The 112,885-nt window shown below is 61.6% G+C and carries 104 protein-coding genes, 2 tRNA genes, 1 pseudogene and 2 riboswitches (2 of these 109 cut by a window edge); of the genes and pseudogenes, 34 read left to right on the top strand and 73 right to left on the bottom strand.

The window, feature by feature from the left end; all coding sequences use genetic code 11:
* Positions 1-512: the 5' portion of an aldo/keto reductase gene (locus tag GH983_RS19475; RefSeq protein ID WP_153763275.1), read on the bottom strand. It extends 319 nt beyond the left edge of the window; 512 of the gene's 831 nt are visible here — the first part of the coding sequence; its start codon is at positions 510-512; the stop codon falls past the left edge of the window.
* Positions 513-665: 153 nt separating this feature from the next.
* Entirely contained in the window at positions 666-1,196 is a 531-nt protein-coding gene (locus tag GH983_RS19470) for a L,D-transpeptidase (protein WP_371418498.1), read from the bottom strand.
* Positions 1,197-1,347: 151 nt separating this feature from the next.
* Here GH983_RS19470 and GH983_RS19465 point away from each other — a divergent pair, with 151 nt between their 5' ends.
* Together GH983_RS19465 and GH983_RS19460 are read left to right on the top strand one after the other, a co-directional pair.
* Positions 1,348-2,031, top strand: coding sequence for a response regulator transcription factor (locus GH983_RS19465; protein ID WP_054149798.1), 684 nt, complete (start codon positions 1,348-1,350; stop codon positions 2,029-2,031).
* Positions 2,032-2,148: 117 nt separating this feature from the next.
* A complete protein-coding gene (locus tag GH983_RS19460) occupies positions 2,149-2,604 on the top strand; it encodes a cyclic nucleotide-binding domain-containing protein (RefSeq protein ID WP_153763274.1) in 456 nt (151 codons plus the stop codon).
* 22 nt (positions 2,605-2,626) lie between these two features.
* Here GH983_RS19460 and GH983_RS19455 read toward each other — a convergent pair whose 3' ends face one another.
* The 6 genes from GH983_RS19455 to tesB all read right to left on the bottom strand — a co-directional run bounded on the left by GH983_RS19455 (position 2,627) and on the right by tesB (position 10,025).
* Positions 2,627-3,433 (bottom strand): exodeoxyribonuclease III, encoded by an 807-nt coding sequence (locus tag GH983_RS19455; RefSeq protein ID WP_054149800.1) that lies wholly within the window; start codon positions 3,431-3,433, stop codon positions 2,627-2,629.
* Between the two features lie 116 nt (positions 3,434-3,549).
* Entirely contained in the window at positions 3,550-4,206 is a 657-nt protein-coding gene (locus GH983_RS19450) for an outer membrane lipoprotein carrier protein LolA (RefSeq protein ID WP_054149813.1), read from the bottom strand.
* A gap of 126 nt (positions 4,207-4,332) precedes the next feature.
* On the bottom strand, positions 4,333-6,984 hold the full coding sequence (locus GH983_RS19445) for a DNA translocase FtsK (RefSeq protein ID WP_054149801.1): 2,652 nt from the start codon (positions 6,982-6,984) through the stop codon (positions 4,333-4,335).
* Between the two features lie 201 nt (positions 6,985-7,185).
* The gene (locus GH983_RS19440; protein ID WP_069042778.1) at positions 7,186-8,547 is read right to left on the bottom strand and encodes an ammonium transporter; all 1,362 of its coding nucleotides are present in this window, start codon (positions 8,545-8,547) and stop codon (positions 7,186-7,188) included.
* Positions 8,548-8,574: 27 nt separating this feature from the next.
* Positions 8,575-8,925: a P-II family nitrogen regulator gene (locus GH983_RS19435; RefSeq protein WP_194842755.1), complete on the bottom strand. Its 351-nt coding sequence runs from the start codon at positions 8,923-8,925 to the stop codon at positions 8,575-8,577.
* 215 nt (positions 8,926-9,140) lie between these two features.
* A complete protein-coding gene (gene tesB / locus GH983_RS19430) occupies positions 9,141-10,025 on the bottom strand; it encodes an acyl-CoA thioesterase II (protein WP_153763272.1) in 885 nt (294 codons plus the stop codon).
* A gap of 83 nt (positions 10,026-10,108) precedes the next feature.
* Between tesB and GH983_RS19425 the strand changes: the two genes are divergently transcribed.
* Entirely contained in the window at positions 10,109-11,323 is a 1,215-nt protein-coding gene (locus GH983_RS19425; RefSeq protein ID WP_246727444.1) for a ubiquinone biosynthesis hydroxylase, read from the top strand.
* 37 nt (positions 11,324-11,360) lie between these two features.
* Here GH983_RS19425 and GH983_RS19420 read toward each other — a convergent pair whose 3' ends face one another.
* The 4 genes from GH983_RS19420 to GH983_RS19405 all read right to left on the bottom strand — a co-directional run bounded on the left by GH983_RS19420 (position 11,361) and on the right by GH983_RS19405 (position 13,870).
* Entirely contained in the window at positions 11,361-11,558 is a 198-nt protein-coding gene (locus GH983_RS19420; RefSeq protein WP_054149805.1) for a Trm112 family protein, read from the bottom strand.
* Positions 11,559-11,561: 3 nt separating this feature from the next.
* Entirely contained in the window at positions 11,562-12,239 is a 678-nt protein-coding gene (locus GH983_RS19415; protein WP_153763271.1) for an LON peptidase substrate-binding domain-containing protein, read from the bottom strand.
* Between the two features lie 86 nt (positions 12,240-12,325).
* Complete coding sequence (trxA, locus tag GH983_RS19410) at positions 12,326-13,300, bottom strand: thioredoxin (protein WP_153763270.1); 975 nt, start codon at positions 13,298-13,300, stop codon at positions 12,326-12,328.
* A gap of 66 nt (positions 13,301-13,366) precedes the next feature.
* On the bottom strand, positions 13,367-13,870 hold the full coding sequence (locus GH983_RS19405) for a prolyl-tRNA synthetase associated domain-containing protein (RefSeq protein ID WP_054149808.1): 504 nt from the start codon (positions 13,868-13,870) through the stop codon (positions 13,367-13,369).
* A gap of 275 nt (positions 13,871-14,145) precedes the next feature.
* Here GH983_RS19405 and GH983_RS19400 point away from each other — a divergent pair.
* A tRNA-Gly gene (locus tag GH983_RS19400) sits at positions 14,146-14,220 on the top strand.
* 108 nt (positions 14,221-14,328) lie between these two features.
* Here GH983_RS19400 and GH983_RS19395 read toward each other — a convergent pair.
* From GH983_RS19395 to GH983_RS19375, 5 genes are all read right to left on the bottom strand, one after another.
* Positions 14,329-15,339: an aldose epimerase family protein gene (locus GH983_RS19395; RefSeq protein ID WP_153763269.1), complete on the bottom strand. Its 1,011-nt coding sequence runs from the start codon at positions 15,337-15,339 to the stop codon at positions 14,329-14,331.
* A gap of 46 nt (positions 15,340-15,385) precedes the next feature.
* The gene (locus GH983_RS19390; protein WP_153763268.1) at positions 15,386-16,570 is read right to left on the bottom strand and encodes a VWA domain-containing protein; all 1,185 of its coding nucleotides are present in this window, start codon (positions 16,568-16,570) and stop codon (positions 15,386-15,388) included.
* A gap of 94 nt (positions 16,571-16,664) precedes the next feature.
* On the bottom strand, positions 16,665-17,594 hold the full coding sequence (gene metA, locus GH983_RS19385) for a homoserine O-succinyltransferase (protein ID WP_153763267.1): 930 nt from the start codon (positions 17,592-17,594) through the stop codon (positions 16,665-16,667).
* A gap of 91 nt (positions 17,595-17,685) precedes the next feature.
* A riboswitch (SAM riboswitch) is annotated at positions 17,686-17,763 on the bottom strand.
* A 1,253-nt stretch (positions 17,764-19,016) separates the two neighbouring features.
* Positions 19,017-19,223 (bottom strand): DUF1737 domain-containing protein, encoded by a 207-nt coding sequence (locus tag GH983_RS19380; RefSeq protein WP_054151358.1) that lies wholly within the window; start codon positions 19,221-19,223, stop codon positions 19,017-19,019.
* Positions 19,220-20,140 carry a CoA ester lyase gene (locus tag GH983_RS19375; protein ID WP_069042785.1) on the bottom strand — a complete coding sequence of 307 codons (921 nt, stop codon included), beginning with the start codon at positions 20,138-20,140 and terminating at the stop codon, positions 19,220-19,222. The genes GH983_RS19380 and GH983_RS19375 overlap by 4 nt, the downstream gene beginning before the upstream one ends.
* A 110-nt stretch (positions 20,141-20,250) precedes the next feature.
* On the opposite strand from GH983_RS19375, the gene GH983_RS19370 reads away from it, so the two are divergent.
* On the top strand, positions 20,251-20,481 hold the full coding sequence (locus GH983_RS19370; protein ID WP_054151356.1) for a hypothetical protein: 231 nt from the start codon (positions 20,251-20,253) through the stop codon (positions 20,479-20,481).
* Between the two features lie 164 nt (positions 20,482-20,645).
* Positions 20,646-21,251 carry a 3-isopropylmalate dehydratase small subunit gene (leuD, locus tag GH983_RS19365; protein WP_069042786.1) on the top strand — a complete coding sequence of 202 codons (606 nt, stop codon included), beginning with the start codon at positions 20,646-20,648 and terminating at the stop codon, positions 21,249-21,251.
* 58 nt (positions 21,252-21,309) lie between these two features.
* On the opposite strand, the gene GH983_RS19360 is transcribed toward leuD, so the two are convergent.
* A complete protein-coding gene (locus GH983_RS19360; protein ID WP_153763266.1) occupies positions 21,310-22,242 on the bottom strand; it encodes a pyridoxal-phosphate dependent enzyme in 933 nt (310 codons plus the stop codon).
* A gap of 177 nt (positions 22,243-22,419) precedes the next feature.
* Between GH983_RS19360 and leuB the strand changes: the two genes are divergently transcribed.
* Complete coding sequence (leuB, locus tag GH983_RS19355) at positions 22,420-23,532, top strand: 3-isopropylmalate dehydrogenase (RefSeq protein ID WP_153763265.1); 1,113 nt, start codon at positions 22,420-22,422, stop codon at positions 23,530-23,532.
* A 316-nt stretch (positions 23,533-23,848) separates the two neighbouring features.
* On the top strand, positions 23,849-24,721 hold the full coding sequence (locus tag GH983_RS19350; RefSeq protein ID WP_054151352.1) for an RNA polymerase factor sigma-32: 873 nt from the start codon (positions 23,849-23,851) through the stop codon (positions 24,719-24,721).
* A gap of 105 nt (positions 24,722-24,826) precedes the next feature.
* Here GH983_RS19350 and GH983_RS19345 read toward each other — a convergent pair whose 3' ends face one another.
* The 6 genes from GH983_RS19345 to thiB form a co-directional block, all read right to left on the bottom strand.
* Positions 24,827-25,306 (bottom strand): cysteine hydrolase family protein, encoded by a 480-nt coding sequence (locus GH983_RS19345; RefSeq protein WP_210251761.1) that lies wholly within the window; start codon positions 25,304-25,306, stop codon positions 24,827-24,829.
* Positions 25,307-25,446: 140 nt separating this feature from the next.
* The gene (locus GH983_RS19340; protein WP_069042789.1) at positions 25,447-25,899 is read right to left on the bottom strand and encodes a MarR family winged helix-turn-helix transcriptional regulator; all 453 of its coding nucleotides are present in this window, start codon (positions 25,897-25,899) and stop codon (positions 25,447-25,449) included.
* A 174-nt stretch (positions 25,900-26,073) separates the two neighbouring features.
* The gene (locus GH983_RS19335) at positions 26,074-27,600 is read right to left on the bottom strand and encodes a M48 family metalloprotease (RefSeq protein ID WP_069042790.1); all 1,527 of its coding nucleotides are present in this window, start codon (positions 27,598-27,600) and stop codon (positions 26,074-26,076) included.
* Positions 27,601-27,823: 223 nt separating this feature from the next.
* Positions 27,824-28,567, bottom strand: coding sequence for a thiamine ABC transporter ATP-binding protein (gene thiQ, locus GH983_RS19330; protein ID WP_069042791.1), 744 nt, complete (start codon positions 28,565-28,567; stop codon positions 27,824-27,826).
* Complete coding sequence (locus tag GH983_RS19325; protein WP_153763263.1) at positions 28,557-30,212, bottom strand: thiamine/thiamine pyrophosphate ABC transporter permease ThiP; 1,656 nt, start codon at positions 30,210-30,212, stop codon at positions 28,557-28,559. The genes thiQ and GH983_RS19325 overlap by 11 nt, the downstream gene beginning before the upstream one ends.
* 6 nt (positions 30,213-30,218) lie before the next feature.
* Positions 30,219-31,217 carry a thiamine ABC transporter substrate binding subunit gene (gene thiB, locus GH983_RS19320; protein ID WP_153763648.1) on the bottom strand — a complete coding sequence of 333 codons (999 nt, stop codon included), beginning with the start codon at positions 31,215-31,217 and terminating at the stop codon, positions 30,219-30,221.
* Between the two features lie 65 nt (positions 31,218-31,282).
* Positions 31,283-31,399, bottom strand: a riboswitch (TPP riboswitch).
* Between the two features lie 175 nt (positions 31,400-31,574).
* Between thiB and GH983_RS19315 the strand changes: the two genes are divergently transcribed.
* Positions 31,575-33,323, top strand: coding sequence for an ABC transporter ATP-binding protein/permease (locus GH983_RS19315; RefSeq protein WP_246727442.1), 1,749 nt, complete (start codon positions 31,575-31,577; stop codon positions 33,321-33,323).
* A 19-nt stretch (positions 33,324-33,342) separates the two neighbouring features.
* Here GH983_RS19315 and GH983_RS19310 read toward each other — a convergent pair whose 3' ends face one another.
* The 3 genes from GH983_RS19310 to GH983_RS19300 form a co-directional block, all read right to left on the bottom strand.
* On the bottom strand, positions 33,343-35,175 hold the full coding sequence (locus GH983_RS19310; RefSeq protein WP_153763262.1) for an ABC-F family ATP-binding cassette domain-containing protein: 1,833 nt from the start codon (positions 35,173-35,175) through the stop codon (positions 33,343-33,345).
* 4 nt (positions 35,176-35,179) lie between these two features.
* Complete coding sequence (locus tag GH983_RS19305) at positions 35,180-35,833, bottom strand: thiamine diphosphokinase (protein ID WP_153763261.1); 654 nt, start codon at positions 35,831-35,833, stop codon at positions 35,180-35,182.
* A gap of 224 nt (positions 35,834-36,057) precedes the next feature.
* The gene (locus GH983_RS19300; RefSeq protein ID WP_054150233.1) at positions 36,058-36,348 is read right to left on the bottom strand and encodes a hypothetical protein; all 291 of its coding nucleotides are present in this window, start codon (positions 36,346-36,348) and stop codon (positions 36,058-36,060) included.
* Positions 36,349-36,712: 364 nt separating this feature from the next.
* Here GH983_RS19300 and GH983_RS19295 point away from each other — a divergent pair, with 364 nt between their 5' ends.
* Positions 36,713-37,552, top strand: coding sequence for a MoxR family ATPase (locus tag GH983_RS19295; protein WP_153763260.1), 840 nt, complete (start codon positions 36,713-36,715; stop codon positions 37,550-37,552).
* Positions 37,553-37,652: 100 nt separating this feature from the next.
* Here the strand turns inward: GH983_RS19295 and bfr are convergent, their stop codons facing one another.
* The 5 genes from bfr to GH983_RS24375 form a co-directional block, all read right to left on the bottom strand.
* Complete coding sequence (gene bfr, locus GH983_RS19290; protein WP_054150235.1) at positions 37,653-38,138, bottom strand: bacterioferritin; 486 nt, start codon at positions 38,136-38,138, stop codon at positions 37,653-37,655.
* Positions 38,139-38,363: 225 nt separating this feature from the next.
* The gene (locus GH983_RS19285; protein WP_054150236.1) at positions 38,364-38,687 is read right to left on the bottom strand and encodes a (2Fe-2S)-binding protein; all 324 of its coding nucleotides are present in this window, start codon (positions 38,685-38,687) and stop codon (positions 38,364-38,366) included.
* A 120-nt stretch (positions 38,688-38,807) separates the two neighbouring features.
* The gene (locus GH983_RS19280; protein WP_153763259.1) at positions 38,808-42,158 is read right to left on the bottom strand and encodes an error-prone DNA polymerase; all 3,351 of its coding nucleotides are present in this window, start codon (positions 42,156-42,158) and stop codon (positions 38,808-38,810) included.
* 16 nt (positions 42,159-42,174) lie between these two features.
* Entirely contained in the window at positions 42,175-43,593 is a 1,419-nt protein-coding gene (locus tag GH983_RS19275; RefSeq protein ID WP_246727585.1) for a DNA polymerase Y family protein, read from the bottom strand.
* Positions 43,594-43,633: 40 nt separating this feature from the next.
* Entirely contained in the window at positions 43,634-44,563 is a 930-nt protein-coding gene (locus GH983_RS24375; protein WP_246727440.1) for a hypothetical protein, read from the bottom strand.
* Positions 44,564-44,722: 159 nt separating this feature from the next.
* Between GH983_RS24375 and GH983_RS19270 the strand changes: the two genes are divergently transcribed.
* Both GH983_RS19270 and GH983_RS19265 read left to right on the top strand, forming a co-directional pair.
* Positions 44,723-45,166: a metallopeptidase family protein gene (locus GH983_RS19270; protein ID WP_054150240.1), complete on the top strand. Its 444-nt coding sequence runs from the start codon at positions 44,723-44,725 to the stop codon at positions 45,164-45,166.
* Between the two features lie 114 nt (positions 45,167-45,280).
* Positions 45,281-46,030 carry an SDR family oxidoreductase gene (locus GH983_RS19265; protein WP_153763257.1) on the top strand — a complete coding sequence of 250 codons (750 nt, stop codon included), beginning with the start codon at positions 45,281-45,283 and terminating at the stop codon, positions 46,028-46,030.
* A 28-nt stretch (positions 46,031-46,058) separates the two neighbouring features.
* Here GH983_RS19265 and ftrA read toward each other — a convergent pair whose 3' ends face one another.
* A complete protein-coding gene (gene ftrA / locus GH983_RS19260) occupies positions 46,059-47,081 on the bottom strand; it encodes a transcriptional regulator FtrA (protein ID WP_153763256.1) in 1,023 nt (340 codons plus the stop codon).
* Positions 47,082-47,150: 69 nt separating this feature from the next.
* On the opposite strand from ftrA, the gene GH983_RS19255 reads away from it, so the two are divergent.
* On the top strand, positions 47,151-47,549 hold the full coding sequence (locus GH983_RS19255; protein ID WP_069042800.1) for a rhodanese-like domain-containing protein: 399 nt from the start codon (positions 47,151-47,153) through the stop codon (positions 47,547-47,549).
* A gap of 18 nt (positions 47,550-47,567) precedes the next feature.
* On the opposite strand, the gene GH983_RS19250 is transcribed toward GH983_RS19255, so the two are convergent.
* From GH983_RS19250 to obgE, 10 genes are all read right to left on the bottom strand, one after another.
* A complete protein-coding gene (locus GH983_RS19250; RefSeq protein WP_153763255.1) occupies positions 47,568-48,101 on the bottom strand; it encodes an RNA pyrophosphohydrolase in 534 nt (177 codons plus the stop codon).
* 7 nt (positions 48,102-48,108) lie between these two features.
* Complete coding sequence (locus GH983_RS19245; RefSeq protein ID WP_153763254.1) at positions 48,109-49,290, bottom strand: divergent polysaccharide deacetylase family protein; 1,182 nt, start codon at positions 49,288-49,290, stop codon at positions 48,109-48,111.
* Between the two features lie 83 nt (positions 49,291-49,373).
* Positions 49,374-50,693: a S41 family peptidase gene (locus GH983_RS19240; RefSeq protein ID WP_054150246.1), complete on the bottom strand. Its 1,320-nt coding sequence runs from the start codon at positions 50,691-50,693 to the stop codon at positions 49,374-49,376.
* Entirely contained in the window at positions 50,683-52,170 is a 1,488-nt protein-coding gene (locus tag GH983_RS19235; RefSeq protein ID WP_246727438.1) for a murein hydrolase activator EnvC, read from the bottom strand. The genes GH983_RS19240 and GH983_RS19235 overlap by 11 nt, the downstream gene beginning before the upstream one ends.
* 71 nt (positions 52,171-52,241) lie before the next feature.
* Positions 52,242-52,724 carry a 23S rRNA (pseudouridine(1915)-N(3))-methyltransferase RlmH gene (gene rlmH / locus GH983_RS19230; RefSeq protein ID WP_006724334.1) on the bottom strand — a complete coding sequence of 161 codons (483 nt, stop codon included), beginning with the start codon at positions 52,722-52,724 and terminating at the stop codon, positions 52,242-52,244.
* A 104-nt stretch (positions 52,725-52,828) separates the two neighbouring features.
* Positions 52,829-53,188, bottom strand: coding sequence for a ribosome silencing factor (rsfS, locus tag GH983_RS19225; RefSeq protein WP_236759261.1), 360 nt, complete (start codon positions 53,186-53,188; stop codon positions 52,829-52,831).
* A gap of 179 nt (positions 53,189-53,367) precedes the next feature.
* Positions 53,368-53,964, bottom strand: a complete 597-nt coding sequence (locus GH983_RS19220) for a nicotinate-nucleotide adenylyltransferase (protein ID WP_054150429.1) — start codon at positions 53,962-53,964, stop codon at positions 53,368-53,370.
* A 37-nt stretch (positions 53,965-54,001) separates the two neighbouring features.
* The gene (locus GH983_RS19215; RefSeq protein ID WP_153763252.1) at positions 54,002-55,285 is read right to left on the bottom strand and encodes a glutamate-5-semialdehyde dehydrogenase; all 1,284 of its coding nucleotides are present in this window, start codon (positions 55,283-55,285) and stop codon (positions 54,002-54,004) included.
* Entirely contained in the window at positions 55,278-56,453 is a 1,176-nt protein-coding gene (proB, locus tag GH983_RS19210) for a glutamate 5-kinase (protein ID WP_054150249.1), read from the bottom strand. The genes GH983_RS19215 and proB overlap by 8 nt, the downstream gene beginning before the upstream one ends.
* Positions 56,453-57,541 carry a GTPase ObgE gene (gene obgE / locus GH983_RS19205; protein WP_069042805.1) on the bottom strand — a complete coding sequence of 363 codons (1,089 nt, stop codon included), beginning with the start codon at positions 57,539-57,541 and terminating at the stop codon, positions 56,453-56,455. The genes proB and obgE overlap by 1 nt, the downstream gene beginning before the upstream one ends.
* 87 nt (positions 57,542-57,628) lie before the next feature.
* Between obgE and GH983_RS19200 the strand changes: the two genes are divergently transcribed.
* The gene (locus tag GH983_RS19200; RefSeq protein WP_153763251.1) at positions 57,629-58,492 is read left to right on the top strand and encodes an endonuclease/exonuclease/phosphatase family protein; all 864 of its coding nucleotides are present in this window, start codon (positions 57,629-57,631) and stop codon (positions 58,490-58,492) included.
* A 33-nt stretch (positions 58,493-58,525) separates the two neighbouring features.
* Here GH983_RS19200 and GH983_RS19195 read toward each other — a convergent pair whose 3' ends face one another.
* The 4 genes from GH983_RS19195 to rplU form a co-directional block, all read right to left on the bottom strand.
* Positions 58,526-59,113, bottom strand: coding sequence for a GNAT family N-acetyltransferase (locus GH983_RS19195; protein ID WP_153763250.1), 588 nt, complete (start codon positions 59,111-59,113; stop codon positions 58,526-58,528).
* Entirely contained in the window at positions 59,110-59,748 is a 639-nt protein-coding gene (locus GH983_RS19190; protein ID WP_054150253.1) for a GNAT family N-acetyltransferase, read from the bottom strand. The genes GH983_RS19195 and GH983_RS19190 overlap by 4 nt, the downstream gene beginning before the upstream one ends.
* Positions 59,749-59,872: 124 nt before the next feature.
* Entirely contained in the window at positions 59,873-60,142 is a 270-nt protein-coding gene (rpmA, locus tag GH983_RS19185) for a 50S ribosomal protein L27 (protein ID WP_006724343.1), read from the bottom strand.
* Between the two features lie 33 nt (positions 60,143-60,175).
* Positions 60,176-60,490, bottom strand: coding sequence for a 50S ribosomal protein L21 (gene rplU / locus GH983_RS19180; RefSeq protein WP_054150254.1), 315 nt, complete (start codon positions 60,488-60,490; stop codon positions 60,176-60,178).
* 274 nt (positions 60,491-60,764) lie between these two features.
* Here rplU and GH983_RS19175 point away from each other — a divergent pair.
* Positions 60,765-60,851, top strand: a tRNA-Ser gene (locus tag GH983_RS19175).
* Here GH983_RS19175 and phnN read toward each other — a convergent pair.
* The 14 genes from phnN to phnG all read right to left on the bottom strand — a co-directional run bounded on the left by phnN (position 60,845) and on the right by phnG (position 73,056).
* Positions 60,845-61,438 carry a phosphonate metabolism protein/1,5-bisphosphokinase (PRPP-forming) PhnN gene (gene phnN / locus GH983_RS19170; protein ID WP_153763646.1) on the bottom strand — a complete coding sequence of 198 codons (594 nt, stop codon included), beginning with the start codon at positions 61,436-61,438 and terminating at the stop codon, positions 60,845-60,847. The two genes, GH983_RS19175 and phnN, sit on opposite strands and share 7 nt — an antisense overlap.
* Positions 61,438-62,574, bottom strand: a complete 1,137-nt coding sequence (locus GH983_RS19165) for an alpha-D-ribose 1-methylphosphonate 5-triphosphate diphosphatase (RefSeq protein WP_153763249.1) — start codon at positions 62,572-62,574, stop codon at positions 61,438-61,440. The genes phnN and GH983_RS19165 overlap by 1 nt, the downstream gene beginning before the upstream one ends.
* A gap of 4 nt (positions 62,575-62,578) precedes the next feature.
* Entirely contained in the window at positions 62,579-63,280 is a 702-nt protein-coding gene (locus tag GH983_RS19160; protein WP_153763248.1) for a DUF1045 domain-containing protein, read from the bottom strand.
* Between the two features lie 52 nt (positions 63,281-63,332).
* Positions 63,333-64,859, bottom strand: a complete 1,527-nt coding sequence (gene phnE, locus GH983_RS19155; protein ID WP_153763247.1) for a phosphonate ABC transporter, permease protein PhnE — start codon at positions 64,857-64,859, stop codon at positions 63,333-63,335.
* 7 nt (positions 64,860-64,866) lie between these two features.
* A complete protein-coding gene (phnE, locus tag GH983_RS19150) occupies positions 64,867-65,829 on the bottom strand; it encodes a phosphonate ABC transporter, permease protein PhnE (protein WP_054150287.1) in 963 nt (320 codons plus the stop codon).
* 82 nt (positions 65,830-65,911) lie between these two features.
* Positions 65,912-66,817, bottom strand: a complete 906-nt coding sequence (phnD, locus tag GH983_RS19145; RefSeq protein WP_054150288.1) for a phosphonate ABC transporter substrate-binding protein — start codon at positions 66,815-66,817, stop codon at positions 65,912-65,914.
* A 78-nt stretch (positions 66,818-66,895) separates the two neighbouring features.
* Complete coding sequence (gene phnC, locus GH983_RS19140) at positions 66,896-67,753, bottom strand: phosphonate ABC transporter ATP-binding protein (RefSeq protein WP_069042812.1); 858 nt, start codon at positions 67,751-67,753, stop codon at positions 66,896-66,898.
* Positions 67,754-67,874: 121 nt separating this feature from the next.
* On the bottom strand, positions 67,875-68,489 hold the full coding sequence (locus tag GH983_RS19135) for a DapH/DapD/GlmU-related protein (RefSeq protein WP_069042813.1): 615 nt from the start codon (positions 68,487-68,489) through the stop codon (positions 67,875-67,877).
* The gene (phnL, locus tag GH983_RS19130; protein ID WP_069042814.1) at positions 68,486-69,193 is read right to left on the bottom strand and encodes a phosphonate C-P lyase system protein PhnL; all 708 of its coding nucleotides are present in this window, start codon (positions 69,191-69,193) and stop codon (positions 68,486-68,488) included. The genes GH983_RS19135 and phnL overlap by 4 nt, the downstream gene beginning before the upstream one ends.
* 11 nt (positions 69,194-69,204) lie before the next feature.
* On the bottom strand, positions 69,205-69,981 hold the full coding sequence (phnK, locus tag GH983_RS19125) for a phosphonate C-P lyase system protein PhnK (protein WP_069042815.1): 777 nt from the start codon (positions 69,979-69,981) through the stop codon (positions 69,205-69,207).
* Positions 69,978-70,871, bottom strand: a complete 894-nt coding sequence (locus GH983_RS19120; protein WP_069042816.1) for an alpha-D-ribose 1-methylphosphonate 5-phosphate C-P-lyase PhnJ — start codon at positions 70,869-70,871, stop codon at positions 69,978-69,980. Before GH983_RS19120 ends, phnK begins: the two co-directional genes overlap by 4 nt.
* Positions 70,868-71,974, bottom strand: a complete 1,107-nt coding sequence (locus tag GH983_RS19115; RefSeq protein WP_069042817.1) for a carbon-phosphorus lyase complex subunit PhnI — start codon at positions 71,972-71,974, stop codon at positions 70,868-70,870. Before GH983_RS19115 ends, GH983_RS19120 begins: the two co-directional genes overlap by 4 nt.
* A gap of 3 nt (positions 71,975-71,977) precedes the next feature.
* Positions 71,978-72,586, bottom strand: coding sequence for a phosphonate C-P lyase system protein PhnH (gene phnH / locus GH983_RS19110; RefSeq protein WP_054150295.1), 609 nt, complete (start codon positions 72,584-72,586; stop codon positions 71,978-71,980).
* Entirely contained in the window at positions 72,586-73,056 is a 471-nt protein-coding gene (gene phnG / locus GH983_RS19105) for a phosphonate C-P lyase system protein PhnG (RefSeq protein WP_069042818.1), read from the bottom strand. Before phnG ends, phnH begins: the two co-directional genes overlap by 1 nt.
* 102 nt (positions 73,057-73,158) lie before the next feature.
* Here phnG and phnF point away from each other — a divergent pair, with 102 nt between their 5' ends.
* Complete coding sequence (gene phnF / locus GH983_RS19100; RefSeq protein WP_054150297.1) at positions 73,159-73,878, top strand: phosphonate metabolism transcriptional regulator PhnF; 720 nt, start codon at positions 73,159-73,161, stop codon at positions 73,876-73,878.
* Between the two features lie 36 nt (positions 73,879-73,914).
* Here phnF and GH983_RS19095 read toward each other — a convergent pair whose 3' ends face one another.
* On the bottom strand, positions 73,915-78,165 hold the full coding sequence (locus tag GH983_RS19095; RefSeq protein ID WP_153763246.1) for a hypothetical protein: 4,251 nt from the start codon (positions 78,163-78,165) through the stop codon (positions 73,915-73,917).
* Between the two features lie 389 nt (positions 78,166-78,554).
* Here GH983_RS19095 and GH983_RS19090 point away from each other — a divergent pair, with 389 nt between their 5' ends.
* Positions 78,555-81,260, top strand: a complete 2,706-nt coding sequence (locus tag GH983_RS19090; RefSeq protein ID WP_153763245.1) for a cation-transporting P-type ATPase — start codon at positions 78,555-78,557, stop codon at positions 81,258-81,260.
* Positions 81,261-81,290: 30 nt separating this feature from the next.
* On the opposite strand, the gene GH983_RS19085 is transcribed toward GH983_RS19090, so the two are convergent.
* Positions 81,291-81,968 (bottom strand): GntR family transcriptional regulator, encoded by a 678-nt coding sequence (locus GH983_RS19085; protein WP_153763244.1) that lies wholly within the window; start codon positions 81,966-81,968, stop codon positions 81,291-81,293.
* 157 nt (positions 81,969-82,125) lie between these two features.
* Here GH983_RS19085 and GH983_RS19080 point away from each other — a divergent pair, with 157 nt between their 5' ends.
* Complete coding sequence (locus GH983_RS19080) at positions 82,126-82,812, top strand: type 1 glutamine amidotransferase (protein WP_153763243.1); 687 nt, start codon at positions 82,126-82,128, stop codon at positions 82,810-82,812.
* Positions 82,813-82,818: 6 nt separating this feature from the next.
* Here GH983_RS19080 and GH983_RS19075 read toward each other — a convergent pair whose 3' ends face one another.
* Positions 82,819-83,730: a LysR family transcriptional regulator gene (locus GH983_RS19075; RefSeq protein WP_153763242.1), complete on the bottom strand. Its 912-nt coding sequence runs from the start codon at positions 83,728-83,730 to the stop codon at positions 82,819-82,821.
* Positions 83,731-83,853: 123 nt separating this feature from the next.
* On the opposite strand from GH983_RS19075, the gene GH983_RS19070 reads away from it, so the two are divergent.
* Together GH983_RS19070 and GH983_RS19065 are read left to right on the top strand one after the other, a co-directional pair.
* Positions 83,854-84,783, top strand: coding sequence for a ring-cleaving dioxygenase (locus GH983_RS19070; RefSeq protein ID WP_069042824.1), 930 nt, complete (start codon positions 83,854-83,856; stop codon positions 84,781-84,783).
* Positions 84,784-84,841: 58 nt separating this feature from the next.
* Positions 84,842-85,450, top strand: a complete 609-nt coding sequence (locus GH983_RS19065) for an alpha/beta hydrolase (protein WP_153763241.1) — start codon at positions 84,842-84,844, stop codon at positions 85,448-85,450.
* A gap of 61 nt (positions 85,451-85,511) precedes the next feature.
* On the opposite strand, the gene GH983_RS19060 is transcribed toward GH983_RS19065, so the two are convergent.
* The 7 genes from GH983_RS19060 to GH983_RS19030 all read right to left on the bottom strand — a co-directional run bounded on the left by GH983_RS19060 (position 85,512) and on the right by GH983_RS19030 (position 93,473).
* Positions 85,512-86,528, bottom strand: a complete 1,017-nt coding sequence (locus GH983_RS19060; RefSeq protein WP_153763240.1) for a zinc-binding alcohol dehydrogenase family protein — start codon at positions 86,526-86,528, stop codon at positions 85,512-85,514.
* 80 nt (positions 86,529-86,608) lie between these two features.
* A complete protein-coding gene (locus GH983_RS19055; RefSeq protein ID WP_054150306.1) occupies positions 86,609-87,580 on the bottom strand; it encodes an ABC transporter permease in 972 nt (323 codons plus the stop codon).
* 50 nt (positions 87,581-87,630) lie between these two features.
* On the bottom strand, positions 87,631-89,184 hold the full coding sequence (locus tag GH983_RS19050; RefSeq protein ID WP_069042827.1) for a sugar ABC transporter ATP-binding protein: 1,554 nt from the start codon (positions 89,182-89,184) through the stop codon (positions 87,631-87,633).
* 100 nt (positions 89,185-89,284) lie between these two features.
* The gene (locus GH983_RS19045) at positions 89,285-90,271 is read right to left on the bottom strand and encodes an ABC transporter substrate-binding protein (protein WP_054150308.1); all 987 of its coding nucleotides are present in this window, start codon (positions 90,269-90,271) and stop codon (positions 89,285-89,287) included.
* 191 nt (positions 90,272-90,462) lie between these two features.
* The gene (locus GH983_RS19040; RefSeq protein ID WP_069042828.1) at positions 90,463-90,909 is read right to left on the bottom strand and encodes an RbsD/FucU family protein; all 447 of its coding nucleotides are present in this window, start codon (positions 90,907-90,909) and stop codon (positions 90,463-90,465) included.
* A 10-nt stretch (positions 90,910-90,919) separates the two neighbouring features.
* Positions 90,920-91,939: an aldo/keto reductase gene (locus tag GH983_RS19035; protein WP_069043997.1), complete on the bottom strand. Its 1,020-nt coding sequence runs from the start codon at positions 91,937-91,939 to the stop codon at positions 90,920-90,922.
* Positions 91,940-91,967: 28 nt separating this feature from the next.
* Complete coding sequence (locus GH983_RS19030; RefSeq protein WP_153763239.1) at positions 91,968-93,473, bottom strand: UxaA family hydrolase; 1,506 nt, start codon at positions 93,471-93,473, stop codon at positions 91,968-91,970.
* Between the two features lie 252 nt (positions 93,474-93,725).
* Between GH983_RS19030 and GH983_RS19025 the strand changes: the two genes are divergently transcribed.
* Together GH983_RS19025 and GH983_RS19020 are read left to right on the top strand one after the other, a co-directional pair.
* Positions 93,726-94,613, top strand: a complete 888-nt coding sequence (locus GH983_RS19025; protein ID WP_153763238.1) for a GntR family transcriptional regulator — start codon at positions 93,726-93,728, stop codon at positions 94,611-94,613.
* A gap of 3 nt (positions 94,614-94,616) precedes the next feature.
* Positions 94,617-95,705, top strand: coding sequence for a mannitol dehydrogenase family protein (locus GH983_RS19020; RefSeq protein ID WP_153763237.1), 1,089 nt, complete (start codon positions 94,617-94,619; stop codon positions 95,703-95,705).
* 12 nt (positions 95,706-95,717) lie between these two features.
* Here the strand turns inward: GH983_RS19020 and GH983_RS19015 are convergent, their stop codons facing one another.
* Positions 95,718-96,497, bottom strand: a complete 780-nt coding sequence (locus tag GH983_RS19015) for a helix-turn-helix domain-containing protein (protein WP_371418496.1) — start codon at positions 96,495-96,497, stop codon at positions 95,718-95,720.
* 294 nt (positions 96,498-96,791) lie between these two features.
* Here GH983_RS19015 and GH983_RS19010 point away from each other — a divergent pair, with 294 nt between their 5' ends.
* The 10 genes from GH983_RS19010 (at position 96,792) to GH983_RS18965 (ending at position 109,132) form a co-directional block, all read left to right on the top strand.
* The gene (locus GH983_RS19010) at positions 96,792-98,024 is read left to right on the top strand and encodes an ABC transporter substrate-binding protein (protein ID WP_054150315.1); all 1,233 of its coding nucleotides are present in this window, start codon (positions 96,792-96,794) and stop codon (positions 98,022-98,024) included.
* Between the two features lie 86 nt (positions 98,025-98,110).
* On the top strand, positions 98,111-99,019 hold the full coding sequence (locus tag GH983_RS19005; protein WP_153763236.1) for a carbohydrate ABC transporter permease: 909 nt from the start codon (positions 98,111-98,113) through the stop codon (positions 99,017-99,019).
* The gene (locus GH983_RS19000; protein WP_153763235.1) at positions 99,019-99,870 is read left to right on the top strand and encodes a carbohydrate ABC transporter permease; all 852 of its coding nucleotides are present in this window, start codon (positions 99,019-99,021) and stop codon (positions 99,868-99,870) included. The genes GH983_RS19005 and GH983_RS19000 overlap by 1 nt, the downstream gene beginning before the upstream one ends.
* Positions 99,867-101,972: an alpha-galactosidase gene (locus tag GH983_RS18995; RefSeq protein ID WP_153763234.1), complete on the top strand. Its 2,106-nt coding sequence runs from the start codon at positions 99,867-99,869 to the stop codon at positions 101,970-101,972. The genes GH983_RS19000 and GH983_RS18995 overlap by 4 nt, the downstream gene beginning before the upstream one ends.
* Positions 101,965-103,056: an ABC transporter ATP-binding protein gene (locus tag GH983_RS18990; protein WP_054150319.1), complete on the top strand. Its 1,092-nt coding sequence runs from the start codon at positions 101,965-101,967 to the stop codon at positions 103,054-103,056. The genes GH983_RS18995 and GH983_RS18990 overlap by 8 nt, the downstream gene beginning before the upstream one ends.
* The gene (locus GH983_RS18985; RefSeq protein ID WP_153763233.1) at positions 103,056-104,987 is read left to right on the top strand and encodes a beta-galactosidase; all 1,932 of its coding nucleotides are present in this window, start codon (positions 103,056-103,058) and stop codon (positions 104,985-104,987) included. The genes GH983_RS18990 and GH983_RS18985 overlap by 1 nt, the downstream gene beginning before the upstream one ends.
* 120 nt (positions 104,988-105,107) lie before the next feature.
* Entirely contained in the window at positions 105,108-105,965 is an 858-nt protein-coding gene (locus GH983_RS18980) for an SDR family oxidoreductase (RefSeq protein WP_153763232.1), read from the top strand.
* A 42-nt stretch (positions 105,966-106,007) separates the two neighbouring features.
* On the top strand, positions 106,008-106,814 hold the full coding sequence (locus GH983_RS18975; RefSeq protein WP_153763231.1) for an alkaline phosphatase family protein: 807 nt from the start codon (positions 106,008-106,010) through the stop codon (positions 106,812-106,814).
* Positions 106,815-106,883: 69 nt separating this feature from the next.
* Positions 106,884-107,600: an SDR family oxidoreductase gene (locus tag GH983_RS18970; RefSeq protein WP_153763230.1), complete on the top strand. Its 717-nt coding sequence runs from the start codon at positions 106,884-106,886 to the stop codon at positions 107,598-107,600.
* On the top strand, positions 107,594-109,132 hold the full coding sequence (locus GH983_RS18965; RefSeq protein ID WP_153763229.1) for a cryptochrome/photolyase family protein: 1,539 nt from the start codon (positions 107,594-107,596) through the stop codon (positions 109,130-109,132). The genes GH983_RS18970 and GH983_RS18965 overlap by 7 nt, the downstream gene beginning before the upstream one ends.
* Positions 109,133-109,147: 15 nt before the next feature.
* On the opposite strand, the gene GH983_RS18960 is transcribed toward GH983_RS18965, so the two are convergent.
* On the bottom strand, positions 109,148-110,893 hold the full coding sequence (locus GH983_RS18960; protein WP_054150324.1) for a glucan ABC transporter ATP-binding protein/ permease: 1,746 nt from the start codon (positions 110,891-110,893) through the stop codon (positions 109,148-109,150).
* Between the two features lie 280 nt (positions 110,894-111,173).
* Here GH983_RS18960 and GH983_RS18955 point away from each other — a divergent pair.
* Both GH983_RS18955 and pyc read left to right on the top strand, forming a co-directional pair.
* Positions 111,174-111,918: pseudogene (locus GH983_RS18955) on the top strand (LuxR family transcriptional regulator).
* Positions 111,919-112,035: 117 nt separating this feature from the next.
* Positions 112,036-112,885, top strand: partial view of a pyruvate carboxylase gene (gene pyc, locus GH983_RS18950; protein WP_153763228.1) — the beginning only. The gene runs 2,612 nt beyond the window's last position; only the first 850 of its 3,462 coding nucleotides appear in the window; its start codon is at positions 112,036-112,038; its stop codon lies off the right edge, out of view.

Raw genomic sequence — 112,885 nt, 5'->3', positions numbered from 1 at the left:
TGCTGGAAGTCCGGATGAAGTTCGATCTGGTTGATGACCGGGGTTACGCCCGTCTCGGCGATGATCTTCTCGATGTGCTCCGGATAGAAGTTGGACACGCCGATGGACTTTGCGCGTCCTTCTTCCTTCAGCTTCACGAATGCCTTCCAGGTGTCGACGAAGAGGCCACGATGAGCCGAAGGCCAATGGATGAGATAGAGGTCGACATAATCGGTTCCCAGCCGCTTCAGGCTGGCATCGAAGGCTTTCAGCGTCTGGTCATAGCCTTGTTCGGTGTTCCAGAGCTTGGTCGTGAGATAGATTTCCGACCGGTCGATCCCGGACTGGCGGATGCCTTCGCCGACGCCCTCTTCATTTTCATAGACGGCGGCCGTGTCGACATGGCGATAGCCGGCCGAAAGCGCGGCCTTGACGGCCGGAGCCGCTTCGTCGTTCGGGGTCTGCCAGACGCCCAGCCCCACCTGGGGGATGCGGGCGCCGTCGTTCAGGGCAATATGCGTTTGGTCTGTCATCAATATCTCCAGATGTGTCATTCGTTGCGCTTGGCGCGAAATCGTTGGCGGTCACGAAGAGGCGCAAAAAAAAGCGCCGTCCGCCTTCCCGGCATTTAGGATGCTGCGCCATCGGTGAAAGGGCCGAACCGCCCAAAAGCCCTTAATCTCCGTTCAGAGAACCTGAAGCGTGGTGCGGGAACCGAGATGCGGGAGCAGGCGGCGCATGTCCCGCGGGCTGATGGCGACGCAGCCCTCTGTCGGTGTGTAACCGGGTCTTGCGATGTGGAAGAAGATCGCAGAACCACATCTGCGCTTGCGGCTTCGCAGGTTCCAGTCGAGCACGATGCAGACGTCATACAGCTCGTCGGTCCGCTGCAGTGTTTCATGACTGGGTTTGAAGGGCGCGCGGACGGCGCGATTGTAGTTCGGGTCGCCGACTGCGTCGCACCAGAGCATGTCGGATGATGATCGGCGCATGCTCAAGAGGGTGGAGGGCCAGGGCCCTCGGTCACCCCGGCGATAGGCAAAGAGCAGAGGCATGACCGCGATCGGTGTCGCGCCATCACCCTCACGCTTGCGACTGGTGCGGCCGCCGCGCCCGAGGGCCGCTCGAAAGACCAGTGATCCCGCCTGAAGAATAGCCTGTCTTTGATTGCCGGGAGCGGGGCGGACCAATAGTCGTTTGACTGCTGAGCGTGCGATTTTCGCTGCCTTCCGCCTCTTGGTCACGACTTTTTGCCTTGTTCGTGAATATTGTTGTATTCATAGCCCTTAAACGGCTGCGAGTAAGGCTTACATCCGGTGTACTTGGGCAGCAAGACCCGAGCACGGGACCAATTCGGAAGGATAACGGATGACGACGCGGACCATTCTGCTTGTAGATGATGACGACGATCTGAGGCAGATCCTGGTCGAGCAGCTCTCGCTCTACGAAGAGTTTGCGCTCATGCAGGAAAGCAATGCGACCCGCGCCATGCAGACGGCAAAAGCCGCCCAGATCGATCTGATGATCATGGATGTCGGGCTGCCGGACATGGATGGCCGCGAAGCGGTCAAGCTCCTGCGCAAGGGCGGCTTCAAGTCTCCGGTGATCATGCTGACGGGTCACGACACGGATTCCGATACCATCCTCGGCCTCGAAGCGGGTGCCAATGATTATGTCACAAAGCCGTTCCGCTTCGCCGTTCTGCTCGCCCGTATCCGCGCGCAATTGCGCCAGTTCGAGCAGAGCGAGGACGCGACGTTCGGGGTCGGTCCCTATCTCTTCAAGCCGAGCCAGAAACTGCTGACGACGGAGGACGGCAAGAAGATCCGGCTGACGGAAAAGGAATCCGCAATCATCCGCTATCTCTATCGCGCCGGCCAGAAAGTGGTGACGCGCGATGTTCTGCTCGAAGAGGTCTGGGGTTACAATTCCGGCGTGACGACCCATACGCTCGAAACCCATGTCTACCGGCTTCGCCAGAAGATCGAGCGCGATCCCTCGAATGCCGAAATCCTGGTCACCGAAAACGGCGGCTACAAGATCGTTCCCTGAACGACGGATCAGAATGCGACGGGGATGAAGGCGACCTCTGTGTCGTTTTCATCCCCGTTTTGCGTTATGGACTGACAGCGGGCGTATCGACGATGCCCGATCGGACCAGGAAACGTCATGTCACTCAGCGACGATATCGAGCTTTTGTCGGCTCTGCCTCTCTTTTCCGGTCTGGACAAGGATCAGTTGCGGCTGATCGCCTTCGGTGCCGAGCACAGGCAGGTCGCAGCGGGGCAGGCTCTCTTCCGGGAAAAGGCGCCGGCAGAATGCGCCTATGTCGTCGTTCGCGGCGATATCGAACTCTATGTCATCGGCCGGGATGGAAAGCCGCATCTGGAAGCCCGGGTCGGACCCGGGATCATGTTGTCCGAGCTTGCCCTGATCACCATGGTGGAGCGCAAATACACCGCCGTTGCGGTCGAGGATGTCGACGTCATCAGGATCACCCGCACGCTCTTCCACCGACTGCTCGAGGAATATCCGCAGATGGCGCGCCAGGTCGAGGGGCGTATCAAGCAGTCGCTCGCGGCTCTGATCGACGGGGCGGAAGCACTCGCGCCGAAATTCTCCTGAATAGCCGACGTTATATCGCCTGCTATGGATTCTGGAAGCGGGCCGTCACCGGAACATGGTCCGAAGGCTGGTTCCAGCCACGCGCTTCCTTGAGGATATCGACGCGCGACAGAAGTGGCGCGAGATCCGCAGACGACCAGATGTGATCGAGACGGCGGCCTCGGTCCGCTGCGGCCCAATCCTTCGCCCGATAGCTCCACCAGGTGTAGAGCTTTTCCGAAGCCGGTACGTGCTGGCGCATCAGGTCGACCCATTTGCCCTGACGCATGATGTCGAGCAAGCCTTCGGTCTCAACCGGCGTATGGCTGACGATCTTGAGCATCTGCTTGTGAGACCAGACATCGTGTTCGAGCGGCGCAATGTTGAGATCGCCGACCAGAATGGAGCCCGTGTTCGGTTCCGCCTCGGCGGACAGGGCCTTCATCTCTTCGATGAAGTCGAGCTTGTGCCCGAATTTCGGGTTGATCTCGCGGTTCGGCTCGTCGCCGCCGGCCGGCACATAGAAATTGTGCAGGCGGATCCTCCGTCCGGCCCATTCGAAGACTGCCGAGATGTGCCGGCTGTCGCCGACGCCGCAGTAATCCTGCCGGTGGTCCTCCGCCAAGGGCAGTTTCGAGCAGATTGCCACCCCGTGGTAGCCCTTCTGCCCATGGATCACGATGTTGGAATAGCCGAGTTCTGCGATCTCCGCTGCCGGGAACTGGTCGTTCTGGCACTTGATTTCCTGCAGGCACAGGATGTCCGGATTTTCACGCTTGAGGAAGTCCTGGACGATCGGCAGGCGCAGACGCACCGAGTTGATGTTCCAGGTCGTGATTGCGAGTGTCATCGTGGCCGCCTTGAATGTTCCCTTGGCTTCTTAAGGTGTTCAGGTGCCCATGAACAGGAAAAGGCGGCTGATCCGTTGCGATCCGCCGCCTTCTCCACAGGTCGAAACAGAATGTCTTAGCCGCCGCGCTTCTGGCCGTGGACTTCGGCATAGGGAATTTCAAACACGCTCGGGTCGAACTGCACGCCGTTCTGCACATTGAAGATCATCACCGACGTATCCTTCTTCTGCACATCGGTGATCGTCCACTGGCGCAGTTCGTAGGACTTCGGATCGAACATCAGGGTGATCGTCGAATCGCCGAAGATCGTCCGGTCGCCGAGCACGATCGTCGTCAGGTCCGCTTCCTGCTTGACGTCGCGGACCATCTGGTTGCCGAGATCGATCCGGTTGGCGAGAAGCAGGCTGAGCGGCGTCTTGTTGAGTGGGTAGAGATCCCAGGTCTTCAGCTTGGTATTGCCGATAACGACATTTTTGCCATCGGAAATCACGCGCATCGGCGATGGCTGTTCATAGTTGAAGCGCAGCTTGCCCGGACGTTCGATGAAGAACTTGCCGCCTGTCTGCTCGCCCCGCGGACCGAACTGGACGAATTCGCCCATCATGGTGCTCACGCTAGAGAAATGGTCGGCGATCTGCTGGGCCGCGCCCGCCTGTGCGAAGGCGGGGAACGGCAGAGCGGCGCAAGCCATCATCGCAGCCGTACCCAGCACGAACTGGCGACGGCTGGCCAACATCGGGAGGCGGGCGCCGCGTTCCTTGATTTCTTTCATGCGATACTCCTTCATATGCTTTCGGTCTCGCCGAAAAAGGCGGCGGCTTCATGACCGTCATCGCCTGTGCCGCTGCGGCAACTCGTCCGCACGTCCGCTTGTTCCATTCCGGACCCGGTTGGGTGCCTACTCTTCGGTCGGTACCAGAATTTCGCGTTTCCCGGCATGGTTCGCAGGGCCGATGATGCCCTCTTTCTCCATGCGCTCGATCAGGGAGGCGGCACGGTTATAGCCGATGCCGAGACGACGTTGGACATAGGAGGTCGACGCCTTGCCGTCACGCAGCACGATGGCGACCGCCTGATCATAGGGGTCATCCGATTCGCCGAGGTTTCCGGTTCCAATAGGACCGCCGCCATCTTCGCCATCCTCGTCGTCGTCGACGGTGATCGCTTCGAGATATTGCGGCGACCCTTGTGTCTTGAGGTAAGCAACGATTTCTTCGACCTCATGGTCGGAGACAAAGGGGCCGTGGACGCGCTGGATGCGCCCGCCACCGGCCATGTAGAGCATGTCGCCCATGCCGAGTAGCTGTTCGGCCCCCTGTTCGCCGAGAATGGTCCGGCTGTCGATCTTCGACGTCACCTGGAAGGATATACGGGTCGGGAAGTTCGCCTTGATCGTACCGGTGATGACGTCGACCGATGGGCGCTGGGTTGCCATGATCACGTGAATACCGGCTGCACGGGCCATCTGTGCAAGCCGCTGCACGGCGCCTTCGATGTCCTTGCCGGCCACCATCATCAGGTCGGCCATTTCGTCGATGATGACGACGATATAGGGCAGGGGCTGCAGGTCGAATTCTTCCGTTTCGTAGATCGCTTCGCCCGTCTGGCGGTCAAAGCCGGTCTGCACGGTGCGGGTCAGGACCTCGCCCTTTTCGAGCGCCTGGGCGACACGGGCGTTGAAGCCGTCGATGTTGCGGACACCGATCTTCGACATCTTCTTGTAGCGCTCTTCCATCTCGCGGACGGTCCATTTGAGCGCAACCACGGCCTTCTTCGGATCCGTGACAACGGGAGAGAGAAGATGCGGGATGCCGTCATAGACGGAGAGTTCCAGCATCTTCGGATCGATCATGATCAGGCGGCACTGCTCCGGCGTCATCTTGTAGAGGAGCGACAGGATCATCGTGTTGATGGCGACCGACTTACCCGAACCGGTGGTGCCGGCGACGAGCAGATGCGGCATCTTGGCGAGGTCGGCGATGACGGGTTCGCCGCCGATCGTCTTGCCGAGCGCCATGGCAAGCTTTGCCTTGTTGCCGTCGAAGTCGCGGGAGCCGATCAATTCACGCAGGTAAACGGTCTCACGCGTCTGGTTGGGCAGTTCGATGCCGATCGCGTTGCGACCGGGGACCACGGCAACACGGGCGGCAATTGCGCTCATCGAACGTGCAATGTCGTCGGCAAGGCCGATGACGCGCGACGACTTGATGCCGGGTGCCGGCTCGAGCTCGTAGAGCGTGACGACAGGGCCTGGCCGGACATGGATGATCTCGCCCTTGACGCCGAAGTCGTCGAGAACGCCCTCGAGCAAGCGGGCATTGTGCTCCAATGCCTCGGCAGACAGCGTGGCGTCGCGCGTAATGGCGCGCGGCTCGGCCAAAAGATGGACGGACGGCAACTGGAAACCTTCGGGACGCAGGAAGGATCCCTGCGCGTCGCGCTCCATGCGGGCGCCCGGCTTGGGCCGTGCAGCGGGTGCGGCAACGCGCGGCGAGGCTCCGGCAGGCTTTGCCGGGGCCGACCGCACGCCGTCGTCGGAGAGGATGCCGGCCGGCCGCGGGAGATCGTCGAGACCAAAATCGTCCTCGTCGTCATCGAAGTGTCCAGCCGACATCGGAGGCGGGGAGACGATCGAGCGGCCGGTCGGGCGCAGAGGCGCACCGTCCAAAGAGGGTTCGACGCGGGCATTGAGCGGCGGCGCCTTGGCGCGCACCGGCTCGTTCAATGTCCCGAACTCGTCATCGTTGAAATCATAGGGCTGTTCGAAATCGCGCTCGCGACGATCGCTGGAGGTCAATCCGAACAGGCGTCGGACGCGGGCGCGCGTCGTGTACCAATTGTGAGTTAGCGCACCCATGACCAGAGCGATCGGGCCTTCGCGTTCGTCGTCTTCCTCATCGTCTTCGAAGACGGGTGTCTTCGGCTTGGCGCGGACGAGCGGCGCGACCGGCTCCTCGTCATCCGCCGGCTCGACGGCCTTGCCGACGATGCCGGCCGCAAATAGCATCAGCCAGGTCGCCGGCAGGGCCAGTACCGCACCCAGGATCATGGCGAATGTCGACGTCGGATAGGCGCCGATGAAGAGTGCCGGAAAGCGCAGAATGAGATCGCCGAGCACGCCGCCTGTTCCACTCGGCAGGGGCCAGGTCTGCGGCGGCGGAAAACAGCCGACGGCGGCTGCCGCCACCAGGGCACCTGCAACCCAGGCACCGAGGCGGGCCGGGATGCGGGTCACTCGGCGTCCGCCGATGAGGGCAAAGGACCAGGCCATGACCGGCAGGAGCGCCAAAAGACTGCCGAGCCCGAAGAACTGCATCATCAGGTCGGCAAAGACTGCGCCGGACAGTCCGAGAATGTTCGTCGGCGGATTGTCCGTCGCATAGGAGAGGCTCGGATCCGAAACGTTCCAGGTGGCGAGCGCCGCAACTGCGAGCACGAGAAGAAGAAACAGACCAAAGCCGGTCAGTGCCAGGATCTGGCGCAGCAGGAAGGCTGACAACGCCGAGCGCGTCGAGTGCTCCGGAAGCGTTGCTGAATGGCTTCTGCTCATGGGGTCTCTGTCCGTCCTGTTGCCGGTGATGACATTGATCCCCGCCCAAGACGGAGATCGCCAGCTGCTAGACTACAGGATCGAGGGTTAATGCTGCATTAACCATGCGTGACAGGGAGCCGTCGTCAATTCCCGATAAAAAACGCCCGGGTGATGAGACCCGGGCGTTGCCGCATTTGAACCGCAAGGATCCGAGGGATCTTAGCTGTGGTAGGCAGCTTCGCCGTGCGAGGCGAGGTCGAGGCCTTCGCGTTCGGCTTCAACCGGCACACGCAGACCGACGATCAGATCGACCAGCTTGTAGAGGATGATCGAGCCAATGCCGCACCACAGAATGGTGACGACGACAGCATAGATCTGGGTCATGACCTGGCCGCCCATGGTCACGCCTTCAGCGTAGCCGATGCCGCCCAGCGAAGCCGATGCGAAGACGCCGGTTGCGATGGCGCCAAAGAGGCCACCGATACCGTGAACGCCGAACACATCTGCGGTGTCGTCATAGCCGAACTTGTTCTTCACAACGGCGACGAAGAAGTAGCAGAGCGGCGATACCATGAGACCCATGACGATCGCGCCCATCGGGCCGGCGATGCCGGCTGCCGGGGTGATTGCAACGAGGCCGGAGATCATGCCGGAAGCTGCACCGAGCATCGAAGCCTTGCCACGGGTGAAGGTTTCAACCAGGCACCAGGAGACGACAGCGGCTGCGGTTGCGATGAAGGTGTTGACGGTCGCCAGCATGGCGCCACCAGAGGCTTCGAGGTTGGAACCTGCGTTGAAGCCGAACCAGCCGACCCAGAGCATGGCTGCACCGACGAGCGTCAGCGTCATCGAATGCGGAGCCATCATGTCCTTGCCATAGCCCGTGCGCTTGCCCAGCATGATCGCACCGATCAGACCAGCCACGCCGGCATTGATGTGAACGACGGTGCCGCCAGCGAAGTCGAGCGCGCCCCAGCCGAAGATCAGGCCGTTGGCATCCCAGACCATGTGAGCGACCGGCAAGTAGACCACGGTGACCCAGAGCAGGCAGAAGAGCACAGCTGCGGAGAACTTGATGCGTTCCGCAAAGGCGCCGACGATGAGGGCCGGCGTGATGGCGGCGAACGTCATCTGGAACATGATGAAGATGTATTCCGGAATGACGGCATCAGAGAAGGTGGCTGCCGTGCTTTCCGGCGTGACGCCCGAGAGGAACAGCTTGGCGAAGCCGCCGAAATAGGCGTTTTCAGAGCCGCCAAATGCGAACGAGTAACCGTAGATCACCCAGGCGAGCATCACGGTCGAACCGATGACGGTGCACTGCATCAGAACCGAGAGCATGTTCTTGGCGCGAACCAGACCGCCATAGAACAGAGCCAGGCCCGGGATCAGCATGAACAGGACGAGGATGGTGCAGAGGAACATGAAGGCGGTGTCGCCCTTGTCCGGAACCGGAGCCGCAGCAACTGCTTCGGCTGCAGCAGGCGCTGCTTCCTGCGCGAAGGCGACAACCGGCGCCAGCACTGCTGCGGACGCGGCGCCAAGGCGCACGAGATTGGAATTCAGATTGGCAAATGACATCAGTAACAACTCCCCTTACAGCCGTTCTTACAGCGCTTCGGTATTGGTTTCGCCGGTGCGGATGCGCACGGCCTGATCGATCGCGTAGACAAAGATCTTCCCGTCGCCGATCTGGCCGGTCTTGGCGGACGAAGCGATGGCTTCGACGGCCTTGTCGGCAAGCTCGGACGAGACTGCGATCTCGATCTTCAGTTTCGGCAGAAAGCTGACGGCGTATTCGGTGCCGCGGTAGATTTCAGTGTGCCCCTTCTGGCGTCCATAGCCCTTGACCTCGGTCACGGTCAGGCCCTGGATCCCCACAGCCGTCAAGGCCTCGCGTACCTCGTCCAGCTTGAACGGCTTGATGATAGCCATCACAATCTTCATCTGGTTTCCCATCCTTTGCTTGTCCTCGGCTCGGAGCCGACTCTCCTTGCCGCCCGCAGCAACATTCGCGCAGCGACTGGACAATGACATTCAAAAGGCGTGCCAGATTCAGAATTGCCTATAAGTTATTGAAATCTAAAGACTATGAAAAACACAGCCAATAAACAGGCAAATGAATGCGCAATGGGCGCACATAAATTGTGCAGAATATCGCGATTGGCTTAAATCTAGTCATTTGCCCGTTTGCGGATCAACCCTTCCTGAGCCACCGAGGCAACCAGTCTTCCGTCACGTGTGAAGATGCTGCCGCGGGTCATGCCGCGTGCGCCTGCCGCACTGGGGCTGTCCTGCGTGTAGAGCAGCCAGTCGTCCAGCCGGCAGGGACGGTGGAACCACATGGCGTGGTCGAGGCTCGCGACCTGCAGTTCGGGGTCGAAGATTGAGGTGCCGTGCGCATAGAGCGAGGTGTCGAGCAGGGTCATGTCCGAGAGATAGGCAAGGATTGCCGCCTGATAGTGCCTGTCGTCGGGAACGATGCCGGATGCGCGCACCCAGATATGGGCCTCCGGTTCCAGTTTCTCCCGGGACAGATAGTGGGTCAGCGATGTCGGGCGGATCTCGATCGGCCGTTCGCGGCCCCAGTATTTCTTCACCGTATCCGGTGCCTGGGCGAGGAAGGCGGCGCGAAACTCCGCTTCGCCCATCAGCTGTTCCGGTGCGGCGACGTTCGGGATCTTCACCTGGTGGTCAAAGCCCGGTTCCTCGATCTGGAAGGAGGCCGACATGGAAAAGATCGCCTTGCCATGCTGGATCGCGACAACGCGGCGGGTGGTGAAGGAAGAGCCGTCGCGGATGCGCTCGACCTGGTAGACGATCGGGATGGAGGGATCGCCTGGGCGCATGAAATAGGCATGGAGCGAATGGACGATGCGGTCGGGGTCGACGCAGCGCTGTGCCGCCATCAGTGCTTGTGCGATGACCAGGCCACCGAACACACGCTGCCAGCCGTTCTGCGGACTGCTGCCGCGAAACAGGTTTTCCTCCAGCTTTTCCAGATCGAGACGCTCGATCAGGTCTTGCATCGGTTTGGTCTGGCCTGATGGCTGCGACATATTGCATTGCTCCGCTTATAGGCACCCGTTCAAGGCTGATCTATATAGGTGTCATCAGGTCTACAAGAACAAAGGAATTTGCCATGCTGGATGTGCTCGTCGTCGGCGGTGGCTATGTCGGTCTTTCCGCTGCAGTCGCAATCAAGCAGGCGGCCCCGCATCTCGCCGTCGAGGTTGTCGAAGCGGCGCCCGAGGACGCGTGGAAGAAGGACCCGAGGGCCTCGGCGATCATTGCGGCTGCGACCAAGATGCTCGATGTTTTCGGGCTCTGGGACCAGATCGAGCCGGATGCGCAGCCGATCAACCGGATGATCGTGACAGATTCGAAAACGTCCGATCCCGTGCGCCCGGTCTTCCTGACCTTCGATGGTGCCGTCGAAGACGGTCAGCCCTTCGCGCACATGATTCCGAATGTCAGCATGGTCGCCGCGTTGCGCCAGGCCTGCGAGGAACGCGGTATAAGCATCCGGCATGGACTGCGGGCAACCGGCTTTCGCGATACCGGACCGAGTGCCGAACTGACGCTCTCGGATGGCAGCGTCGTTTCGTCACGCCTCGTCATTGCCTGCGACGGCGTGCGATCCAAGCTGCGCGATCTCGCCGGCATCAAGACCGTCACCTGGAAGTATGGCCAATCCGGCATCGTCACCACCGTGGAGCACGAGCGGCCGCATGACGGCGTGGCGGAGGAGCACTTCCTGCCGGCCGGTCCGTTTGCCATCCTGCCGCTGAAGGGTAACCGTTCGTCACTTGTCTGGACGGAGCGCACGGAAGATGCCGACAGGCTCGTCGCCTCCGACGACCTGCTGTTCGAGGCTGAGCTCGAGCGTCGCTTCGGCCACAAGCTCGGCACCATCCGTGCGACGCCGGACCGTCGGGCCTTCCCGCTCGGTCTGACCCTTGCCCGCGCCTTCATCGCGCCGCGTCTGGCGCTTGCCGGCGACGCGGCGCATGGCATCCATCCCATCTCCGGCCAGGGTCTCAATCTCGGCTTCAAGGACGTCGCGGCACTTGCGGAGACGATCGTCGAGGCCGACCGCCTGGGTCTCGATATCGGCTCGGTCAATGTGCTCGAGCGCTACCAGATCTGGCGGCGCTTCGACACTTTCCGCATGGGGGTCACAACGGATGTGTTGAACCGGCTGTTCTCGAACGATGTCACACCGATCCGGGTGCTGCGCGATTTCGGCCTTGGCGTCGTTGATCGTATCCCGGGCCTGAAGAACTATTTCATCCGCGAAGCTGCGGGCACATCCGGGCAAGCCGGGCCGCGCCTTCTAGGCGGCCAGAGCATCTGAGCGTTCGTTTCCGGATCTGGTAAAGGGGCAGGCCCGCTCAGGCGGGCATCTCCAGCTTGCGGGCTTCCGAAACCAGCATGATCGGTATTCCGTCGCGGATGGGGTAGGCGAGACGCGCCTTCTCGGAGACGAGCTCGCTCTTCTCCCGGTCCCATTTCAGGGTGCCCTGCGTCAGAGGACAGACCAGAAGTTCGAGCATCTTCGGATCGATGAGGCTGGTCGGATTATCGGCCATGGGTCACTGCAACATGGTATCGGCATCACCGAAGGTCCGGGCGAGGACAATTTCGGTAATCGCAATCAGGGTCTCGGCACGCGTCTTGAGGTCGGGCGCCTCCAGAAGCGCCTGTTTTTCAGGCGGGCCAAACGGCGACATCATCGACAGGGAATTTACCAGCGTCAGATTCGATGCCCGCTCGACGCTTTCCCAATCGGCTTCGAGCTTGTTGGCCTCCAGATAGGCCTTGAAGGCCGCCAGGAGGCCGGTACGGTTGACCTGTCCCTCGTCTTCCGCCGAACTCAGATCGGCGATGAAAGGTGCGATCTGGAAGCTGCGGAAGGGCTTGCTGGTCGTCACCTCGTCCATCAGCCGGAAACGGCACACCCCTGCAAGCGACACGATGTAGCGGCCATCACCGGTTTCGTTGAAGGAGGTAATCCTGCCAAGGCAGCCGACGGGCGCCAGCTGTGGGCGCTCGGGCAGAATGTTGGCCTGGACCTCCGACATCGCCGGCTGAATCATGCCGATCAGTCGATTGCCGGAGAGTGCCGCATCCAGCATCGCGAGGTAACGCGGTTCAAAGACGTTGAGCGGCAGCTGACCACCCGGCAGCAGCAGCACACCGGAGATGGGGAAGACCGCGACCGTCTCGGGGAGGTCCGCAGCCGTCAGATATCGGGCATTTCCCACTTGCATCGAAGCACATCCTGTCCGGAAAATTCCGGCGTTCGTTCCTGCTTCTATCTGGGTCGCGCCGGCCAAAACTCAAGGCCGGCGGCGGCTCACGAAAAGAGGATCGACGAGAGTTTGCGCCGCGCCATGATGGTGGCCGGGTCTTTCGGCCCCCAGACCTCGAAGAATTGCAGCAGCTGTTTGCGCGCACCATCGTCCTCGAAGGTGCGGTCGCGCTTCATGATCAGCAGCAGATGTTCTGCGGCTTCCTCGCGGCGACCTTCGACATTGCGGATCTTGGCGAGCTTCAAGCGCGCCTCGTGATCGTCCGGGTTCAGCGACAGCGTGTGCTCCAGCGCCACGGGATCACCGAGCTTGCGTGCCTCGTCGATCTGATCCAGCCGAGTGAGAACGGCCTGGATTTCGGCGGCCTTGGCCAGATCTTCGGGCAACTGGCTGACCAGTTCGCGGGCGCGCTGGTGCTGGTTGGCGCCGATCATGCATTCAGCAAGGCCGGCAATCGCCTTTGTGTTGTCGGGGTCGGCCTGGAGGATCGCGGCAAACAGCTGGGCGGCACCATCGATATCTCCAGCGGCAAGCAGGCCTGCGGCTTCTTCGAGCACGGCGGCAATTTCAGCTGCCTGATCGGCGCCGGCCGGACCTGCCACCTTGTCGATGAAGGCCTTCACCTGGCTCTCGGGCAGCGCGCCCATGAAGCCATCAGCCGGGCGCCCATTGACGAAGGCGACCACAGCGGGGATCGACTGGATGCCAAGCTGGCCGGCGACCGACGGATGGTCGTCGATGTTCATCTTGACGAGCTTGACGCGGCCACCAGCTTCGTTGACGGCCTTTTCAATGATGGGGGTCAACTGCTTGCACGGGCCACACCAGGGCGCCCAGAAATCGACGAGAACCGGCTGGTTGCGCGATTCGTCCATGACGTCGCGGGCGAAGTTCGCTGTCGTCGTATCCTTGATCAGGTCGCCTGCTGCGGGCGTGCCTTGAGGAGCGCCACCGAACTCCGCCTTGGCCGTCATGGTCTGGTTGCCGTAGCTGCCGTAAGGGTTGCCGTAGTCGCTCATTCTCGCATCTCCCGCCTGTTTCGCAGCCTTTGGGGAGGCTGACGTTCTTGCCGTTAAGATCGTATGTCAGCCCGAGACTTTCAAGACAAGCGGCGTGTGGCCGGTTGCCTCCATGAAGCGGATGAGATCGTCCCGGCCGATCGAGGTCGTCGCGTCGTTGGAGAGCGGATGGCAATTGATGATGTCATGCTCCATCAGATCCTTGTCGAGCACGAAGGTGACATTCTTGTCCGTGTCGTTGATCGCACCGAAGGCCGTGACCGAGCCCGGAACGACGCCGAGATATTCCATCAGCTTTTCCGGCTTGCCGAAGGAGACCTTGCTGGCGGCGCCGATGATCGTGTGCACCGTCTTCAGGTCCACCGATGCATTCTCCTCGACCGTCAGCAGGAAGAAGTTGTCCTTCTTGTCCTTGACGAACAGGTTCTTGGTGTGACCGCCGGGGATCTCATCGCGCAGCGAGACCGATTCCGCGACGGTGAAAACCGGCGGGTGGGTCTTCGTCTTGTGTGCGATCCCGAGTTCGTCGAGGAAACGAAAGAGGTCTTCGGCGGTTTTGGCTGTCGTCATGGCTGTTCTCACTCTGAATCGTCCGGGGCCTTGAGCTCCCACTATCGGATTTCCACCTCAGCAATAGGTCCAGGACCGACGTTTCGCAATCTTTCGTACGCCGCGAAAGCCCGGAAAAGCTGAGCTTTCTCAGGTCGTTGTGCCCTTGTCGAATTTTTTTCGCGCCGATCCGTCATTTCCCTGTTGCATTTGAAAATCGGTTGGGCCATATAGCGCCCGTCGCCGCAAGACGGACGGCCCACGATCCAGACACTACCCCAGGATCGAGGTTATGAGCGGGTGTAGCTCAGGGGTAGAGCACAACCTTGCCAAGGTTGGGGTCGAGCGTTCGAATCGCTTCACCCGCTCCATTCTTCCTTCAGACATTGATTGACGTCGTGGGATTGGTGGCGCCTTTGCGCCGTGCTCGCTGCAACGCGTTACCGGCCGCAGGTTGCCCCGCAGCCGGTTTTCTTCATTCAGGCTTTCGAGAAGATGTAATCCGTTTCCTGGCGCAGGACTTCGCCAGGTCGCAGTACCGCGTTCGGGAAATTCGGATGGTTGATCGCGTCCGGCCAGACCTGTGTTTCCATGCAGAAGCCGGCAAAAGCGCCGTAGCGCCGGCCGTCGAGGCCGGGAACAGCCGGCGATACCTTGCCGCCGGCATAGAACTGCACGCCAGGCTCCGATGTCAGGATCTCCATGGTCACGCCTGAATTGACGCTGCGCGCCAGGGAGACGCTACGCTTGGCGACCCGACTGCTCGAGAAGCAAAAATTATGGTCGTAGCCGAGTTGCGCGCCATCGACTTCGAGGCGGATCGGGCGCATCTCACGGAAGTCGAAGGCAGTGTTCTCGACCGGCCTGATTTCTCCGGTGGGGATCAGCCGCTCGTCGACCGGCGTATAGTGATCGGCCGCGATCATCAGATCATGGCCGAGGATGTCTGCACGGCCATCGAGATTGAAATAGGCGTGGTGGCAGACATTGGCGATCGTCGGCTTGTCGGTCACTGTTTCATAGAGGGCAGAGAAGGTGCCGCTGTCCTTCAGCGCAAAACTCGCACGGGTGCGCGTGGTCCCCGGATAGCCGGCGCGACCGTCCGGATCGGTCACCTCCATCACGACAAAGTCGCCGCCATGATCGAGGATCGTCCAGTTCTGTCGGCCCATGCCATCAGAACCGCCATGCAGGTGGGAGATCCCCTTCTCGTTGAGCTCGAGCTGATAGTCGACGCCATCCAGGGTGAAGCGCCCGCCGCCGATGCGGTTGGCGCAGCGTCCGGGTGTCGCGCCGAAATAGGGGGAATGGTCGAGATAGCCGGCGAGATCCTCGAAGCCGAGCACCAGTGGTGCATCGTGTCCCTCCAGACGCAGATCCTGCAGGACTGCACCAAAGGTGATGATCGACGCCGTAAGGCCCCCACCCTTCAGCACCACCTTCTCGACCGCCTCGCCCGTGGGCATCACGCCGAATATCGTCTTCGTCATCCTGTCGTTTCCTCGCCTGAATTCATCAAAGTCTTTTGTCTGTCGGTCATCGCGCCAATTCGCGGGCTGCCGCCTCCAGGCCGCCCAGCGTCAGCGGATACATCCGGTCGCTGATCAGCCGGCGAATCAGGCCGACGGACATCGTATAGTCCCAGTTCGCCTGCGGAAGCGGATTGATCCAGAGATGCCGGCGGAAATGATCGGTCAATCGTGTCAGCCAGGCTGCCCCGCTTTCGGTGTTCCAGTGCTCGACTGACCCGCCGGGATGGGTGACCTCGTAAGGGCTCATCGCCGCATCGCCAACGAAGATCAGCCGGTAGTCGGCGCCGAAGGTTCTGATGACGTCGGATGTCGGGATGGTATCGGCGTGGCGGCGCTGATTGTCTTTCCAGACGCGCTCATAGGGGCAGTTGTGGAAGTAGAAATACTCCATATGCCGGAATTCGGAGCGGGCCGCCGAAAACAGTTCCTCGACCTCGCGGACATGCTCATCCATCGAGCCGCCGATATCGAAGAACATCAGCAACTTCACGGCATTGCGCCGCTCGGGTTGGGTCTTCACGTCGAGATAGCCGTGCTCTGCGGTCGAGCGAATGGTGCCGGAGAGATCCAGTTCTTCCGTAGCTCCCTCGCGCACAAAGCGGCGCAGCCGTCGAAGCGCTACCTTGATGTTGCGGGTGCCGAGTTCGACACGGTCGTCGAGATTGCGGAACTCGCGCTGGTCCCAGACCTTCACGGCACGCCGATGCCGGCTTTCCTCCTGGCCGATGCGCACACCTTCCGGATTGTAGCCATAGGCGCCGAAGGGCGAGGTGCCGGCCGTGCCGATCCACTTGTTGCCGCCCTGGTGGCGCTCCTTCTGCTCTGCCAGCCGTCTTTTAAGCGTTTCCATCAGCTTGTCGAAGCCGCCAAGCGCCTCGATCAGCTTCTTGTCCTCGTCGGAGAGGTGTTTTTCGGCGATCTTGCGCAGCCAGTCTTCGGGGATTGTCTGCCGATCGACGCCTTCTGCTGCGCCCTCGCTCAGGATGCCACCGAAGATCTCGGAAAAAACCCGGTCGAATCGGTCGATGAAGCGCTCATCCTTCACCAGGGTGGTGCGGGCGAGGTAGTAGAAACCTTCGGGATCGAAGTCGACCAGACCTGACTGCAGGCCTTCGAGCAGCGCCAGATATTCCCGCAGGGTCACGGGAACCTTCTCTTCTTTCAGACGCAGAAAAAACGGCAGAAACATCGGATGACAATGGCTCGGTTCATCGGCGGCAGCATCCTGTCATAGCGGACCCCGCCTGTCCTGGCAAAATCCGCTCCCGTCCCCCGTGTCGCTGTCAGCCTGCCAGATCCTTGCCGATCTCATTCAGATCGTATGGCGTCATCTGGTAGATCTCGTTGATCCAGTTGCCGAACAGAAGATGCGCGTGGCCGCGCCAGCGGTTGAGCGGCGTCAGCGTGTCGTCATTGTGCGGGAAATAATTGTGCGGCAGCTTGATCGGAATGCCGGCATTCTTGTCGCGGAAATACTCGTCGCCGAGCGAGGTCGAGTCATATTCGACATGGTTGAACATGTAGAGCCGTTTGGCCCGTTTCTCCTGCACCAGGCACACACCCATCTCGTCGGATTCGAGCAGGATCTCCAGTTCCGGCACCTTCTCGATGTCTTGGCGACGGACTTCCGTCCAGCGCGAGACCGGCACCTGAAAATCATCAGAGAAGCCGTTCAGGTACACCGAAGAAGGCGCCAGGTTGCGGTGGCGATAGACGCCGAAGGCCTTCTCCTTCAGCGCATGTTTCGGCACCTTGTGGAAGTGGTAGATCGCTGCCATGCCGCCCCAGCAGACATTCATCGTCGAATGCACGTTGGTCTCGGTCCAATCAAGGATCTCTTCCAGCTCCGGCCAGTAGGTGACCTCCTCAAAGGGCAGGGTCTCCACCGGCGCGCCGGTGATGATGAAGCCGTCGAACTTGCGATCCTTCACCTCGTCCCAGGTCTGGTAGAAGGAAAGAAGATGCTCTTCCGGCGTATTCTTGGCCTTGTGGCCACCGACGCGCACCAGCGTCAGCTCCACCTGTAGCGGCGAGGCGCCGATCAGCCGGGCGAACTGCACCTCGGTCTTGATCTTGTTCGGCATGAGGTTGAGCAGGCCGATCTGCAACGGGCGAATGTCCTGGCGAATGGCCATGGTTTCGGTCATGACCCGCACGCCCTCATGCACGAGGGTTTCAAAGGCGGGCAGCGTATCGGGGATCCTGATCGGCATCTTACTCTCGACTTTCCTTGTCACGGCGGTTTCAGACCGCGGAAACAAAAATACCGGCAGCTTTTATATCGCTACCGGTCCTTGGAAAGTCTTCAAACTCGCCTCGGCCCTTTAGCGACTTATTTTACGTGGCTGCAAGCCGGCCGGCCAAATCACCACGGAACACGAGGCCTTTTACGCCTGTCGGGGTTGCGAATCAATGGGGAAGGCGATGGAGGCGTTGGTGCCTCCCCATTGCGGCTTTGCCCCTCATCCGCCCTCGGGCACCTTCTCCCCGCAAGCGGGGAGAAGGCCGAGACATCAACCGCTTGCACCCCCTCTCCCCGCCTGCGGGGAGAGGGTAGGGTGAGGGGCGAAGCCACAAACTCGGCGCCAACCGCCAAAAAAGGGGGACGACTTTCAAAAATCCCGCAACAAAATCAACAAAACAAAGTTTTTTCATCCCCGCCCATTTCCACCCCCTTACCCTAATTCCCGTCCCGCCCTCGGATACACCTGACGATGCGATGTCAGGCGAGGCGGGGCCGGCGCCGGGGTGGAGGGTTGTCGCAGATCCAAATCCCCGGCCCGCTGCAACGGTCTCCCTCCGGACGAGGGGGTGGAAGTGACGGTGGACAGCCGGATGCTGGACGCCTGAAACCCCCGATCGGAAGGACGTGCCTCAGAGGCACACAGACAAGGCGCCAATGCTGTCGCGAACATCCAGACAGCGGGGCGAATAAAACGGCGGGGATGAGCGCCGGGCCGCAAATGGCGAGACAATCATCCCCCGGGCGAGGGTCCCGGTCGGAATGGTGCACCATCCGGCGGGAACCTCCCGGGCCACCGGCCAGGCTGAAGCGCCACCTCACGGTGATGCCGCAGCCGGACCCGCGCCCGGTCAATCTTCGGTCCTCGGGTCAAGCCCGAGGATGACGAGGACCGTCGCCGCCTTGCCAGAGAGACGCATGCAGCGGGAATAGACGCCGAACGAGGCGCCGGAAGGAGCCACATAAAACTACCTAGACGGGTTGCTTCTGGCGCCTCGTCCGAGACAAATTTCAGACCACCCGGAGGGAGCGATCCCGACCGGCGGCGAAGCTTGGGGTTTTTGACAGCAATAGATTTCCCCTCACCCTGAGGCGCCCGACCTTGTCGGGCCTCGAAGGGCCAGGCCACCACCTCAGCATGCGCCCGAGCTGAAGCCGCCGCGCCCGCCTCTCCCCCCTTGTGGGAGAGGTTGCAAAATCGAAGGCTTAGGTGAGCGCAAGCCACCTAAACTTCAGATTTTGCTGGTGAGGGGATCGGTGCTGCGGGCACGACGAACGGACCCCCTCTCTTGCGATTTCAGATGTTTAGGCGGCTTTCGCTCGCCTAATTCATCGAAATCGCTTTCTCCCCCACCAAGGGGGAGATGAGACTCCCACAACGGGGAGAGGACATTCACTGCTCACCGAGCTTCATGCTGGGATCGTAATCCTTGCCATGCACCGTCTTCACCACGGCCTGGCCGCAATATAGCTTGTTCTCGGCAGCGTTGAATGTGTGGCTTGGCGAGCCGTGCAGTTCCCAGCCCTTGTTCAGCGCGTCGGTGACGCGGTGGCAGAAGCTCGAATCATCCGGGCCGGTGAGAAAACGATAGACTTTCATGGCTTGTCCTTTCTGGCAGTGATCAGGGCGAGCTTGGCGAGAAGGCGGGCGGCCTCCTCGGCATGCAGTCGTTCGATCATCCGCCCATCGATGTTGATAACGTTGAGGCCCGCATGGGCCGGGTCGGAAAAGGCGTCGGCCACGAGCCGCGCCTCGGCAATCGCGGCTTCCGAGGGGCCGAAATGGCGATTGGCGGGTTCGATCTGCGCCGGATGGATCAGCATCTTGCCGTCGAAGCCCATGGCCCTGCCCTGGGCGCATTCGGCGGAGAAGGCCTCGAGGTCGCGAAAATCGTTCGACACGCTGTCGATCACATCGAGCCCATAGGCCCGGGCGGCAAGTACGACCTGCATCAGATAGGGCACCAGATAGGTGCGTCCGGTCGCTGCCGGAATGCCGGTGGCCTTGCGCAGATCGTTCAGCCCAACGACGAAGGCGTCGAGCCGGCTGTCGCTGGTGCGCCCCGAAGAGGCAATCGCTGCCGCGTTGAGCACACCGCGCGGCGTTTCGATCATGGCCCAGATCCTGAGACCTTCCGCCGCATCCTGCTCGCCGATCAGGTCCGCCACGTCCTGCACCGTGACCGGTTCCTCGACCTTAGGCAGCAGCACGGCGTCGGGCACGCACTGCAAGACGAGCCTCATGTCTTCGCGGAAATGCGGTGTGTCGGAGGCATTGATCCTGACGATGCGCTCGCGATGGCCGAGATCGGCATTTCGCAAGAATTCCAGAAGCTTGTGCCGGGCGTCGGCCTTCCGGTCTTCGGCCACGGAATCCTCGAGATCGAAGATGACGGTATCGCAATCAAGGCCCGTCACCTTCTCCAGGGCGCGGTCGTTGATCGCGGGCACCGTCAGGACCGATCGGCGAAGCCGAGACGGGTGGTGAAAGCGAAAGGAGGAGGCCTCTGATGTCATGGCCGAGTTCTGGCAAGCTTTGCCCGCCCACGCAAGATGACAATTGGGTGAAAGGCCCTTGCAAAGCCTTGGGATAAGGACCACCTTGGTAACTGCGAAAGGACAAGATCATGCAGAACATCCGCTCCGCCGCCTATGCCCTTGTTGGCCTCGCTTTTGTCGGCCTTGCCGCCGCCTTTGCGGTGTCGCTCACTCTGGTGATTGGCGCACTCCTGACCGTGACGCTCGGCGCCCGCATGCTGATGGGCAAGACGAAGCGCGCTCCGGCCTATGTGAAAGCCAAGCGTCGCGATGACGTGCGCGTCTGGAACGACGGCAAGGGTACGATCATCGATCTTTGATCTGGCCGAAGGTCGCTCCATCATCTCACCTGTCCATCGGGTGAGATGTGGCTATCGCTTGGAAAACGGCGATAGAGCCTCCTCAAGATTCTCCTTCAAATTTCTGCGGTTTTGCTCTATGGGCGAGGCATCAAACGCGCATTAGCCAGATCGAAGGCAGACTGATGGACAAGTTCGTAAAGCTCACCGGTGTCGCTGCACCGCTTCCGGTCGTCAATGTCGACACGGACATGATCATCCCCAAGGATTACCTGAAGACCATCAAGCGCACCGGTCTCGGCACCGGCCTGTTCGCCGAAGCGCGCTACAAGGAAGACGGTTCGGAGAACGCGGATTTCGTTCTCAACAAGCCGGCCTATCGCAATGCGCAGATCCTCGTTGCCGGCGATAACTTCGGTTGCGGTTCCTCGCGTGAGCATGCCCCGTGGGCGCTTCTCGACTTCGGCATCCGTTGCGTGATCTCCACGTCGTTTGCCGACATCTTCTACAACAACTGTTTCAAGAACGGCATCCTGCCGATCGTCGTCAGCCAGTCAGACCTCGACAAGCTGATGGATGATGCCTCGCGCGGTTCCAACGCCGTGCTGACCGTCGACCTGGAATCTCAGGAGATCACCGGTCCGGATGGCGGCAAGATCGCCTTCGAGATCGACGCCTTCAAGCGCCACTGCCTGCTGAATGGCCTCGACGATATCGGCCTGACACTTGAGAAGGCAACGAGCATCTCGACCTTCGAGCAGTCCAACGCCGCCCAACGCCCCTGGGCGTGAGCGTCGCTCAAGCGCTGAATTGATGAAGCCGGGCTCGCGCCCGGCTTTTTCTTTGGCCTTAGAGGAAACGGGCCCGCCAGGCTTCAAGCGCTGCGAGCGATACGCCGATCCCGCCGCAGACCTCGATCAGCGGTGCCTTGTAACGCGCCAGCAGATCGACATGAACGTCAGCCACGGCGAGCGCTGCGCCACAGGCAGGTTCGACGAGGATCCGCTGGGCATCGGCAAATTTCAGGCAGGCCGCAACGGCCTCGGCGTCGGTCACAACAACGCTTTCGATCGGATGGGTTTCCAGAAGATCGAAGACATGTTGTGCGACCTGGCGCGCGCCGAGCGAATTGGCAATCGAGGTAATGGTCGGCAGCGTAACACGTTCCCCGGCGAGAACGGCAGCGTTCAGGGAAGCGGCACCTTCCGTCTCGACCGCAATGACGGGGATGTCGCGCAGCCCGTTGCGCCGCAGCCCTTCGACGATGCCTGCGAGCAGTCCGCCACCGCCGACGCTCGTCACCACGCAATCGAATTCCGCACCTGATTTGACCACCTCGTCGATCAGGGTCGCGTGACCTTCCCACAGCAGCGGATGATCATAAGGATGGACGTAGGCGGCCTTGCGTTCCGCCGCGAGTGCCACCGCATGGGCGTTCGCCTCGTCGAAGACGGACCCGTGGACCATGACCTTGGCACCTGTCGCGGCAATTCGCGTGCGAACCTCGGCGAACGTGGTTTCCGGCACGACGATCGTCACCGGGACGCCGAGCGCCTTGCCGGCAACGGCGGCGGCAATGCCTGCATTACCGCCAGAGGCGCAGAAGATTTCCTTCGCCCCCTTGGCGACCTCGTGCTGGCAGAGCAGTCCCACCCCACGCAGCTTAAAGCTGCCGGAAGGCTGCAAGGCATCGAGCTTGAGCCAGAGAGGCAAGCCGCTCGCGCTGTAGTCGGCGGCCGTGCGTAGGAGTGGCGTCTCGATATGAAGGGGAGAAAGCGGCATGGGGCACTCGGGGATGCTGGAGGGATGCAGATCTTTTGGACCTCGGAAACAACCGGGTCAACCGGGAAGCCCTTGCTTGGAATGGCCGGAACCGTACCGTTTCCGCCCTATCTCGCTTGAAATGCCCCTGACCCGCGCGTAAGACACCGCGACTTCTTTTTCGAGTGGAGGGTTTCCATGACGGCTCGCAATCTTCTTCTTCTCCCCGGCGACGGCATCGGCCCCGAGGCCATGGCCGAAGTTCGAAAGATCATCGCCTATATGAACGAGGCGCAGGGCGCCGGCTTCGTCACCGACGAAGGTCTTGTCGGCGGTTGCGCCTACGACGCGCATGGAGCAGCGATCTCGGAAGAAGACATGTCCAAGGCGCTTGCCGCCGACGCCGTTCTCTTCGGTGCCGTCGGCGGTCCGAAGTGGGATGATGTGCCCTATGACGTGCGCCCGGAAGCCGGCCTCTTGCGCCTGCGCAAGGATCTCGAGCTCTTCGCCAATCTGCGTCCGGCGATTTGCTATCCCGCGCTTGCCAATGCCTCGTCGCTGAAGCCGGAACTGGTCGAGGGTCTCGACATCCTCATCGTCCGCGAGCTGACCGGTGGCGTTTACTTCGGCGAGCCGAAGACCATTACCGATCTCGGCAATGGCCAGAAGCGTGCCGTGGATACGCAGGTCTATGACACCTACGAGATCGAGCGTATCTCCGCCGTCGCCTTCGAACTGGCCCGCACCCGCAACAATGCCGTCTGCTCGATGGAAAAGCGCAACGTCATGAAGTCGGGCGTGTTGTGGAACCAGGTCGTGACGGCGACGCACAAGGAGAAGTTCTCCGACGTCAAGCTCGACCACATGCTGGCCGATGCCGGCGGCATGCAGCTTGTGCGTGCGCCGAAGCAGTTCGACGTCATCGTCACCGACAACCTGTTCGGCGACATGCTTTCCGACGTGGCCGCCATGCTGACCGGTTCGCTGGGCATGCTGCCATCCGCTTCGCTCGGCGCTCCGGACGCCAAGACCGGCAAGCGCAAGGCGCTTTACGAGCCCGTTCACGGCTCGGCACCGGACATCGCCGGCAAGGGCATCGCCAACCCGATCGCGATGATCGCCTCGTTTGCCATGTGCCTGCGCTACTCGTTCAACATGGTCACGGAAGCCGATCGCCTTGAGAAGGCAATTGCCAATGTGCTGGACAAGGGCATCCGCACCGGTGACATCATGGCCGACGGTTGCCGCCAGGTCGGCACTGTTGAGATGGGTGATGCGATCCTTGAGGAGTTCAAGGCGCTTTCCGCCTGAACTAACTTCTGAGTTCTGATCCGACGGCGCGGGGCAATCCGCGCCGTTTTGCGTTTTCCCTGTCGCCGCGCCCAGCTCGGCCCTCTTTCTCTCACTTCACCGTGATCATCCCTGTTCGACAGAAGGTCGCACCCAATGCGGAAATCCGATGTCGTACACGGCCCGTAATAGTGGTCAGACAAGCAGATGAGAGTGATGCAACCACCGCCCTGTTCGACATTGTTGGAACCTGACCGAGACTGAACCGTTCAGCAAACAATGCCGGCAAATAGGCCTGCGAGAGGCCAGCGGTCCCGAGAGACCATGGAGATGTTCGATGAAAGCCACATCCGCTGACAGACACATCATAAAGTATGCCATGTCACAGCCCTATCTGGAGCGCGAGGAAGAGCTCGACCTCGCGATCCGCTGGAAGGAAAATGACGATCAGGGAGCGCGAAACCGCATCGCCCAGGCGCATATGCGTCTGGTCATTGCCATGGCTTCCAAGTTCCGTGGTTTCGGTCTGCCGCTTAACGATCTGATCCAGGAAGGCTATATCGGCCTTCTCGAAGCGGCTGCCCGCTTCGACCCAGGTCGCGAAGTGCGCTTCTCGACCTATGCCGGCTGGTGGATCCGGGCCTCGATGCAGGACTATATCCTGCGCAACTGGTCGATCGTCCGCGGTGGCACCAGCTCCAGTCAGAAAGCGCTGTTCTTCAACCTGCGTCGCCTGCGCGCCAAGCTCGCTCAGGGCGACAATCGCCTCTCCGACCAGGCGATACACCAGGAAATCGCTTCTGCGCTCGGCGTCAGCCTCGCCGACGTTCAGTCGATGGATGCACGCCTCTCCGGCAACGATGCTTCTCTGCAGACCCCTGTAGCTGGTCGCAATGGCGAAGGTACCGAACAGCTTGAGATGCTGGAGAGCAATGAGGCGCTGCCGGACGAGCAGGTGACGTCCATCATCGATGGCGAACGCTGGAATGGCTGGCTGAAGGATGCAATGAACCGCCTCAACGAGCGTGAAAGCCGGATCATCAAGGCGCGGCGCCTCACGGAAGATGGCGCAACGCTGGAAGAACTCGGCGCCGAGCTCGGGATTTCCAAGGAACGTGTCCGCCAGATCGAAACGCGGGCCTTGGAAAAACTGAAAGTCGCCCTCACGGATAAGGCCCCGAGTGCAGCTCGCCTTGAAATGGCAATGTGAGCGGCAATCACAGATCACAATGAAAAAGCCGGCGGAGATGCCGGCTTTTTCATGCAAACTTCAATGCCTGACGGGCCTTATCAAGGAAGAGGCGCTGGGCGCGCCCTATCTCAGAATGACAGCGTTTGAAGAGAGTATGCCGCGGGTTTCATCACCAGCAGTTTGATTGACGCACAAGGTCGCCCGGGTGGCGACTTCGACTGCATACCCCCTCTGACGGGCGGCAAGGGCGGTCTTTGCGACACAATATCGGAAATCCAGCCCGACAATTCGAAGCTTACCCACGTCGAGCCTTTCCAGAAGCTCGTCCAGCTCGCCCTTCTCGAATGCGTCCTGAACTCTCTTGACAAGGACGTGTTCGGCAAGCCCTTCAAAGGGCTTCGCGATCTGGGTTCCGGGCGTTCCCTCAATTGCTTGGCCTCTCATCGTCAGTCGCGCGATGATCTTTGTCGAAGGGATGGACCACTCCTGACGCACCGCGATGATCGGCAGATTTTCGGCCTTCGCCTTCGCCACTTCGGCGAGGATGGCTGACATCGCATCCGCCTTTGCTGCGTCCTCATAGGGACCTTCGTCCCAGAACACGGACTGCAGATCGATCAGGAGCAGGGCCGTCCCGGGACGGCTGCCAATGGGCTCGCCGCGACTGACGGCACCGATCTGTCTGACGCCGTTCGCAAGCCAAACAAGCCCGGAAAGGGCGGCTATGGTAAGGATCTGGCCTATCACTTCGCTTGCTCCTCCCCGTCGGTCTTCAGCTTCTCAAGTAGGATCCTCACCACCTGAAGTGCCGTCTCGATATCACTCGCATCAATCTCGGCGCCGAGCTGTTCCACCAGCCGTTTTTCACGCATCACGACGTCTTCGATCAGGCTCTGGCCCTTGGGGGTAAGCGCAATCATCGTGGATCGCTTGTGACGCGGGTTGGTGCGGCCGACTGTGAGGCCTGCCGCAAGCGTTTCGTTGACCATCAGCTGGACATACTGTCGTTTGATCTCAAGCTTTATCGCGAGTTCGGGTACGCTGGCGCTCCCATGGGCGTGAAGGATCTCAAGTACTGCCCGCATGCGAACGGTCAGCCCGGTGCCGTCCAACCCTCTCTCGACACGCGCCTCCGCGGCCTGCATGAGCGGACGCGACAACCAGATGAGGCGATAAAGCTGTTCAGATTTTCTCATGACAATTACAATGTCATAATGACATTCATGTTGTCAATTCCGGGAGCCATCAAACTGATAGGCGAGCTTGTTCCCGCACGCAGGCTTTCACCAACGTAGCATATGGCATTCGCCGCCTTCAGATATCCGCAGTCTTCCCGTGGATTCGTCTGGGAGGGCCAGGGCGCGACCTTGTCACTCCGAGATGATCTTGACGCGCATGCCTGGGGTGACCGTCGAGGTCGGGCCGAGCGCGTTGATCAGCCGGAAGAGTTCGAGCTTGCGGTCGGTGCCCATCATACGTGCCGACAAGGTTCCGACCGAGTCGTTGGAACCGACCGTTACCACTCGGACGCGGAGCGGCTTCAGTGAGGCTGCTTCCTGCGGCGTGATCCGGCGGAAGGAGGCGCGCAGCTGGGCTGCCGTTGTTTCCAGAGCCGGGCTGCCCTTGGGCACTGCCGTCAGGAAGCGGAAGATCTGCGGCCCGATCCGGATGACGGTGATATCGAAATCCCAGCGATCGGCGGAGGCGCGGGCGGTTGCCGCTTCCAACCCGTTGACGGTTATGGTGCGGATCGTATCCGGCAGGAGACCGGTTACCCAGCCGCTTGAGATATAGTTCGGCAGGCTGATCTTCTGACTGTCGGCCACGCCGTCAAAACGGATGGCCACATCGCCAGGTCCGGTGGCGAGGACGGCCTCGACCTTGTTGTCGATCTGGAAGCCCTGGGGCACGTCAAAGCGAATTCCGAGTTGCCCATGCAGGAAGGTCTGGCCACGGACGAAGCCTTCCTGGGGGCTGTCGCCATAGAGCAGGCCGTCAATGCCGTTCAGGTAATAGTCGCGGCCGGTTTCGCCATGGCTGCCTTCCGGACCAAAGGCACGTGCATGGCGTTTTGCCAGTTCGACACGCTGCGGCGCGTTCGGATGGCTCGAGAGGAAGTCCAGGCTCTGGTCGGCATCGGGATCGACCGAGCTGAACTGGCTGTAGCGGGCCATGGAATCGAGGAAACGGGCGGCGGCATAGGGATCATAGCCGGCTTCACCCAGCGTGCGCACGCCGATGACGTCGGCCTGCAGCTCCTGCTGGCGCGAGAAGGCGGCAAGGCGCAGCTTGCCGCGGGCCAGCGCCTGCTTGCCGGCGAGATCGCTCGACAGAACCTCGGCGACGACGCGGCTCGCAATCACTTCCGCCTCTTCGCGACGCTGGCGTTCGATGCCGTGGTTCGCGGTCACATGCGCCATTTCATGGCTGAGAACGGCTGCCACTTCCGAGGCGTCATTAGCGAGCGCCAGGAGGCCGCGTGTCACGTAGAGATAGCCGCCCGGCAGCGCAAAGGCGTTGATCGCCGGCGAGTTCAGGATGGTGATGCGATAGGACTGGTTCGGGTTTTCCGAAACCGCCGTCAGGGCACCGGCGATGCGGGCGACGAGGCGTTCTGTCTTGGCGTCGGAGTATTCGCCGCCATAGGATGCGACGATGCGCGGGTGTTCACGGGCACCCATCTGGGCGCGCGGATCGCCTTTCTGCACTTCGTCGACGATCTGTGGATTGCTGGAAGGCGCAACGGACGGCTCGTAGGCCTGCTCGAACAGCGACTGGCAGGAGGATAGGACGAGGCCCGCCGAGACGATCACGGCGACACTCGACGCAAACCTGAAAGGCCGGCGCCGCAGATTCGTCTCTGCAGCTATCGCGCTGTTCCGGCTCAAAAACTGCATCCTGCCCCTTCACCCTGTTCCCGAACGATCGCCAACCTGGCAACATCCGGGTGCAGCATCCAATTGCCTTCAGCCGATATCCGCATTCTGCTGATCCGGCAGCATTTCACATAGTGCGAAAACACCACTCGCTCCAGAAGATAGTCACGCCGAGGCAAATGACCAATGGTCTTGCTGCAGGAACAACTATTCCCAACGCGCATGGCAGGCGCGGGCGACGAAATTAAGGCGATTGGGGTGCAATTGCCGTCGTGCCGAGGAAGTCGCGCACGGCTGTGACATCTGTTCTCGCGAGAAAATCGCTCTTCGATGCATTCACCACGACATGGCCGTTTTCGAGGAAAACGACATGGTCCGCCAAACGTATGACGTCACGCGGATCGTGGGTGACGAGCAGGACGGTGGCCGATGTTTCAGCATGGAGTTCGGCGAGAAGGTCAACCATTGCGCTTCGCAGACCAGGATCCAATGCGGCGAAGGGCTCGTCGAGGAGCAGGATCGGGAGGCTGCGGACTAGCGCCCGGGCAAAGGCTGCCCGCTGCCGCTCTCCGCCCGAGAGAGAACCCGGCAGCCGCCGCTCGTAGCCCGCGAGGCCCACGCGATCCAAAGCGGCGGAGATCGCCTTGCGGTCAGCGGAGGTCAAACGCATGCCAGGATGGATGCCGAGGCCGATATTGGTGAACAGGTCGAGATGGGCAAAGAGGTTGTTGTCCTGGAAGACCAGCGAGACCGGCCTCTCCGCCGGCGCCAGATCCGTTACATCTCGATCAGCTATTTTGATCCGGCCGGTCTCAGGTTGCTCGAAGCCGGAGACGAGGTTGAGCAGGGTCGACTTGCCGGATCCGGATGGGCCGACAATACACGTGATCTTGCCGGCATCGAGACCGAAATCGAAGTGAAACTCGCTTTGGCCGAGTGTAAGTCGCACCGCATCGAGGCGGATTGCCGTCGAAGTCTCATCGCGCATCGGGGGCCTCCCGTTCACTTGCCTGACGCGTTCCAGGCGCTCCGAGGAGCGCGAGGAGGAGACACATCATTCCGAGCAACAGAGCAAGTCCATCAGCATCCGTGCTGCGGTAGCTTCCCATGGACGCATAGATGAGGGCGGGTAGTGTCATGATGTTTTCCGAGCCGAACAGGGCGACTGCTCCGAGATCTCCCAAGGAAAGTGCCATGGAAAAGGCGAGCGCGGTCAGAAATGGTCGTTTCAGCTCCGGCCAGTCGACGCGGCGCAGACGCTGAGCGACGGACAGGCCGAGGCTTTCAGCGAGACGACCCGTGCGCGCACGGTGCTCGCGATAGGCCGGCTCCAGCACGCGCACGGCAAACGGCAGGGCCATCAGGGCATTGATGCCGGCGACGACCAAGGGCGCGAAGTTTGCGATCTCACCGCTCGATCGGAGCGCGAGAAACCAGCCGGTGGCAAGCACGCTCGTCGGCACAAGCAGAACCAGCGATGAGAGCGAGGCAAGCGCGATCGACATGAGGCGATTGCCGACATTCCGGTTTCGCTGCGTGTCGATTTCGGTCCTTGCTGCGACCGCGCCAAAGGCAAGCAGTGTCGCCGTAACGCCTGACACGAGCGCTACGAGCAGGCTTGTCAGAGCCGCCTGCTGGAACGTCGATTGCGATATCAGCCGAGCGAGGTCTGCCTGTAGTCCCGAGACGACGACCTGGCCAAGCGGCAGGATGAGAAAGAGGCCGGCCAGCGAGAGCAGCAGCGCGTCGATCAAACGGACGAGCGGGCGTCGGCCATCGAAACGAGGGAAACGGCGCCCGCTTGTGACACCGGTGTCGGAGGCTGCGGGCAGCAGGCTGAGGCCGATGAGGATCACGCCGGTGACCGTGATCTGCAGCAGTGCCAGCGATACGGCGCGCTCCGGATTGAAGTCGAAGCGCAGAGCCTGGTAGATGGCGACCTCGATTGTCGTTGCAGCAGGCCCCCCGCCGAAGATCAGCACCAGCGTGAAGCTCGTCACGCAGAGCATGAAGATCAGCCCCGCGGCCCCCGGGATGACGCGCGCCAGGACAGGCCACTCGATGAAGCGGAAGGTGGCGATCGGCGAGAGGCCGAGACTTGCCGACATCCGCCAGTATTCGGCCGGCACGCGCTCCAGGGCAGACAGCATCAGTCGTGTGGCAAGCGGCAGGTTGAAAAAGACATGGGCAATCAGAATTCCGGTCAGGCCGTAGACCGAGATGGGCTGCGAGAGACCGAGGCCTCCCAAGGCATCGTTGACGATGCCGTTGCGGCCGAAAATACCGATCAGACCCAGTGCGCCGATCAGAACGGGAAGTCCCATGGGAACCGCCATCAGACGGATCAGCCAGATTCGTCCGGGGAAAGCCGGCTGTCGAGCAAGCGCGCTGACGACAGGCAAGGCAAGCCCGACGGAGAGGAGCGTCGACAGGAAGGCCTGCCAGAGGGTGAATGACAGCACCGAACGGACGACTGGATCGCCGAAGGCCTGCAGAATGCCGACGGTCATTCTCCCGGCGAGCAGTGCGGTCAGGGCGATGCCGACGAAAGCCGCCACGGCCAGCAAAACCAAAAGGCCGCCCGCGAGAGCGGGCAGCCTCTGACGTCTCGACTGGTGAAGCGGTCGGAGCATCCGGTGTTACTTCAGCGTCATGGCCTTCAGCCACTCGTCGATCCAGGCCTGACGGTTGGCCGCAACTTCGGCCGGGTCCATCAGGAAGGTGGTCTTCGGCTGGACGAGCTTGCCGAAGGCGTCCGGCAGGGGCTCTGATGTGGCAGCGACCGGCATCATCCAGTTGTTGGTGGGGATGGTGTCCTGGAAGCCGGGCTGCAGCATGAAGGCGAGGAACTGGCGGGCGAGTTCCTTTTCCGGCGCCGTCTTCAGAAGGCCTGCGACCTCGATCTGGATATAATGCCCTTCGGAGAACTCGGCCGCCTGATAGCGGTCGGTCTCTTCGGCGACCATGTGATAGGCCGGCGAGGTGGTGTAGGAGAGGACCATCGGTGCCTCGCCCTTGGTGAACAGGCCATAGGCTTCCGACCAGCCTGGCGTGACGGTCAGGACACGATCCTTGAGCTTTGCCCAGGCTTCCGGTGCCTGGTCACCATAGACCGACTTGACCCAGAGCAGCAGGCCGAGACCCGGCGTCGAGGTGCGCGGATCCTGGATGACGATCTTTTGGGCCGGGTCCCCCTCGACCAGGTCCTTCAGGCTCGTCGGCGGGGTCTTGATGACCTCGGTGTCGTAGATCACGGCGAAATGGCCGTAGTCATAGGGCAGGAAGACATCGTCGCTGAAACCGCCGGGCACCTGAACATTGGCGGCATCAACGCCATGTGCTTCGAAGAGGCCGGTCTGCTTGGCTTCCTCGACGAGATTGGTGTCGAGACCGAGCACGACATCGGCCTTCGAGGTCTCGCCTTCGAGCTTGAGACGGGTCAGCAGCGCCACGCCATCGGCGACGCCGACGAAGTTGACGGTGCAGTCGCAGGTCTGTTCGAAGGCTTCCTTGACCTTTGGGCCGGGACCCCATTCGGAGACGAAGCTCTCATAGGTGTAGACGGTCAGCGTCTTGCCGGCGGCCAGTGCCGGGGAGACAAAGCCGAGGATCGCAGCGGAGACGCTGCCGATGAGCATGGAAACAGTACTGGGTCGCATCGCGCCCTCCTCCTTGGTGTCATTGCTGTCGGGATAGGGCGCCTGATGTCGTCGCGTCTAATCCCTCCGCCGGTGTTAACCGGATCAGGTTCCGCGGGTTGGCATGACGCCTCTCAGCCTTCCCGATCGCGTGAGATCGCAAGGCACCCCGTTAGAGCAAGCCTGAGATAGCGCGCAGGCGAGCTGAGCGCAAGGGTGCAGGGTGCAAGGTGTGGCGTGCGATGGGTCGCGCCGTTCACTGTCAGGAAACCGTCAATAGCCACGTGATAAGGGGAAGGCATTTATCATGATGGCGTGATGCGTATGGCGAAGTCGCAGTCGAATGAAGGGCTCGGAATGGACAGGTTTGTCGCCGAGGTCGAAGGCAGCCTCCGGCGGCAGCTCGGAATGGCCGTCGACAGCTTCTGGCGATCATCCGTCCGCAACCGCATCTTGGCCTTCGCCTTTGCGCTCGTGGTGGTGATCCTGGCGACCGCCTATGGCACCGTGCTTCTCAACCAGTGGAACGCGCCCTTCTACAACGCATTGGAACGGCGTGACCTGCCGGCCTTTCTTCTTGAACTGCGCCACTTCGCGATGATTGCGGGCGCCCTGCTGGTGCTCAATGTCGTGCAGGCCTGGCTTAACCAGATGACCGCGCTTTCCATGCGCGAGGGCTTGTCGCGCGATGTCGTCGACCAGTGGTTGAATGGTGCGCGGGCCTATCGGCTCTCCGTGTCGAGCCCGCTCGGGGTCAACCCCGATCAACGCCTGCATGAGGATGCGCGCAAACTCGCGGAAATGACCACGTCTCTGTCTATCGGGTTGTTCAATGCGACGATCCTGCTGGTCAGCTTTATCGGGGTGCTGTGGAGTCTTTCCAGCGACTTCACCTTTCAGATCGGTGAGACCCGTTTCCAGATCCCCGGCTACATGGTCTGGGGCGCGCTTATCTACGCGCTTCTCGCATCGCTGCTCAGCCAGGTGGTCGGGCGCAGCCTTTCGAACCTGAATGCCGAACGTTATGCCCGGGAGGCCGATCTGCGTTTCTCGCTGATGCGTGCCAATGAAAACCTGGAGGCGATTGCGCTTGCGCATGGCGATGAGACCGAACGCCGCCACATTCATCAGTCGCTCGACGGGGTCCTCATCTCGATCCGTCACCTGGCTCTGGCCTTGACCAATCTCACCTGGGTGACAGGAGGCTTCGGCTGGCTTGCCATCATCGTGCCGATCCTGATCGCCTCGCCCGCCTATTTCGCCGGCACCATCACGTTCGGCGGTCTGATGATGGCGGCCGCGGCCTTCACGCAGGTCTATTCGGCGCTTCGCTGGTATGTCGACAATTTCGGGGCCATCGCCGACTGGCGTGCGGCGCTGATGCGGGTGACGGTGTTTCGCGCCGCCTTGACCAGCATGGGCGACAGACAGAACAGCGCCGGTGAAGTGGAGCTGACGCGCAGCGAGGATGGCACGCTGAGACTGGAAGACCTGGAAATCCGCACCCGTGTCACAGCAGAAGGCTCCGAAGCGGCGTTTCGTCTTCGTGAGCGTGCGGTGATCATCGCGGCGGGGGACCGCGTGATGATCAATGGCGATCAGGGCGTCAATCGCAAGCTATTGTTCCATGCCATGGCCGGGCTCTGGCCCTTCGGCAAAGGTAGTATCGCCCTTCCGGCCGAGTCGGACATCATCTTCGTGCCGCAATCGGGTTATCTGCCGGAGGGCAGGCTGCGCAGCCTGCTCGCCTATCCCGTCGCCTCGGCGCGTTTCACCGATGCAGACATGACGGGCGTGCTTCAGCTCGTGGGACTGGCCGAGTTGGCCGGCCGTCTCGACGAGCGAGCCCGGTGGGAGCGAATCCTGGACAAGGACCAGCAGATGGCGCTGTCCTTTGCCAATATCCTGCTCAGAAAGCCGCGCTGGCTGGTCTTGCATGATGTGCTGGAAGGTTTGGAGCCGGAAACCGAGAGCCGGCTCATGAACATCCTGTCGACGGAACTTGCGGGGACGACCCTGATCTACCTGGGACGTTCCATGGCTTTCGCCACTGCCACCGGTGCGCGGGCGTTGCATCTGGAGAGATCAGGAGAGATGCGGGCCTGAAGCCGAAAGCCGGAGAGCCTCAGCCCTCCAGTTCTTCACGCAGCATTTCGAGCTCCAGCCATTCCTCTTCCATGCGTGTGATGTCGGCACGCAGCTTTTCCATTTCGGCGGCGAGCTTGTTGAACGTCGCCGGGTCCTTGGTGAAGAGGTTGGGATCGGCCATCCTGGCTTCGCGCGCGGTGATCTCCTTCTCGGCCTTTTCCATTTCCTTCGGCAGGTTTTCGAGCGCGAATTTCTGCTTGAAGGAAAGCTTGCCCTTGCCCTTCGATCCGCCATCGGCGGACTTGCCGCCCGAGGCTTCCTGCGCCTTGGCTTTTTCGGCCTTTTCAACGCGTTTGCGTTCGTCCTCGACGCCCTTGCGCTGGGCGAGCATGTCGGAATAGCCGCCTGCATATTCGATCCAGCGACCGTCGGGCGCGTCGGGGTTGGCCGGTGCGATGGTCGAGGTGACGGTGCGGTCGAGGAAGTCACGGTCATGGCTGACGAGGATGACCGTACCGGTATAGCCGGCGACGATTTCCTGCAGCAGGTCGAGTGTCTCGATATCGAGATCGTTGGTCGGCTCGTCGAGGATCAGGAGGTTCGAGGGCTTTGCCATGATCCGCGCCAGCATCAGGCGTGCGCGTTCGCCGCCCGAGAGGTTGCGGATCGGGGTGCGAGCCTGTTCCGGCTGGAACAAAAAGTCCTTCATGTAGCCGGTCACATGCTTCTGCTCGCCATTGACCAGAAGGTTGTCACCCCGGCCGTCGGTCAGGTAGTGGGCGAGCGTATCGTCGGGATTGAGATCCTCGCGCTTCTGGTCGAGAACGGCGATCTCCAGATTGGTGCCGAGCTTCACCAGGCCTTCGTCCGGTTCCAGCTGGCCCGTCAGCATCTTCAGAAGCGTCGTCTTGCCGGCGCCGTTCGGGCCGATCAGACCGATGCAATCGCCGCGATGGACACGGATCGAGAAGGGGGCGACGATGGCGCGATCGCCGTAGGTCTTGATGACCTTATCAGCCTCGATGACCAGCTTGCCGCTTTCCTTGCCTTCCGTCGCCGATGCCTGAATCGTGCCCTGTGGGCCCTTGTGTCCGCGGTAGTTGGCGCGCAGAGCCTGCAGATTGCCAAGGCGGCGCATATTGCGCTTGCGGCGTGCGGTGACGCCGTAGCGTAGCCAGTGTTCTTCGCGCTCGATCTGGCGACCCAGCTTGTGCTGTTCGATCTCTTCCTCTTCGAGCACCTGGTCACGCCATTCCTCGAAATGGGCAAAGCCGCGATTGAGCCTTCGCGACTGGCCGCGATCGAGCCAGACGGTGGCGGTCGAGATCTTTTCGAGGAAACGACGGTCGTGTGAAATCAGGACAAGCGCGCTGCGGCTCTTCGACAATTCGCCTTCCAGCCATTCGATGGTCGGCAGGTCGAGATGGTTGGTCGGCTCGTCGAGCATCAGGATGTCTGGCTCGGGCGCGAGCACGCGGGCAAGGGCTGCGCGGCGGGCTTCCCCACCAGAGAGACGGGTCGGATCTTCCTGGCCGGTCAGGCCGAGATGTTCGAGCAGGTAGGTGACGCGATAGGGATCGTCGCCCGGTCCCAATCCCGCCTCGGCATAGGCCTGGACCGTTGCATAACCCGCAAAATCAGGCGCCTGCTCCAGGTAGCGGATGGTCGAGGACGGATGGCGGAAAACTTCGCCGGACTGTGCTTCGACGAGGCCGGCGGCAATCTTCATCAGCGTTGATTTGCCAGAACCGTTGCGGCCGACGAGGCAGATGCGGTCGCCAGGCTCCACCTGCAGGCCGGCACCGGCAAGCAAAGGCGTTCCGCCGAAGGAGAGTTGGATATCGTCAAGTTTCAGAATGGGAGGCGCCAAGGCTTCAGGCTCCGGAAAGATCGTAGGGGCGGGCAAGCAGGATCGCCCGGCCGCGGGACAGTGAGACCGAGATCGGTCCTTCGGCGATGTTGGATATCGTGCGCGATGAGCCGAAGGGCAAACTGAAGTCCTGCAAAGGATAGCGTGCGTTGCGGATCGTCAGTCCTTCGAGCGTGGTGAAGCCGAGCACCGAGAAAAGCGCGCCTTTGGGCATTTCGAGAGCCAGTTCGCTGTCCTCGGCGAAGGGATAGGCCTCTTCCTCGCCAGAGGTCAGGACCACCTCGTAACCGTCTTCGACCAGGCCGAGGGCGTTCAGATAGTGTTGCAGCGCGTGATCAGACCGTTCGCCGCCGAGTGCGCCGACGAAGATCAGCCGGCTGGCGCCCCGCGCGATCGCTTCTGCGACTGCGATCTCCCCGTCAGTGACGGCCTTTGCCGCCGGATAGCTGCGGCGTTCCACGGTCGGAAAACGGGCGATCAATTCGCTGTCGCTGCTGTCGAAGTCTCCGACCCAGAGCTCTGGAGTGACGCCGAGGTTCACTGCATGGCGCATGCCGCCATCGGCCGCGATCACGCGGCTTCCTTCGGTCAGCGCCCGCAGGCGGTCGGTAACGGTGAGGCTTCCGCCGAGAAGAAGGGTGAATGAGGTCGAGGTCATGCGCCAGCCCTTAGCGCATCTTCGCCAAAAAGGGAAAGGCGAATGCGTCGCAGACTGCGCTTGGCTGCTTGTCGAACGGCTCCCCGGACCAGCCGTTTCAGGCACGGTCCGGGTCGAGCGATTTCAGCGCTTCTTGGGAGAAGCGGCCTCTGCACTCTTGATCTGCGTGGTGAAGGTCGAAACCGGGGTCGCCGCCGGCTTGGACTTGTCCTGCTTCGGCTTTCTTACTTCGCGGTTCGAACGCTGTTGGCCTTTAGCCATGATGTGCTTTCCTTTTTCGGGGTGTTTGCAGGAGCCGTCGTCCGGGCGGATGCCTTGCTGCGGCTGGGATCAATATCCGTTTCTGCGATGCAGCGATCAAAGCTCTCGCTCTCGAAGCGGACGCGGTACTGGCGGCTTCCCCCGGTCTCGGGAAGGGTCGCGAGCACCTTGCAGGAGCCATTGCTGCGGGCGAGGCGGACGGGGCCATCTTTCAGCGTCACTGTGTCGCCGATGGAATACAGGTGTCTGGTCATGGGGATCTCCTGCAGCTGGGAGGCTGCGGTCGGGACAGACATCCTTGTGACTTGCGGGTCGGACAAAACGTCCCGCCGGTCTAAAGGAGCCTGCCGTTATACGAGGCATTGCGGCCGGACCAATTGGTCCAGACTGCGAATATGGGGTCGAGGAGAAGGTCGGTGATGTCCGGAGCCCGAAATTCCGTCCTTGCGGATGGGGCACTTGCAGACGGACACGCATCAGCGTTCATGGAATACAGCCTGTCAGATTGCCGGGAAAATACAAGCTATTTCTGGTAAACGGGCTAAAGCCGCACCTGTGCTTGCACCCGGTCAGATGCGTCATTACTTTGCCGCCGAAGATGAACGAGGCTCAGATACGATGCAGTTTCAGGGTACCGCAGACTATGTGGCAGACAAGGATCTGATGATTGCGGTCAATGCCGCGATCCGGCTGGAGCGGCCTTTGCTCGTCAAGGGAGAACCGGGAACCGGCAAGACCGAGCTTGCCCGACAGGTGGCCGCGGCGCTCGGGCTCGATATGCTGGAGTGGAACGTCAAATCGACGACCAAGGCGCAGCAGGGGCTCTATGAGTATGATGCCGTCTCGCGCCTGCGCGACAGCCAGCTCGGGGATGAGCGTGTCAATGACGTGAAGAACTACATCCGCAAGGGCAAGCTCTGGCAGGCTTTTGCCACTGACACAAAATGCGTGCTGTTGATCGACGAGATCGACAAGGCGGATATCGAGTTTCCTAACGATCTGCTGCAGGAACTGGACCGGATGGAGTTCCACGTCTACGAGACCGGGGAGACGGTCAGCGCAAAGATCCGGCCGATCGTCATCATCACCTCGAACAACGAGAAGGAGCTGCCGGACGCCTTCCTGCGTCGCTGCTTCTTCCACTACATCCGCTTCCCCGATGCCGATACGCTGGAGCGGATCGTCGAGGTTCACTATCCCGGAATCAAGAAGACGTTGCTGCGCAACGCGCTGACCCAGTTTTACGAGATCCGCGAGACCCCTGGGCTGAAGAAGAAGCCGTCCACCTCGGAGGCGCTCGACTGGATCCGGTTGCTCGTCGCCGAGGACGTCGACCCAGCCGATCTGCGCGGTGAGGCGAAGAATGCCTTGCCGAAGCTGCATGGCGCGCTTCTGAAGAACGAGCAGGATGTGCATCTGTTCGAGCGCCTCGCCTTCATGGCTCGCCGGGATCGCTGAGTTCGCGGCTGCGCGGAGACGCTGAGAGCCGCGGTAGTGTAAATTCGCACAAACGAAAAAAGCCCCGCAAGCGGGGCTTTCTGGAAGAATGGAACGCAGTTTACTCGGCAGCGTCGGCGGAGTCCGCGTTGAGCTGCCCGTATTTTTCTTCGCCGATCTTGGAGAGAAGCTCGAGCTGGGTCTCGAGGAAGTCGATATGGCCTTCCTCGTCGATCAGCAGCTGTTCGAAGATCTTCATCGAGACGTAGTCGCCGGCCTGATAACAGATGTCGCGCGAAGCCTTGTAGGAGGTGCGGGCGTCGTATTCGCCTGCGAGGTCAGCTTCGAGCACTTCCTTGACATTCTGGCCGATGCGCAGCGGTGCAACCGTCTGGAGGTTGGGGTGACCTTCGAGGAAGATGATCCGATCGATGATCTTGTCGGCGTGCTGCATTTCCTCGATCGACTCGGCCCGCTCCTTCTTGGCGAGCTTCGTGTAGCCCCAATCGTTCAGCAGGCGGTAGTGCAGCCAGTACTGATTGACCGCACCGAGCTCGAGGAACAGCGCTTCGTTGAGCCGTTCAATGACCTTCGGATCACCCTTCATGATGTTCGTCCCTTGTATGAATTGAATGACGCAACTCTAGCGCCAGCGCTGTCGCCTGTCGAGCCTTTTTTAGAAGTATTCTAATTCTTGGCGGTGACGCGCAGGTTTCAGCGACCGGATCGACAGGGCAGATTCCCATCTGCATGGTGTCTGAGAACTGGGGCGTGACGGGTAGGGAAATGGTTCTGGCGGCCTAGGTGGGCAGCCGATGCCGATGCATGCGTCTCAGCCGGCAGCGTGTCGGGCCGTCAGTGTTGCCTGGCGCCGTTCGGCCAGCGCTGCCTTCTGCTCCTCGTGGAACTGCTTGAGGCGTTCCATGAAGTTGATGACCTTGGTTTCTTCGGTCTGACGAAGGGCGTGATATTCTTCGGTGGTGCGAATGATCAGGTCGACGACATTCGGAAAACAGCCGCAGCAGCGGCCACGCTTGTTCATGGCGTGGTAAACCTTGCCCGGAACAATCAACTGCCAACAGTCTTCGTCCAGCATCTCGTTGATGACTGACTTGATGTCTTTGTCGGTGATGTAATTGCAGCTGCAGACCAGCATGGACGGGGCACTCGTCAAACATGACATTCACTGTCGCCTTTGTCGTAAACCAGATGGCCTTTGTCAAGAAAAATCGCGGATAGGGCATCAGATGTGATCGCTCCTCAAGGTGTCGTACCGTCAATGGAAGTTGCGTCCTTTCGGCATCAGGTCCGCCATGGCGCTGCGGCGAGGATGGCCGGGCGGAGGGGCGGCCGGCGGAGGGAGACGCGGGACCTTTTCCCGTTTCGCCTGTCGCTGATCGACGCCCGGGCGACGAACTTCATCCGCATGGGCGAGCGTGTCGAAGGTCTTTAGCTCTTCGAGCAGCAGACCGAGCCTGGAGCTTGCATCGACCAGATGGTCTGCGACCACATGGATGACGCCATGCGCCTTCTGCAGGCGTCCGCGCAGGGCGACCAGCCGCGCGCCCATGACGATCGGCCGGTAACGTTCGAACACCTTCGGCCAGACAATGACATTGGCTGTGCCCGTCTCGTCCTCCAGCGTCATGAAGATGACACCCTTTGCCGAACCGGGTCGTTGGCGGACAAGGACTAGGCCTGCAATCTCAACCTTGGCGCCATGGGGAAGACCTTCGAGATCGGTTGCCGATTTGAGGCCGGCCCGCTGCATGGCCTGACGAAGGAATGAAACGGGATGCGCCTTCAGGGAGAAGGTCAGGCTGCGGTAATCACTCAAGACCTCTTCGCCCGGCAACATGCGGGGGAGGATCATTTCGGCCTCGTGCTGCAGATTTTCCTGTGGGGCTGCCTCGAAGAGCGGCAGGACTTCGACGGCCGCCTCTCCATCCAGGGCCTGAGCCGCCCAGAGGGCCTCGCGACGCGACAAGCCAAGAGAGGAAAAGCAGTCGGCATCGGCGAGTTTCTCGATGACGGGGCGGGCAAGTCGCGTGCGCAGCCATAAGTCGCGAACGGAATCATAACCGGCACCCCGTCTTGCAACGAGGATATCCATGGCCTCCTTCGGTATGCCCTTGATCTGGCGAAATCCGATGCGAACTGCCTTATTCGACCTGATGACGCCGGCCATGGACCGGTGACGGCTGGCGATCCGGGTTGGATCGAAGCCGCCCGCCTCTTCCCCTTCGAGCAGGCAGTCCCAGGTCGAGTGGTTGATGTCGACCGGGCGGATATCGACGCCGTGATCGCGGGCATCGCGCACGAGCTGGGCGGGGGCGTAAAAGCCCATGGGCTGTGAATTCAGGATCGCGGCACAGAAGACATCCGGATAGAAGGCCTTGAACCAGCAGGAGACATAGACGAGCAGGGCGAAGGAGGCGGCATGGCTTTCGGGGAAGCCGTATTCGCCGAAGCCTTCGATCTGGCTGAAGCAGCGGGCGGCGAACTCAGGGTCGTAGCCATTGGTCACCATTCCCTCGATCATGCGTTTCTGGAAGCTGGAGACCTGGCCGGTGCGGCGAAAGGTGGCCATGGCACGGCGCAGCTTGTCGGCTTCTCCCGGGGTGAAGCCGGCAGCGGTAATGGCGATCTGCATCGCCTGTTCCTGGAAAAGGGGTACGCCCAGCGTGCGCTCCAGGACTGTGCGCAGTTCATCGCTCGGATAGTCGATCGGCCGGCCGGCCAGCAGGTCTTCGCGCCGCTTCAGGTAAGGATGGACCATGTTGCCCTGGATAGGGCCTGGCCGGACGATCGCCACCTCGATGACCAGATCATAGAACTTGCGCGGCTTCAGCCGCGGCAGCATGCTCATCTGGGCGCGGCTTTCGATCTGGAAGACGCCGATCGTGTCGGCGCGGCAGATCATGTCATAGACTTCAGGGCGCTGGTCTTCGTTAATCGAGGCGAGTGTCTCCTCGACGCCATAATGGGCGGACAGCAGCTTGAAGGCCTTGGCGAGGCAGGTGAGCATGCCAAGCGCCAGGACATCGATCTTCAGGATCTTCAACGTGTCGAGATCGTCCTTGTCCCATTCAACCATGTAGCGTCCGTCAGCCGTGTTCATGATCGGAACGACCTCGTCGAGGCGGTCGCGGGTGATGACGAAGCCGCCGACATGCTGGGAGAGATGGCGGGGAAAGCCCTGCAAGGCCTGGGCGTAATCAAGCACGCGCCGGGTCGTGGCATCCTTGAGGTCGAGGCCGGCAGCCTTTGCCTGCTCCTCGGTGAAATCGCTGGTCCACCAGCCCCAGATCGAACCGGCAAGGGCGGACTGCACATCCTCGGACATGCCGAAGGCCTTTGCCACTTCGCGGCCTGCGGAACGGGCGCGATAGCTGATGACTGCCGCTGTCAGGGCGGCATGCTGGCGACCATAGGTCTCGTAGATGAAGCGGATCACATCCTCCCGCTTCTCATGCTCGAAATCGACATCGATATCCGGCGGCTCGTCGCGTTCCGTCGAGATGAAGCGGTCGAACAGCAGCGTCGTCTTCTGCGGGTCGACTTCCGTGATGCCGAGGCAGAAACAGACGGCAGAATTGGCGGCCGAGCCCCGGCCCTGGCAGAGAATGCCTGCCTCCCTGGCGTGGCAGACGATCCGGTAGACGGTCAGGAAGTAGGGTTCGTAGCGCTTCTCCGCGATAAGCTTCAGTTCGTAGTCGAGGAGACCGAGGACCTTTTGTGGAATGCCCTCCGGATAGCGGTTGCGCGCGCCTTCATAGGTCAGCCGCCGGAGGGCCAGAGGCGGGGGTTCTCCGTCGAAGATCTCATCGGGGTACTGGTGCGACAATTCATCGAGAGAAAACTGAAGCCGGCTAAAGAAGTTGATATTGTTGTCCAGGGCCTCCGGCCAGGCCCTCAGCAGCCGGGCCATTTCCTCTGGGCTTTTCAGGTGTCGTTCGGCATGCGCGTGCAGCCGGAGCCCGGCTTCGGCAATCGTCACATGCTCGCGGATGGCGACGACCACATCGGCAACCGGCTTGCGCTCGGGGGCGTGGTAAAGGGCGTCGTTGGTGGCGATCAGGGGAAGACCGAGCCGCCTTGCTATTCCGTCAAGCTCAGCGAAGTTCCTCTGGTCGGCGCCATCATGACGGGGAACGAGGGCGAGATACAGACGATCCGCCAGGCGAGAGCGGAGAGAGGCGAGCCGGGTTTCGAAGGTTTCGACATCGGCATGGCTTGCCAGCGGGGGTGGCATGGCGATGAACAGAAGATCCTCGCACCATGCCAGAAGATCCTTTTCCCATAGCGTGCAAACGCCCTTTTTCGAGCGCAGATTTCCCTCGCTCAGCAAACGACAGAGATTTCCCCATCCCTTGCGGTTCAAGGGATAGGCGAGAAGTTCAGGCGTTTCGTCATCGAAGACGAGGCGGGCGCCGGGGCGGAATTCGAGACCATTCAATTTTGCCGCGGCATGCAGACGGACAACACCAGCGACCGTGTTGCGATCGGCGAGGCCAAGGCCCGATAGGCCCAGAAACAGCGCGCGCTCCACCAGTTCCTCGGCATGGGATGCGCCGTCGAGGAAGGAGAAGTTGCTGCGCAATCCGATTTCGTAAAACCTCTGCATCGTCACGGCTCCTGCCTCACGCGAAGAAGCCCTGAAGGAACCAGCTCGGCGTCACGGTCCGCCGCTCATAAAGACCCTCGCGATACAGCCAGAAGCGCTGGCCGTCGCTATCTTCGATACGGAAATAATCGCGTGGCGGAGCATCCTCGCCATCGGACCACCATTCCGGCGCCAGGCGCTCCGGGCCTTCGGCCCTGAGGATACGCCGTTGGACACGGCGCCAGCGAAAGCTGGCCGGTGGACCATCCGGGACCACGGACATGACCTCGACCTCTTCAGGTCGATGGAGGAGGCGCAAGGGACGCGCCGATCTCGCCGCCGTTCGGGATCGAGGCAAAGAAAGATCTGCCGCCTTGAGCGCATCGGCGGCCGGGGCGTGTGTGGATGCTCTCTCCGGCCAGTGGCTGGCCAGCGGTACGGGCAGACGCAGCGCCCGCTCACCCAGGCGGGCGGCCACCTGATCGAGGAAGCGTGTGAGATCTTCGCCGCTGTCCTCCTCGTCGGCAAGGGCGGACTGGCGGACTTCAAAGGCCTCGCTCAGGAGGACATTGAGACGAACGAGCTCGAAGCCGAAACCGGCATCAAGCTCGTCATGGATGACGGAAAGGCGTTCCTCGAACAAGGCCCGGATGCGGCCTGGGTCACGCAAGGGGGCGGAGGCCCCGACCTCGATCCGAAAGACCTTGCCATCGACCCGAAAAACCAGAAGTTCGAACAGCCGGCCCCCCTCGCCGCGGGCTTCAAGCGAGGTTTTCAAGCCCGCAGCCAGACGACCCGCGAGATCAAGGACCTGATCTTCGGTCATGATCGGTTCTGCGAGACGCCTTTCGGCCGACAAGAGCGGCAGATGGCGTCGCGGCGAAATGGGCTCGCCTTCCCGTCCAAGCGCCTGATCGAGACGCAGGATCGGACCTGCGCCGAAGCGGCGGGTGATCGGCGCGCGCGGGGCTGCGAGCAGATCCGCTATTGTCTTCAAGCCGACCCGTGCGAGGTTCATGACGATCTGCGGTTCGAGCCTGAGGGCCGCGATCGGCAGGGGGGCGAGTGCTGTTGCGGCCTCGCATGATGCGACGCGCCGTGGGCCATCAAAACGGCTGCAGGCACGGGCGAGACCAGAGGTCGGGCCGACCGCGATCTTGACCGCAAGGCCGAAGGCGGTCATGCGGCGATCAACGTCCTCGATCAGCCTTTCCTCGCCGCCGAAGAGATGGGCGCAGCCGGTGATATCCAGCATCAGTCCGTCATCGCCGTCGAGAGCCACCAGCGGCGTGTAGCGGTCACACCAGTCGGCGATGGCATCAAGAAGAGCGCGGTCTGCGGCCGGATCCGCTTCGATCACGTCGAGGTCTGCACAGATGGCGCGGGCTTCCGCCAGTCCTTGTCCGATCCGCAGGCCGTAGCCTTCCGCCATGTCATCCAGTGCGGTGATCCGCATGGCATTGGCGGAACGGCCGGCGCAGGCCAGTGGCGCCCGGTCAGGATGCGCGGTCGAGCCGGGGTGCAAACGCCACGAGAGACCCCAGCGCCGCCGGGCGATGCGGTCGGTCGGGAGCCTTGGGAAAAAGAGCGACAGAATGCGGCGATCCGAGGCTTGCGGGTTCTGACTGTTCGAAAAGTTGAAGGCGGCGGTCATCGGAATTCCACTCCAGAATGAGTTCGGGCGAGCCCGGAATGCGGGATTTCTCAGGGATGATGCGAAAGACTGGTGACCCGATGCTGCCGCCCAGCAGGGACCCGTCGGCGAGAGATCGCGCCGCCGCCGGCGCGGGTTCGACAAACAGGCGAAGAAGGGCGCTTGACGCCTCTTCTTCGCCCGCCTGGCGGAGGATCAATAGCCTGCCACCGGTGGCGCGCGCCTTGAGGCTCAAGCGCCGGCTCTCGGTGAGGCCGAATTTCTTCGGATTGCCCTGTACTTCCAGGAGCACGGTGGAAAAGGCCCGGGAGGCAAGGGCTGCCTCGGCCAGCCAGAGCGCGTCCTCGACCCTGCGAGGCAGGGCATGCACCAAGGCGGTCGACGACAGGCCGAAATCGAGGAGGCCAGGGCCATAGGCGAGACCCGCTTCCCGGACGACCTGGGGATCGGCGATGAAGAGGAGGCGCTGCCTCTGCCTCTGGTTTTTCTCCGCCGCCATCAGAGCAAGCGCCACTCCGAAACCGGTCACGGTTCCCGCCTGTTGCAGCCTCTGTCCCCTCACTTCGATCAACGTTCCCAGGGCGAGGCTGTCACCCACAATGCTGCCGAAGAGATCCTGGTGTTCGAGCCTTTCATTCACAGCCCTCTGTTTCGTTTCCGGGCCCGTAGTCTGGACCGTCAGACGCGCGGCATGGTCGGGCTTTCCCTCGATCCGGGCAATCGCCTCTCGCAAGGCAAAAAGCGTCTCGCGCGCCTGAGGGCTCTCGCCCATGACGATGTCTCCTGATGAATTGTTCTCTATTTGTTCCTATGGATTCCAGAGCTTCATAAAAGAGTCAACCGGATTCAGATGAGAATTTATTCCTTGGTTGAATTCACTCTCGAAATACCGTCGCAAACATCCTATATCTCCGGGCAGTAAGGAGTATTCATGGCCCGCATAGACCAGAGCGAGGATTGGCGCGAACGACACGCCCCGACGATCAGCACATTCGAGTCGCTGGCGATCGAGGCTTATGGGCACCTGCCGCAGGAGTTCCGCGACCTGAGCCGCGATCTCATTATCGAGATCGCCGATTTTCCGACCGATGAAGTGTTCGAGGATATGGCGCTCGAGACGCCCTTCGACCTGCTCGGCCTTTTCGAAGGACGCGGGATTTCCGAGCGTTTTTCGATGGAAACCGGCATGATGCCGAACCGCATCATCCTCTATCGCCGCCCCATCCTCGACTACTGGGCCGAAAACGAGGAAACGCTGGGCGATATCATCACCCATGTGCTGATCCATGAGATCGGCCATCATTTCGGCCTCTCCGATGATGACATGGAGCGGATCGAGGAAAGCGCCGAAGAGGCCGCCGCTGCTGAGCGGTAAAGCCAGGTTTTTGCTTTTGTGACGGAATGAGCCCTGGACGGCCCGGCAAGAAACGGGTGGGCCGGGCATATCCCGATTGCCTATGACCGACCTCCATTCAAGGAGGTTCTCATCATGCAAACACTTCACGGCCAAGTCGCGATCATCACCGGTGCTTCATCGGGTATCGGGCTGGCGACAGCACGTCTTTTCGCTCAACATGGGGCTGCTGTCGTCCTCAATTCACGGGGTGCAGATGCGCTCGAAAATGCCGCCGTCGAGATCCGGCAGGCTGGCGGGACGGTTGTTGCCGTGGCCGGTGACGTCGCTCTTCCAGAAACGCATGCACGGCTCGTGGATACGGCCCTGCAGCGTTTTGGCCGGCTCGATATCGCCATCAACAATGCCGGTACCGTTGGACGGATTGCGCCTCTCGCTTCTCTCGAGCCCAATGACTGGCATGATGTGCTCACGGGCAATCTGACCTCGGCCTTCCTCGCGGCCCGCGCCCAGATCCCGGCGATGCAGGCGCGTGGAGGGGGTGCGCTGGTGTTTGTCTCCAGCTTCGTTGGCACAAGCGTCGGTCTGCCTGGAATGTCTGCCTATGGTGCGGCCAAGGCGGGGCTGATGGGGCTCGTCAAAGGGATTACGGCCGATTATGCCGCCGAAGGCATCCGAGCCAACGCCTTGCTGCCTGGTGGAACGGATACGGCCATGGCTGGCGATCAGGCTCAAAAGGATTGGGCTGCTTCGCTGCATGCGCTGAAGCGGATCGCACGGCCGGAGGAAATCGCAGCTGCAGCTCTTTTCCTTGCTGGTCCCATGGGCAGTTTCGTTGCGGGGTCTGCCCTTTACGCCGATGGCGGCAACGCCGCCGTCAAATAAGCGGTCAGTGCCCCGACTGTGCCATGCCTCACGCGCTTTGCCCGAAGCGGGCCCGGTAGGCGGCGGGGCTGGTTTGCAGTCGGGTGCGGAAATGATGGCGTAGGGTCGCCGGTGTGCCGAAGCCCGATGCGACCGCGATGTCGTCGAGTGACAGGCTTGCCCTGCGCTCCAGTAAGTCACAGGCGTGGCGCAGCCGGCGGGTTAGCAGGAATTCGCCGGGGCTGTGACCTGTCAGGTCGCGGAAGCGGCGCTGGAAGGTCCGGCTGCTCATCCCGGCCCGTGCTGCCATTTCGGCCAGTGTCACCTCGCGCTGCAGATTGGCCTCGATCCAGTCGATCAGCGGCCCCATCCGCTGTCCTTCGCGTTCCTGCGGTACCGGCCTCTCGATAAATTGCGCCTGTCCGCCTTCCCGATGCGGCGGGACTACAAGGCGGCGGGCAACGCTGTTGGCGGCATCCGCGCCGAAATCGCGGCGGACGACATGCAGGCACAAATCGATGCCCGCAGCACTGCCTGCAGCCGTCAGGATCTGACCCTCGTCGACATAGAGTACATCGGGATCGAGATGGATTTCGGGATGGCTTTGCAAAATTGTGTCGGCATAGCGCCAGTGGGTCGTGGCTTTCCGGCCGTCAAGCAGCCCGGTCGCGGCCAGCACCGCTACGCCGGAGCACAGCGACATCAGACGCGCACCCCGGGCATGTGCTGCCCGCAGCGCCTCGATCAAGGAGGCCGGAACAGGCTCATCGATCCCGCGCCAGCCTGGCACGACGATCAGATCTGCTTCCTTGAGGAGTTTCAGTCCACCTGAAGCGCTGACCGTCAGGCCGCCAGCAGCGCGCAGAGGGCCCTGCTCGATCGCCGCCGTTGCGTGTCGATACCAGCCCTCTCCCATTTCCGGTCGCGCAAGGCCGAAGACCTCAACGGCAACCCCGAATTCGAAGGTGCAAAGGCCGTCATAGGCGAGCGTTACGACGCGTGGTCCTTTAAGCGGCGAGGATGTGAAAGGCGATGCCGATGTCATTGGCGTGATCTTTACGCATGTTGTCATTCACGCCAGTTTTCCGAATTCCCGGAAAAAGGCAAGGTCTAGTAATCAACGACCGAACAGGAGCCTGCCATGCCAAGCCTCGTCAGTGAAATTCCCGCCGCCGATCCGGCCCTTGTCGCTCAGCATTATCAGGCGCGGCTCGCCTTCGAGACCGACTGCTGGGATGTGCATGAGGTGATGAGCCGCGGCGAGGCGGACTTCGTGCTTCTCGACGTGCGCGGACCGAAGCTTTACGAAAGGGGGCATGTGCCCGGCGCGATCAACCTGCCGCATGGCAAGATGACCGAGCGGAAGATGGCGGAATGGCCCGAAGATACGCTGTTCGTCGTCTATTGCGCCGGACCGCATTGCAACGGAACCGATCGCGCCGCACTGCGGTTGGCGAGGCTCGGGTGCCGGGTCAAGGTGATGATCGGCGGCATGACCGGCTGGGCGGATGAAGGTTTCGAGATCGAAAGCGGGGCCTGATCCTGGCTACCGGTTCGCTCATCCTGCCAGATGGGCGAATTCGGCGACGACCTCTTCGTAAACCCGGCGCTTGAAGGGCACGATGAGATCCGGCAGGTCCTGCATCGGTTTCCAGTCCCAGGCGTCGAATTCCGCTTCGTGCCCACCGGGCGGTGGGTTGATGGCGATCTCGCTTTCGTCTCCTTCGAAGCGGAAGGCGAACCAGCGCTGGGTCTGGCCGCGGAACTTGCCGCGCAGGCCAATCCCGATCAGATGGGCCGGCAGGTCGTAATTGATCCAACGGCCGGCTTCGGCGAGCAGGGAGACGGATTTCATGCCGGTCTCCTCATAAAGCTCGCGCATGGCGGCCGGTAGCGGATCTTCGCCCGGATCGATCCCACCCTGCGGCATCTGCCAGAGCTGGGGCGAACCGTCATATTCCGAATTGCCTTCGGAAAGGCGGCGTCCCGCCCAGACGAGACCCTCGCGGTTCAACACCATGATCCCGACACAGGGGCGATAGGGCAGATCTTCAGCCTTCACCTGGGGCTTGGTCGATTGGGGCTCGGTCATGATATCCTCAGGGGCTGTTGTCGTTGGCGAGCACCGAAACGCCGACGAATTCGATGCCGCGGGCGACTGCTTCATTACGCCATTCGGCGACCGCTGCAATGGTCTCGTCAAAGGCCGCACCGACGCCGATCGCCTGGCCGTTGCGCCGCGCAATACGCTCCAGTTCGTCGAGCTTCGCCAGGATCGCCTGGCGATCCACCTGCGCGTCGATCATCACGTCCGCATAGGCATGCGGGAAGCCGATCGCCTTGGCGAAATCACCCGACAGCGAGCGCGCGGTGGAGCCGTCGTCGAGGAACATCAGCCCGCGCTTGCCGATATCGCGCATGACAGGGTCCATGGCCTTGTCGTCGGCGAGGAAGCGGGCGCCCATATAGTTCATGATGCCGGTGTAGTTGGTGATCTGCGCCATGGCCTGGTGCAGGTTGGCGATATTGGTCGCTGCCGTCTTCTCGGCCAGCAACGCGCCTCGTCCCGGATCGTTGGCCGGATAATCGAAGGGCTCCATCGGCACCTGAAGAACGATCTCGTGTCCCTTGCGGCGCGCCTCCTGCATCCAGCGCTGCAGGCTGTTGCCCGTTGCGGCGAAAGCGAGGGTGATGTCCTCGGGCAGTTCGCGTATCGCCTTCTGGCTGCCGGTCTGGCTGAGGCCGATGCCGCCAATGACGATCGCGATCCGTGTGCCGCGTGCGCCGGACCACGGCCTCGCATAGAAATCGACGGGTCGGAGGCCGGAGGCAGACACGGCAGGAAGTTCGCCCGCATCGGTGAGTTCGATCAGGTCTTCATTGGGCTGGCCGGCCAGTCGCGGATCCTGGGTCGATGCGGTGCCGATGATTACCGGCCCCTGTCGACCCGTCGGGCTGAAGGTCGTGACGACATTGCCGTCTGCGGTGGTGGTGCGGCGGAGCACGGCTCCGTCGTTCGGACCGCTCCTGACGATGCCGGCTGCCTCATTCTGTGGTTCACTGCTTGCCGGGGTGTCTGGAGCCTGGGCCGTTTCCGGTGGTGCAGGGGCGAGATTGATCGGCGGGACCATGCGCAGGTTTGCCGGGGACAGGGCCGTCCATGCGGAAAAGCCTGCAAGGGAGACAACGGCAAGAACAGCCGCAAGACTGGACAAAGCAGAACTGCCTTTGCCTGGCTTCTTGTCCTTGCGCTCCTGTCCGAGCGGTGCATGAAGATCCATGCGATACTTCCAGTGATGTCGGCAGTCCGGATACAGAAAGACCGCCCGCGCATCTGTGATACGCGGGCGGTCAGATCAGATGCTTACTGCAGAGCGGCCTTCTGCGGATCGGCGGGGAAGGCCGGATCGGTCTTCACGCCACGCAGCAGATCGAGTGCATGGTTGAGCTGGACGTCGTCCTTGGCTTCCGGCGGCACGTAGGCAACCGAGCCGGAGCCTTCCTCGTTCTCGTTCTGGCCCTTGATGTGGCCAGGAAGAGAGGATTCGCCTTCGGTCCGCACCTTGCCCTGGAGCTCTTCCGGAAGCGGCTGCTCGACCTTGATGTCGGGCTCGATGCCGGTTCCCTGGATCGAACTGCCGGAGGGTGTGTAATAGAGTGCCGTTGTCAGGCGCAGTGCGCCCTTGTCGCCCATCGGGATGATGGTCTGCACGGAACCCTTGCCGAAGGAGCGGGTGCCGAGCACGGTCGCACGCTTCAGATCCTGCAGCGCGCCGGCCACGATTTCCGATGCCGATGCCGAACCGCCATTGATCAGTACAACCACCGGCTTGCCGTCGGTCAGATCGCCTGCGGTGGCGTTGAAGCGGCGGGTATCCTGCGGATCGCGCGAACGGGTCGAAACCACCTCGCCACGCTCCAGGAAGGCGTCGGAGACGTAGATTGCCTGATCGAGCAGGCCGCCCGGGTTGAGACGCAGGTCAAGGACATAGCCCTTCAACTTGTCTTCCGGGACTTCCTTCTTGATCTTCTCGATCGCCGCTTCCAGATCGTCATAGGTCTTCTCGGTAAACGAGATGACGCGCAGATAACCGACATCGCCCTCGACGCGCGACTTGACGGCGCGGATCGCAATGATCTCGCGGGTCACGGTGATGTCCAACGGCTTGTCGGCACCCTCGCGCAGGATGGTCAGCTTGATCGGGGTGTTGACCGCCCCACGCATCTTTTCGACAGCTTCCTCGAGCTTGAGGCCGCGCACGCTTTCGCCGTTGATTTCGGAGATGAAGTCGCCAGCGAGAATGCCGGCCTTGGAGCCGGGCGTGTCGTCGATCGGCGTGATGACCTTGACGAGTTCTTCCTCCATCGTGACTTCGATGCCGATGCCGCCGAATTCACCGCGCGTCTGGGTCTGCATGTCGGCCGCATCCTTGGCGTTCATGTAGACGGAGTGCGGATCCAGCGAGGTCAGCATGCCGTTGATGGCGCTTTCAACCAGCTTGTTCTCGTCCGGCGGTGTCACGTATTGGGCGCGAATGCGCTCAAAGACATCGCCGAAGATCGACAGTTCACGATAGGTGGAATTGCCCGCAGCCTGCGCCGGAACACCCGCCGAATAAATGACGCTCATCGCGGTTGCGCCCATCAATGCGCCGACGAGGAGAAGAGAGACCCTACGTATCATTCTGTGCCTTTCCAGAATCGCCTCCGACCCACCAGGGACGGGAATCAACCGGTTTACCGTCTTTCCGAAGTTCAATGTAAAGCGTCGGCCGATCGGTTTCCAGCGCCAATACTGTCGCGCTTGCTACTCTTTTCTCACCCATGGTCGCCAGAGGCTCCCCAGAGAGGACGAACTTGCCTTGGCTCGTGCTGATCCGGTCCATGCCAGACAGCACCATATGATAGCCGTCGCCCGTATTCAGAATGATCATCTGGCCGTAGCTTCGGAAATTTCCAGCAAACACTACCCATGCATCGGCCGGTGCGGTCACCAGCGACCCGGGCTGTGAGGCAATGACGATGCCCTGCGCCTGGTGGCCTGTCCCGTCCGGATCGCCGAACTGTCGCAGGGTTTCGCCGGCAACCGGCAAGTCCAGTTTCTGCTTCAGCTCAGAGAACGGATATGCTGGCGCAATGCGGTTTTTATCGGGCAGTCCAGACTGGGCGAGCTCCAGCGCGCGGGCTCTCTGCTCCTCGCTCATCTGGCTGCGCCTTGCCTCTTCGGCGCGTGCAAGTTCTGCCGCCTGGCGCACCGAAGTGATCTCGCTTTCGAGTGACCGGATCAGGGCCTCCATCGTCGAGGCACGTTCGGCAAGTGCCTCCGATTGCTTGCGTTCTGCCTGCAGCTGCAGCGAATTCGTGCGGGCGAGCCGGTCGTTTTCGACGACGAGAAGATCCATCCGCCGCTCTTCTTCCTGGCGGTTGGCGATGGCCGCGACGAGGCTGTCCATCTCCTGCTTCCCCGCATTCCTGAGCGCGATCAACTCTTCGAGATCGGCGGCCAGCTTGTCCGTCTCGTGGCGAATGCCGGGGACGACCGCACCCAGAAGGATCGCTGTGCGGACGGAGCCGAGTGCGTCCTCGGGACTGACCAGCAGGGCCGGCGGCGGATTGCGGCCCATCCGCTGGAGAGCGGCCAGGACCTCCGCCAGCGTCGCCCGACGCTCCCGGAAGGAGCCACGGATCTCATCCTCACGAAGGCCGATATCGGCGAGCCGCTTCTCGCCCTGGTTGATCTGATTTTCGATGTCCTTGCGGCGTTTGGCCGATTCGATCAGCGCCGTCTTCAGGCTCTCCGAGGTCTTTTCCAGCTCTGCGATGCTGTTCTCAAGTTCGGTCGCCTTTTCTTCCGACAGCTTCATGCTGGCGGCGATTTCCTGCAACTCCGAGCTCACCTGATCGCGTTTGGAACGCAGTTCGAGGGCTGGATCAGGCGCCGGATCCGGTATGATACGGTCACCCGTTGCTGCCGGCGCCGGCGGCAGCGCGCCAGTGGTGGTATCAGTATCCGCAGGCGTGTTCTGTTGCGCATGGGTCGGAAGCGGGGATGCCGACGCCAGGAGTGCCGCCAGAACAAAGGCCGCCGCCAAGCCAACCTTGCGGCGGCTGCCGTCGATCAGACGTGCATTGTCATTGGCTGCAGTGGGCAAAGGCTTCATCCGGTTCGGCGGGAAAATACGCTGATTTGCGAACAAGGCAAAGGTATGCCGCGCCGATCGTGATCGGCGCCTCAAACGCGGTGATAGGGATGTCCCGTCAGTATGGTCACGGCCCGGTAAAGCTGCTCGGCAATCAGGATGCGGACCAGCTGATGTGGCCAGGTCAGTTTGCCAAGATTGAGGACGAGGCGGGCACGATCTCTGAGGTCGGGATCGATACCATCGGCACCGCCGATGACGAAGGCCATGTCGCGCTGGCCGTTGTCGGCAGCGTCGCCGACGAATTTCGCAAATTCGGCGCTGTCAAAGGCCTTGCCGCGCTCGTCGAGGACGACGATCAGCGCGCCGTCGGGGATCTGACGGGAAAGCTCCTGGGCTTCCTCGCGCTTTCTCGTGTCGGCATTGCCGGCGCGGCTTTCATTCAGCTCCACGGAGCGCGTGAATTCCAGGCCGCATTGCGGTCCGGCCTTGGCGAAGCGGTCCAGATAGCGGGACGCGAGTTCCTTCTCCGGACCGGCTTTCAGCCGGCCCACGGCATAGATGCCAATTTTCATGCGGGCAGTCCCAGTTTCAGGTCACAAAACCATCTCTATCGGCAGGAAGTGACCCGCCGTGTCAATCCGGCTTCGGGACCGTCCTTGAAGACGGCCGGCCGTTTTCAGTGCAGGCGATCCTCGATATCCGGCGTGGCCCACATCCTTTCCAGGTTGTAGACCTCACGAATTTCGGGTCGGAACACATGCACGATGATGTCTCCCGTGTCGATCAGGACCCAATCTCCATTCTCAAGGCCTTCGACGCGGGCGGAACCCAGGCCTTCGTCCTTCAGGTCGGAAATGAGGTGTTCGCTGATCGCCGAGACATGACGGTTCGAGCGTCCGGATACGACCACCATGTAGTCGCCCAGCGCCGATTTTCCGGCAATGTCGATAGAGACGATGTCTTCTGCTTTCGAGTCCTCGAGGCTTGCGAGGACCAGCTCAAGCGCACGGGCTGCAGCATCGGCGCCACGTTCCATGCTCTTCGGGATAGCGCGGGAGGCGCGTCCCTTGGTGTGTACTGTTGTCAGAGTTCGTCCTTTCCTTGGCAAAACAGAACAGCACGTCTGCGATTCTCATAACTTCGATCGCAGACAAAAGGTGGCATCGATCCATTAAACTTTCAAGGCATGGTCGCAGATGCGGGGGCTTTGCGTCGTCATTGTCGCACGGTGCCGGCGGCCGCTCGGATCGCCGACGAGCTCAGCGTCGAACGTGGCCCATGAATGAAGGTCCAGGCCGGCGCCCGCTTCTGCCACAGCACGCCAGCATCCTCCTCATCGACACGCGCATAGTCGAAGGTGCGGGCCATCTTCGAGGAGAGATAGGCGAGCGTCGAGCCGGGTCGGTCGATCACGGCGATCGGGAAGGTGGTGGCGATCTTCTGCCAGCGCTGCCAGCGATGGAAACCGGCGAGATTGTCGGCCCCCATGATCCAGATGAAATGGGCATGTGGATTGCGAGTGCGGATGAACTCGAGCGTGCGTGCGGTGTAACTCGTACCGAGCGATTTCTCGAAGGCGGTGACCTTGATGCGCGGATCCGTGGCCAACTGCTCGCACGCCTTCAGGCGCTCTGCGAGAGGCATCAGCTCCGTTCGGCTCTTCAACGGGTTGCCCGGTGTCACAAGCCACCAGAGCTGGTCAAGACCAAGGCGACGCAAAGCGATCTCTGCGACCAGCAGGTGTCCCGGATGCGGCGGGTTGAAGGAACCGCCGAAGAGGCCGATCACCATGCCGCGCTCGACATGCGGCATCACGAGATGGCGATGGGCGAGCGCCGTTTCCGCCACGTCAGGGACGGACCTGGCCGGTGCCGCGGACGCGGTACTTGAAGGATGTCAGCTGCTCGACGCCCACGGGCCCGCGCGCATGCATCTTTCCGGTCGCGATGCCGATCTCGGCGCCCATGCCGAATTCGCCGCCATCAGCGAACTGGGTTGATGCGTTGTGCAGCAGGATGGCGGAATCGATCTCGTTGAAGAAGCGTTCGACGACGGCGGGGTCTTCTGCAATCACGGCTTCGGTGTGGTTCGACGAATAGCGAGCGATATGATCGATCGCACCACCAATGCCGTCGACAATGGCAACGGAAATGATCGCGTCGAGATATTCCGTGCGCCAGTCCTCCTCCGTTGCCGGCTTGAGGCCTGGCATGACCCGGAGCACTGTCGCGGAAGCGCGGACTTCGCAGCCCGCTTCGGTCAGCGCCTCGATCAGGGGCTGCAGATGGGTACCGATTGCGGCGCTGTCGATCAGCAGGGTTTCAGCCGAACCGCAGATGCCGGTGCGGCGCATCTTGGCGTTGACGACGATCTTCTTCGCCATCTCCAGATCGGCGGAACCGTCGACATAGACATGGCAGAGACCTTCGAGATGGGCAAAGACCGGGACGCGTGCTTCCTGCTGCACGCGCGCGACGAGGCTTTTTCCTCCGCGCGGCACAATCACGTCGATCGATCCCTCGAGGCCGGAAAGCAGAGCGCCGACGGCGGCACGATCCGTGGTCGGCACGAGCTGAATGGCGTCAGCCGGCAGGGCGGCGGAGAGAAGGCCCTTGACCAGGCAGGCATGGATAGCGCGCGATGAATTGGCCGAATCCGAGCCGCCGCGCAGGATCACGGCATTGCCGGCCTTCAGGCAAAGTGCGCCGGCATCGGCCGTCACGTTGGGGCGGCTTTCGTAAATCACGCCGATGACGCCAAGCGGCGTGCGCACGCGCTCAATATGCAGGCCGTTCGGACGGTCCCATTCGGTGATGACAGTGCCGACGGGATCGCGCAGTTCGGCGATCTCGCGCATCGACCGGGCGATCGCGGCGATACGATCAGAATTCAAGGTGAGCCGGTCGATGAAGGATGCGGCAAGGCCCGATTCTGCCGCATTCTTGAGGTCAATCGTATTGGCCGCGAGGATGTCGGACTCGGCCGTCATCAAGGCGTCGGCCATTGCGAGAAGTGCCCGGTTCTTCGCTTCGGTCGATGCGATCGCCAGTGGTCTTGCTGCCGCGCGGGCGCGGCGACCGATGTCGAGCATCAGGCCTTCGACGGAGTTCTGGTTCGACACGGTATCATGCATGGGCGGCATCCTTCCGGTCACCGGCTGCGGCTTCGCGCTGGCCGAGTTCGGTCATGACGAGGTCGTCGCGATGGATCATCGCAGCGCGACCGGCATAACCAAGGATATTCTCGATCTCGTTGGATTTGCGGCCGCAGATGCGGCGCGCCTCATCGGCGTCGTAACCCGCCAGACCGCGGGCGATCTCGCGACCCTCGATCGTGACGATCGAAACCGTATCGCCGCGATGGAAGGCGCCGGAGACGGAGCGGACACCGGCCGGGAGCAGGCTCTTGCCCGAGCGAAGCGCGCCTTCGGCGCCGTTGTCGACCTGGAGCGTGCCCGCCGGCTGGAGCTGACCTGCGATCCAGGTCTTGCGTGCCGTAACGGGCGACTTGGATGCCGCAAACCAGGAATGGCGGGCTCCGTTCTCGATCGATGACAGCGGGTTCATCGTCTTGCCGGAAGCGATGATCATGGCGCAGCCAGCGCTGGTTGCGATCTTGCCGGCATCGATCTTGGTGCGCATGCCTCCACGGGAAAGCTCGGAGGCTGCGCCCCCGGCCATGGCTTCGATTGCGGGCGTGATTTCCTCGATCGTATCGAGAAACTGCGCCTCAGGATCGAGGTGCGGCGGGGCGGTATAGAGGCCGTCGATATCGGAGAGCAGCACAAGCAGGTCGGCGCCGGCCATGGTTGCCACTCGGGCTGCCAGGCGGTCGTTATCGCCGTAGCGAATTTCGGTGGTGGCGACCGTGTCGTTCTCGTTGATGATCGGGATGGCGCCAATCTTCAAGAGCTGGCTGAGGGTGGCGCGGGCGTTCAGGTAACGCCGGCGTTCCTCGGTGTCGCCGAGCGTCAGCAGGATCTGTCCAGCGACGATCTGGTGGCGAGACAGGCTTTCCGACCAGTGGCGGGCAAGCGCGATCTGGCCGACGGCAGCACAGGCCTGGCTCTCCTCAAGCTTGAGGGCACCGGAGGGCATGTCGAGCACGGTGCGGCCGAGCGCAATCGCGCCCGAGGAGACGACGAGAACGTCGGTCCCACGGGCTTTCAGAGCTGCGATATCGTCACAGATTGCATCGAGCCATTGCTTGCGGATTCCGGAGCCGCGATCGACCAGAAGGGCGGATCCGATCTTGATGACGACCCGCTTGACGCGGGAGAGCGAGCGGAGCCGGGTGGACATCAATCGTCGCCTTCTCCGTCGAAACCGGTTTCCAGATTTCCGTCGTCATCCCGCTTGCGGCGGTTCTTCTCGCGCTTTTCGGGCAGGGGCTGGTTACCCTGGGCAGCGACGATGATATCGCGCAGGGCACGCAGCGCATCTGTCATGCCCTTGCCGGTTATGGCGGAGAGCAGGAGCGGTGTCTGGCCGCAGGCCTTCTTCAGTTCCGCCGCTTTCTTCTTCAGTTCCGCTTCGTCGAGGACGTCGATCTGCGAGAGGGCAACGATTTCCGGCTTGTCATCCAGGCCTCCGCCATAGGCATCAAGCTCGTAGCGCACCGTCTTATAAGCCTTGCCGACCTCTTCTTCCTGGGCGGAAACGAGATGCAGGAGGACACGGGTGCGCTCGACATGGCCGAGGAAACGGTCGCCGATGCCGACACCTTCATGGGCGCCTTCGATCAGGCCCGGAATATCGGCGAGGATGAATTCGCGTTCGTCGACGGTGGCCACACCCAGGTTCGGGTGCAAGGTCGTGAATGGGTAATTGGCGATCTTCGGCCGGGCACGCGTGACGGATGCCAGGAAAGTCGATTTGCCGGCATTGGGCAGCCCGACGAGACCGGCATCGGCGATCAGCTTCAGCCGCAGCCAGACGGTCTTTTCTTCACCTTCGAGGCCCGGATTGGCCCAGTCCGGTGCCTGGTTGGTCGCGGTCTTGAAATGGGCGTTGCCGAAGCCGCCATTGCCGCCCTTGGCGATGCGGAAACGCTGGCCCTCGACCGTCATGTCGACGATCAGGGTTTCGTTGTCTTCCTCGAAGATCTGGGTGCCGACAGGCACCTTGAGTGTCACGTCTTCGCCGTTTGCGCCCGTGCGGTTACGGCCCATGCCGTGGGTGCCGGTCTTCGCCTTGAAATGCTGCTGGAAGCGAAAGTCGATGAGGGTGTTCAGGCCGTTGACGGCCTCGACCCAGACGTCACCGCCCCGGCCGCCGTCGCCGCCGTCAGGTCCGCCGAATTCGATGAACTTTTCGCGCCGAAATGAGACAGCACCGCCGCCGCCGTCGCCCGAGCGAATATATACCTTAGCCTCGTCGAGAAATTTCATCTTGCTGCCGTCAATTCTTCTGTCAGGTTCTGCGCGGAGAGTTGCGGCCATCGATATAGCCGCTTGGCGCGGAGGTCAAAGAGTATCGTGAAGTTCGTCAGCTACAACATCCAGTATGGCTTCGGCCAGAACGGGCGTTTTGACCCTGATCGGATCGCCGACAGCATCCGCGATGCGGACGTGATTGCGCTGCAGGAGGTGACCCGTGGCTATAGCCGGAACGGTTACGCCGATCTGGTCGAGACCTTTTCCGCATTGTTTCCAGACTACTTTACATCCTTCGGTCCGGCTTGCGACGTGCTGGTCGATCACGCGATAACCGACGGTCGCCTCCGTGAGCGGCGTTTCCAGTTCGGCAACATGGTGCTGTCGCGCTTTCCGATCCGGGCCAGCCGCAACCTGCTCCTGCCGCGCAACCGGACCTTCGACAAGCTCAATCTGCAGCGGGGGGCGCTGGAGGCCGTCATCGAGGCACCTGATAGGGCGCTGCGGGTCTATTCCGTCCATTTGGATCATGTTTCCCCGGACGAGCGGCTGGCGCAGATCGCCTATCTCAAGGAACGTGTCTGTGACTACCTGTCCGAGGGCGGGGCGCTCACGGGTGCCATCGAATTCGCCGTCACTGATCCGCCGTTGCCGGAGGATTTTCTTGTCATGGGTGACTTCAACATGGAGCCGGAAAGCCCTGAATACATCGCCATGGTCGGGCGAAACGACGCCTATTATGGACGTGCGCCGAGAGCGGGCTATCCTGTCGATGTCGAAGCTCAACTCAAATCGCGGCCTGCGGATGGCTATAGCTGGATCAGCGAGGACGGATCGCGGCGCATGCATCTCGATTACTGCTTCGTCAGCGGCGGGCTCGTCGATCGGCTGAGGGGCTGCCATGTGGATCGGTCCGCCGTCGGATCTGACCATTTCCCGGTCTGGTTCGAACTGGCGGAAGGTTGAACTCCGGGCGGCTGGCGCCCGGAGCATTGATGGCTATACAAGTCTCCTGCGGGCGGCGAAGTCTGGCTGGGCGAGACGGAATTCGACCAGCGGCGCCATGGCGTTGCGCGCCTTGGAGAACACGTCACTCACGCCGACCGTGCGGAAGCCGCGGGCTTCCAGCAATCGGAGCGATGCCGGGTTGTCGGCAAAGGCGCCGCCGAAGATTTCGGCACCGCCCATGCGCTGGAAGAAGCGGTCAAGGGCTGCCTCGACGGCCTCGGACATCAGGCCGCGTCCCCAGTAGAAGCGATTCAACCAGTAGCCGATGTGCCAAAGGCCATGGCGGAGCTCCAGGGAGACCACGCCCACATGGACGCCATCGAGCGTGATCGCGAAGTGCCAGTCTGGCTTCAGGCCTGACGTCACCATGTTCAACCAGTCGCGTCCGTCCTCGCGATCGTAGGGAACCGGCACGCGCGTCAGCATGCGGGCGACCGCGAAATCACTCAGCGAATTCGCAATCGCTTCCGCGTCCTGCATGCGATGCGGACGAAGCACCAGGCGATCCGTTTCGATGACCGGGCAGGGTCCGGGCATGGACGTTTCGAGCACCGGTCTTTCTGCAACAAGCGCGCTCATCGCATTTCCCCCCAGCTCTTCAGGGACAGCCAGGTCTTGCGGTCAAGCCGGTACCATTCGACCGGGACTGTTCCGCCCATGGCGAGGTTGCCGACCATGCCTGTTCCCTGGAACTGGAAGCCGCACTTCTGGATGACGCGGCGCGAGGCAATGTTCGTCACCCGGCAGCGCGCATCGATGCGGCTCACCCATTCACGGGTGCGGAAGGCCATGTCGATCAGTGCATGGGCCGCTTCCGTGGCGTAACCCTTGTTCCAGTAGGGTTCCCCCAGCCAGTAACCCATTTCCAGGATGGTATCGTCGGCCGGATTGGGTTCCAGCGCGCAGCAACCGAGGAACTCGCCGTTGTCCGCTTTGGTGATGGCATAGACGCACTTGCCGATCTCGCCGATATTCGTGCGTCGCACGAAGTCGGCCGCGTCTTTTGCCGTGTAGGGATGCGGCATGCGCGCCACCATGGTGGCGATGGCGGCGTTGTTGGCGAGATGGGCAAGGGCGTCGATGTCTTCGATGTGGGGTGCGCGCAGGACGAGCCTTTGCGACAATAAGACAGGGCAATCGCTCCTCGGCCGATCGGGCCTTGGCTGCTCTTCGGGTGACCGTGATTGGTCATCCCTCAACATCAGACTTTGCATGGTTCAGTCTCCTTCGTTGGACAAGAAAAAAGGGGAGATGGCGCCCCATCTCCCCTTTTTTCTAGACTGAACCTGATGCGGTCAGCCGGGTCGATGAGACGCCGGCTGTTAAACGCTACCGGCTTTATTCTGCTGCTTCGGCTTTCGGCATTACGGACACGTATACCTTGCCGTTCGCCTTGGTACGGTAGTTCACATTGCCAGCCGTGAGTGCAAAGAGGGTATGGTCCTTGCCCATGCCGACGTTTGCGTCCGGATGCCACTGGGTGCCGCGCTGACGCACGATGATGTTGCCCGGAATGACGACTTCGCCACCGAACTTCTTCACGCCGAGGCGCTTGGAATTGGAATCGCGACCGTTGCGCGAGGAACCGCCAGCTTTTTTGTGTGCCATTGGATTGCTCCTTTAAACCTAGTTATCAGCGTTTCAGGCTGCGACGATGTCGGTGATGCGCACCACGGTGTGGTGCTGACGATGGCCGCGCGAACGCTTGGAGTTCTGACGACGACGCTTCTTGAAGGCGATGACCTTCTTGCCGCGGGTCTGCTCGACAACTTCTGCCGTAACCTTGGCGCCAGCCACGAAGGGCGCGCCGATGGTTGCGGTTTCGCCTTCGCCGACGACGAGGATCTCGGTGAATTCGATGGTTGCGCCAGCTTCGGCTTCCAGCTTTTCGATGGTCAGCACGTCGTTGGCGTTAACGCGGTACTGCTTACCGCCGGTCTTGATGACTGCGAACATTTTTTATCCTTTCATGTTCGTTCCGGCTCTCCCCTTGCGAGGGGCCGTCTTTTTGCCAGTCGGAGGAGCAGGATGTTTATCCCGCCGGTTCACTTCGCAGATCGCGAAGAACGAAAGGCGCACGTCACGCACGCTTTTAGTCGAGCGTCGCATACGTGAGGCCCTGCGGGGTGTCAAGACAAAAGCCGGAAAAACCGTCACATTCGCTCTTGCATGGGGGGTGAGTTGCCGCTATGAGACAGCCCGCGCCATCGAGCGCCGACCAATGTGACCGGAGAGGTGGCTGAGTGGTCGAAAGCACCGCACTCGAAATGCGGCATACTCGCAAGGGTATCGTGGGTTCGAATCCCACCATCACTCACTGTGCAACAATCCCTCGATCAATTGCACAAGCTCGTTGCCAGCCAGTTCCAGATCACCACTGTTGTCGATGTTGATGACTTTCAGATCTGTGGGGAGGGGGGCAGTGGTTCGGGTGAGGCGGGCTTCGATTTCCGTGGTCGTCTCGCGCCCGCGGGCTGCGAGGCGCTTTGCGAGAACGTCGGCGCGTGCGGTCACGTTGACCACCACGAGATTGGGGAAGGCCGCGTGGACGCTTGCAAGAGCCGAGCGGGATCCGTTGACGATCAAGGTGCGTCCTTGAGCGAGGTCCGTACGGACATCGAGCGGAATGCCGTAGCCAAGGCCGTGGGCGTTCCAGCTCACGGCAAATGCTCCGGAGCTGACAAGCCGATCGAAAGTTTCGGGGCTGACAGCGTCATGGACTTCGCCGCCGGTGTCTTCGGGGCGCGTAATGGTCCGTCGCACAAAGCGGACGTCATCCTGGTCGGTGAAGTGTCGGCGGGCAATGTCCAGGAGGCTGTCCTTGCCCACCCCGCTCGGGCCGACGACGACGACGAGAGTTCCGGTGGCTTTCTCCAAAGATGCGTTTGCTACGGCATGCGTCATCATGCGACCCGCCGCCCTTCTCGCCACACGGCGCGGATCACCGGCACGCCTTCGTCACGGCGCACACGCACGAGATCTGCGCGAAGGCCCGTGGCGATCCGCCCCCGGTCGTCAAGGCTCACCGTCCGCGCCGGCGTCGCCGTCACCATGGCAACGGCCTGGGGCAGAGAGATGCCGTCGATCTCATCGGCCAGCACGAAGCTCGCATGCAGCAGGCTCAGCGGCACGTAATCGGACGAGAGGACGTCGAGCACACCGCGCTTGGCAAGATCACGGGCTGCGATGTTGCCGGAATGCGACTTGCCGCGGACGACGTTGGGGGCGCCCATCAGCACGCTCATGCCCGATTGGTGCGAGGCTTCCGCGGCTTCGATGCTGGTCGGGAATTCGGCGAGCTTGACGCCATGACCCCTGGCTTCCTCGACATGGGCGAGCGTCGCGTCGTCATGGCTTGCGACCGTAATCCCGCGCTCGGCGCAGGACCTCGCGAGAGTGTCGCGATGCAGGGCTGAGTAACGCTCGGAGAGCGAAAGCCGGATTTCGACGAAGCGGGCGAATTGCTCGTCGGTCAGGCCGCGCTTGGTCTTATAGTAGAGTGTGTACTGTTCCATCGTCTGGAACTGACGCTGGCCCGGGGAATGGTCCATCAGCGAGACGAGACGCACATGCGGGTCGTTCTCGAAGTCGGCGAAATGCTCGAGCACGTTGTCGGAGGCAACTTCGCAGCGCAGGTGGATCAGGTGCTCCGCCCGCAGCCGGTCGTCGCGTTCGGCCGCCTGTATGGCATCCGCCATGTCGCGCATCTCGCCCTTGTCGAAGCCGCCGTCCTCGTCGGAGCCCATGCGCAGGCAATCGAAGACAGTGGTGATGCCCGAGGTGACGATCTGCGCATCATGGGCCTGAATGGCCGAGGTCATGTGCCAGCGCACGCCGGGGCGGGGGGAATAATGCGATTCCAGGTGATCGGTGTGAAGCTCGACCAGGCCGGGGATCAGATAATCGCCGCCAAAGTCCTCGCCGCTGCGGCTCGAACCTTCGTCGATCGCGGCGATACGACCGTTACGGATCACCACGCTGCCGTCGACAATCCGGTCTTCGAGAACGATGCGGGCATTGGAAAAGATCTGTTCGGACATGGGGTCAGCCGTTTTGTTGGGCGGCCTTTAAGGGCAGCCATGAATGGACAAGGAAGGGGGCGCCGCGCTCGGGCTCAACAAACAGCGCGAGGCCATCGATCCGGAGGGGGCGGCCGTTGAATTCGGCGAAGCGGAGGTTGAGCACATTGGCCATGGCAGGCGACTGGGCGTCGGATACAGGCCCGGTCAACGTCATGTGGAAACGGAACTCGTCGAAGACGTAAGGGTAGCCCCAGCGCATCAGGTTTTCGCGCTGGCGCGGAGGCAGGCTGTCCGGCTTGCGCCTTTCGATATCTGCCTGCGAGAGCGGCGCGCGGAAGGGCTCGAATGCCTCGACGACACTGGCAGCGAACGTCTGCAGAGGCGCATGCTGCCGTTCCGGAACCAGGGCGAAGAACGGCCCAAGCTGGCCGATGATAACGGAGGGGACTTCCAAGGACGCCGTTTTCGCGGCGAACGCGGCAAACTCGGCAAGCAAATCGGCCTCGCTCACGCCTTCGGCCAGGTGAAAGGGCGCCTTGAGCGTCGCGTGAAAGCCGTATCGCCGGGGATCGGCCGTCAGGGCATCCAGGTCTTCCGCCGGAAAATCCGTTTCGGCCGTTCTTGGATGTTCAATCCCGGTGAAGGCATCGCGTCCCAGCCAAGCCGCTGCCGTCTGGCTCAGCGGTGCGTCGGCGCAGGGTGCGAAGTATAGGGCGTAACGCAAGGGTATGTCTTTCGTGTGTAGTGGCGCGGAAACGAACCCCGCGCCCTAAGAATCAGTGGCGGCTCTTTCCTATCAGGCGTGAGCGCAGGCTATTGGAGATGGCATCGAAAATGAACACCACGATCAGGATCAGGAGCACCATGTAGGCGACATTTTCCCAGTCGGAATTGGTGCGCATGGCTTCCCAGAGTTTGAGGCCGATGCCACCTGCGCCGACCGCGCCGATGATGGTTGCCGATCGTGTGTTCGATTCCCAGAAATAGAGGGCCTGGGAAGCGAAAACCGGCATCACCTGCGGCAATACACCGAAGCGCTGGACGGCCGCTGCCGGCGCTCCGACCGACTTCACCCCTTCGCGCTGCTTGTCGTCGATGTTCTCCAGCGCCTCGGCATAAAGCTTGCCGAGCGTGCCGGTGTCGGTGACGAAGATTGCCGAGATGCCGGCAAGCGGCCCAGGGCCAAAGGCGCGGGTGAAGAACAGCGCCCAGATCAGCATGTCGACCGACCGGACGAAGTCGAAGAAGCGCTTGGTGATCTGGTTCACCGGTCGATTGCGGGTGATGTTGCGCGCCGCAATGAAGGACAGCGGGAAGGCGACCAGCATGGCGAGCAGCGTACCCATGAAGGCCATGACGATGGTCTGCAAGAGCTTGGTCCAGACGTCCAGATGCTGCCAGGAGGCATTGTAGAGGATGTTGTTCCAGGCGAGTGCCAGGTTGCTCATCTTCGGATCGATGCGTTCGCCGGATGTTATTGTCTGCCAGACTTCACCCGAAGAGAGACCGAAGAAGGGCGAGTTGGTATCAAAGATGAAATTCTCCCAGCCGAAGAACCGCTTGCGGACGCGGACGCGATCCGAGGAGACGTCGAGCCAGCCGGCCGAGCCGAAATAGGCGATCACGCGGCCGCCTTCGAGGCGCTGCTCCACCCAGTCGGGACGTGCGCCTTCGACCGTCACGGTGTCCCTGGCGGGATCGAGCAACAGGGTCACTGTTTCTTCGCCGCGAACAAGTGTGACGCGATCACCGGCAATGTCGATACGGGCCGTGCCGGAGAGTGCCACCTGTGCTTCGGTGATCACTTCCTCGGAGGTTGCTTGAGCTGCGGCGACATTGGTCTCGATGCTCGCGGCCCCAGTTGATGCCTGCGGCGTGGGAGACGTCATGAAACTGAAGGTCGAGCTCGGCGTGGCGGTCGCCGGGGCCGGCGCCGCGGCTGCAGGGGCCTGCGGCTCGGCCCGGGTGATCGTTTCGCGTTTCGTCTCGATCCAGTCCGGGTTCGGGTTTGGTCCGATGGGATCGAAGCGCGGATAATTGATCGTCAACGCTCCGTCGCGGTCGATTTCGAATTCCGGGCGTATCTCGTAAGAGACCCAGTCGGCAAGGTAGTTGCCGGCGATGCCCCAATTGGCCTCCGACATCGTTTTGCCAATGGCGAAGAACCACCAGCAAAAGAGGAAGTAAAAGGTCAGGATGCCGAGCGAAGCCGGAATGCGATAGCGTTGCCAGAGGCTGCGCTCCAGCACCTGCGGATAGCGTTCGGCCAGACGGTTCAGTTCGGCAGCGTTCATCATGGACATCGAAACCTCACGTGACCGACTGGAAAGACTGCTCGCCGACGAGCTTGCGGCGCAGCCATGCGGAGAACTGGTCGACGGCGATGACTGTCGACAAAAGGAGAAGGATGATTGCGAGGGTCTTTGCCTCGTGGCCCTGACCGATCGACAGGCGCAGGGCTTCGCCGATGCCGCCGCCGCCGACAGCGCCGATGATCGTGGAGGCGCGCACGTTGATTTCTATGCGCAGCAGGAAGTAGCTCATGAAGTTCGGCATGACCTGAGGCGTGATGGCAAACCAGACGCGCTCGAACCAGTTGGCGCCGACGGCACGCAGCCCTTCGTCAGGCCGCATGTCGGCATTCTCTATGACTTCGAAGAACATCTTGCCGAGTGCGCCGATGGTGTGGATCGTCACCGCGATGATCGCAGGGATGGGACCAAGCGAAAGGATGGCCAGGAAGAAGCCTGCGATGACCACTTCCGGAAAGGCGCGCAGGATCTCCATGAAACGACGAACCGGCCAGCGGATCCAGGCGCTCGGCATGGTGTTCTTGGCTGCAAGGAAGGCAAGCGCATAGCCGAAGATCATCGCGATCACGGTGGACAGGAGCGCGATATTCACCGTCTCCAGCATCTTGTGGAAGTATTCGGGGATGTAGAGGCTGTCGGTGATGTAGAACCGACCCTCCGGATAATTGTATTTCAAGCTGCCGTCGTCATAGGGGGAGGGCAGGTCGAACAGGGCCCGCCATATCTCCCAACCGTCGCGGGGGACGAGTTCGCCCACGAAGTCAAAAAGGTAGGGCAGGCGGTCGAAGAACTTGCCGGCATTGGTGTCGTTGGCGAACCAGAGCGAACCGGTCACGGCGAGGAGCAGGATAACGGCGCCAAGGCCGGTATAGATGCGCCGTTTCGCCGCCAGTTCCTGCCAATGGCGCTCGACGACCGCGCCGCGCTCGCTCAGGGTGGGCTGTGTCGCCGTCATGGCCATCACCGCAAATCCTTTGGAAAAGACTTCAAGGAAAGACCGCCGGCGGTGTCCCGGCCGGCGGTCCTATTGGTTTCGTCAGCGATCAGCCGCCGATGGTTGCCTTGCGGGCATCGATGATCGGCTTGTAGAAGTCGACGGTGACGTCGGTGTAGCCCTTGAAATCGCCGCCCTGGACAGCCGAGAAGCAGGCCGGGTCGGAGGTCGGCAGTTCCATCATGAACTGCTTGAACTTCATCTTCATGTCCTCGTTCATCGAGGTGCGAACGACGATCGGGCCGTTCGGGATCAGCGGGGACTTCCAGACTTCGACGAGGTCGTCCATGTTCAGGACGCCCTTGTCGACCATCTTGCGCAGGTTGCCAGAAGAGTAACCGTCCTTGAAATCGCCAACGCCCGAACCCCAGGTGGTGCCGACGTCGAAGGTGCCCTTGACGACTTCGAGAACAAGGTTCTCATGGCCGCCGCCGAAGCCGGTGGAGGCGACGACCTGATCAACCGGAGCGCCGAGGGCTTCCGGCAGGGTGACGAGGGGGACGAGATAGCCGGAGGTCGAGTCCGCATCGGCATAGCCGAGCTTCTTGCCCTTGATGTCTTCGATCTTGGTGATGCCCGAATCCTTGCGGGCAACCATGATCGAGTAGTAGCCGCTGGAACCGTCGGTCTGGACGGTGGTCAGGATCGGCTCGACGGCGTCTTCCTTGGCGAGGTAGACCTTGGCGAAGGCCGAGGCGCCGAGTTCGGCGTAATCGAGCGTGCCGCCGAGCAGGCCCTGAACGACGCCATCATAATCGGCGGCCGGGAAGAGCGAGACCTTCTCGACGCCGAGAGCGGCCGGGAGCTTTTCGGTCATGCACTGGAAATTGCGCAGACGGTCGGCTTCGTTTTCGCCGCCGAGAATACCGATGCGGAATTCCTTGAGGTCTTCGGCATGGACGCCGGAAGCCAGAGCAACGAGAGCCGCCGTGGCGAGCAGGGTCTTCTTCAACATGAGTGCATCTCCTGTTTCGTAGGATGAGGGAGTGTCTTTCGGTATTGCCCTTGTCGCAGGGCCAGCGATCTTCGTGGCTCAGGCCTCGGCTACGGCGAGAGGGCGCAGGCCAGCGGATGGGATCTTGCGTTGTTCGTTGTCCTGATGCGCAATGTTGATGCTCGTCGAGGTCATCGTTTCATCGATGCCGGCACCATGCTGGTCGGCGCCGTAGATTTCGTGCACTGCCTCGGCCGTGAGTTCTGCCGGCGTGCCGTCGAAGACGACGCGGCCCCGCGCCATGCCGATGATGCGCTCGCAGTAGTTGCGGGCCGTATCGAGCGTGTGCAGGTTGGTCATGACGGTGATGCCTTCGCGCTCGTTGATGTCGCGCAGCGCATCCATGACGATCTTGGCGTTCAACGGGTCGAGCGAGGCGATCGGCTCGTCGGCGAGGATCATCTTCGGTGACTGCATCAGGGCGCGGGCGATCGCCACGCGCTGCTGCTGGCCACCGGAAAGCGTTCCGGCTGCCTGCAGGGCTGTCTGCTCGATGCCGAGCCGCTCGAGGGCGGCGATTGCCATCAGGCGCTCTTCGCGGGTGAAGACGTTGAGGATCGAAAGGGTTGTCGACCGATGGTTCAGGCGGCCAAGCAGTACATTCGTCAGCACGTCGAGACGTGGCACGAGGTTGAACTGCTGGAAGATCATGGCGCAGTCGCGCTGCCAGTTGCGCAGGGCCGTGCCATGAAGATTGGAGATCTCGAGATCGTCAAAACGGATGCTGCCCGAGGTTGGGTCGACCAGGCGGTTGATCATGCGCAGCAGTGTCGACTTGCCGGCGCCCGAACGGCCGATCACACCAACCATCTGGCCGGCGGGGATCTCGAGGGTCACCGAGTCCACGGCCTTGGTTGTCCCGAACTGGCGGGTGAGATTGTCCAGCCTGAAGAGCATTATCTTTCCTTCGCCGTCATTGATTGCGGTGCTGGGATTGCAGTAACGCGGGTCCGTGAAGCCGGAATGTCAGATTTGTGTAGGATTTGTTAAACTGTGTAAGTCTCTGAAAAATTTGCGATTAGGCGTATTCTTCGAGGAAAGCTTCAGTGTCCATGTGACGAAAATCGTCGAGTGCGGCGAACAGCCGGTCGTGATCCCAGTCCCACCAGGCGAGCGCCTGCATGCGTTCGGCAACTGACTTTGGAAATCGTTCACGGATGAGCCTGGCCGGGACTCCACCGACGATTGTGTAGGGGGCTACATCGCGTGACACGACGGCGCCGGCGCCAATCACCGCACCGTCGCCAATGGTGACGCCTGGCAAGACGGTTGCCCCGTGACCGATCCAGACGTCATGGCCGATCACGACGCGGTTTTCGCGACGCCAGGCGAAGAAGTCGTGATCGTTCTCGGCGCCGTCGAAATAGTCTCCCGCGCGATAGGTGAAGTGGTGCAGCGTCGGGCGCCAGGTCGGATGGTTGGTGGCGTTGATGCGCACGGCAGCCGCGATGTTGGCGAACTTGCCGACCGTCGCACACCAGACGGCGCCGTCCTGCATGATGTAGGAGTAGTCGCCCATTTCGACTTCATCCAACCGGCAGCGATCGGCGACTTCCGTATAGCGGCCAAGCGTCGAATTCACGACGCGTGCGGTGTCGTGGACGAGGGGTTCGAGCCCGAGCTTCTTCGTCATGCGGCTGCCTTTCGCGGCGAAAACAGCATGACATCGAGGATCCGGTCGGCCACGGCTTCGCGGACTTCCTCATCGTGGAAGATGCCGAGCAGCGCGACGCCTGCCTCTTTCTTGGCGCGGATCATCGAGACGACCACGGCCCGGTTGGCCGCGTCGAGCGAGGCTGTCGGTTCATCGAGCAGCAGCACGGCATGGTCGGTGATGAAGCCGCGGGCGATGTTGACGCGTTGCTGTTCGCCACCGGAAAAGGTGGAGGGTGGCAGCTGCCAGAGATCGCGCGGCAAATTTAGCCGGCTTAGGAGTTCGCTCGCGCGTTCGCGCGCTTCGTCTACAGATATACCGCGTGCAACGAGCGGTTCAGCCACCACGTCGAGTGTCGAGACACGCGGGACGGTGCGCAGGAACTGGCTGACATAACCCAGCGTGCCACGGCGGACTTCAAGCACCGTGCGCGGGTCGGCGCTGGCAAGGTCGACGATGCGGCCGCAGTGATTGACCAGGATCTGGCCCTGGTCGACGGCGTAGTTGCCGTAGAGCATCTTGAGGATCGAGCTCTTGCCGATGCCAGAGGGGCCGCCGAGCACGACACATTCTCCGGATGCGACAGAGAAGGAGACGTTGGAGACGACCGGCAGGACGAGCCCGCCGCGCAGATGCATGGTGAAGCTTTTCGCGACTTCCGAAACGATGAGGGGCGTGGCCATTGATATCTCCGTCAGACCTGCAGGATCGAGGATACGAGCAGCTGAGTGTAGGGTTCGCGCGGGTCGTCGAGGACGCGGTCGGTCAGGCCGTGTTCGATGACATGGCCGTCCTTCATCACCATCATCCGGTGGGACAGCAGGCGGGCGACCGCGAGGTCATGGGTAACGACGACGGCCGAGAGGCCGAGGTCGTTGACGAGGCCGCGGACGAGATCGAGCAGGCGGGCCTGGACCGAGACATCGAGGCCGCCGGTCGGTTCGTCCATAAAGACGAGGCGAGGGCCGGTGACGAGATTGCGGGCGATCTGCAGGCGCTGGCGCATGCCGCCGGAGAAAGCGCGCGGCTGGTCGTCGATGCGATCGGTCGAGATCTCGACGCGCTCCAGCCATTCGCTCGCCGTCTGGCGGATGCGGCCATAGTGGCGATCGCCGACGGCCATCAGGCGTTCACCGACATTGGCGCCGGCAGAGACCGTCATGCGAAGACCATCGGCGGGGTTCTGGTGCACGAAGCCCCAGTCCGTGCGCATCAGGAAGCGGCGTTCGGCTTCACCCATGTGATAGAGCTCGCGGTACTGGCCGTCGCGCATGTGGTAATCGACGCTGCCGGTCGTCGGCATCAGCCGGGTCGAGAGGCAGCTCAAAAGCGTCGTCTTCCCCGAGCCGCTTTCGCCGACGATGGCGAGCACTTCGCCCGGCCAGAGATCAAAGGAGACGTTCGAGCAGCCGATCCGGCTGCCGTAGAACTTGGAGAGGTTGCGAACTTTCAGAAGCGGCTGGTCGCTCATTCGGCGGCCTCCTTATTCTTCGCGAGCATTTCGCCGACATGGCCCTCGGCCTGGCGCGTCTCGCAATGGTCGGTATCGGAGCAGACGAACATCCGGCCGCCCTTGTCGTCGAGTACAACCTCGTCGAGATAGACGTTGTGGGCGCCGCAGAGCGCGCAGGGCTTGTCGAATGTCTGGATCTCGAAGGGGTGATCCTCGAAGTCGAGGCTGACGACTTCAGTGAAGGGCGGGACCGCATAGATGCGTTTCTCGCGGCCGGCGCCGAAGAGCTGAAGCGCCTCCGACATGTGCATCTTGGGATTGTCGAACTTCGGCGTCGGCGACGGGTCCATGACGTAGCGGCCCTCGACCTTCACCGGATAGGCATAGGTCGTTGCGATGCGGCCGTGCCTGGCGATGTCTTCGTAGAGCTTCACATGCATTAGGCCGTATTCTTCCAGCGCATGCATCTTGCGGGTCTCGGTCTCGCGCGGTTCGAGGAAACGCAGCGGTTCCGGGATCGGCACCTGGTAGACCAGCACCTGGCCTTCCCTCAGCTTTTCTTCGGGAATGCGGTGACGAGTCTGGATGATCGTCGCTTCGCTGGTCTTGGTGGTGACGGCGACGTCTGCGACCTTCTGGAAGAAGGCGCGGATGGACACGGCATTTGTCGTGTCGTCAGCGCCCTGATCAATGACCTTCAGCGTGTCGTCGCGGCCAATGATCGAGGCTGTCACCTGCACGCCGCCGGTACCCCAGCCATAGGGCATCGGCATTTCGCGGCTGGCAAACGGCACCTGATAGCCGGGGATGGCGATCGCTTTCAGGATCGCGCGGCGGATCATGCGTTTGGTCTGTTCGTCCAGATAGGCGAAATTATAGGTCGCGAGTTCGGTTGCCGGCGCGCTCATTCTGCGGCCTCCTTCAGGTCGGTCAGATCTGTCTTGTTGGCGTCGTGCTTTGCCCGCATGCGGCGGACGAGATCCAGTTCGGCCTGGAAGTCGACGTAATGCGGCAGCTTCAGGTGTTCGACGAAGCCGGTCGCCTGGACGTTGTCGCAATGGGAAATCACGAATTCCTCGTCCTGGGCGGGGGCGACGACATCCTCGCCGAATTCGTCGGTTCGGAGCGCCCGATCCACCAGTGACATGGACATGGCCTTGCGTTCGCTCTGGCCGAAGACGAGGCCATAGCCGCGGGTGAATTGCGGTGGAGCCTTGGCCGAACCCTTGAACTGGTTGACCATCTGGCATTCGGTGACGCGGATCTCGCCGAGTGAAACCGCAAAGCCGAGTTCCGGCACGTCGAATTCGACTTCGACCAGCCCCATGCGGATTTCGCCGACGAAGGGATGGGTGCGGCCATAGCCGCGCTGGGTCGAATAGCCGAGTGCCAGAAGGAAGCCTTCGTCGCCGCGGGCAAGCGCCTGCAGACGCAGGTCGCGGGGCATCGGAAATTCCATCGGCTCGCGGGTGATGTCGCCGGCGATATGATCCTCGGGCATCTCGCCATCCGGCTCGATCAGGCCTTCGCCATCGAGGATGTCGGAGACCCGCATGACTGGATCGAGACCTTCCTCGCGCTGCTCGCCCATATCCACCGTCTCGTCATCGAGCAGCGAGGGATCGAGCAGGCGATGGGTATAGTCGAAGGTGGGGCCCAGCAGCTGTCCGCCGGGCAGATCCTTGTAGGTGGCGGAGACACGGCGCTCGACGCGCATCTCGGCCGTTTCGATCGGACGAGACGTGCCGAAGCGCGGCAGCGTTGTGCGGTAGGCGCGCAGGAGGAAGATCGCCTCGATCATGTCGCCGCGCGACTGCTTCAGGGCGAGGGCTGCGAGCGTGCAGTCGTAGAGCGAGGCCTCGGCCATGACCCGGTCGACGGCGAGACCGAGCTGGGCCACGATCTGATCGATCGTCACCGACGGCAGCGACCTGTCACCCCGGCGGCGGTCGGCGAGAAGCTTGTGGGCGTTGGCGATGGCTTTTTCGCCACCCTTGACGGCTACATACATGGCTCAGGCCTCCATCTCACGGATCTTGGTCGTGCGCGGCAGCGCGATGAAACGGCGACCCGCGGTCAGCACCATGTCGACACCGCGCGGGAACAGAGCACCATTGTCGGCCCATTGGCGCAGGAAGGTTTCGGGCAGACCTTTCGGAGCGATGACGGCGGTGTCGCGAATTCCAGGGCCTGACAGTTGCAGAGGCTTGCCGCCCTCGAGCGATGGGACCTCGACGACCAGCGTCGTCGAACGATCAGGGTATTCCTGGGTTCCCAGCGCAAATTGTGTCAGCGACGGGACCGGCGCGCCTGCTTCGACGAAGGCGAACTTGGCATCCGTCTTTGTGGACGTCAGGCTGGCGCCGGTGTGGAAGCCGATCCAGCCTGAAAGGGCGGACTTGGCGAGAACAGGCGTGACCCAGATCGGCGTGTCGTGGTCGCACAGAGTCAGCAGCAGGGCGCCAGCCGCGATACCGAGCGGGGCGGGTGGTGCAACTGCCACGTCGACCACACCGACGCTGCCGGGGCGGGCCATGGCGTCCATGATGCTGCGGAAGACCGTCTGGGCATGGGTAACGGCATCCGGGAAACCGCCGTCGAGGCTTTCAGTCACTTCGAGCATCAGTCTTCTCCGCGAACCATGGTGAAGAAATCGACCTTCGTGGCGGCCGTTTCGGTTTCGAGCTTTGCGGCTTCCGCCGCGACGCGTGCTTCGAGCGGTGCCAGGAGGCGTGTTTCAGCCAGGGCTCGGCCGGCTTCGTCCTGCGCCAGCGCGTCGAGCACGGCCGAAAGCTGTGCTGACTTGCGGTCCGTTCCGAGCCGGTAGCCATGACCGATCCTGCCGTCAGAGAGCCGAATGCTCGCGCGGCTGACGGTCGCTTCGCCGAGATTGAAGGGGGCACCGCCGCCGCCGATGCGGCCCTTGACCATCACGAGACCAGTTTCGGGTCCGCGCAGGGCGGTGTAGACCGGTGCCGGGTCGAAGGCGGTGAGGGCGTCTTGAAGTTCGGCGAGCGTGGCCCTGGCAAGCAGATCGACGATCCGCTTCCTGGCGGTCTGGGCGCCGCGATCGATGTCGGTGGCTTTTTCCATTGTCAGTCCTCGAAATGTCTAGTAATATAGACAACCATACAAGTTACTTTATGAGTAACGCGTGGTCGTGACAAGCTTGTGACAGGGGGCGGTGTTTCCGTGATGCAGAGACAGAAGGGCGTGGCCCTTTGGCGCCAGATTTCCGATCGGATCCGCGCCAATATCCTGACAGGTCTCTATGACAAGACGGGCATGGTGCCGGCGGAAACGGCGCTGGCGGAGGAATTCGGCGTCAACCGCCACACGGTGCGCGCGGCACTGGCGGCGCTTGCGCAGGAGGGCATCGTGCGCGCGGCCCAAGGGCGCGGCACGATGATTACCCAGCGCGACAAGTTCGACTTTCCGATCGGGAGGCGTACCCGCTTCAGCGAAGGCATTGGCGAGCAGGCGCGGGATCTCAAGGGGATCCTGCTGTCGTCCGCTCGCGAAATTGCCTCCGCCGATCTCGTCAAGCGCCTGAAACTCAATCCAGGCGACGAGGTCTTGCGGCTCGATGGCATCAGAAAGGCCGACGGTCGTGCCGTCTCACGGTCAACCATGTGGTTTCCGGCAGAGCGGTTTGCTGGCATCGACACGGCATTTGCCGAAACGGGTTCGATCACCCGGGCGCTCTCTCGCTGTGGTGTCGATGACTACGTCCGTGAGGTCACCGAGATCTCGGCCGTCCACGCAGAGCCGGACGACGTTGTTCATCTCGAGTTGACGCCGGGTGCGATCGTACTGGTGACCCGTGCGCTGAATACCGATCCGGCAGGCTGCCCGATTCAGTATGCGGTCACCCGTTTCCCGGCAGATCGCGTTCAGTTCACGATCCGAAACTGAGCTGAGGCCGACCGCTGGCCGACCTCAGCCAGGTCTTCAGGATCCAGCCGCCTGGTAAGCCGCGAGCACGGCGGCTATCTGGTCCGGGCTCAAGTAGTTGGACTGTGTCGTCGTGATCGCCTGAAGCTGCGCCGACGTCATGTTGGAAATCTGACTGACTGTCAGCCCGGGGATCGCCTGCTGACTGATGGCTGCCAGATCCTCGGTCGAGAAGGTCCGCAGGTTGTTCGCACCCATCGCCGTCAATTGTGCCGAACTGAGCCCCGCGACCTGTGCTGGCGTCAAGGCTTCCGCCTGGGCGGCCGTGAGGGCGCTGACCTGGGCCACGCTCAGGCCGCCAATCGCCTTGGGATCCATGGCCGAGATCTGGTCCGTCGTCAGCCAGCCGACCCTGTCCGTTCCCAGTGTTGCCAGTTGGACGGCGTTCATCGCCCCGATCTGTGCCGTCGTCATGGCACCGATCTGATCCTGGGTCATCGCTCGAAGCTGGTGATAGCTCAGCGCCGCCACCTGACCCGTTGTCAGGGACGCGATCTGCTCTGGCTGCAGGGTGGCAAACACTGTCGGCGAGAGCCCTCCTACCGCGCTCGGCGAGAGGGCCGCAATGTCGGCGGAGGTCAGTGTTTCGAGTGCTGTCGGACTGAATGCCGACAACTGGGTCGCATTCAAGGCACCGAACTGCGCCGAAGTCATCGCGTCGATCTGGCTGGCGGTCAGCGTTGCGATCTGCGCCGTGCTCAAGCCGGCGATGGCCTTGGTTGAAATGGCTGCGATCTGGGTGGCGGACAGACCGGAAATGGTTCCTGCCGAAAGCGAGGCGATCTGTGTCGCCGTCAGGGCTCCGATCTGTGTCGGGGTCATGACGCCAAGCTGATCCGGACGCAGGGCGTTCAATTGGTCGAAGGTCAAGGCGCCGATCTGAGCGGCGGTAAGAACACCGATCTGCTCCTGGCTGAGGCCCGCGATGTTGGCTGCCGACAGGCCGGGAAACGCTGTGGGGGCAATCGCGGCGAGTTCGGCGTTGGAGAAGGTCGCCAGCTGTGCCGACGAAAGTGCTCCGATCTGCGTCGAGGTGAGCGCGGCAATCTGGGCCTGGCTCATGCTTTCGATCTGCGTGGTCGACATCGAGGCGATCTGTGTCGCCGTCAGGCCAGGGATCGCCTTGACCGTCAGTGCCGCGATCTTTTCGCTCGTCAGAGTGGCCAGGGCGTCGTTGGTCAATGCGGCGACCTGAGTGGCGCTCAATGCTGCGATCTGGGTGTTGGACAGGAGCGTGACCTGCTGGGGCGTCATCGCGCCGATCTGTGCCGGGGTCAGTCCCCCGATCTGTGCTGCCGTCAAGGCGCTGATCTGATCCGCTCCCAGACCGGCGATCTGCTGCGTGGTCAGCCCGGCAATGCCGGTTGCACTGATCGCGGCCAGTTTCGTGGCCGGCAGGTTGCTCAGCTGGGTCGGCGTCAGGGCGGCCACTTGTGTGGCCGTCAGGGCACCTATCTGTGCGGTGGTCAGGGCTTCGATCTGGATTGTCGACAGGGCCGCGATCTGGGTCGTCGAGAGCGCGGTAATCGCGGCCGTGCTGAGGCCTGCGATCTGATCCGGCGTCAGGGCGCCCAAGGCCGCCGTCGTCAACGCCGTCGCCTGCGTTGCGCCGAAGCCTGCCAGCTGTTTTGCACTCATGGCGTCAAGCTGGGTTGGCGTCAGGGCTGCGACCTGGTCCGTGCTCAGGGCGCCCAGTTGTGCCGGGGTCATGGCGGCAATCTGGTCAATGCTGAGGGCCGCGATGGTCTCTGCATCGAGGCTGCTCAACGCAGTCGTGTTGATGGCTGCGATTTCTGCCGGCAGGAAGGCGAGGATGTCTGCCTTGCGCATCGCGCCAAGCTGACTTGCCGTGAGGCCCGAGATTTGGGTCGCCGTCATGGCATCGATCTGATCGGCGGACATGGCCGCGATCTGTTCGTTGCTCAGAGACGCGATGCTGCGCGCGGAGAGGCTGGCAATCTGCTCGCGTGAAAGCGATGCGATGTTGCTCGGTGAAAGGGCCGCGATTTGCGCGGAGGTCACGGCCTGCAGCTGGGTGGAAGTCAATGATGCAAGCTGCGTGGGCGTGAAGGCGACCAGTTGCTCGCTTTTCATGGCGGAAATCTGAGCCGTGGTCAGCCTTGCGATCTGCTCGAGGCTCAAACCGTCAATCTTGTCCGCGGAAATCGATGAGATGGCGCTGGCGGAGATCGACGCAATTTCGGTCGGAAGGAAGGCTGCAAGCTGCTCCTTGGACAGGGCGCCGATCTGCGGCCCGCTCATCCGTGAAATCTGTGCTGCGGTGAGACCATCGATCTGGCTGTCGTTCAGCGCGGTGATGTGATCGGTCGTCAATCCGCTGATCGAGGTCGGTGAGACCGCAGCGAGCTGCGATGGTGACCAGACCTTCACAGCGTCGACCGACAGTGCCGACAGCTGCGCCGCCGTCAAGGCGGTGATCTGACTGTTGGTCATCGATTCGGTCTGGAACGCCGTCAGGCCGGAGACCTGGTCGGCCTTGAGGCCTCTGATCTGGGTGACAGTCAAGGCGGCGATCTGGGCCGGTGCGAGCGAGGCCAGATTCTCCGATGTCAGACCGGTGATCGCCTTTGCGCTAATGGCTGCGATCTTCGCCGGGCTCATCGCCTCAATGGCCTCTTGCGGCAATGCTGCGATCTGAGTGGCATTCATCGCGCCGATCTGGCTGGTGCTCAATGCGTCCAGCTGATCCATCGACAGCCCGCCAATCTGCTCGGCCGTCAGACCGGCGATGGCGCGCGTGCTCAAGGCTGCGATCTGTTCGTCCGAAAAGCCCGTGATGACGTTCTCGGGCATCGCAGCGAGCTGTGGACCTGTCAGGCCGCGGATCTGCGTTGGCGTGAGGCCCGCGATCTGGTCTGCCGTGAAGGCTGCGACCTGCGTGGTCTTCAGTGCCGTGATCTGCGAGCTCGACATTGCCCCAATCTGACTAGGGGTCAGGGCGGAGATCTGCGAAGGCGTAAGGCCCGTGACGGCAGACGAACTCAACGCACCGATCTGGGCAGCCGAAAGACCAGCGACCTTGTCGCTCGACAGGCTTCCGATCTGGGTTGCGGTCATGGCCGCGATCTGAGAGGTGCTGAGCCCCTTGAGCTGATCGACACTCATCGCGCCGAGTTGCTCGGCATTCAGGCCAGCGACGGCCTTTGGTGTGAGTGCTGCGATCTGTGTTGCGGTAAAGCCCGCGACGGTCGCTGGCGGCATGGCTGCGATCTGTGTCGCGCTGAGCGCCCTGATCTGGGTTGCGGTGAGTGCAGCCAGCTGCTCTTCGCTGAAGGCTGACATCTGGGTGCGGGTGAGAGCGGCAATCTGAGCGCCGGTGAGGCTCGCCATCTGATCCGGCGACAAAGCCGCGATCTGGTCTACCGAAAGACCCGACATGGCGCGTGGATTGATCGCTGCAATCTGGCTTGTCGAAAAATTGGCCACCTGTTCGGTACTAAACGCGGGCAGTTGCTTCGAGGTCAGCGTTGCCATCTGCGCCGTGGTCAACGCACCGACCTTTTCATTGCCAAGACCTGCAATCTGCGTGGTCGAGAGGCCAGTCATCGCGCGCGGCGAAATGGCCGCGACTTGCGTCGCGGAGAGCGCGCCAAGCTGGTCGGATGTCAGTGCTGCAACCTGGGTTGCACTCAGGGCCGCCATCTGCTGGTTCGAAAAGGCGCCGACCTGTTGGGGCGTGAGTGCTGCGATCTGGGTTGGCGTGAGCGTTGCGATCTGGTTCGGTTTCAAGGCCGCGATCTGGGTCGTGCTGAACCCGGCCAGTCTCTCGGCAGATTGCCCGCGCAAGGCAGCCGTGTTGATCGCCGCCATGTCTTCCGGCGAAAACGTCGCGAGGTCTTCCGCGCTGAAAGCGCTCAGTTGCGTTGCGGTCAATCTGGCGACCTGTGCGGGGGTCAAGGCTTCGGACTGCTCGGAAGACAACCCGCCGAGCTGGCTTGCCGACATCGCCGCGATCTGCGAGGCGACCAGACTTGAAACATCTTCAGTCGACAGGGCGGTGATCTGGTCCAGCGTCAGGCCGGTGATCGAACGGGGCGCGATTGCCTTCAACTGCGACGTCGACAGGCCTGCGACGGCTTCCGTCTGCAGCGCTGAGATCTGGGACGACGTCAGGGCGCCTACCTGCGTGCTCGACAGCTGGCTGATTTCGTCGTCTGACCAGGAGCTAACCGTCGAGTTGGGGAGCGCCCGGATCTGGGCTGGGCTGAGCAGGGAAATCGACGTCATCGCTATCGGCCTCTTGTTCTGAAACGAATGTGCTCAAATGTGTTCCACCGGTTGGCATGCAGCCGATCGAGGCAATGCGTCTCAACCTTTTCAACACCTTCCGGCACAAAGTCTTGTCTGGCGGGTCTGAGGACATCGCGCAGGACCACCTGCTTTTAAGCCGCAAGGCTTGCCTGAGCCTGTGCTTCCACACCTCCCGGTTGGTTGTCGCCGGCAGGCGTCCGAGGCGCGAAGCCGAGGCCGGCATCGTCCAGAATTGTCATAGATCAAGGCGAGAGGCCTATCATGACGACATTCTCCCGCACGTCAGCAGATGCAGTACCCGCAAGGGCTGCCGAGGCCATTCTTCAGCGGGCCTGTTCGAGAATCGAAATGCGCAGAGGACTGGGATGAACGACAGAACCGCAGATTTTATGCCGCATGCCCTGCCGCCGCAGGTGGTGCTCCAGGCGATGGATACGGATGTCGCGGGGCTCGGGGCAGAGGAGGCCAAGCGAAGGCTGGAGGTCCATGGTGCCAATCGTCTGCCTGCAGCGCCAAAGCGCAGCCCCGTCGTCCGCTTTCTGTCGCAGTTCCACAATGTCCTGATTTATGTCCTGCTGGCTTCCGCAGCGGTCACAGGTTTCATGCAGCACTGGATCGATACGGGCGTCATCCTCGCGGTCGTCTTCGGCAATGCCGTCGTCGGTTATCTGCAGGAAGGTCGTGCCGAAGATGCGATGAATGCGATCAGGGTCATGCTGGCGCCGCATGCCGCGGTGCTTCGTGACGGCCGCCGGACTTCGGTCGATGCCGCCGATCTCGTGCCGGGAGACATCGTGCTGGTCGAGGCCGGCGATCGCGTTCCCGCGGATCTGCGACTGCTGGAAGCGCGAAGCCTGAAGGTCGAGGAGGCGGCCCTGACGGGTGAATCGGTGCCTGTCGACAAGACCGGCGAAGCCGTCTCGGCCGATTCCGTTCTGGGTGATCGCAGTTCGATGCTGTTCAGCGGAACGCTGGTTGCCACGGGGACGGGCAAGGGTGTCGTGGTCGCGACTGGCATGGCAACGGAGATCGGCAAGATCAGCGGGATGCTGGAGGCCGTCGAGTCTCTCTCGACGCCGCTCGTTCGGCAGATGGATGTCTTTGCGCGCTGGCTTACCCTCTTCATCCTCATCATATCGGGCATGCTGCTCGCCTACGGGCTGGTTGTCAGGCATCTTCCTTTCGATGAACTGTTCATGACCATTGTCGGTCTTGCCGTCGCAGCGATCCCCGAAGGTCTCCCGGCGGTCATGACGATCACACTTGCCGTCGGTGTCCAGGCGATGGCTGGTCGCCATGCGATCGTCCGACGGCTGCCGGCGATCGAGACACTGGGTTCGGTGTCCGTGATCTGCACGGACAAGACTGGTACGCTGACGCGCAATGAAATGGTCGTGGCAAGCCTCGTGGCTGCGCGCCATGTCTATGCAGTTGATGGAGAAGGCTACGCACCGGAAGGTTCCGTCCGCTGGAACGACGCCGATGTCGATCCGCAAGACCACGCCGTTCTCTCCGAATTCGCGCGTGCCGCCGGGCTCTGCAATGACGCCGTGCTGCATTCGGCTGATGGCGCCTGGCGCGTGGAAGGCGACCCCATGGAAGGGGCCTTGATGGCGCTTGCGGGCAAGATCACCGGTGGCGGCAGTGATCCCTTCACCGCAGGTTGGCGACGGATCGATGCCATCCCCTTCGATGCCGCGCATCGCTACATGGCCGTTCTTCACGTCGATGACGAGAACAACAGGCATGTCCATGTAAAGGGTGCGCCAGAGGCCGTTTTCGAGCTTTGCGCCACCCAGCGCATGCCGGATGGCTCGTCGGCAGCGCTCGACGCGCCATACTGGGAACAGATGGTCGAGGTTCTTGCCGCTGAAGGGCAGCGCGTGCTCGCTGTTGCCGTCGGCGCTCCACCAAGCGGCGGGGCGCATCTTGTCCAGGCCGAGCTTCCCGGCACGCTGACGCTGATCGGCCTGGTGGGCCTGATCGATCCGCCGCGCCCGGAAGCGATTGTCGCTGTGGCCGACTGCCATCAGGCGGGCATCCGGGTGAAGATGATCACTGGCGACCATGCTGCGACTGCCCGGGCGATCGCCGGAATGATCGGGTTGAAGAACACCGATCGGGTGCTGACCGGAGCGGATCTCGACCGCATGGACGATGTCACGCTATCGCTTGCCGCCGCCGAGACCGATATCTTTGCTCGAACCTCGCCGGCTCACAAGTTGCGGCTGGTCACCGCGCTCCAGTCCCAGGGCTTGACGGTCGCGATGACCGGTGACGGTGTCAACGATGCGCCGGCCCTCAAGCGGGCCGATGCAGGGATCGCGATGGGCGTGAAGGGCAGCGAAGCGGCGAAGGAAGCCGCCGAGCTGGTTCTGGCGGACGACAACTTCGCCTCCATTGCCGCCGCCGTTCGTGAGGGGCGCACCGTCTACGACAACATCAAGAAAGTGATCAGTTGGACCCTGCCGACGAATGCTGGCGAAGCGGGAACTATCATCGTCGCGCTCTTTGCCGGCCTGGCGCTCCCGGTCACGGCCGTCCAGATCCTTTGGATCAATCTGGTCACGGCGACTACGCTCGGATTGGCGCTTGCCTTCGAGCCATCGGAAGAGGGTACCATGCGGCGACCACCGCGCCGGCGGGACGAGCCGCTTTTGACCGGCGACCTCATCTGGCATGTTCTGCTCGTTTCCGTGCTCTTTGCCGCTGCGGTTTTCGGAATTTTCTTCTACGCCCTGGACAGGGGTTATCCGATTGAGCTCGCACGCACGATGGCGATGAACACCCTGGTCGTCATGGAAATCTTCCACGTCTTCTTCATCCGCAATATCTACGGAACATCGCTCACCTGGCAGGCCGTGCGCGGGACGAAGGTCGTCTGGATCTGCGTGATCTCCGTATCGGTTGCCCAGTTCGCCGTCACTTATCTGCCCTTCATGCAATCCCTGTTCGGGACGCAGAGCGTTCCCCTGCAGGACGGGTTGCTGATCGTCGGGATCGGGGCCGTGTTCTTCGCTCTGGTGGAAATCGAAAAGCAGATGCGTTTGGCATTCCGCAATCGGGGCTGACGCTCGTCCCGGTGCATCAAGCGCGACAGGTCATCGGGCGGCGACAGTTGCTTCGCTTAGGAAGTGCCGCCCGAGGTGGCCGACCCCATCCTGTATGTCTGCTTCGATTGCGGCCGAAAGCGCATCAGGATCCCTTGCGCGGATCGCGTCCAGTGCCTCGGCATGCCGGTCAATTCGGTAGCTTTCTTCCAGCTTGGCCGTGGCCAGGCGCATGAACGGGCCGAGACGTAACCAGACGGACTCCGTCAGATCGAGAATGACACCACTCGCTCCGGGCTCGTAAAGCGTGCGATGGAAAAGGAAGTTGAGTTCCGTCGAGCGCAGCAGATCGTTCGCCGCATAGGCGTCGTCGATCGCGGTATCGATTATCTGCAGACGTTCTAGCCGTTCGGCGTCGATATGGGGCAAGGCCCTGGTTGCCGCAAGTGTCTCGAGCGCGATACGGGCGGCAATGATCTCCTCGAATTTGGAAAGCGTCATTTCCGGCACGCGCACGCGGCGATTGTCGAGATATTCCAGGGCTCCGTCGGCCACGAGACGATGAAGCGCTTCGCGCACCGGCATGGCACTGACGGCCAGATCTTCGGCCACACCGTTGATGGTGATCGGCAGGCCTGGAGCGACCGCGCCTGACATCACACGGCTGCGCAAGGTCCGGTAGACCCGCTGCTTCAACGATTTCTCTGCCTTGCCTTCTTCAAATGCCATGGTTCAGATCCAGATCCCGCCTTTTCGCTGCTATCGTGGACAGGGCGCGCCGAATAGCCGTGCACCCTCTTGAAATTTGATCAAACTAGCATTTGGTATAGATGGACGGAGTGCAAGGCCCAAAGGCCGTTCTTTTCGCATGTTTCAGGAAGCCCACATGACCGCCAAGACCATCGGCATTCTCGTTACGGGTCACTCACCCGCCGAACTCGCGACCGAGTACGGCAATTACGCCGATATGTTCGCCGCGCTGCTGGGCGATTTCGACTTCTCGTTCAAGCGCTACTTCGTCGTTGACGGCGAGTTCCCGCAAAGTCCGACCGAGGTCGACGGATGGCTGCTGACCGGCTCCAAGTTCGGCGTCTACGAGGACCATGACTGGATCCGCAAGCTTGAGGACTTCATTCGCCAGGTGCATGCGGCCAAGGTGCCCATGGTCGGGATCTGTTTTGGACATCAGGTGATGGCCAAGGCACTCGGTGGGCATGTCGAGAAGTTCAAGGGGGGCTGGTCTGCCGGTCCGGTGACCTACAAGCGGTCCGATACGGGCGAAGAGCAGGTGCTGCTTGCCTGGCATCAGGACCAGGTCATCAAGGTACCCGAGGGAGCCGAAGTCGTCGGCAAGACCGACACCTGCGAGAACGCCGTCATCCGCTACGGCGATTGGGGTCTCTCCTATCAGCCGCATCCGGAGTTTTCGCCGCGCTTCTTCGAGGGGCTGGCGGAGGCCCGCAAGGCTGCCATCCCCGAGCCGCTCTTCGAGAAGGTGAAGAAGGTCGACGTTCCGATCGCGACGGACCGCATCGCTCAGGAAATCGGCGAATTTCTCGGGCGCGACCGCTGACCTTGGTCAGCTGGTCCGTCCAGCGTCCCAGCTTTCCTTGATGAAGGCCTCGAAGAAGTCCGAGAAGGTCGCGACCCTCAGCGGCAGCTGTTCGTAAGGCGGATAGTAGAGCGTCAGCCATATTTCCGGTGTGCTCCATTCGGGGAGCACCTCGACCAGCCGGTCGGCACGCAAGTCCTCCTCAATAATGAAACGTGGCAACAGCGCGATGCCCTCGCCTGCGACAGCGAGCCGGCAGAGGAAGTCTCCGTTGTTGATCGAGAAACGGCCCTTGGCTTCGATCGTTCTCGTCTGCCCTGGCCGGCTGAGGACCCAGGTCTCCGTCTTCAGCTGATCGTGATAGCTCAGGCATTCTAGCCCGCTCAGGTCCTCGGGCATAATGGGCATGCCATGGCGGGCGATGAAGGAGGGCGCGGCGACCAGCAGCCGGGGCACGGGGCGGATCTTGCGCCAGATCGTCGACTTGTCGGTCGGCGGCCCGGAAATGCGGATCGCGAGGTCGTAGTTCTCCTCAACGATGTCGATGAAGCGGTCCGAGAGTTCGATCGCGACGCTGGTGCGTGGATGAATGATTGCAAACTGTGACAGGACCGTCGGCAGGACTTTCATGCCGAGCGACATCGGGGCCGAGACGCGAAGCGAACCGGCGGTCACTTTCTGCAGATCCCGGGTTTCCTCCGTGGCGCGGGCGAGGCCCTGGACCAGCGGTGCGACACGCGCGGCATAGGCGGCACCCGCCGAGGTCAGCGATACCTTGCGCGTGGTGCGCAGCAAAAGCTGGACGCCGAGCTGTTCCTCCAAGCTAGAGATCGTGCGCGTGACCGAGGCGGGCGTCATGCCGAGCAGGCGGGCTGCGGCGCTGAAGCTGCTCTGGCTGGCAACCGTCAGGAACGTTCTGATCGCTTCGAGCTCGCCCATCTGATTATTGCTCCCAGTGAAATAATATCCACAATATTACAACTGTTCACATCAGAAAAGCCATGGCCCATATTCCGTTCAACAGAACAAGGCCGGCGCGAGTGCCGGGAAAGGATCAGAGCCATGCTTACCCAGATCAAAGGCCTGCATCACGTTACCTCCATGGCTGCGGATGCCCAGGAAAACAACGACTTTTTCACCAAGACGCTTGGCCTTCGCCGGGTCAAGAAGACCGTCAACTTCGACGCGCCGGATGTCTATCACCTCTACTACGGCGACGAAGTCGGCAATGCCGGATCGGTCATGACCTATTTTCCGTTTGCCAATATGGGCAAAGGTGGTCGCGGTGCCGGCGAAGTGTCGGAGACCGTCTTCTCCGTGCCGAAGGGCACGCTCGGCTTCTGGCAGGAGCGCCTGTCGAAGGAAGGCGTGAAGCAGCTCGGTTCCTATTCGCTGTTCGGTGAAAATCGTCTGCGCTTTGCCGGTCCCGATGGCGATGGCTTTGCTCTTGCCGAAGTCGATGGCGACAGCCGCGTGCCGTTTGCCGGCCCGGTTGCGGTCTCGGAAGGCATTCATGGCTTCCGGGGCGTGACCATGCGGCTGCGCGACGAAGGGGCCACGGGTGAACTCCTGAAGTTCATGGGCTATCAGCCGGTCGACAGCCAAGGTGACTTCGTGCGCTACGCAGTCCCCGGCGGTAATGGGGCCGACTATATCGATCTCGAAGTGCTGCCGGGTGCATCGCATGCCCAGCAGGGCGCCGGATCGGTTCACCATGTTGCCTTCGCCGTCGAAGACCGCGCCGCCCAGCTCGAGGTGCGCAAGGCGCTGCTCGACACGGGATATCAGGTCACGCCGGTCATCGACCGCGATTACTTCTGGGCGATCTATTTCCGCACACCGGGTGGTGTGCTGTTCGAAATTGCCACGAACGAACCTGGCTTCAACCGTGACGAAGATACCGCACATCTCGGTGAGGCGCTGAAGCTGCCGACCCGCTACCAGCAGTATCGTTCGCAGATCGAAGCCCATCTGACCCCGATCCAGGACTGAACGCACAGCGGGGCGATGCCTGGCACCAGGCGTCGTTCCCGATGCGGAGGAAAGCATCATGGTAATCGACAGCTATATACATCACCATCAGGCACCCCAGGGTGCTGCGCCGCTGGTCTTCACCTTCCATGGGACCGGTGGAGACGAACATCAGTTTCCGGGTCTTGTGGGACAGGTTTTGCCCGAGGCGGGAATCGTCTCGCCCCGCGGAGATGTTTCGGAATACGGGGCAGCCCGCTTCTTCAAGCGCACCGGCGAGGGTGTCTATGACATGGCCGATCTCGCAGAGAGGACGGCTAAGATGGCGGCCTTCATCCGCGCTCACAAGGAGAAGAACCCGGATCGCCCGGTCTACGGGCTCGGTTACTCGAATGGTGCCAACATTCTGGCTTCGGTCCTGTTCGAGGCGCCTGATCTCTTCGACCGGGTCATCCTCATGCATCCGCTGATCCCGTTCGACCCGCCGGCGCAGCCAGGGCTTGGGTCCGTCTCCGCGCTGGTCACGGCCGGACAGCGCGACCCGATCTGCCCGCTGCCGCTCACCGAGCGTCTGGTCTCCTACTTCGAGGCGCAAGGGGTGTCTGTCGAGACCTTCCTGCATCAGGGCGGGCATGAGGTATCGCAAGGCGAGGTCGATGCGATCGCGGCCTTCTTGCAGAAGGCCTGAGATCAGGAACACTCAAATGAAAAGCCCGCGTCAGAACCGCGGGCTTCTTCATATCCGGATTTCAGCCAATCTGGATCAGCGCCTTGATCAGGCCGGATTTCTCCCGCGCCCAGCGCGGCAGATCCGAGGCGAGATCTGCAAGCGTCGTGCGATGCGTGATCAGCTGGTCGATCGGCACGAGACCATCCGCGATCGATTTGCGGACATGATCAAAATCGACGCGGGTCGCGTTGCGGCTGCCGATCAGCATCATCTCGCGCTTGTGGAATTCGGGGTCGGAGAAGGTGATGTCCTCCTTCACCACGCTGACCAGCACCAGGCTTCCGCCGTGGGCGACAAAGCGGAATGCTCGTTCCATCGAGGGGCGATAGCCGGTGGCATCGAAGACCACATCGAAGCCGTCTCCCCCGGTCAATTCCGCGACCGCAGACTCGAGGCTGTCATCGGCGATCAGCCCTGATGTGAAGCCGAGGCGATCGGCTGCCATCCTCAGGCGTTCCTGGCTGGTATCGAGGAGGGTTACCTCGTGGCCAGCGATACGTGCGAAGATCGCCGTGCCGAGGCCGATGGGACCGGCGCCGATAACCAGTGCTTTTGAGCCTGCGGGAGCCATGGAGCGACGCACGGCATGCGCGCCGATGGCCAGAAATTCGACGGTGGCCGCCGCTTCCGGGGAAAGGTCGTCAGCGGGATAAAGGTTGCCCGAGGGTACCGTGATCTCCTCGCACATTGCGCCATCTGTGTGCACACCGAGCACGCGAATGTTGTTGCAGCAATTGGGCTTGTCCTTGCGGCAGGCGATGCAGGTGCCGCAGGCGATGTAGGGATTGACGATGACCTTCGTGCCGGCCGGCAGATCGACCCCCTCTCCAGCCTCCACGACGGTTGCCGAGATCTCGTGGCCCATGACGCGAGGATATTCGAGGAACGGGTGCTTGCCTTCAAAGATGTGGTAGTCGGTCCCGCAGATGCCGACATGGCTGATGGCAATGCGGGCTTCGCCTGCTTTAGGACGTGGCGCCGGATCGTGATCGACGATTTCGAGACGGCCCGGTTCGACACATAATGCGGCCTTCATGCTTGTTCCTCTTGGCTGCCCGGCAAGGTTTGACGAAAAAAAGGGGATGCCATTCGCGGCACCCCCACCTTGGGAAATTCTCAGCGGCTGCCGCGGCGGCGCAGCTGGTCGAAATAGACGATCAGGATGATCAGGGCGCCGGTGATGATGCGCTGCCAGAAGGAGTTCACGTTCATCAGGTTGGCGCCGTTGTTGATTGTCGCCAGAATGAAGGCGCCGAGCAGCGGGCCCTGGACTGAGCCGACGGCGCCGAAGAGGCTGGTGCCGCCGATGACCGAGGAGGCGATTGCCTGCAGTTCCCAGCCTTCCGCCTGGGTGGCGTTGCCGATCCCGATGCGCGAGGCAAGCAGGATGCCGACGAATGCCGCACAGGTTGAAGACAGGATATAGGCCATGTAGATCGTGCGGTTCACGTTGACGCCTGAGAGGCGGGCCGCCTCGCTGTTGGAGCCGACCGCGAAAAGATAGCGGCCCCAGCGGCTCAGGTGCAGGAAGATATAGGCCGGCACGGCGACCACGATGACCATCCAGAACAGGCTCGGTACCCCGAGGAAGTCGGCACGGGCGAAGTTGGTGAACGCCTCGTTCGAGATCGAGATGGTCGAACCATTGGTGATCAACAAGCCAATACCGCGCAGCGAGGTGAGGGTTGCGAGCGTGATGATGAAGGCGGGAAGACCCATGCGTACGATGCCGAAGGCGTGGAAGCTTCCGATCGCCACACCCATCAGGAGGGTGAGGATGATCGCCAGCCAGACCGGCAGGCCGGCGGCCAGCAGCCAGGCGAGGATGACGCTGGCAAAACCGACGACTGCGCCGACCGAGAGATCGATGCCGGCGGTGATGATGACGAAGGTCTGACCGACGGCGAGGATTGCCGTCATCGAGCCCTGACGCAGCAGGTTGCTGATGTTGTTCGGCGTCCAGAAGCTGTTGGTGGCAAAGCCAAGGAGCAGCCACAGGAAGAGCAGGAGGCCGAGCAGCGTGAGGCTGAAGAGGATGCTCATGCCCCTCTTCGGTGCGACCTTGGTCTCGGTGGTGTCGGTGCTCATCTTTGTCCTCCCAGTCGTCTTTTCATATCGGTGTTTTCGGGGATCTCGTCTCAGACGCCGATCGCCTCGGTCAGCACGTCTTCATGCGATGCGGTTCGATAGTCATGGCTCGCCACCAGTTTCCCCTGACGGAAGACATGCAGTCGGTCGGCCAGTTCGTAGACCTCCGGCAGATAGGACGAGATCAGGATGATGCCTGCACCCTGCTTCAGGAGTTCTGCGAAGAGGCGATAGATCTCCGCCTTGGTGCCGACGTCGACGCCGACGGTCGGCTCATCAAAGATGAAGAGGCGCGCGCCATGGCTCAGCCACTTGCCGATTACGATCTTCTGCTGGTTACCGCCGGACATGGCAGAGGCCAGCACGGCACGGGTCGGCGTCTTGATCTTCAGATCGTTGATCTGCTTGTCGGCGTTTCCGGCTTCCAGCTTTGGGCTGATGGTGAGGCCACGGCTCAGGCGGCCAAAGACCGGCAGGTTGATGTTGAGGCCGATCGGCAGATTGAGGCAAAGGCCCTGATCGCGGCGGCTTTCGGGGGCGAGCGCAATGCCTAGGTCCATGGCCTTGCGCTCGGTGTCGATGACGACTTTCTTGCCGTCCCAGAAGACTTCGCCTGCCGTCAGTTTGTGACGGCCATAGAGACCCAGCGCAAATTCGCTCCGACCGGCACCGATCAGGCCATAGAGGCCGACGATTTCGCCCGAGCGGACCGAGAGCGAGACATCCGAGAAACCCGGTCCGGAAAGGCCCTTCGCCTCAAGGATGGTCGCGCCGATCGGCAGCTTTTCCTTGTGGTAGATCTGCTCGATCGAACGGTTGATCATCAGTGAGATAAGTTCGGCGTCGTTGGTCTCGCCGATCAGGCGGGTGCCGACATGGGTGCCGTCGCGCAGGACAGAGACGCGGTCGGCGAGTTCGAAGACCTCTTCCATGCGGTGGCTGATATAGACGATGGTGACGCCTTCCGACTGCAGGCGGCGGATGAGGCGGAAGAGCTGGGCGGATTCCTGACGTGTCAGATAGGCGGTCGGTTCGTCGAAGATTATGAAACGGATACCGCGCATCGCTGCTTTGGCGGTGGCGATCAGCTGCTGTTGACCGATCGTCAGGTTGCCGAGGATCTCGCCGGCGGGAAGATTGAAACCGAGGTCGTCGAGGACGTTTTGCGCAGCCTGCGTCATGGCGCGCTGGCGCATGATTCCACCTGATGACATCTCGTCGCCGAGGAACATGTTGGCTGCGACTGAGAGATGCGAGCAGAGAACGACTTCCTGGTGCACGGCATTGATGCCGCGCTGGATCGCCTCGTTGGGGGTCGCGAGCGCAACCGGCTTGCCGCACCAACGTATTTCGCCCGAAGTGCGTGGAATGACACCGGTCAGAAGCTTGATGAGCGTGGATTTGCCGGCACCGTTTTCGCCGACGATGGCGTGAATTTCTCCAGCGAGGAAGGTGATGGTCGCGGGCTTCAGGGCCTCGACGGCGCCATACTTCTTCTGCAGGCCGATGAGCTCGAGGATCGGCGTTCCCGGCGGGATGCGATCGGTCTCAAGCAGTTCCGGCGCGTCATCGTGCCGGTGGCTCACATCGTGCAGCGAAGTCATATCATTCCTCCCGTAAATCAGTGGAAGCGGCCGACGCCTCCCGCGTCTGCCGTTTCCGGTTCGGCACGCGCGACGAGCGCCGCGCGTGCCGAAGTCTTGATCAGTTGACCTTCGGGTTCAGAAGGGCGTCGATCTTCGGGTCGGCCATATTGGCCTGGGTCACGAGGTTGGCACCGGTATCGACGAAGGTTTCGACCTTCTCGCCCTTGGAGACGGCGAGTGCCGTCTTCACGCCGTCATAGCCCATGCGATAGGGATCCTGGACGACGAGGCCGGCGAGCACGCCTTCCTTGAGGAAGCCGACGGTCTTTTCATCCGAGTCGAAGCCGATGACCTTGATCTTGTCGCCGAGCTTGTTTTCGGCGATCGCCTGACCGACGCCCTGCGCCATGATCAGGTTCGAGGCGAAGACGCCAACGATGTTCGGGTTGGCGGTGATCAGGTCGGTCATCATGTTGAGGCCGGTCGTGGCCTGACCATCAGCAAACCGGTCAACCACCACGGTGATGCCCGGATACTTGGTCTTCATCTGGTCGAGGAAGCCTTCACGGCGCTGGTCGAGCGAACCGACGCCCGGCAGACTGGTGATGATGGCGACTTCGCCTTCTTCCTTGCCGGTCGCGGCCTTGATGGCGGCTGCCAGGCCGTCAGCTGCAATGCGGCCACCCTGGACGTTGTCGGTGGTCAAGAACGATGTGAAGGCCTGGGAATCCGCACCAGAGTCGATGCCGATGATCGGAACCGCCTTGGCGGCTTCATCGATCGGCTTGCCGAGGGCCTTGAACTCGGTCGGCGAGATGACGACTGCGGCCGGGCTTCCAGCGACTGCGTTTTCCAGGATGCTAATCTGACCGTTGATGTCGGATTCCGACTGAGCGCCGAGTTCAGGCACGTTGACGCCGAGGTCCTTGCCGGCCTGACGGGCGCCGGCGAGCACGATCTGCCAGTAGAAGGACGTGGTGTCCTTGACGATGATCGGAATGGTCACGTCCTGTGCAAAGGAAGCGGCCGGCATCATTGAGGTCATCATTGCAGCGCCTGCAATCCCCATCAGGGCGCGGCGAGTCATGCTCTTCAGAATGGTCATTTGGGTTCTCCTCTCAACGCGTCCTGTTCCTCCGGTGAGATCGATCCGCAGAACGCAACCAGATCGATCTTTTATCGATAAAAAACATTTTATCGAGCACGCTACTCCAGCATTCTGGAGAATGCAAGCGGGCAAAAATGAGCTCCTCCAAACTCGATTTTGCCTTGAAATCCAGGGCTTCCGGGGTCTCCTCAGACCCGATGAACCTCTTCCGGATAGACGACACCCTTCTTCAGGATGACGTTGCCGTAGATCCGCAATTCCGTCGTCGCGACGATGTACGCTGCTGTCTGTGCGCGCTGATAGAAGGCGAAGCGCTCAAGGCTTTCCAGCTGGACGTCGCCGGCCAGTCTCGTGATCACCGACTGGAATTCGGCGCAGATTTCCGGAACCGCATGCGGATCGCCGACGACCTGCATGCGCCAGGCCGAATCGTCCACGAACTGATCGAGCGGCATATGGGCGAGGATCGCTTCGAGGATCTCGACGGCACCGACGCCGTCTGCCCGGATCACCGGTGGACCCATGGTCGAGGCCGGGAAATTGCCATCGGCGATGACGATCTCGTCGCCATGACCCATAGTCGCAATGGCGTGCAGCAGGTCAGGTCCCAGCAGAGGATGGATGCCCTTCAGCATAGTGCGCTCCCTATTCCCGCACCGGCGCGTCGCCGAGCGGCGGTGCGACCAGCGTATGCGCTTCAAAGGGAGCAAAGGCGGAAGCCGGCAGTTCCTCTGATGTCAGCGCCATGTTGCGATGAAGGCTTTCCGGCTTTGCCGTGCCGATGATGACAGAGGCAACGGCCGAATGGTGCAGCGGGAACTGCATTGCAAACTGGGCGAGCGGCTTGCCGGCCTGTTTCGCCAGGTCTTCCATCGCGCGCACCTTGCCAAGTACCTCATCCGTCGCGGGGGTGTAGTCGAAATGCGCGCCCGGAACGGCTCCTGTCGCCAGAATGCCCGAATTGAACACGCCGCCGGCGGTGATCGAGGTGCCACGCTTTTCGCAGAGCGGCAGCAGTTCCTCGACGGCGGAGCGATCGAGCAGCGAATAGCGCCCGGCCATCAGGATGACGTCGATATCGATGTCCGCCATCATCTCCAGGCAGGCGGGTACCTCGTTGACGCCGAGACCGAAGGCCTTGATGGCGCCAGAGGATTTGAGTTCGTCGAGCGCCTTGTAACCGCCATCACGGAGCTGCTTCACATAGCGATCGTTGGCCTCGCGGCCATGTGTGTAAACGCCGATATCGTGGACATAGAGAATGTCGATGCGGTTGAGGCCGAGGCGGGCATAGCTGAAATCGACCGAACGCATGATGCCGTCATAGCTGTAGTCGTAGACCAGCTTGAAGGGGAGCGGATCGACGAAGCCGACATTCGGGATCTGGTCCTTTGGTACTGGTGCCAGCAGACGTCCAACCTTGGTCGAGAGCACATAGCTGTCTTCCGGCTTGTCGCGCAGGAAGTCGCCGACATAACGCTCGGCCTGGCCAAAGCCGTAATGCGGCGCCGTATCGAAATAGCGGATGCCGTGATCCCAGGCCGCCTGCAGCGTGGCGATGCCGACATCACGCGGGCAGGGGCGGTAGAGGCCACCAAGCGGGGCCGTGCCGAAGGAGTATTCGGTCACTTCGAGGGCGGTCTTGCCGATGCGTCTCGTCTTCATGCTGATATCCGGTTCCCAGTTGTCGAGGTCAGAGCGTGGCACCGAGGTGCCAAGGCACGAATTCGTTGTCGCCGTAGCCGAAGAGCTCGCTCTTGGTCTTCTGGCCCGAGGCGGTCTCGATGATCAGGTCGAAGATGTCGCGGCCAAGCCCGGAGACGCTGGCATCACCCGTGGCAATGACGCCGCAATCGATGTCCATGTCCTCTTCCATCGACTTGTAGAGCGCGGTGTTGCTCGTCAGCTTGATGGAGGGCACGGGACGCGAGCCGAAGCAGGAGCCGCGGCCGGTGGTGAAGGCAATCACATTGGCGCCGCCTGCAACCTGTCCCGTTGCGGAGACCGGGTCGTAGCCGGGCGTGTCCATGAAAACGAGGCCGTGCTCGGTGACGCGTTCCGCGTAATTGTAAACGGCGGTCAGCGGCGAGCGTCCGCCCTTGGCGACCGCACCGAGCGACTTTTCGAGAATGGTGGTGAGGCCGCCCTTCTTGTTGCCGGGCGAGGGATTGTTGTCGAGGGAGGCGCCGTGCTGGGCGACATAAGCCTCCCACCAGGAGATCAGCCCGTCGAGCTTGACTGCGACCTCTTCGTTCACGGCGCGGCTGCGCAGCAGATGTTCGGCGCCATAAATCTCCGAGGTTTCGGAGAGGATCGCCGTGCCGCCGGCGCCGGCCAGAATGTCGACAGCGACGCCGAGTGCCGGATTTGCGGTAATGCCCGAAAGGCCATCCGAGCCGCCGCATTGCAGGCCGACGATGATTTCGCTGACGGAGATCGGTTCGCGGCGCATCGTGCCGACTTCGGCTGCGATTTCCTTGAGAATCGAAAGGGCGTTTTCGACCGCGCGACGCGAGCCGCCGGCATCCTGGATGTTGAAGTGACGCTTGGAGGCGCCGGCGCCGCTCTGGCCGTACAGGGTGAGCTGATTGACCTCGCAGCCGAGACCGACCATCAGCACGCCGCCAAAATTCACGTGTCTTGTGTAGCCGGCTATCGTTCTGTGCAACGTGCGCATGCCGTCGCCGGTCGAGCTCATGCCGCAGCCCTGATCATGGACGATCGGCACGAAGCCGTCGATGCCCTCGTAATGCGGCAGGATAGTGCGGTTCGCGGCATCCGCGATCGCCCGACAGACGGTGGTGGAACAGTTCACGCTGGCGATGATGCCGATATAGTTGCGGGTGGCAGAGCGTCCGTCGGCGCGGCGATAGCCCATGAAGGTGCGGCCCTTGTCGGCAGCCGTCGCCGTTTCGGGCTGGGCGAGGCCGCTGACCGAGAGGCGATCTTCATCGAAGGCAAGATTGTGGGAATGGACGTGGTCGCCGGCTGCAATGTCCGTGGTAGCGCGGCCGATCGCCTGGGCATATTTGACGACAGGCTCGCCTTTGTGGATGGCACGGACCGCCACCTTGTGGCCAGGATCAATTTTCGCCGCTGCCGGCGCGCCGCCCGGCAGGACATGCCCGGCTTCGATTGCAACAGTGGTCACGGCAACATTGTCGTCCTGCGATAGCAGGATACAGGCTGGTTTCGACACCCGATGTTTCTCCCATGCGTCCGGCGATACCGGATCCTGTGTTTTGTCTTTTATCGGCAATAGACAGTTTCTCGTCAATGGGTATGATATCGATAAAGAACAATTTGCTCCAGCTCGGAGCGGGAGGAACACAAACCCTTGTCGAAGGAGAGGAAGGCCGCCGCAATCGGTGGTTTTCATTGCGCGGGTTCGCATCTTGCGCCAAGAGGCAAAAGACCGAAGCGCCAGATAACACATCAACCAGGCAGATCCATGGCCAAGCAGAACACCGTCTTCAAGGATGCTTACAACCGCACGCTGAAGCTGATCGAGGAAACGGATACGCTTCCCTCGGAGCCGGAACTCGGCGGTCTGTTAAGCGTCAGCCGGACCACAGTGCGGGCCGTTCTGACGCGTCTCGGCGAGGTCGGGCTGGTGGCCTGGGACAAGCGGTCGAAGACGGTGTTGCGACGGCCGGTCGAGAACGACTATTTCCCCGACGAGGAGACGAACTCGTTGTCGGAGATCATCGAGCGAAGCTTCATGCGCCGGATCCTGGCAGGGGGCGCACAGCCGGGCATGCAGATCAACGAGCTGGAACTGGCCCGCGAGATCGGCATTGGAACGACCAGCGTGCGGGAATTCCTTATCCGCTTCAGCCGGTTCGGGCTGATCGAGAAACGGCCGAACAGCCATTGGGTGCTGAAGGGCTTTACCCGTGAGTTTGCGCTCGAACTCACCGAAGTCCGCGAGATGTTCGAACTGCGCTCTGCGGCCGCCTTCGTCCATCTGGCGGCAGATCATCCGGCCTGGGCTGAGCTGAAGGCCGTCGAGGCACAGCATCATGCGTTGTTGGCCGATATCGACAACCGCTACATGGAGTTTTCGGAGCTGGACGAGCGGTTCCACCTGCTCGTCCAGAAGGCCTCGAGTAACCGCTTCATCATCGATTTCTACGATATCATCGCGATCGTCTTCCACTACCACTACCAGTGGAACAAGACGAATGCGCGGGCGCGCAACCAGCGAGCGCTGGAAGAGCATCTCGACTACATCAGCGCGCTCTTTTCCCGCGATCCGGCGGCGATCCAGAAGGCCTGCCGGCAGCACCTGAAATCGGCGCGCGAAACATTGCTGCAATCCATCCAGGAGCCTGCCTGAGCCATGACGACGCCCATCCTGCAATTCGGCACGAGCCGATTTCTCCAGGCGCATGCCGATCTCTTCGTCAGCGAAGCCATGGAGGCGGATAAGGCGCTTGGGCCGATCACCGTGGTGCAGACATCGGGTGATCCGGCACGTGCCGGGCGCATCGGTGCGCTGTCGGCGCCGGAGGGCTTTCCAGTGATCATCAGGGGGCTGGAGGAGGGGCAGCCTGTCGAGCGAGAGCTCAGGGTACGATCCGTGACGCGGTCGCTCTCGACCTCCAGCGACTGGGCCGAGGTGAGGCGGGTTTTCGTCGAAGAGGCGAGAGTCGTGCTGAGCAATACCGGAGACAAGGGGTACGCCCTCGTCGAGGGGGACAGTGTCGACGGGGTTCCGCGCTCCTTTCCGATGAAGCTACTGGCGCTCCTTCACGCGCGCTTTCGCGGCGGCGCGATGCCGTTGACGATATTGCCCTGCGAGTTGATCTCGCGAAATGGCGAGGTGCTGCGGGACCTCATCGTCGATCTTGCGAGCCGCCATGTTCCCGACGCGACCTTCGTGTCCTGGCTTTCGGAGCGGGTCATCTGGGGCAACACGCTGGTCGATCGCATCGTGTCCGAACCGATCGAGCCGGCGGGGGCGATCGCGGAGCCCTATGCGATCTGGGCGATCGAACGCCAGGCAGGGCTCACGCTGCCCTGCGAGCATCCCTGCATCAAGCTCGTTGACGACCTGACGCCTTATGAGCGGCTGAAGCTGCATATCCTCAACCTTGGCCATACTGTGTTGGCCGATCGCTGGCTGAAGGACGGTCGCCCCGGCGGGGAATGCGTGAAAGATATTCTTGCCGATCCCGCGATCCGGTCGGAACTCGAGTTGATCTACCGAGAAGAGGTTGTCCCTGGTTTTCGCCGGCATGGTCTTGGCGACGAGGCCGAGGCCTATGTCGCGACCACGCTCGAGCGTTTTCTCAATCCCTATCTGGACCACAGATTGTGCGATATCGCTGGCAACCACGCAGAAAAGATCGTCCGCCGCATCATCGGTTTCAAGGACTGGTGCCCTGACGTCGCCATGCCGAAGCTTTCGGCGATTGCCGCTCGATAACGGCATGGCTGCTCAGGTCGGCGGCGCCCCTTTCGAGCGCATGCGACGACGGAAGGCGGTCGGCTTTTCGACAAAACGCTGGCTGAAGGCCTCGTAGAAGCGAGAGACCGATCCGAAGCCGCTTTCGAAGGCGACATCGGTGATCGAGAGGTCGGTCGAGATCAGCAGGGACTGTGCGGTGTCGAGGCGGTGGCGCACGATCGCCTGGTTGATCGTGTGGCCCACGGCGCGCTTGAAGATCGACATGGCGTAGTTCGGGTGAAGGCCCACCGCATTGCCGACGTCATCTGCAGAGATGTTTTCGAGCGCATGTTCGGCGATGAAGCGCAGCATGCGCTCGATGTGTTCGACGCGCTCGCTGTCATTGGCGCTGAAGCTGGCAATCGCCGAGCCTTCTTCGCGCAGATCCCGCCAGCCGTCGCGCTCGATCCTGAGAACGCGTGCCGTCAATTCGTTTCGCACGATTTCGGTCAGGTTCTCGTCGCCGGCCAGAAGTTCCTCGCGCCAGCGCTGAAAGATATCACGGTCCCAGGAACGGATCTCGAGCGCTTCAATCATCGCGCCGCGAAACACGGCATCGCGGAAACGGCTCAGATTGGCGAGGCCGAGGAAGACGGACATCGGCACGTAAAGGCATACGAAGCGTGTGCCTTCCTGTCTGTCGATCACTTGATGCGGGATCATGCCCCAGAAGAGGCAAAGGCGACCCTCGTCCACCGTCAATTCACGGCCATCGAACCAGTAGGTCATGTGGCCCGATAGAACGAAGTTGAGCTCGATCTGGCTGTGCATGTGCGGGCCTGCCATCCGCTGGACCGTCAGATTTTCGCCAGCACAAAACCGGTGATCGCCGAAGATGACCAGCGGGTGTCGCGGGTCATGATCCGGATGGACCGGGACGGACTCGTCCTCGAGAAGCGGCTTCACATGTTCCAAATCTTAGGATCCCGGAAAAGTTCGGTGAAAACTCGGTAGATTATTACGGGTTTGAATCGGATGATCAAGCAGAGCTGAGAAATCCGCTCCGGTGGGATCCGGGGCTAGAGCTCCGGAAATGCCATGCATAACGGTCATAGGGAGGAAAACATGACCTTTTTCAAAAGCCTGAGCGCGATCGCTCTGGGTGCAGTCCTGCTGTCGTCCACCGCGTTTGCCGGTGAAATCACCCTCAACTCGAACCATTCCGACCCGGCGCCGAAAAAGGCGATCGAGGATCTGATCGCGGATTTCCAGGCGGCCAATCCCGACATCACGGTCAAGTGGAACAATTTCGACCACGAGGGCTACAAGTCCGCGATCCGCAACTTCCTGACCGCCGACGCGCCTGACGTCGTTTCCTGGTTCGCCGGCAACCGCATGGAGCCCTTCGTCAAGGCGGGTCTCTTCGAAGACGTGACCGACGTATGGGAAGCCAATGGCCTCAACGACCAGCTGAAGTCCGCTGCACCTTCGATGACCATCGACGGCAAGAAGTGGGGCGTTCCCTATACCTATTACCAGTGGGGTATCTATTACCGTAAGGATATCTTCGCCGAGCAGGGTATCGAGCCGCCGAAGACCTGGGCCGAGTTCCTGGCGGCCAGCGAAAAGCTGAAGTCGGCCGGCATCACCCCGATCACCATCGGCACCAAGGCACTCTGGCCGACGGGCGGCTGGTTCGACTATCTGAACCTGCGCGTCAATGGCTACGAATTCCACATGGAGCTGACCTCGGGCAAGGTTCCCTACACCGACCCGCGTGTGAAGGCCGTGTTCGAGAAGTGGGGCGAACTGGTCAAGGCCGGCTACTTCAATGAAAACCATGCCGCGATCGACTGGCAGGATGCAATCCCGCAGATGGTCCAGGGCAAGGCTGCCATGTATCTGATGGGCAACTTCGCCGTTGCCACGATGAAGGACGGCGGACTGAAGGAAGAGCAGATCGGCTTCATGCAGTTCCCGGAAATCACTGCCGGCATTCCGATGGCAGAGGAAGCGCCGACCGACACCTTCCACATCCCGTCGGGTGCGAAGAACAAGGAAGATGCGAAGAAGTTCCTCGCCTTCGTTGCTTCGCCGGCTGCGCAGTCGAAGATGAATGCCACGCTCGGCCAGCTGCCGGTGAACAACCAGTCGGAAAAGCCGGCTGATCCGTTCCTGCAGGCCGGTTTCGAGATGCTGTCCAACGCCTATGCGCTGGCGCAGTTCTACGATCGTGACGCCGATGCCGAAATGGCAAAGGCCGGCATGGAAGGCTTCCAGGAATTCATGGTCAAGCCTGAGCGTCTGGACGCCATACTGGAGCGCCTCGAAAAGGTTCGCGCCCGCGTCTACAAGTAAGCCATAGAGCTCCCTGCGCCGGGTGCTGTGGGTCTCCCTGGGCCCATGGCATCCGGTTGCCGTTCCCATTCCTCAGAGGTGCCGCCATGAGCAACACCGTTTCCCCGGCTTCCGGTTTCTGGAAGCGCAATCAGCAGACGCTCGCGCCGCTTCTTTTCCTCGCGCCCGGCATGCTGATGTTCGTGATCTATGTTCTGGTCCCGATCTTTCAGTCGATCTGGATCAGCTTCCACGACTGGGACGGCCTGGGCGCAATGACATGGATCGGCGTGGGCAATTATGTCGAATTGCTCGATGACGATTCCTTCTACGTCTCGCTCGAAAACAATCTCATCTGGCTGGTTCTCTATCTTCTTGCTATCCCGGCGGGTCTGGCGGTCGCGCTGTTCCTCAACCAGACGGTCACCGGCATCCGGCTCTATAAGTCGTTGTTCTTCTTCCCCTTCGTGATCAGCCAGGTGGTTGTCGGCCTGATGTTCACCTGGTTCTATGCGCCCGACTTCGGACTGTTTTCCAAGCTGCTTGAGCTGATCACGGGCGAACAGTTCGCCGTGCTCGCCGACGAGCGCTTCGTGACCTATGGTATCATCGTCGCCGGTCTCTGGCCGCAGACGGCCTACTGCATGATCCTCTACCTGACGGGTCTCAACAACATCAATCCAGAGCAGGTCGAAGCTGCCCGCATGGATGGCGCCAAGGGTCTGAAACTGCTGTGGTACGTCATCCTGCCGCAACTCGCACCGGCAACCTTCATCGCCATGGTTGTGACCGTCATCGGCTCGCTGCGCTCCTTCGATCTCGTGTCGATCATGACCGCCGGCGGCCCTTACGGATCGAGCCAGGTTCTGTCCTACTTCATGTATGAGCAGGCGCTCTCCGAATATGGCTTCCGCATGGGCTACGGCGCATCGATCGCGGTCGTGCTGTTCCTGATCATGATGGTCTTCATCTCGCTCTTCATCGTACGCATGCTCGCTCAGGAAAGGAACGCCTGATGTTCCCCACTCCGATCCAGAAGGCCTCGCCATTTGCGCAGACGGCCTACAAGCTCCTGCTGCCGGTGGCGCTCGTCCTCTGGCTGTTGCCCTTGATCGGCGTTGCGATCACCTCGGTTCGTCCGGCCGGTGACTTGGCTGCCGGCAACTACTTTGGCATTCCTTCGGGCTTTGCCGGTTTCGAGAACTATTCGGCCGTCTTCAACAACTCGCCGATCGGCTACTACATCCTGAATTCTTTCAAGGTGACGATCCCGACGGTGATCGGCGCGGTGGCGCTCTCCTGCCTCACCGGCTTTGCGCTCGCGGTCTACAAGTTCAAGGGCAATCTGATCCTGTTCTTCATGTTCGTCGCCGGCAATTTCATCCCGTTCCAGATCCTTATGGTTCCGGTTCGCGACATGACTCTGCGCGCGGGTCTCTACGACACCACGATGGGCCTCGTACTCTTCCATGTCGCCTTCCAGACCGGATTCTGCACGCTGTTCATGCGCAATTTCATCAAAGGGCTGCCCTTTGCGCTGATCGAATCGGCGCGGGTCGAGGGTGTCTCCGAATGGCGGATTTTCCGCTACATTGTGCTGCCGCTGATGCGGCCGGCGATCGCTGCCTTGTCCGTTCTGATCTTCACCTTCGTCTGGAACGACTACTTCTGGGCAACCGTGCTCGTGCAGGGCCAGCATGCCATGCCGGTGACAGCAGGTCTCTATTCGCTGAACGGCCAGTGGGTTGCCGCCTGGCATCTCGTCTCTGCCGGTTCGATCGTGGCAGCGCTGCCGCCGGTCGCCATGTTCTTCCTCATGCAGCGCCACTTCATTGCCGGCCTCACACTCGGAGCGACCAAGGGATGAGTGAAATCGTCATCATCGATTCAGGCCAGCTGGCGCTGAGCCTCCGCCTGCCGGCGCTTGGCATGCCGGAGATCCTGTCCTTCGGTGCGGAGCCTGTAGACGCTGATCCGCTGTTCGAGATCGAGCGCTCCAGCCGGGTCAACGGCATGGACGTGGCCGTGCCCTCGAACGTGCTCCTGCCGACGGGTGGCATGGGCTTCTTTGGCTGGCCGGCGATTGCAGGTCACCGCGGGGGCCGCGATTTCGTGGCGCAGTTCGGCGGCTGGACGGTCATTCGCGACGGCAATCAGACGGTGCTGAAAGCTGTCGATTCGGTCGCCCGGCTCGGCATTGCCATCACGCTCACCGCGCATAACTCCGGCCTGATCTCGATGGCGACGGAACTCAGGAATCTGGGCGATGCGGATTACCAGCTTGATCGCTGCATGGCGGCGACCTTCCTCGCGCCTGCCGGGGATTTACAGGTGATGAGCTTCACCGGCATCTGGGGGCGCGAGTTCCAGACGCGGCGGGAGCTTCTCGGTAATGGCGCCTGGATCCAGGAAAACCGTCGCGGTCGCACCTCGCATGACCGTTTCCCGATGCTGTTTATCGAAAGCGAGGCCCAGATCTTTGGCGTCACGCTCGGCTTCAGCGGCAACCACCAGATGGTGATTGACCGGACCGATGACGGACGGCGCCTCGTGCATCTCGGTGAGCTGTTCGAGCCGGGCGAAATCATCCTCGGACCGGGCGAGAGCTATGAAAGCCCGATTGCCTATGCAGGCGCCGACACGGAAGACTTCCATGCCTTCGTGCGCGAAGAACTTACCACCTGGCCAGGCGGTAAGATGAGCCCGCGCCCGGTGACGCTGAACACCTGGGAAGGCAACTACTTCGACCACCGGATGGACAGCCTGAAGGCGCAAGCGACCGCGGCAGCCGAACTTGGCATCGAGCGATTCGTGCTCGACGACGGCTGGTTCGGCAAGCGCGACAACGACACCACGAGCCTCGGCGACTGGGATATCGATGCGCGCAAATATCCCGATGGCCTGAAGCCGCTGGTGGATCACGTGACCGGGCTCGGCATGCAGTTCGGCATCTGGTTCGAGCCTGAGATGGTGAACCCGGTTTCGGAGCTCTACAAGGCGCATCCCGACTGGGCGCTGACGATCGAGGGCCGTCCGGTCCTCGAATCGCGCACCCAGCTGGTGCTGGATCTGACGCGTCCCGAAGTCTCCGACTATCTCTTCGGCAAGATCGACGCGGTGCTGTCCAACCATGCCGTCTCCTACATCAAGTGGGACATGAACCGAGATCTGACGCATGCGGCCGGTCGCGACGGCAAGGCGAAGACTGCCGCCCAGACGCGTGCCGTCTATGCGCTGATGGACCGCATCCGTGCCGCTCATCCCAATGTCGAAATCGAAAGCTGCGCTTCCGGTGGCGGACGTATCGATTACGGCGCCTTGAAGCGCACCCATCGCGTCTGGACGTCCGATTGCACGGATGCGCTGGAACGGCTGGAAATCCAGCGCGGCGCTTCGGTCTTCGTGCCGCCGGAAATTCTCGGCAGTCACATCTCGGCCTCGCCGAACCATCAGACAGGTCGTCGCCACACGCTTGCCTTCCGGGCGCTCGTGGCCATCGCCTATCATCTCGGGGTGGAGCTCAACCCGCTCGAACTCACCGATGAGGAGCGCGACGAACTCAAGGTCTATATCGAGACCTACAAGCGGCTGCGCGATCTCTTCCATGCACCGGGCGCCAGCTTCCGCATGGAGCCGCTCGACGGTCGCTATGTCTGGGGTGCGGCTTCGGCCGAGAAGATCGTGGTCATCGTCGCCCAGGGACCGCAGATGGTGGGCGAACAGCCAGCACCTCTGCGTCTGCCCGATGAGGTCACCCAGTTCGGTGGCCAGTGGCGGATCAAGACCGTGCTGCCGGCAGAACCGCAATTCATCCGTATCTCCGAGGGCCAGAAAGCGCTGCTTTCCGGTGCCGTCACCTTCGCGCTTTCCAGTGCCGGACTTGCCGGCCTGCCGCTGCCGATGCTGACGCCCGAAAGCGCGCTTCTCCTCGAACTCGAACCGATCAAGGGAGGCAAGACCCATGGCTGATGTAAGCCTGCGTGGCGTCAAGAAACAGTTCGGCGCGCTCAGCGTCATCAAGGGGGTGGATCTCGACGTCAAGGACGGTGAGTTCTGCGTCTTTGTCGGCCCATCGGGCTGCGGCAAGTCCACGCTTCTGCGCATGATCGCCGGCCTGGAAGACATTACCGCAGGTGCTCTGTCGATCGCTGGCCAGGACATGACCAGCATCGGCCCGTCCGAGCGCGGTGTTGCCATGGTTTTCCAGTCCTATGCGCTTTACCCGCACATGACGGTCGAGGAAAACATTGGTTTCGGCCTGAAGATGACAGGACATCCGAAGACCGAAATCGCGGAACGCACCGCCGTTGCCGCGAAGATGCTGCAGCTCGAGCCGCTTTTGCAGCGCAAGCCTGGCCAGCTTTCGGGCGGTCAGCGCCAGCGCGTGGCGATCGGTCGTGCGATCGTGCGCAATCCGGAAGTCTTCCTGTTCGACGAACCGCTGTCCAACCTTGATGCAGCGCTCCGCGTCCAGATGCGCACGGAGCTTTCCAAGCTGCATCAGGACCTCAAGGCGACGATGATCTACGTCACGCATGACCAGGTCGAGGCCATGACCATGGCCGACAAGATCGTCGTGCTCTCGGCAGGCCAGATCGAGCAGGTTGGTTCGCCGCTCGAGCTTTACCATCGCCCGAACAATCTCTTCGTTGCCGGCTTCATCGGCTCGCCGAAGATGAATTTCCTCAAGGTTCAGGCTTCGACCGCCGATGGTGCTGCCGTGGTGCGTCTGCCTGGCGCCGACATCTCGATCCCGACGCATGGTGCGAGCGTTCCGGCCGGAGAGCTGACCTTCGGCCTGCGTCCCGAGCATATCGACGCGACCGGCAAGGGCGATGTCGTGATCGAAGCGACCGTTAAGCTCGCCGAATATCTGGGTTCGGAGACGCTGTTCTTCGTCACACTCGCCGACGGCTCGGAGCTTTCAGTGAAGGCCGACGGCCTGGCCAGCGAGAAGCCCGGCCAGACGCTGCGCCTCGGCATCAATGCCAAGGCCTGCCATCTGTTCGACAAGGACGGCAAGGCCGTCATCAATGGGGATCTGACACGATAATGCTGGGCGTCTGCTACTATCCGGAACACTGGGACGAAAGCCGGTGGCGAACCGACGCGCGCCGGATGCGCGAACTCGGCATTTCCTTCGTGCGTATCGGTGAATTCGCCTGGTCTCGTCTTGAGCCCTCGCGCGGCAATTTCACCTTCGAATGGCTCGACCGGGCGATCGATGTGCTGCATGAAGCGGGCCTCAAGGTCGTTCTCGGCACGCCGACCGCGACCCCGCCCAAGTGGCTTGTGGACGAATGCCCTGACATCATCCCCTATGACGAACAGGGCCGCCCGCGCGGTTTCGGGTCGCGTCGCCATTACACCTTCTCGTCGGAGACCTGGTGGAAGGAAAGCGCCCGGATCGTCGAGATCGTCGCCAAGCGCTACGGGACCCATCCCGGCATCGTCGGCTGGCAGACTGACAATGAATATGGCTGCCATGACACGACCCTCTCGTGGGGCCCTGAAGATCTGAAGAGCTTCAAGCGCTGGCTGCGGCTGCGCTACCAGTCGACCGACCAGCTGAACGAAGCCTGGGGTTCGGTCTTCTGGTCGATGGAACTCAACAACTTCGACGATGTCGCCCTGCCGAACCTGACGGTGACCGAGCCGAACCCGGCAACGCGTCTCGACTTTTGGCGTTTCCATTCGGACCAGGTCGCGGCTTACGACCAGATGCAGTGCGAGATCATCCGCAAGCATTCGCCGGGTCGCTGGATCACCCATAACTTCATGGGCTTCGTGTCCGATTTCGACCACTTCAAGGTCGGCGACAATCTCGATCTTGCCTCCTGGGACAGCTATCCGATCGGCTTCGTCGAGAAGTTTCCCTTTACCGAAGAAGAGCGCAATCGCTGGGCCGAAACCTCGCATCCCGATATCGCGCCCTATCACCACGATCTCTACCGCGCCGTCGGCAAGGGCCGCTTCTGGGTGATGGAGCAGCAGCCGGGGCCGGTGAACTGGGCGCCGTGGAACCCCGTGCCGAAGCCCGGCATGGTGCGTCTGTGGACCTGGGAAGCGCTGGCGCATGGCGCTGATGTCGTCAGCTATTTCCGCTGGCGTCAGGCACCGTTTGCGCAGGAACAGATGCATGCGGGCCTGAACCTGCCTGGCCTCGACGAATGGTCGCCGGGCGGCCGCGAAGCCATGCAGGTCTCGGAGGAGCTGGCCGCCCTCGGCGCGCTTCCCGAAACGAGCCAGGCACCCGTCGCGCTGGTCTTCGACTATCAGAGCTATTGGTCGACGATGATCCAGCCGCAGGGCAAGGATTTCCGCTACGAGGAACTCTGCTTCCGCTGGTATGAGGCTCTTCGCCATCTTGGTCTGAACGTCGATTTCGTCCGTCCGGGTGCCTCGCTTGAGGGCTATCCGCTGGTCCTCGTGCCCTGCATGACGGAAGTGACCGAAGCGGCACGGGCCGAGCTCGAAAAGGCTGGGGGTGTCGTCGTGATCGGCGCCCGCACGGGTTCGCGCGACCGCAATTTCCGCATCCCGGAAAACCTGCCGCCGGGTCCGCTGGGCGCACTCACGGGCAATCGTGTCATCCAGGTTTCCTCCATGCGTCCGGGGCTCTCGGATGGCGTTTCCGGTGCGGTTTCGGGTCATGCAATCCGCTGGCGCGAATATCTGGAGACCTCGGCCTCGGTACTCGCCACCTTCGACAATGGCGATCCGGCACTGACCGAGAAGGGCAATGTGCTCTATCTCGCCTGCTGGGCGGATGCTGGTCTCCTGGCCGAGGTGCTGGAACTGGCCACGAAGAAGGCCGGTGTTGCGACGCTGCGCGTGCCCGACTTCATCCGTATCCGTCGCCGCGGCGATCTCGTCTTCGCCTTCAACTACGGAATGGAAGACTGGACGCTCCCTGAAGGCGCCGATCCGGTGCTTGGCGAGAGCGTGCTGAAACCGCAGGCTGTCGCCGCCTGGCACGGGTGATCCCGAATGTTTCAAAGGGCCGGCGTCACGCCGGTCCCGTTCATTTGCCGGTACCGATTTCCGGAACTCATCCATGGCTCACCGGTTTGACCCTCGACATCAGCAACGAGGAGATGACCCATGGCCGATTATCCGACGCCCCCATTTTCGCAGAAGAAAGTCCCGATGCCGGGCCGCACCTCGGACATGGATCCTAGGCCCGATCATGGCGAAGAAAGCTACAAGGGGTCGGGCAAGCTCGAAGGGCTGAAGGCGATCATCACCGGCGGCGACAGCGGGATCGGTCGGGCGGTGGCAATCGCCTATGCACGCGAAGGCGCCGATGTGCTGATCTCCTATATCGAGGAGGACGAGGACGCGCAGGACACCGCCCGTTGGGTGGAAAAGGCGGGGCGCAAGGCCGTGCTGGTCCGAGGGGATATCCAAAACGCTGATCATTGCAGAGAGATTGTCGACACAGCGGTTCGTGAACTCGGCGGCGTCGATATTCTCGTCAACAATGCCGCCCACCAGGCCACCTTCGATGACATCACGGAGATCCCGGACGAGGAGTGGGAGCTGACCTTTCGGGTCAACATCCATGCGATGTTCTATCTGACCAAGGCGGCCGTGCCGCATATGAAAAATGGCGGTTCGATCATCAACACGGCGTCGATCAACTCGGATAGCCCCAGCCCGCACCTTCTCGCCTATGCGACTACCAAGGGCGCGATCCAGAACTTCACGGCTGGGCTCGCACAAATGCTGGCGGAAAAGAATATCCGCGCCAATGCGGTAGCTCCTGGGCCGATCTGGACGCCGCTCATCCCCTCGACCATGCCGGAAGAGAAGGTCAAGAACTTCGGCAAACAGGTGCCGATGAAGCGGCCTGGGCAACCGGCCGAATTGCAAACGGCCTACGTGATGCTCGCCGATCCGCTATCGAGTTACGTGTCCGGCGCGACGATCGCTGTCACAGGTGGGAAGCCTATAATCTAAGTCGGCCTTGCCTTTGGCGCGCGGCGTGGCAAGTTGCGCGCCATGAACAAAGTGATCCTGATCGTTCTCGACGGGCTGCGTTACGATGCGGCCCGTACCTGTCTCGGCTACATGGAAGGTCTCGTGGCTGCGGGCCGCGCCGATGTGCTCAAGCTGACCTGCGAGCTACCCGCCATGTCACGTCCCCTCTATGAGACGCTGATGACTGGGCGGAAGCCCGTGGACCACGGTGTCGTCAGCAATGGCGTGGTGCGGCGCTCGGTGGGGGACAATCTCTTCGCGCGGGTTAGGGCACAGGGTGGCGTGACGGCTGCGGCGGCCTATCACTGGGTGTCCGAGCTTTATGTATCCTGCCCGTTCGACCGGTATCGTGATCGCATTCTTGTCGATGGTACAGGCGATATCACCCATGGCGTTTTCTACTGGGACGATGCCTATCCTGACAGCCATCTCTTCGCCGATGCCGAATGGCTGATCCGCGCCAAGGCACCGGACTTTCTCCTGCTCCATCCGATGAATGTCGACGATGCCGGCCACAAGCATGGGGGTGACAGCATCGGCTATCGCAATGCAGCGCGCCTGCAGGGGGATTTGCTTGCGCGACATCTGCCTGATTGGGTCGAGGCCGGTTACACGGTGATCGTCACCGCCGATCACGGCATGGGTGACGACGGCAATCATGCCGGGCCGACGCTACAGGAGACCGAAGTGCCGTTCTACACGGTCGGTTTCCGGCTTGGTCTCGATGTTGTGCTCAAGCAAACCGAGATTGCGGGGCTGATCTGCCGGTTGATGGAGATCGATCCTGGCGCGATGCCGTCTTTCGACGGCGCCATCGAACGCCCATGAGACAATCTGTGCCTGATCCGGTCTGGCTGCCTGCCGTATTGGGTAGCACAGACCTGCAGGAGTTTTCAGATGACCGACTTTTCCGGAATGACGTCCCTTAATCCCGGCTACCGCGCGCTCGTGCTTGGGGCAAGTGGCGGTATCGGCGGCGCCTTTGCCGCTGCGATCAAGGCCGATCCGAATTGCGGCAGCGTGGTCGAACTCTCCCGCAGCGTTGACGGGTTCGACATCACGGATGATGCGTCTGTCGCCGCTGCGGCTGCGCGACTTTCGGAAGCGGGCTTCAAGTTCGACCTGATCCTCTGCGCAACGGGTGCGCTCGTGATCAATGGCAATGGTCCGGAGAAGACGATCAAGGCGATCCAGGCCGATGTGATGGCAGCGCAGTTTGCGTTGAACGCGATCGGCCCGGCACTTGCGCTCAAGCACTTCGCACCACTGCTCTCCAATGAGGGCAAGAGCGTTTTTGCGACGCTTTCGGCACGGGTCGGCTCGATCGGCGACAACAAGCTTGGCGGCTGGATCTCCTACCGCTCCGCAAAATCGGCGCTGAACCAGATCACCCGCACATGTGCTATCGAAATCGCTCGTCTTCGACCGAAGAGCGTTGTGGTGGCGCTGCATCCAGGTTCCGTTGATACCGGCTTTTCCGGCGGTTTCTCCAAGACGCATGACAAGATCCAGCCGGCAGACAGTGTCGCCATGATGCTCTCGGTTCTGAATGGTCTTGAGCCCGCACAGACCGGTGGCTTCTTTGCCTATGACGGCCAGCCGATCGAATGGTGAAAGCATCGCGCATCCATCTCGTCCTCGGCGATCAGCTCAGTCACTCGCTGTCAGCGCTTGCCGATGCCGATCCTGAAACCTCGCTCGTGTTGATGGCGGAAGTCATGAGCGAGGCGACTTATGTGAAGCATCACAAGAAGAAGATTGCCTTTCTGTTTTCCGCCATGCGGCACTTTGCCGAGGAGTTGAGAGAAAAGGGTCTTTCCGTCCGTTATGTCACTCTGGACGATCCTCAGAACACGCAGAGCCTGAAAGGCGAACTTGCCCGCGCTCTTGCCGACACCGGCGCAGCCTCCGTCGTCGTGACGGAATGCGGGGAGTGGCGTCTGGCGGACGAGATGCGCGGATGGGAAGCCGCCCTCGGTGTGCCGGTCGAGATCCGGGAAGATGATCGCTTTCTCTGTTCGATCGAGGACTTCCGGGAATGGCGCAAAGGCCGCAAGCAGCTGCGCATGGAGTATTTCTATCGCGACATGCGCAGGCGTCACCGGGTGCTGCTGGAGGGCGAGGAGCCTGTCGGCGGCAAGTGGAATTTCGATGCCGAGAACCGCAAGCCACCGGCGGAGGGGTTGAAGGGGCCAAAGCGAATCAGCCACCGAAAGGATACGATCACCAAGTCCGTTCTGGACTTGGTCGAAGAGCGCTTCACCGGCCACATGGGCTCGCTCGCCAGCTTTCATTTTGCAGTGACTGCTGCCCAGGCGGAGATCGAACTTCAGCAGTTCATCGACGAGATCCTGCCCACTTTCGGTGACTATCAGGACGCGATGGTGAAGGGCGAGCCTTATCTCTACCACTCGCTGATCTCATCCTACGTCAATGCCGGCCTGCTTCTTCCGATTGACGTCATCCGGCGAGCGGAAGCGGCGTGGTTCGACGGGCGGGCGCCGCTCAATGCCGTCGAGGGCTTTATCCGGCAGATCCTCGGTTGGCGCGAATATGTGCGCGGTATCTACTGGACCGAGATGCCCGACTATGCCGGCCTCAATCATCTTGTTGCGTCGCGTCCCCTGCCGCAGATGTACTGGACGGCGAAGACCGACATGGCCTGCATGCGGGGTGCGGTCGGCGACACGATCGAACACGCCTATTCGCATCATATCCAGCGGCTGATGGTGACTGGCAACTTTGCCATGCTGGCCGGGATCGATCCTGCCCAAGTCTGTGAATGGTATCTTGCCGTCTATTCCGATGCCTATGACTGGGTCGAACTGCCCAACACGCTCGGCATGGCGCTTTATGGCGATGGCGGGATCATGGCGAGCAAGCCCTATGCGGCGAGCGGCAAATACATCGACCGGATGAGCAATTTCTGCGGCGGCTGTCGCTACGATCCAAAGCTGACGACGGGATCGAAGGCCTGTCCGTTCAATGCGCTTTACTGGGATTTCCTCGACCGCAACACAGAGAAGCTCGCGCGCAATCCGCGGCTTTCCAACATGTATGCGACCTGGCGGCGCATGGATCCCTTCAAGCAGGACGCCATCCGCAAGCACGCCACTGAGGTACTGGACAGACTCGATAGCCTCTGAACGGCTTCGAGAGCCTCAGATTGCCGGGCTGGGCTCTTCCTTCAGAAGGCCACTGGTGCGCAGGAGTGAGGTGAAGCGACCACCGAGCGCGCTCAGCTGATCGTAATTGCCCATCTCGATCACCTGGCCATGGTCGAGGAAGACGACAAGGTCGGCTTCGCGAATGGTCGAGAGGCGGTGGGCGATGATGAAGGTGGTGCGGTTCTTTCTGAGCCGGTCGATTGCCTGTTTGACGCGGGCTTCCGTTTCGACGTCAAGCGCGCTGGTGGCTTCGTCGAGCACGAGGATCGGGGCGTTCTTGAGGATCGCACGAGCAATGGCAATACGCTGGCGTTCGCCGCCGGACAGACGGTTGCCGCGCTCGCCGACATGGGTGTCGTAGCCGATCATGCGGCTTTCAATGAAGTCTGTAGCGGCGGCCGCTTCGGCCGCCTGGATGATTTCCTCCTCGGTCGCGTCCTCGCGACCAAGGCGGATATTCTCCTTGATCGAACGGTTCAGCAGGCCTGCATCCTGGAAAACAGTCGCGATCGAGTGGCGCAGCGACTTCCTGGTCACCTTGGCGATGTCCTGGCCGTCGATCAGGATCTGACCCGACTGGGGATCATAGACGCGCTGCAGGAGGTTTATGAGCGTGGTCTTGCCGGCGCCCGTTGGACCGACGATGGCAACCGTCTGGCCTGCGCGGGCATGGAAGGAAATATCGCGCACGCCCTGGGTGGTGGAGGCGAAATCGAAGGAAACATTGCGGAACTCCACATCGCCGCGAACCGGCTCGAGGTCGGCCGAACCTGCGCGCTCCTCGCGTTCCTGCACGGCGTCCTCAAGCTTGTAAAAGTCTTCGAGTTTAGATCGCGCTTCGAAGATCTGGTTCACGAAGGCGATCATCTGATCGAGACGGGAGATCAAGAGGGTGGCAAAGCCCGTGAAGGCGATGATGTCGCCTACCGTCAATTCGCCTCGCTGAACCAGCAGTGTGCCGATTACGAGGATGACGAGCATGGAGAGTGTCGAAGCGATGCGGTTCAGGGCGCCTGCCAGCGCCCACCAGTCGAGGACCGGATACTGAGCGGAGAGCAGCTTGGTCGTGTATTCTTTCAGCGCGCGCGTCTCCGCCTCGATGCGGTTGTAGCTGTGCAGAACCGAGACGTTGCTGATCGAGTCGCTCACATGGGAAAAGACCGTGTGATAGTGGCTCTCCACCGAGGCCTGGCCTTCCTTGGTCCTGTTCATCACTGTCTTGCCGATGATGACATAGAGGACAGCCAGGATGATCAGGACCGATGTGAGCCGCACGTCCATCGAAAAGGCGGTCGGGATCAACAAGGCCAATGCAACGGCTGTCGCCAGATGGGTTCGCATGAATTCCAGCCATAGCCCGAACAGCGTCTCACCCGCGCGCAACAGCGTATGCAGGGCATTCGAGGTGCCGCGCGTGTGGTGCCAGCTGAGCGGCATGGAAATGATCTTGCCGAATGATTCGGTCAGCAGATCCGCGCGGCGGCCATGGGCCAGTCGATCGGCCTGGCGCGCGACAAGCACATAGGCGACCGTATTGAATACGCCGAAGCAGCCCCAGGCGATCAGGATTCCCGTGGCGTCCCGCTTTTCCGAGATCGCATCAATGATGCGACCGAAAAGAATGGGCTCGAGGATCGTAATGACAGCGAGAACGACGTTCGCAGCGACGACGAGTGAAACTCGTAACTTGTAACTTGCAAGGTATTTCAGGGCCTTAAAATAAACTTGTAGCAGGGACAACTGGGTTCACCTTTGCCTGATGTCGCGAAACTCGCCGAATTTTCCGCTCGCGCAGTCCGCCAGCCAGAAAGGATGCCTAATGCGACAGCCATGCCGCCGCAAGATCCCACCCATGCCAGACAGCGCTTCGTGGTCGGGCGAAGCTAGAATTCCGCACGCCGCCATAGGTTTCCAATAACCCATTTTGACGGTAAACGTTCAAATTGCTTCGCGTGGCCGAAAAAGCCGTCGCTCGTGGCTTTTTAATGGTAATTTTAGTAGCGCATTTTGGAGAGACTTTGTGAATATCAACCAATTGCTGCATTTCCTTGTCATCGTCGATGAATGCCGATCGGCAGCCGAGGTTGTTTCGGAGCTGGAGAAACTGGTTCGAGGCTATGGCTTCGAGTATTATGGGGTTGTTCGCCAGCCGAAGCCGGACGAGAACCCGATGAACCTCGTCCTGACCGGCCACTGGCCCGAGGGTTGGCCGCAGCTCTATATCGCTAAGAAATACGTTCTGATCGATCCGACGATCCGCTATCTCGGACAGGCCCATGCCGGGTTCCGCTGGCGCGACGCGCGACGCGCTGCACGCTTTCCGTGCCGATCCGCATCGCAAGCGGATGGAGCGCATGCTTGGAGACAGCCTGCGTTTCGGCCTGGCGGATGGCTACATCTTCCCCGTTCATGGGCGAACAGGCCTGCTCGGCAATATGACGGTCGGCGGACGTCCTGTCGATCTTTCGCCAACTGAGATCGCGCTTTTCGATGCGGTGGCGAAGAAGGCCTACTGGCGTCTGCTCGAGTTCAAGCATGCGAACGAGACAGAAGCGACGAAGCCGATCGATACGCGGATGACGCGCCGCGAAATGGAAGTGCTGAACTATCTGGCAGATGGGCTGACGTCCAACGAGATCAGCAAGATCCTGAAGATCTCCAACCATACGGTCGACTGGTACATGAATGGTATTCAGGACAAACTAAATGCTAAAAATCGCCAGCATGTCGTGGCCTTGTCGTTCCGTCTCGGCCTGGTGACCTGAGAAGGGACGGAATTTTCTCGAGGTCGACCAAGGCAAATTGAACTTCCTAAAACAACGCGCTATGACTTTTCTTCGCAGGTGCACAATGCCCTGGCATATCGTTTTGGGGAGATCGAATTGCCAATATCCAAGATCCTTGTCGCCAACCGTTCGGAAATCGCGATCCGCGTCTTTCGCGCCGCCAACGAGCTCGGTCTGAAAACGGTCGCCATCTGGGCCGAGGAAGACAAACTCGCGCTGCACCGCTTCAAGGCGGATGAAAGTTACCAGGTTGGCCGCGGTCCGCATCTGGAGAGGGATCTTGGCCCGATCGAAAGCTATCTGTCGATCGATGAGATCATCCGCGTTGCCAAGCTGTCGGGCGCCGATGCCATTCACCCGGGCTACGGCCTCCTGTCGGAAAGTCCCGAGTTCGTGGACGCCTGCAACGATGCCGGTCTGATTTTCATCGGCCCGAAAAGCGATACGATGCGCCAGCTCGGCAACAAGGTTGCCGCCCGCAATCTCGCCATCAGCGTCGGCGTGCCGGTCGTACCCGCCACCAATCCGTTGCCGGACGACGAGGCCGAGATCCATCGGCTTGCCGCGGAGATCGGTTATCCCGTCATGCTCAAGGCCTCCTGGGGCGGTGGCGGTCGTGGCATGCGCGCCATTCGCGATCCGAAGGACCTGCTGCGTGAGGTAACGGAAGGCAAGCGCGAGGCCATGGCCGCGTTCGGCAAGGACGAGGTCTATCTCGAGAAGCTCGTCGAGCGTGCGCGCCACGTCGAGAGTCAGGTGCTCGGCGACACGCATGGCAATGTCGTGCATCTCTTCGAACGTGACTGCTCGATCCAGCGCCGCAACCAGAAGGTCGTCGAGCGAGCGCCAGCGCCCTATCTCAACGAAGCGCAGCGCCAGGAGCTGGCCGACTACTCGCTGCGTATCGCCAAGGCGACCAGCTATATCGGCGCTGGCACAGTCGAAT

The sequence above is a fragment of the Agrobacterium sp. MA01 genome (assembly GCF_009650195.1).
In the GTDB taxonomy this organism is placed as follows: Bacteria; Pseudomonadota; Alphaproteobacteria; order Rhizobiales; family Rhizobiaceae; genus Allorhizobium.
This window is presented reverse-complemented; position numbering and strand designations above follow the sequence as displayed.

Bases quoted from the DNA above. Each gene is read 5' to 3' on its own strand.
- GH983_RS19335 (WP_069042790.1), bottom strand. From the start codon at position 27,600: ATGCAGTTTTTGAGCCGGAACAGCGCGATAGCTGCAGAGACGAATCTG.
- GH983_RS19450 (WP_054149813.1), bottom strand. From the start codon at position 4,206: ATGAAAGAAATCAAGGAACGCGGCGCCCGCCTCCCGATGTTGGCCAGC.
- GH983_RS19220 (WP_054150429.1), bottom strand. From the start codon at position 53,964: ATGCCGCATGTCGAGCGCGGCATGGTGATCGGCCTCTTCGGCGGTTCC.
- GH983_RS19455 (WP_054149800.1), bottom strand. From the start codon at position 3,433: ATGACACTCGCAATCACGACCTGGAACATCAACTCGGTGCGTCTGCGC.
- GH983_RS19380 (WP_054151358.1), bottom strand. From the start codon at position 19,223: ATGAAAGTCTATCGTTTTCTCACCGGCCCGGATGATTCGAGCTTCTGC.
- metA (WP_153763267.1), bottom strand. From the start codon at position 17,594: ATGCCGATCAGGATCCCCGATACGCTGCCCGCCTTTGAAACCCTCGTG.
- GH983_RS19050 (WP_069042827.1), bottom strand. From the start codon at position 89,184: ATGACTTCGCTGCACGATGTGAGCCACCGGCACGATGACGCGCCGGAA.
- phnE (WP_054150287.1), bottom strand. From the start codon at position 65,829: ATGGCCATGACGGCGACACAGCCCACCCTGAGCGAGCGCGGCGCGGTC.
- GH983_RS19300 (WP_054150233.1), bottom strand. From the start codon at position 36,348: ATGACCAGACACCTGTATTCCATCGGCGACACAGTGACGCTGAAAGAT.
- GH983_RS19255 (WP_069042800.1), top strand. From the start codon at position 47,151: ATGCCAAGCCTCGTCAGTGAAATTCCCGCCGCCGATCCGGCCCTTGTC.
- GH983_RS19115 (WP_069042817.1), bottom strand. From the start codon at position 71,974: ATGTATGTAGCCGTCAAGGGTGGCGAAAAAGCCATCGCCAACGCCCAC.
- GH983_RS19085 (WP_153763244.1), bottom strand. From the start codon at position 81,968: ATGGCATTTGAAGAAGGCAAGGCAGAGAAATCGTTGAAGCAGCGGGTC.
- GH983_RS19070 (WP_069042824.1), top strand. From the start codon at position 83,854: ATGCTTACCCAGATCAAAGGCCTGCATCACGTTACCTCCATGGCTGCG.
- GH983_RS19375 (WP_069042785.1), bottom strand. From the start codon at position 20,140: ATGACATCAGAGGCCTCCTCCTTTCGCTTTCACCACCCGTCTCGGCTT.
- GH983_RS19415 (WP_153763271.1), bottom strand. From the start codon at position 12,239: ATGCAAGTGGGAAATGCCCGATATCTGACGGCTGCGGACCTCCCCGAG.
- GH983_RS19040 (WP_069042828.1), bottom strand. From the start codon at position 90,909: ATGCTGAAGGGCATCCATCCTCTGCTGGGACCTGACCTGCTGCACGCC.
- GH983_RS19055 (WP_054150306.1), bottom strand. From the start codon at position 87,580: ATGAGCACCGACACCACCGAGACCAAGGTCGCACCGAAGAGGGGCATG.
- GH983_RS19240 (WP_054150246.1), bottom strand. From the start codon at position 50,693: ATGATACGTAGGGTCTCTCTTCTCCTCGTCGGCGCATTGATGGGCGCA.
- leuB (WP_153763265.1), top strand. From the start codon at position 22,420: ATGACGGCTCGCAATCTTCTTCTTCTCCCCGGCGACGGCATCGGCCCC.
- GH983_RS19280 (WP_153763259.1), bottom strand. From the start codon at position 42,158: ATGCAGAGGTTTTACGAAATCGGATTGCGCAGCAACTTCTCCTTCCTC.
- GH983_RS19445 (WP_054149801.1), bottom strand. From the start codon at position 6,984: ATGAGCAGAAGCCATTCAGCAACGCTTCCGGAGCACTCGACGCGCTCG.
- GH983_RS19065 (WP_153763241.1), top strand. From the start codon at position 84,842: ATGGTAATCGACAGCTATATACATCACCATCAGGCACCCCAGGGTGCT.
- GH983_RS18990 (WP_054150319.1), top strand. From the start codon at position 101,965: ATGGCTGATGTAAGCCTGCGTGGCGTCAAGAAACAGTTCGGCGCGCTC.
- thiB (WP_153763648.1), bottom strand. From the start codon at position 31,217: ATGCTCATCGGCAGCGTCTCCGCTGCGATCCTCGGCTTTGTCTCCCCG.
- rplU (WP_054150254.1), bottom strand. From the start codon at position 60,490: ATGTTCGCAGTCATCAAGACCGGCGGTAAGCAGTACCGCGTTAACGCC.
- GH983_RS19005 (WP_153763236.1), top strand. From the start codon at position 98,111: ATGAGCAACACCGTTTCCCCGGCTTCCGGTTTCTGGAAGCGCAATCAG.
- phnD (WP_054150288.1), bottom strand. From the start codon at position 66,817: ATGTTGAAGAAGACCCTGCTCGCCACGGCGGCTCTCGTTGCTCTGGCT.
- phnL (WP_069042814.1), bottom strand. From the start codon at position 69,193: ATGGCCACGCCCCTCATCGTTTCGGAAGTCGCGAAAAGCTTCACCATG.
- phnE (WP_153763247.1), bottom strand. From the start codon at position 64,859: ATGTCCATGATGAACGCTGCCGAACTGAACCGTCTGGCCGAACGCTAT.
- GH983_RS18965 (WP_153763229.1), top strand. From the start codon at position 107,594: ATGGTGAAAGCATCGCGCATCCATCTCGTCCTCGGCGATCAGCTCAGT.
- GH983_RS19020 (WP_153763237.1), top strand. From the start codon at position 94,617: ATGACGACGCCCATCCTGCAATTCGGCACGAGCCGATTTCTCCAGGCG.
- GH983_RS19120 (WP_069042816.1), bottom strand. From the start codon at position 70,871: ATGAGCGCGCCGGCAACCGAACTCGCGACCTATAATTTCGCCTATCTG.
- rpmA (WP_006724343.1), bottom strand. From the start codon at position 60,142: ATGGCACACAAAAAAGCTGGCGGTTCCTCGCGCAACGGTCGCGATTCC.
- GH983_RS18970 (WP_153763230.1), top strand. From the start codon at position 106,884: ATGACCGACTTTTCCGGAATGACGTCCCTTAATCCCGGCTACCGCGCG.
- GH983_RS19325 (WP_153763263.1), bottom strand. From the start codon at position 30,212: ATGCTCCGACCGCTTCACCAGTCGAGACGTCAGAGGCTGCCCGCTCTC.
- GH983_RS19270 (WP_054150240.1), top strand. From the start codon at position 44,723: ATGGCCCGCATAGACCAGAGCGAGGATTGGCGCGAACGACACGCCCCG.
- GH983_RS19390 (WP_153763268.1), bottom strand. From the start codon at position 16,570: ATGTTTCTGCCGTTTTTTCTGCGTCTGAAAGAAGAGAAGGTTCCCGTG.
- rlmH (WP_006724334.1), bottom strand. From the start codon at position 52,724: ATGAAAATTGGCATCTATGCCGTGGGCCGGCTGAAAGCCGGTCCGGAG.
- proB (WP_054150249.1), bottom strand. From the start codon at position 56,453: ATGTCCACCCGGCTCCGCTCGCTCTCCCGCGTCAAGCGGGTCGTCATC.
- GH983_RS19420 (WP_054149805.1), bottom strand. From the start codon at position 11,558: ATGGCCGATAATCCGACCAGCCTCATCGATCCGAAGATGCTCGAACTT.
- GH983_RS19165 (WP_153763249.1), bottom strand. From the start codon at position 62,574: ATGTCCGAACAGATCTTTTCCAATGCCCGCATCGTTCTCGAAGACCGG.
- GH983_RS18995 (WP_153763234.1), top strand. From the start codon at position 99,867: ATGAGTGAAATCGTCATCATCGATTCAGGCCAGCTGGCGCTGAGCCTC.
- obgE (WP_069042805.1), bottom strand. From the start codon at position 57,541: ATGAAATTTCTCGACGAGGCTAAGGTATATATTCGCTCGGGCGACGGC.
- GH983_RS24375 (WP_246727440.1), bottom strand. From the start codon at position 44,563: ATGGGCGAGAGCCCTCAGGCGCGCGAGACGCTTTTTGCCTTGCGAGAG.
- GH983_RS19395 (WP_153763269.1), bottom strand. From the start codon at position 15,339: ATGACGAAGACGATATTCGGCGTGATGCCCACGGGCGAGGCGGTCGAG.
- phnF (WP_054150297.1), top strand. From the start codon at position 73,159: ATGCAGAGACAGAAGGGCGTGGCCCTTTGGCGCCAGATTTCCGATCGG.
- GH983_RS19250 (WP_153763255.1), bottom strand. From the start codon at position 48,101: ATGACCGAGCCCCAATCGACCAAGCCCCAGGTGAAGGCTGAAGATCTG.
- GH983_RS19025 (WP_153763238.1), top strand. From the start codon at position 93,726: ATGGCCAAGCAGAACACCGTCTTCAAGGATGCTTACAACCGCACGCTG.
- GH983_RS19295 (WP_153763260.1), top strand. From the start codon at position 36,713: ATGCAGTTTCAGGGTACCGCAGACTATGTGGCAGACAAGGATCTGATG.
- GH983_RS19000 (WP_153763235.1), top strand. From the start codon at position 99,019: ATGTTCCCCACTCCGATCCAGAAGGCCTCGCCATTTGCGCAGACGGCC.
- GH983_RS18975 (WP_153763231.1), top strand. From the start codon at position 106,008: ATGAACAAAGTGATCCTGATCGTTCTCGACGGGCTGCGTTACGATGCG.
- GH983_RS19305 (WP_153763261.1), bottom strand. From the start codon at position 35,833: ATGACCTCGACCTCATTCACCCTTCTTCTCGGCGGAAGCCTCACCGTT.
- GH983_RS19405 (WP_054149808.1), bottom strand. From the start codon at position 13,870: ATGACGACAGCCAAAACCGCCGAAGACCTCTTTCGTTTCCTCGACGAA.
- phnK (WP_069042815.1), bottom strand. From the start codon at position 69,981: ATGAGCGACCAGCCGCTTCTGAAAGTTCGCAACCTCTCCAAGTTCTAC.
- GH983_RS19370 (WP_054151356.1), top strand. From the start codon at position 20,251: ATGCAGAACATCCGCTCCGCCGCCTATGCCCTTGTTGGCCTCGCTTTT.
- GH983_RS19460 (WP_153763274.1), top strand. From the start codon at position 2,149: ATGTCACTCAGCGACGATATCGAGCTTTTGTCGGCTCTGCCTCTCTTT.
- GH983_RS19350 (WP_054151352.1), top strand. From the start codon at position 23,849: ATGAAAGCCACATCCGCTGACAGACACATCATAAAGTATGCCATGTCA.
- GH983_RS19465 (WP_054149798.1), top strand. From the start codon at position 1,348: ATGACGACGCGGACCATTCTGCTTGTAGATGATGACGACGATCTGAGG.
- GH983_RS19015 (WP_371418496.1), bottom strand. From the start codon at position 96,497: ATGCACAGCCAGATCGAGCTCAACTTCGTTCTATCGGGCCACATGACC.
- GH983_RS19095 (WP_153763246.1), bottom strand. From the start codon at position 78,165: ATGACGTCGATTTCCCTGCTCAGCCCAGCCCAGATCCGGGCGCTCCCC.
- GH983_RS19275 (WP_246727585.1), bottom strand. From the start codon at position 43,593: ATGCGGATCACCGCACTGGATGACATGGCGGAAGGCTACGGCCTGCGG.
- ftrA (WP_153763256.1), bottom strand. From the start codon at position 47,081: ATGACAACATGCGTAAAGATCACGCCAATGACATCGGCATCGCCTTTC.
- GH983_RS19195 (WP_153763250.1), bottom strand. From the start codon at position 59,113: ATGAGCGCGCTTGTTGCAGAAAGACCGGTGCTCGAAACGTCCATGCCC.
- GH983_RS19315 (WP_246727442.1), top strand. From the start codon at position 31,575: ATGGACAGGTTTGTCGCCGAGGTCGAAGGCAGCCTCCGGCGGCAGCTC.
- GH983_RS19080 (WP_153763243.1), top strand. From the start codon at position 82,126: ATGACCGCCAAGACCATCGGCATTCTCGTTACGGGTCACTCACCCGCC.
- phnH (WP_054150295.1), bottom strand. From the start codon at position 72,586: ATGCTCGAAGTGACTGAAAGCCTCGACGGCGGTTTCCCGGATGCCGTT.
- rsfS (WP_236759261.1), bottom strand. From the start codon at position 53,188: ATGGAACGTGGCGCCGATGCTGCAGCCCGTGCGCTTGAGCTGGTCCTC.
- trxA (WP_153763270.1), bottom strand. From the start codon at position 13,300: ATGAGCGACTACGGCAACCCTTACGGCAGCTACGGCAACCAGACCATG.
- GH983_RS19045 (WP_054150308.1), bottom strand. From the start codon at position 90,271: ATGACCATTCTGAAGAGCATGACTCGCCGCGCCCTGATGGGGATTGCA.
- phnN (WP_153763646.1), bottom strand. From the start codon at position 61,438: ATGACGCATGCCGTAGCAAACGCATCTTTGGAGAAAGCCACCGGAACT.
- GH983_RS19135 (WP_069042813.1), bottom strand. From the start codon at position 68,489: ATGACGAAGAAGCTCGGGCTCGAACCCCTCGTCCACGACACCGCACGC.
- GH983_RS19285 (WP_054150236.1), bottom strand. From the start codon at position 38,687: ATGCTGGTCTGCAGCTGCAATTACATCACCGACAAAGACATCAAGTCA.
- GH983_RS19075 (WP_153763242.1), bottom strand. From the start codon at position 83,730: ATGGGCGAGCTCGAAGCGATCAGAACGTTCCTGACGGTTGCCAGCCAG.
- GH983_RS19360 (WP_153763266.1), bottom strand. From the start codon at position 22,242: ATGCCGCTTTCTCCCCTTCATATCGAGACGCCACTCCTACGCACGGCC.
- thiQ (WP_069042791.1), bottom strand. From the start codon at position 28,567: ATGCGCGATGAGACTTCGACGGCAATCCGCCTCGATGCGGTGCGACTT.
- GH983_RS19060 (WP_153763240.1), bottom strand. From the start codon at position 86,528: ATGAAGGCCGCATTATGTGTCGAACCGGGCCGTCTCGAAATCGTCGAT.
- tesB (WP_153763272.1), bottom strand. From the start codon at position 10,025: ATGTCGCAGCCATCAGGCCAGACCAAACCGATGCAAGACCTGATCGAG.
- GH983_RS19190 (WP_054150253.1), bottom strand. From the start codon at position 59,748: ATGCAAAGTCTGATGTTGAGGGATGACCAATCACGGTCACCCGAAGAG.
- GH983_RS19235 (WP_246727438.1), bottom strand. From the start codon at position 52,170: ATGAAGCCTTTGCCCACTGCAGCCAATGACAATGCACGTCTGATCGAC.
- GH983_RS18985 (WP_153763233.1), top strand. From the start codon at position 103,056: ATGCTGGGCGTCTGCTACTATCCGGAACACTGGGACGAAAGCCGGTGG.
- GH983_RS19010 (WP_054150315.1), top strand. From the start codon at position 96,792: ATGACCTTTTTCAAAAGCCTGAGCGCGATCGCTCTGGGTGCAGTCCTG.
- GH983_RS19435 (WP_194842755.1), bottom strand. From the start codon at position 8,925: ATGGGAAACCAGATGAAGATTGTGATGGCTATCATCAAGCCGTTCAAG.
- GH983_RS19265 (WP_153763257.1), top strand. From the start codon at position 45,281: ATGCAAACACTTCACGGCCAAGTCGCGATCATCACCGGTGCTTCATCG.
- GH983_RS19035 (WP_069043997.1), bottom strand. From the start codon at position 91,939: ATGAAGACGAGACGCATCGGCAAGACCGCCCTCGAAGTGACCGAATAC.
- GH983_RS19425 (WP_246727444.1), top strand. From the start codon at position 10,109: ATGCTGGATGTGCTCGTCGTCGGCGGTGGCTATGTCGGTCTTTCCGCT.
- bfr (WP_054150235.1), bottom strand. From the start codon at position 38,138: ATGAAGGGTGATCCGAAGGTCATTGAACGGCTCAACGAAGCGCTGTTC.
- phnG (WP_069042818.1), bottom strand. From the start codon at position 73,056: ATGGAAAAAGCCACCGACATCGATCGCGGCGCCCAGACCGCCAGGAAG.
- GH983_RS19090 (WP_153763245.1), top strand. From the start codon at position 78,555: ATGAACGACAGAACCGCAGATTTTATGCCGCATGCCCTGCCGCCGCAG.
- GH983_RS19340 (WP_069042789.1), bottom strand. From the start codon at position 25,899: ATGAGAAAATCTGAACAGCTTTATCGCCTCATCTGGTTGTCGCGTCCG.
- GH983_RS19440 (WP_069042778.1), bottom strand. From the start codon at position 8,547: ATGTCATTTGCCAATCTGAATTCCAATCTCGTGCGCCTTGGCGCCGCG.
- GH983_RS18980 (WP_153763232.1), top strand. From the start codon at position 105,108: ATGGCCGATTATCCGACGCCCCCATTTTCGCAGAAGAAAGTCCCGATG.
- GH983_RS19245 (WP_153763254.1), bottom strand. From the start codon at position 49,290: ATGGATCTTCATGCACCGCTCGGACAGGAGCGCAAGGACAAGAAGCCA.
- phnC (WP_069042812.1), bottom strand. From the start codon at position 67,753: ATGCTCTTCAGGCTGGACAATCTCACCCGCCAGTTCGGGACAACCAAG.
- GH983_RS19215 (WP_153763252.1), bottom strand. From the start codon at position 55,285: ATGCATGATACCGTGTCGAACCAGAACTCCGTCGAAGGCCTGATGCTC.
- leuD (WP_069042786.1), top strand. From the start codon at position 20,646: ATGGACAAGTTCGTAAAGCTCACCGGTGTCGCTGCACCGCTTCCGGTC.